Origin of the sequence: Pseudomonas sp. Z1-29 (genome assembly GCF_051131995.1) — a bacterium.
Classification (GTDB): domain Bacteria; phylum Pseudomonadota; class Gammaproteobacteria; order Pseudomonadales; family Pseudomonadaceae; genus Aquipseudomonas.
Genome location: NZ_CP071645.1, coordinates 4,424,971 through 4,538,239 on the forward strand (window position 1 = coordinate 4,424,971; position 113,269 = coordinate 4,538,239).

The window sequence follows — 113,269 nt, forward strand, 5'->3', positions numbered from 1 at the left end:
AACGCGCTGCCGACTTCGTTACCGATACCAAGAAAGTCCACTACGACATCCCGCTGATCGGCATCGACGACCTGAAAAAAATCCTGCCCCTGGGCTGCGTGCCGGTGGCCGTCGAACTGGTGGACGGCGCCCGCCCCTTGCCCGAATACACCCATCCGGACCGGGCCCTGTACATCTTCGGCCCGGAAGACGGTTCCCTGGACAAGGACATCCGCGACTGGTGCGAAGATGTGATCTATATCCCCACCAACGGCTGCATGAACCTGGCCGCTACAGTCAACGTCGTGCTCTACGACCGCATGGCCAAAGGCAACAACACCCGCTCGGGGCCGCAATTTCGCTGACCGGCGGGAAATTCCATGGAACGACGGATTCGCTCTGGCAGTCAGCTTTATACACATCCCCACACTGGAGACAGATCATGAGCGACAACAATCCGTTCGGGCCGGTTGAGACCACCCCTTTCCAAACCCGCAGCCAGCAGAACGTGCACGGCTGGGAGCGCATTGGGTCACTGGCCGGTGGGGTGCTGATGATGGGCAAGGGCTTGCGCCGCGGCGGTGTGATCGGCCTGGCCCAACTGGCAATCGGCGGCATGGCCCTGGCCCGCGGCATCACCGGGCATTGTTCGGCCAAGACCCTGCTGGAAAAAAATCGTCAGCACCTGCACGACGCCCGCGCCCGGATCGAGCAGGCCGGCGATGAACTGAGCCGCATGAAAACCAATGCCGAGGCGGCTACCGGTACCGCTACGGTGACGGGGAATGATTCGTTGGTTTCGCCGAAGGCTGGGCTCTGAGCGGACAGATGCGTAGAGGCTGATGGCCCCTTCGTCGGAACGCCGCCCGGAGCAGGCTCGCTCCCACAGGGAGTTGGTTGATTACAAAGGGTAAGTCAACCGAAGATCCAGTGTGGGAGCGAGCCTGCTCGCGAAAGCGGTGTTACTGAAGTAACCGCGTATCCAGAACGCTGGAGCCCCCGCCCAGGATGCTCTCACTGAGCTGCACAAACTCCTCGGTGTCGACGGTTTCCAAGCGCATCGCCCCTTGCAGCACATCATCCAGCGAACGCTTGTTGCGGGTTTTCAGGCGAATTTCCCGATCCAGCTCCTGCAACAGCAACACCGCCTTGGACACCATCGCCGGGCTCACCTGTTCACCACGCAACATCGTGACGCCCTTGCTGTCCCGGGCGAGTCGATCATTCAATGCCTGGTAACGCTCGTCGCTCATGCCGCCGGCACGGCGCAGCAATTCGATGGCGTAATACTCGTTGAGCCCTTCGCTGATCCAGTCGCTGCGATCATGATCGTTGATGCGCGCCAGCACCTGGATCAACTCCCGCAATAACGGGCTGCTGCCACGTTCGCTGACCAGCGCCGGACGGCTGTGCAGGTAAATCGATTCATGGCCGCCCTGGGCGCCACGCCACATCGGATCGCCCGCGCCAACGATCAACAGCTTGGCCGGATGGCGCGGCACGATTGCCTGCACCTGCGGCCAGACGAAGGTCAGCAGTGTCAGCACGTCCATCCGCCGCATGCCCTGGCCTCGCGGCGAAGCCACGGTCACTTCGGTCTCGCCCAGGCGCGTGCGGCGGCTGCCGAGCTTGCCGGCCAGCATCCAGCCCGTCGGCCGGTCGAACAGGCGCGAAGGGTTGTCGATGCGAAAACGCTGCTTGCCGATACGCGGCCAGGGCGTCTCGATGCTTTGCCAGCCACCCGGCAATTCGAATTCCAGGCGTGACACCAGCTCGGTGCCGTCCTGCTGATCCAGCCTGGCTGGCGGTACCAGATCATCACCGCGCAGGAGCGCCCATCCGGGGGTCATGCGGGTCTCAAAGGAGCCGTTTTTGCGCGACTCGCTGAGGCGGACGCGATAAGTCAGGCTCGCCTTGTCGGCGGCTGGGCGCCAGACGCCCCGAGCTTCGTGACCGGGAGTCAGTTGCCACTGGCCATCGGCTTTGAAATCACTGTAGCGACCATCGCCCCCAAGGTCGAAATCCAGGCTGCGCACCGCCGAGCCCCGCGCCAGCGTCAGGCGCACTTCGGCCTGGTCGCTCTGCGGCAACAGGTGGACGTGATAATCCAGATCGACTTTCTGCGCGGCCCACAGCGGTCCGCTCACCGCCAGCAGCCCGGCCGCCAGCATCCGTTTCAATCCTGCAGCCATGGGTTCTCCCGGGGTGCGATGGCGGATGTTTCAGCCGGCGCGGAAAATCAGGTGATCTTCCCAATCCTCTTCAGCCACGCTGCCTTCGGCGAGCATGCGCCCGGATTGGGAAATGCGTTCGTGATGCACCGCGTCGCGGTCGCCGCAGACCAGATGGTGCCAAAGCGGCAGGTCCTTGCCCTCGCTGACCAGGCGATAGCCGCAGGTTGGCGGCAACCATTTGAACTCATCGGCCTTGCCCGGCGTGAGCTGGATGCAATCAGGAACAAAGTCGCGACGATTGGGGTAATCGGTGCACTGACACGTCTTCAGGTCGAGCAACTTGCAGGCGATGCGCGTGTAGTAGACGCTGTTGTCGTCTTCGTCTTCGAGCTTTTGCAGGCAGCACAGGCCACAGCCGTCACACAGCGATTCCCACTCCTGTGAATCAAGCTGATCGAGGGTTTTGCGTATCCAGAACGGTTCGACTTTGGCGGCCATGGCTCAAGCATCAACATCACGTGGTGAAAAGGCCGACAGTCTAGTGCCGGGGCCTCTTGAGGCCAAGCATTGGCGACTGTCGGTACAAGGGGGCTTGTCAGCCCGGATGTCTGGACGTAGGTTGCTTCATCACGTTCCCGATCCCAGCCAAGGTAAGCCCATGAGTGCCAATCCCCGCATCGCCGAATACGCCATCCACCCCCAATTCATCGAACGCTGGTCGCCCCGCGCTTTCACCGCTGAAAGCATTTCCCAAGAAACCCTGCTGAGCTTCTTCGAAGCCGCGCGCTGGGCGCCTTCGGCCTATAACTCGCAGCCGTGGCGTTTCCTGTATGCCCGTCGCGACACGCCGAACTGGGAGCGTTACCTGGGCCTGCTCAACGAATTCAACCGTGGCTGGGCCCAACACGCCTCGGCGCTGGTGATCATCGCCTCGAAAACCACCTTCGCGGTGCCCGGCGCCACCGAGGAAACCCCGGCCCAGTGCCACACCTTCGACACGGGCGCGGCCTGGGGCCACCTGGCGTTGCAAGCGAGCCTCAGCGGCTGGCACACCCACGGCATGGCCGGCTTCGACCAGGACCTGACCCGCAAGGAACTGAAGATACCCGACGGCTACGCTCTGCACGCGGCCGTGGCGATTGGCAAGCTGGGAGACAAATCGACGCTGGCCGACTACCTCCAGGCCCGCGAAGTGCCGAGCCCGCGCCGGCCGTTGAGCGAGCTGGTGGCCGAGGGTGATTTCACCCTCTGATCTCGACACAATCCCTGTGGGAGCGAGCCTGCTCGCGAAAGCGCCCAGTCAGACATAGGGATGTCGACTGACACACCGCTTTCGCGAGCAGGCTCGCTCCCACAATGGACCGCATTGAATGCCGGATCAGTAGCCCCGACTGAAATCCACTTCCCCGCGCAACGCTTCGCCGGCCTCATAGGCGCGCAGGTTCTCCAGGAACAACTGCACCATCATCGGCGGCGACGTCGGTGCGGAGCTGTGGCCGGTCAGCAACAATCCCCAGGCGGTCCAGAACGGATGGCGCTGTGGCAACGGCTCCTGGCGGCACACGTCGATTACCGCACCGGCCAGGTGCCCGTCCTGCAACGCTTGCACCAGGTCCGCATCGACCACGGCCACGCCACGGCCGACATTGATGAACAGCCCGGTGGGTTTGAATTGCTTGAACAACGCCGCGTCGTAGATATCGTGAGTGTCCGGTGTATTCGGCAACAGGTTGATCACGTAGTCCACCTCGCCCACCAGACGGGGCAAGTCCTGCAACGCGCCAACTTCAATAAACGGCGCCAACTCCCGAGCTTCACTGGCGATGCCGTACAACTGCACGCCAAATGGCACCAGGAACTCAGCCACGCGGCGACCGATATCGCCGGTCCCGACGATCAATACCTTGCGGCCCGCCAGGCTCTGGCTCTGGCGATTATCCCATTTGCGCTCCACCTGGCTGACCAGGCGCGCCAGGACTTCGCGCTCATGCCCGAGCATGTAGGTGAGCACATATTCGGCCATGACCTGGCCAAAAATGCCCACCGCGCGGGTCAGACGGTAGTCACGGGTCAGGCCCTCGGCCAGCAGCGGCGTGATCCCCGCCCAGGTCGATTGCAACCAACGGGGCTTGTGGCCCTGACGCAACAAGGTCGCCAGCAAGTCCGGCTGGCCGAGCCAGACCGGGCAATCGGCGGCCAGGCGTGACAGTTCAGCGGAGTCGCCGCTGGTCAGGATTTCGATATCGGCTGCAGCCTGGCGCAGGAGCTGGGCATACATCGCGTGGTCGTGTTCGGCAATCAGAACGCGCATGAATCAAACCTTTCAAAAACAGTGCAAACGACCGCCGACAGAGTGTTGCTCCATCTTCGCGGCCATCCCGATAATCATTCCAGTGTTTCGAGAGCCCCCAGGACGGACGCCCAAGGCAATCAGACCGGGTCGTTGCGGCGCAACAACTCTTCGGGCAGATGCTCGATGTACTCGTCTTCCGCCGGTGGCATCTGCAGGTGATAACCCTGGGTATCGAGGTTCTCAAGCACCTTGTTGATGTCTTCGCGGGACAATTGCCGCTCCGGGCTCAGAACCAGGTCGAAGGCATGGATCGCCTTGCCGAAGGCCGCCATCAATGGCTCAGGCACACGCTTCAAGGCGTCGCTCTTGAGCACATACAGGTACATCTCGTTTTTTTTCGAGCTTCGGTAGATGGAGCAGATACGTTTCAAGGCTGTTCTCCGGCGGTGGCCAGGCTGTCGAGCAGCGCCTGGCCCATCAACTCGCGGCGCCAGCCACGCAGCGAATCGGGCAGTTGGTAAGGTCCCTCGGGATAGCCGCTCTTGATCAGGGCTTCAAGGGTTTTCTTGCGTAACATCAATTCAGGCGCAATGCCCAGGCGCTCGGCTTCAGCCTGGCCCAGCGCCTTGAGGCGCTTGAGCAGCGCCGCGGCCTCGATGGGCAGCGGCTCGGCCACGGCGGGCGGCCATTGTTCGGGCGGCACGCTGCCGGCACGCTTGATCAGGTCCAGCAGGAATTCGCCGTCCTGACGCACCGTGCGCGGGTGCATGTCTTCTATTTTTGCCAGCGCGCCGAGGTTATCCGGTTGCGTGCGGGCCAGGGGCCACAGCGAATGCTCGCGGAGGATGCGGTTACGTGGCAGGTCACGGGCTCGCGCCTCGCGTTCGCGCCAGGCGTACAACTCGCGCAGCACGGCCAGTTGCGCACGGGAGAGCTTCCAGGCCAGCTTGGCGTCGCGGTAGACCTCATACGGGTCGATTTCACGCCGCAGGTTGGCCACCAGTTCGGCGCCATCCTCCAGCACCCAGGCGTATTTTTCGCCGGAAAGTTTCGGGCGCAACTCGACGAAAACTTCCGCCAGGTGCACGGCATCCTCGGCGGCGTAGCTGATCTGCGTCTCGGAGAGGGGCCGCTGCAACCAGTCGGAACGGGTCTCGCCCTTGGGCAACTCGATACCCAGCACTTCCTGCACCAGCCGCGAGTAACCCATCGAAAAGCCCAGGTTCAGGTAAGCGGCGGCCAGCTGGGTGTCGAACAGCGGCGCGGGCAGGCTGCCCGTCAGGCGCAGCAAGACTTCCAGATCCTCGCTGCAGGCATGCAACACCTTGAGCACAGCCGGGTTCTCCAGCAGCGCAGCCAAGGGTTGCCAGTCATCAATGGTCAATGGGTCGATCAGGTAGGCGCTTTTACCGTCACCGATCTGCAGCAAGCCGGCAATGGGATAAAAGGTGTCGACCCGCATGAATTCGGTGTCGAGGGCGACGAATGGCAACTGTTGCCATTCGGCGCAAAACCGCCCGAGGCTATCGTTGTCGCGAATCCAGTGAATATCGATGGCCACACGGCTCTCCCTTGAAGAATGGCGCGCAGTATATATCGCCGTCGGCGATTGCGAGCATCTACGGAGCAAGAGCTTTAGAGAAATCGCCTGCGCAAACGCAAGAATAGTCCTACATCAGCGGTTAACTGGTCTTACGTAATACATAAACTCGCTTCAAGGCGAAACCGGGCAGGAAATCCTGATACCACTGCACGCTGAAACCGGCCTCGATAAACTCGGCTTCGACCCGGGCCCGGTCGACCAGGCGCCTGGGTGGCGGCTGGCCGGTTCTCAGCCGGCCCTCGATCTGGACCGACACGATCACTGTGTCGCGGCTGACCCGATGGAATTCGCGCAGCAACGCCAGGCGATGCTCGCTGGCCTGGATATGCAGAAACAGTTGCAGACAAAAAATACAGTCCACCGCGTTCGCGGATAGCCCGAGGGTGAACGCGGAACTCGGGAAGGTCCTGACCCGCTCAAGTAACGCTTCGTCGTGGTGGGCGAGCGCGTGATCAAGCATTTGCGGCGACGGGTCCGCCGCGAGGATCACCCGGTTGGCATGTTCGGCCAGCACCGGCCAGAAGCGCCCCGCCCCGCACGCCACATCCAGCACCAGGCCGGGCTCGCCGGCGGCCTTCAGAGCGTTGCGCACCAACTGCTCGTCACGCCAGAACACCAGGCGCAACCGCCGAGGCGCCGGTTGATGGCAGGTTTGCGCATGCTCCTGCTCGTGCTGTCGGGTGAATTCAAGCTCGACGGTGGATGGGGATTGCCCGGGCATACTCACAGCTCAGTAAAAATAAGTGAGCAACAGCTTAAACAGTGCCGCGTGAAAAAAAGGTGTAGGAAACTTCTACTCACGGGCCAGCACGCCGTCGATGACTGCGCCGCGACAACCGGCAAACATGTCCAGCTCCTGGTTGTAGACCTTGCTGTTGACCTCCAGCAGCCCGAGCATCGAATGAAACAGGTTGTCCTGACTGAGGGGTTTGTCCCGACTCAGTTGCAGGCAATGCGTGTCGACCGAGAAGGCTTTCTGATAACCGTCGGAGAACCAGGCCAGCATCGCCACATGTTTCTGTTGCTCCGGAGCGAGCATATAAGGCGTGCCATGGAGGAACAGGTTGTATTCGCCAAGCGACTCGCCATGGTCCGACAGGTACAGCATGGCCGTGTCGACCTTGTCCTGATTTATCCGCAGCAGGTCAATCAGGGTCGACAGCACGTGGTCGGTGTATACCAGCGTATTGTCGTAGCCGTTGACGATGCTTTCGCGGCTGCAATTATTCAACGCGTTGCTTTCACACACCGGGGTGAAATGCTCGTACTCCTTGGGATAACGCTTGAAGTATTCCGGTCCGTGGCTGCCCATCTGGTGCAACACCAGCACCGTGTCCTTGTCGAGGGTATCGATGAACTGCTGCAGGCCCTGGAGCAGGATTTCATCGCGGCATTCACTGTTGGCACACAGGGCCGGGTCCTTGAGATTACTCACGTCCTGCACCGCAACCCGATCACAGGTGCCTTTGCAGCCGGACTGGTTGTCGCGCCAGATCACTTCCAGTCCGGCGCGCTTGAGCACATCCAGCAGGCCCTCTTCGTTCTTGGCCTTGCTCGCGTCGTAGTTCTTGCGGCCCATGTTGGAAAACATGCACGGCACCGACACGGCGGTCTCGGTGCCGCAGGAATGCACGTCGGTAAAGGCAATCAGGCCGGCCTCTTTATCCAACTGCGGCGTGGTATCGCGGTGATAGCCGAGAATGCCAAAGTTCTCTGCACGCGCGCTCTCGCCCACCACCAGCACCGTCAGGGATTTGCGCCCATGGGTTTGCCAGGCCGGGTTGCGCTGCGCATCCTCGCCCAATGTAATGAACGGCTGCTTGGCCGAGGCGACCTGCTCGCGCAAGTAGCCGATCGAGGCGCCGATGTAGTTGCTCGGCACCACCATCAGATGCAACTCGTGATGATTGCGAAACAGCGAAGACAACCCTTGGTAATTGATCAAGGCAACCCCGCCCAACAGCGCAGCCGAGACGACGCCGACGAGCAACTTGCTTAACAACTCCCTGGGCCAGCGACGATAACTTATCGGGGTCTTGAACAGTAACCATGCAGGCAGTACACCTAACAGTAAAAGGTAGCCAAACAACTTTAACGACAACAGGTCACGCACTTCCGTGGCATTGGTTTCGGCAAAGTTACGCAACATGCCGGCATCAATCAAAACACCGTATTGGGCCATGAAATAAGCGACCCCGGCGCTGATCATGAACAACAGCATCAACAACGGCTTGAGCAGCGGACGGAACGCCACCAGTGTCAGCACCAGGTTGAACGCGCAGAACACCATCACGGCAAACGCCATGCACAGCAACACACCGTGTCCGTCCGCCGCCGTGATGGCGAGCAGGTGCTCCCAGAGAATGGCGTTGAAGCCCACTAACAAAAAGGCACTGGCGACCAGCGTCACCCACTCGGGGCGCACGGCTTTAATAGTCAGCATGAGGGTTGGAGACTTCCTGAAAGTTGCTCTTTAAAAAGACCTGCCGTAGGCAAATGTGAAAAATTCATTTGCTACGGCAACACAAACTTTAGGCAATCCACCATCAATTTTTCGTGAAAAAGTTGCTGTTAAATAATTTTTCAACAGCCACTTCAAAACACTTCAGGCCTGGTTCAGGTACCAACGCCAATCCTGCTCGCCGACCTCGCCCATGAACTGGCGATATTCGGCGCGCTTGACCGCCAGGTAGACGCCAAGGAATTCATCCCCCAACGCGTCCCGCGCCCATGTCGAAGATTCAAGGGCACGTAAGGTGGTCAGCCAGTCGGTGGGCAACAATTGGCTCGCCTGGGCGTATCCGTTGCCCTCGACAGGCGCTCCGGGATCGCGCTGTTCGCATATGCCAAGATGGATACCGGCCAGGATCGCCGCTGCGGCCAGGTACGGATTGGCATCGGCACCACAGATACGGTGTTCGATGTGCCGAGAAAAGGCCGGGCCACCCGGGACTCTCAGGCTGACGGTGCGGTTGTCCACGCCCCAGGTCGCAGCCAGCGGCGCGTAGCTGTGGCTTTGGAAACGGCGGTAGGAATTGGCATTAGGGCAAAACAACAGCAGCGAATCGAGCAAAGTCGCGAGCATCCCGCCCACCGCATGACGCAGCAACGGCGTGCCGTCGGCGGCTTCGCTGGCAAACAGGTTATTGCCCTCCCGGTCGGCGAGACTCACATGCATGTGCATGCCGGAACCCGCCAGATGATCGAACGGTTTGGCCATAAAACAGGCAGCCATGCCGTGCTGGTGCGCCACGCCCTTGACCAGCCGTTTGTAGCGCACTGCGTCATCCATGGCTTGCAGGGCATCGGTGCGGTGTTCAAGCGTGATCTCGACCTGCCCCGGCGCGTATTCGGAAATGGCCGTACGGGCCGGGATACCCTGCAGCTTGCAGGCCGCATAAAGATCGGCGAGGAAGGGCTCGATCTGCTCCAGCTCACGCAAACCATAGACCTGGGTGGAACGCGGCCTGCTCCCATCTGCGTCCCGCGCCGGTTGCGGCCGCCCCTCGCTGTCCCGTTGCGCATCCAGCAGGTAGAACTCCAGCTCCGCCGCCATCACCGGGTAATAACCCTGCGCCTGCAAGGCTTCGATCACCCGACTGAGCAGATAGCGCGGATCGGCGATGGCCGCCGGCATGCCCTCCCGGGGATGCATGCCGACTTGCACGGCGGCGGTAGGAATCCGCCGCCACGGCATGCGCTGCAAGCTGCCGCTGATGGGGTAGGCACGACAATCGATATCACCGACGTCCCAGACCAGGCCAGAGTTCTCAACATCGTCGCCATTGAGCGTCAGTCCGAGGATCGTGCTCGGCAGTGGCCGGCCACTCTGGTAGACCGCGAGCAGCTCGTCCCGATGCAGCCACTTGCCCCGAGGCACACCGTTGTTATCCACGATAAACAATTCGAACAGCTCGATATCCGGATTCTGTGCCAGGAACGCCTGGGCTTGCTGCACGGAGGCAAAAGAAGATTCGACAAGACTCATGGGAACGCTCGTATTTTCGTGTCGGACGGGCGATCAGGCACCGTCATCCTGTGCTCGCTATCAACGAGCACGGTTCAAGGAATCAACAGGAAATACGGCCATCCGGAGGACGTGCGTGGCGACAATGCCAGAGGGCCCAGAACGCCAGTTCGCAGGGCAGCGCAAAGGATGCTGGAGGCACGGCAGGCGGTTGGGCGCCGACCAGGACGATGGCGGCGCACGGCGGGTATTGAAATGCGACAGGCCAACCATCCATAGGAGCATCACGGAAAAACATTCGACAAGAGCCTCCCATGACGCCAGGAGCCGTTAAACCAGGATTTGATGGAGTCTGCGTTGGCGTCGGCTAAACAATCGTCTTCGCCATGCCGGCTGAACACCGTCTTGCCAGCGGGAAAAGCAGCGGTCGGCATTCTCTGCACACGCTCGTTCCGTTAGGATCAAAACCTGTTTGCGCACGCCCCGCGCAAGGAGCACAGCGAGAGACAGAACGGATGCTGAACAGCAACACCCTCAGAAAGCTCGACATGCAGGACCTCATGGTGTTCAGCGCCGTATTCGAGCAAGGCAGCGTCACCGGTGTGGCGGAAATCCTCTGCGTCAGCCAGTCAACGGTCAGCTACAGCCTGAAAAAGTTGCGGGCCTGCTTTGACGACGAACTGTTCATCAACACCCGGACCGGCATGCGCCCCACCTTCAAGGCCGAAGGCATGCACGAGCATGTGCGCAGCATCTTGCAAAGCATCAACCTCTGCCATGCCGGCACGCCGGCCTTCGATCCGACCCGGCAGGCCGTGACCTTCGAGATTTGCGCACCGGAATACTTTGAACAGCTGCTCCTGCCACAACTGCTGCAAGGCTTCGATCATGCAGACCTGCCCGTCGTGGTGAACGTGCACAAGCTCGGAGCCGATATTCCCGTTGATGACTTGCGTGACGGCAGCCTGGACCTGGTGATCTGTTTCGGCCCCCATTTCCACAGCAGCCATGCCGATCTCAAGACCCAACGCCTGCTGGAAGAAGAACTGGTCTGCGTGACAGACAAACGGTCGGCTCCGCTGGAATCGCCGTTGAGCATCGAAGCGTTCGTACAGCGTCGACACGTTTTCCCCACGCCTTGGGCGTCGCCCACCAACATGGTCGACGGCTGGCTGACGCGGCAGGCTCGGCAACGGCAGATCGCCGCACGTGCCAACAGTTACGGCGCGGCGTTGAAGATGATCACCGGTACCGATTTCCTCCTGACCCTGCCCCGTCGCATCCAGCAATTGCTGGCCAGCGCAGCGACATTCCAGCACTGCCGGGCGCCGGCGGGCTTGCCGGGATTTACCCTGGACATGCAATGGAGCCTTGCGGCCGATCAGGACAGCGCCAACGCCTGGCTGCGTGAACAGATCGTCAAGGCCTGTCCCGGGCAAGACCTCGCTTGAACCTCAAAGACCGATGGCGGCCTTGGCGTAGGGGCCGCGGTCGATATCGAGGACTTCCACGCACAGTTGCACGCTCACACCGGCGGGCCATGGGCCAAGATCCTGGATCACCGCCAGCAGGCTATCGGCCAGCTGCTTCTTGATTTCCGGCGAACGGCCGCTCAGCAAAGCCAGCTTCACATGCACGAACCCACGCTCCCCCATGCCGGTGCCGACGCGAAACGTATCGATTTTCACGGCCCGGCTCTTGATGTCGAACTCGGCGGCGAACTGACCGGATGCCACCAGTGCGTTGTTCATGCGCAACAGCGCGACGTCGGCGTTCAGCTCGGTCAGGTTGGCGGTGTACTCCATGTGCAAGTGAGGCATGTGTTCGACTCCGTTTCGAAAAGATGATGTTGGGATGACAGTCGGCGCAACCATACCTCGACTTTGCAGTTTCAGGCAGGTTTTGTTTCGTCCAGCAAGCCGGCGCGCTCGCTCATGAAAGCCTCCAGGCGGGACCGCAACCAGCGTTCGGCCGGGTCATTGTCGACATGGCTCAGCCAGACCATGGAGAGGTCCAGGGTCGGTGTCTGGAAGGGAAAGGGTTCGCAGAACACCTGGCCGGAAGCGGCCATGGCGGTGGCGGTGTAGTCCGGCAGGCTGGCGATCAGGTCAGTGCCAGCCAGCAACGCCGGCAGCGCGCTGTACTGCGGCACCGACAGCACAACCTGGCGCTTGCGACCGATCTCGGCCAGCCATTCGTCAGCAAACCCGGCGATGTTGGCGGTATGGGAAACCAGCACGTGGGGCCGCGAACAGTATTCATCCAGGGTCAGCGGGGTATCCGAGGCATCGGCGCGCAACACGCAGGGCTGGATATGTCGCAACAGCTTGCGCTTGGCATTGGCCGGCAGCCCACGGGTCTGGCTGATGCCGACAGTGATATCGCCCGAGGCCAGCAAATCGGGGATACGCCAGTAATCGACATGCTGGACTACGAACACGATCTGCGGCGCCTCTTGCCGCAAGCTGCGCAACAGCGGCGGCAAGAGGCCGAACTCGACATCGTCGGACAGCCCGATGCGAAACGTCATGGCACTGCTGGAGGGGTCGAAATCATGGGTCAGGCTCAAGGCAACCGACAGCGAATCCAGTGCCGGCGACAGGTGCTGGATGATTTCCTCGGCCCGCGCGGTGGGCTCCATGCGATGCCCGACCCGAATGAACAACGGATCATTGAACAGCGTGCGCAAGCGATTCAGGGCCGAGCTGATGGTTGGCTGGCCGAGGAACAGCTTTTCCGCCGCCCGTGTCACGTTACGCTCAAGCATCAGCGTTTCGAAAACCACCATCAGGTTGATATCGGCCTTGCGCAATTCGTTGCGGTTCATCCATTGCTCCTGGTTCCGGTCGGATAAAGCAAGCGCTGCAATGTGCGGAAATATCTCACAATCATTGGAAACGTATTCCCATTAGCGAAAAATTCCAGCTTGGCTAGGCTTGCCAGGACATGTTCAGCATGTCCTGAATCCGTTAATCGCATGGAGCGAACCGATGTACTTTGAAATCTACCGACAAACCCGAGGGACCCCGAACACAGGACAAGGCCAATGGCGCTGGCGCCTGCGAGCCGGCAATCACGAAACCATCGCCAGCGGTGAATCCTACGTGAACAAGGCAGACTGCCTTCACGTCATCGGATTGATCAAAACCGCCCAATGCGAGACGCCTGTAAAGGAAATCTGAAGCCGTCCATTCGTATCACTCGAAGCTGCTCGATGAGCAGCTTTCCCTTAACTACAAGCCGCCGCTGGGATCGGTCGCACCGGACAGGTATCGTGTGCAGACAAAAGCGAGAGCCGACCTCCCATGACTCAACCCGGTAACCGTCGCGACTGGCTGCTGCGCGCGCCTGAATCGAAGAAGCTGGAGCGCATCGAAGCCTACTTCAGTGGGCATGGCTATAGCGCCCACCGGCATGACACCTATGCCATAGGGTTCACGCTCGCCGGGGTCCAGAGCTTCAACTACCGGCAGAGCAAACGTCATAGCCAGCCCGGCGGAACCATCGTCCTGCACCCGGACGAAGTCCATGACGGCGAGGCGGGGACAAGCGATGGTTTTCATTATCGAATGTCCTACATCGAACCGTCATTGATCCAGCAGGTATTGGGGGGCCGGCCATTGCCTTTCATCGAAGGCGGGTTGTCGAACGATCCCCGGCTCAACGTTGCGACTCGCAGGCTCTTGGGCAGTCTCGGGCATCACCTCGACCCGCTGGAGGAAGACGACGCCCTCTACGACGTGGCCCAGGCACTGGCTGACGCGGCAGGTAACCAGCGCGGACGCCGACTGCTTGACTACCCCGCAGCGGAGCGCGCGCGCCTGTTCATTCATGATGCCCTTGACCAGGCCATTACCCTGGATGACCTCGTGCAGGCCAGTGGCCGGGACCGATGGAGCCTGTCCCGGGACTTTCGCGCCCTGTACGGCACCAGCCCCTATCGCTACATCACCCAGCGTCGATTGAATGAAGCCCGTCGCCTCGTGCTGCATGGCATGCCGCTGAGCGAAGCCGCACTGGCCTGCGGCTTTTTCGACCAGAGCCACATGACCCGGCTGCACACCCAGGCCTTTGGCATTTCACCGGCACGCTGGCTGAAAATGCTGCGCTAGCGGCACGCACGGCATAACGCGAAAAGCTGCACGATCCTCCAATACCCACGCAGTTTCCAGCGCTAAGGTGATGCTCATCAACCACAGAGGAGCACGCCAGGATGACTCGATATTCGCCCATCAACTTCGCGCAGAAGTACACGCTGTTCCATGATCAGTGGGCACCGAAAGTCGTGGCTGAAATGAATGACTACCAGTTCAAGATCGTCCGCCTGGAAGGCGATTTCATCTGGCACACCCACGCCGACACGGATGAAACCTTCATCGTGCTGGACGGCGAACTTCGTATCGACTTTCGCGATGGCGCGGTGCTGATCGGTCCGGGCGAGATGTATGTCGTCAAGCAAGGCGTCGAGCACAAGCCCAGTGCCGCGCAGGAAGTGAAACTGTTGCTGATCGAACCGCGGGGAGTCATCAACACCGGCGAACAAGTGAATGCGCGAACCGCGATCAATGACGTCTGGATCTGACCGAGCCAGGCTCAATCGTATTCCGCCTCCTGATGGTCACCCAACAGCCGCCGTTGGCGAGGTGTCGCGGCGGCCAGCACCGCAGGATTGAACTGCCAGTGCAGGTAAGGTGAAAACTTCTGCGCGACCATCCGCCGGCCATAGTGCACCTGGAGCATGTAGCGGGTGCGGTCGGCGGTCCGGTTGTCACTGCCGGCGTGCCACAACTCGCTGCGCAATATCAGCACATCACCCGCCTGGCACAGCACCGGTTTAGCCGCACGGCCCTGCCACTGGGTTTCGCCGGCCATGGGCGCCCGCCCCGCCTTGTGGCTGCCGGTAATGACCCGCGTCGGGCTCAAGTCGGCGTCGATGTCATCAAGGTAGAACTGTGCGGTGAAAACCTGCATCGGCAGTTCAAAAGAAGGCTCGGCCAACAGGCTGGGGGGCAGCTGCATCGGCAGGTAATCCAGGTGCAGCGCAGCGCCGACAAAACCGGGATGGCAGCGCCAGGCGGTCTGCCCGATGATGTGGCAATCCTCGCCCAACGCCGCCTCGGCCAGCTCGATCACCCCGCTCGCCTCCAGATACGGCAGCCAGAACGGGTCTCGATTGAAGACGCATTTGTAATGATCGATGACGCCGCTGTAGTCCCAGTGGTGGGGTTTCAGTTGGTCGATGGCCTGGCGCATTTCGGTGATTTGCGTGGCGGTCAACACACCGGGCATCAGGACAAAACCGTCCTGATGCAATGCGTGCAAAAGATCAGCGGTGGACACGGTCGCAACCTGCTCAGGTGCGGAAACGGCCGGTCAGCTCCGCCAGGTTCCTGGACAGGTTCGACAGCTGCTGGCTGGCGTGCATGCTTTGGGCGGAGTTCGCTGCCGCTTCGTTGGACAGGTCACGAATATCGGAAATGTTGCGGGCAATCTCCTCGGTCACGCTGCTCTGCTCTTCACAGGCATTGGCGATCTGCGCGGCCATGTCATTGATCCGCTGGATCGACCCGCCAGTACCACTGAGCACCTGGTCGACACCGGCGGCGCGCTCGACGCTGTCCCGCGCCTTGCTGCTGCCGACCTGCATGGCCTGCACGGCCTTGGCGACACCGCTCTGCAAGCGCTCGATGCGGACCTGGATATCCTTGGTCGAATCCTGGGTACGCGCCGCTAGCGCCCTGACCTCATCGGCCACCACCGCAAAACCACGACCCTGTTCGCCAGCTCGCGCTGCCTCGATGGCGGCGTTCAGCGCCAGCAGGTTGGTCTGCTCGGCGATGCCACGGATCACCTCCAGCACCGCACCGATACTGGACGTTTCCTGGGCCAATGCCTCGATCGTGCCCGAGGCACTTTCCACTTCGTGGGCCAGTTGGCGGATCGACTCGATCGTGCTGCTGACCACCTCGGCGCCGTCGCGGGATTGGCTGGTGGCCTGTTGCGCGGCGTCCGAGGCGCTCACGGCGTTATGAGCAACCTCATGCACAGCGGCGCTCATCTGCGTCGCGGCGGTGCTGACTTGGTCGAGCGCCGCGTGCTCGCTGCTGATCAGCCGGTCATTCGTCGCAGCCATAGCAGCCATGGCCCGGGCTGCCGAGTCCACTTCCCCGGTCACCCGACCGACCTCGGCAATCAGCGGCTGCAACTTGTCCAGGAACCGGTTGAACGCGCTGCCAAGCTGCCCGAGCTCATCAGCCGAACGCACTTCAAGGCGCCCCTTGAGATCGCCGCCGCCCTCTGCAATCTGCTCGACGCGGTGCAACAAACGGCGCATCGGGCTCAGCACCACGAGCGGCAAGGCAACCAGAACCAGGATGCAACCGAGCAGGCCAACCAGCAGAATAACGCCCTGCTGCACGCCGACCGCCTCGCCATTGGCGATGGCCGCATCGCCCTCGCGATGGGACGCCGCATCTTCCAGATCACCCAGCTTGTCGATTGAATCACGCATGGTTTCGAACAGGCGCTCGCTGTCACCAAAGCTCAGCGCGCTGGCGCCCTGAGGATCGCCTACCGACTGCTCGACGACCCGCCGCGAAACCTGCATCCATTTCCCGAAACTGTCATTGAACTGGCTGACCAGTGCCTGCGTCTCTGCACCGGGCTGCATCGCGGCATATTTCTGCACACGGTCATAGGCCTGCTTGGCATTCTCGCCATGACTGGCACTCAGCGCTTGGATATGCTCATCCGCATGACCATCCAGCAGACTGCGCTCGGCCACAAAGGCCTGATAAAGATCGCGGTCGGCATTGAGCAACAGGCTGATGGCCGGCAGATAGCGCTTGGTCAACTGCGTACTGGACTCGGTCACCTGACCGATGCCGCGCATGCCCGTCCACCCCATCAGCACCAGCAGCACCGCCAGGAACGCAATCGGCAGAGTGATTTTCCAACGAAAGCCAAGGTCGGCGAAATACCGCAGCATGGTGTCACTCCTTACATGGGGGATTACCTGCCTATCGGCAGCCATGCCTTGAGCTATAGACCATTAGTCTAATTGTTACAAAGATTGGCGGTCTCGAAATGCGCACCCTACTCAGCCGTGTTTCATCGAACTGGACAATTCGCGAGCTGCCATTGAGCTGGATAGCCGCATGAAAACCGTCCCGAGCATGATCCATTTCGGAAAGCAGCAGGACCAAGTGCTGAACGGGTGCGCGCCAACCAATGTTTCATCGCAGGTGATGGATTGCCGCCTATAAAACCTATAGCGATAAAGCGCCAATTTTTAGGACTTGGAGAATGAAATACGTAATGAGCTGAAGGACCTATTGGCGGTCTACACCCAATGATTTTAGCGTTCGATCCGTTCCATTCATACAAAAGCACGGGGTACAAGCGCGGCATTACCTGTAGCCGCGCTTGCGTAGCGCTCGACTAATTTAGCGACCACCTAACCTTAATTTTCCATTTATGTTTTCCAGTTTAGAAATATCCTCCAAGCTATATGTACCGCTGTTAGGATATGAGTTCGTACTTATATTTGTCCCGCAGTAAGTGCGAACTCGGCACTGCCCATCTCCCTTATCAATATATTCCGCCCTTGCCTCAGGCGACGACCCCGACCCGCAACTTCTAGAAGCTGAGCTTTTACGCCAAGCATCCTCGCACTGGTCCGCGAGCACAATTTGATGAATCCCCAAGAACATCACTGACAGGGACAGGGCAATTACTTTATTTAAGTTATTCATCCAATAAATCCTCATAACATGAAGTGGCAACTTCATAGTAGGTATTATCATTGCCAGGAACACTGTTATAAATGACAGTTTTTCAATCATTTTTTGAATCAGGATTTAGTTTTATAACTCTTTTAGCACTATCAGGCGTCCGGCTGCCGATCCAGTGCCTTGTGCACTTGCCCTTTCGCTATTGATCAGTTGAGGAATTTCCATTGCTCCGCCGAATTATGCTCTCTTGCTTGGCTCTGCCAAGGCCCGCCCAACTGGCCACGACGCAACGTCACTGCACTGAGCGGTAATGAAGCAAGGCTCTCCGTCCTGAAAACGCCTCAAAACCAAACGCCAGAAACGACTAAGCCCCTGAAATGTTCAACCATTTCAGGGGCTCAGTCGTATTCAATAATGGCGGAGAGATAGGGATTTGAACCCTAGGTACTGTCGCCAGTACAACGGATTTCGAATCCGTCCCGTTCGGCCACTCCGGCATCTCTCCAGTGGCGCGCATCATACCAGCACATTTGCCGGAAGCGAACCCCCGAGCGAAATTTTTTCCGTGCTATCAGACGCTTGCGTCGATTACAGCGGGACACCCAGGCGTTGGGCGACTTCTTCGTAGGCTTCGATCACGTCACCGAGGCCTTGGCGGAAGCGGTCCTTGTCCATCTTCTTCTTGGTGTCCTTGTCCCAGAGGCGGCAGCCGTCAGGGCTGAACTCGTCACCCAGGACGATGGAGCCGTCGCTGAACACGCCGAATTCGAGTTTGAAGTCGACCAGCAGCAGACCGGCGTCGTCGAACAGTTTGGTCAGCACTTCGTTGACCTTGAGCGACAGTTCCTTCATGCGCGCCAGTTGCTCGGCGGTGCCCCAACCGAATGCCACGACGTGGGATTCGTTGATGAACGGGTCGCCCTTGGCGTCGTCCTTCAGGAACAGCTCGAACGTGTAAGGGTTGAGCTTCATGCCCTCTTCCACGCCCAGGCGCTTGACCAGGCTGCCGGCGGCGTAGTTACGCACGACGCATTCGACCGGGATCATGTCCAGCTTCTTGACCAGGCATTCGTTGTCGCCCAGCAGCTTGTCGAACTGCGTCGGCACGCCGGCGGCTTCGAGCTTTTGCATGATGAAGGCGTTGAACTTGTTGTTCACCATGCCCTTGCGGTCCAGCTGTTCGATGCGCTTGCCGTCGAACGCCGAGGTGTCGTTGCGAAACAGCAGGATCAAGCGGTCAGCGTCATCGGTCTTGTAAACCGACTTGGCTTTGCCGCGGTAGAGTTCTTCACGTTTTTCCATGATGGGCTCCGCTTGCTAAGTAGATGGGCTAGGCGATATGTCGCCAGTCGAGCCCTGAATCTTGATCGGCCAGTTGCAGCCAGTCCGGGTCGCACCCGAGGGTGTCGACGAAACATTGCCGGGCCAGCTGCGGCAGGTTGTTCTTGCTGCTCAGATGGGCCAGGACCAGGTGTTGCAGGCCTTGCCAGCCCAACTCGGCCACCAGGAATGCCGCCTGGTGGTTGTTCAGATGTCCGTGTTCCCCGCCTACCCGTTGCTTCAGGAAGTAGGGATAGTACCCTCGCGCCAACATGTCGCGGCAGTGGTTGGATTCGATCATCAGTGCGTCGAGGTCCCGATAACTGTCCATCACCCTGTCGCAGTACGAGCCCAGGTCAGTGAGCAATCCGAAGCGCCGCTCGCCATCACTGAACACATACTGCGTCGGCTCGCGGGCGTCGTGCGCCACGCTGACCACGCTGATGTCCAGGGCACCGATACGCAACTGCTCGCCACCGGCCACGAAGCCAGCCGGCTCGAAGGGCTTGCGCAGGCCACCGAACGTCCCGCGACTGAGGTAGACCGGCAGATTGTAGCGCCGAGACAGCAAACCCACGCCATGCACGTGGTCGGCATGTTCGTGGGTCACGAGTATCGCGCTCAGTTGCGCCGGGTGCACACCCAGGCGCAACAGGCGCTTCTCGGTTTCCCGCAGGGAGAAACCGCAATCGACCAGCACGTAGGTGCCAGCACTGGCTATCAGCGTGCCGTTCCCCTGGCTACCGCTGCCGAGAACGGCAAAACGCATCGGATCAGCCCAGGTTGTCCTGAATCACACCCAATACCTTGCGAGCCACATCGGCTGGCGCCACGGTATTGATGTTTTTCTCGACGGTGACCTGGACGTTGTCGCCGACCTTGCTCAGGCGAACCTGATAACGCTCGGCGCGGGCTTCGACTTCTTCCTTGTCCGGCGCACTGCCGAACAAGCTCCTGAAGAAGCCAGGCTTCTCGTCTTTCTTCTCGGCTTTTTCAGCGAGGTTGATGTAGTAGAGGCCCAGGCTGCGGTTGATGTCTTCAACCCGCCATTCGCCCTGCTCCAGCGCGCGGCCAACGCTCGACCAGGCGCGGTCAAGGTCGGAGCCGACGTTGAGCACCGGGTTGCCGCTGCCGTCTTCGCTCAGGCTGACCCGGCTCGGCGTGTCGTAGTCACGGGTCGCGAGCATCGAGACCGAACCGCCCTGCTCGGCGTTACGGCTCATGCTGGCGAGCATGTCGTCGACCAGCGCGGCGTCGAGACTGCCATTGACCGAACGATTGGTGAAAGCCACGTCGGCAGTGCTGCCGGCGGGACGCTCGGCGCTGACCACGTAGATCTCACTGGTGTTGCGCTGCACGCCCGGCTCGATGCGCACGCGCACGCGGGTTTCGCTGTCGGCTGCGACACCGGCGGCGCTCAGGCGCTTGGCCATGGCCGCGGACAGTTCATCGGAGCGCTGCCAGGTGGTGGTGAATTCGCCGGTCTGCGGGCGCTGTTCGTCCAGGCGGAAACCGTTGTCCTGGAAGAACTGGATAGCCACGGGCCAGACTTCGGCCGGTGGATGCTGGCCCATGACCCAGCTCGAATCACCGCTCTTCTGCAGCGTGTAGTCGCTGGCATCGGCCACGGCCGACAGCGGCTGTGGCCGCGGTACAACGTACTCGCCCTTGACGCTGTCGTCGGCGACGTTGCGCGGGATCGGCAGCAGCGGATCCAGGCGCTTGGCAACGCTGACATCAGGTGGCAGTTGCATCGGTGCAGTCTGTTGCGCTTCGAGGTAATCGCTACCACGGTCGCGGAAATAACCATCCGGGCCCCAGATCCATCCACAGCCACTGGTGCTGGAGATAATCAAGGCAAGTGCGGAAAGGCCGGCCATTCGCTTCATGCGGTGTAGTTCCTCAATTAAACCAGGACGCCGGACTGGCGCATGGCCTGCCGCAGCTGTTCGTGACAGGTAGTGCTCAACCAGGTGAGCGGCAGGCGGATGCCTTCGTGCATCAGGCCCATTTCGACCAGGGCGAATTTCACCGGGATCGGGTTGGCTTCGATGAACAGGTCCTTGTGCAGCGGCATCAGTTTTTCGTTGATTGCCCGTGCGGTCTCGGCGTCGCCCTTGAGCGCGGCCTCGCACAGGTCGGCCATGGCGCGTGGCGCGACGTTGGCGGTGACGGAAATATTGCCCTTGCCGCCCATCAGGATCAGCTCGACAGCGGTCGGATCATCGCCGGACATGACGATGAAGTCCTCGCTCACGCCATCGAGGATGGCCTTGGCACGCGTCAGGTCGCCCGTGGCTTCCTTGATGCCGATGATGTTCGGCACGGTGGACAGGCGGATCACGGTCTCGGCCTGCATGTCGCAGGAGGTGCGGCCGGGAACGTTATAGAGGATCTGCGGGATGTCGACGGCTTCGGCAATGTGCTTGAAGTGCTGGTACAGGCCTTCCTGGGTCGGCCTGTTGTAGTACGGAACGACCAGCAGGCAGGCATCGGCCCCGGCTTCCTTGGCGTTACGGGTCAGCTCGACGGCTTCGCGGGTCGAATTGGCGCCGGTACCGGCGATTACCGGAATGCGGCCATTGACCTGCTTGACCACGGCGCGGATGACTTCGATGTGCTCATTGACGTCAAGGGTGGCCGACTCGCCGGTGGTACCGACGGCGACGATGGCGTGGGTGCCGTTTTCAAGGTGGAAGTCCACGAGTTTGCTGAGGCTGGCCCAGTCAAGACGCCCTTGTGCATCCATGGGTGTGACCAGTGCCACCATACTGCCCGCAATCATGAAACCGCTCCTGCCGGAAAAAGAGAGCGGTAATGGTACTGGCGCCAAGATGCTTGTACAAGCGAACTCCCATTCCCCTTGGCGATGGTTTTCGCTACCCTTCAGGCTTTGATCGGTACCGATAAGCTCACACGCCGGTTCCCAGCCTCCGTTTTCGTCGCTACAAGCCCCGATCCTGCGTTTGTCCTGAAGCATTGGCTAATCCCGCAATGCAGCAGAAACCCGGGCAGAGGGCTTGAACCGTTCGCTTTCGCAGGGCTGCTACCGTGCCGCGCGGCACAAAGGTACCGACCGCTCATCGCTTTAGGAATGCTGCATGTCCACCCCCACAGTCCGCGAACAATTCCTTGTTATCAGTGCCCTTGGCGCAAACCCCATGGAGCTGACTAACGTCCTGTGCCGCGCCAGCCATGAAAATCGCTGCGCCGTCGTGACCTCACGCCTGACCCGTCATGGCGAATGCAGCGCCCTCGTGCTGGAGATTTCCGGCAGCTGGGACGCCCTGGCGCGCCTGGAGGGCAGCCTGCCGGTGCTGGCCAAGAAGCACGCCTTCACCGTCAACGTGGTGCGCAGCGCCGCGCTGGAAAATCGTCCCCAGGCCTTGCCGTATGTAGCTTATGTGAGTTCGGCCTACCGCCCGGACATCATCAACGAACTGTGCCAGTTCTTCATGGACCATCACGTCGAGTTGGAAAACCTGACCTGCGATACCTATCAGGCCCCGCAGACTGGCGGCACCATGCTCAACGCCACGTTCACCGTGACATTGCCGGCCGGCACCCAGATCAGCTGGCTGCGCGATCAGTTCCTGGATTTCGCCGACGCGATGAACCTGGACGCACTGATCGAACCGTGGCGCCCACAAAACCCAATGTAAGGAAGCGTTCATGGCCGTTGCCATCGACCAGCCGGTTACCGATTTCCAGGCGCCCGCCACCAGCGGGCAGACCATCAGCCTCGCCGCCCTGAAAGGCAAACAGGTGGTCATTTATTTCTATCCGAAAGACAGCACCCCCGGTTGCACCACTGAAGGCCAGGGTTTTCGCGACCAATACGCGCAATTCCAGGCCGCCAACACCGAAATATTCGGTGTGTCGCGGGACAGCCTCAAGTCCCACGAGAACTTCAAGTGCAAGCAGGAGTTCCCCTTCGAGCTGATCAGCGACAAGGACGAAACGGTCTGCCAACTGTTCGACGTGATCAAGCTGAAGAAGCTGTACGGCAAGGAATACCTGGGCGTTGATCGCAGCACCTTTTTGATCGACAAGGATGGCGTGCTGCGCCAGGAGTGGCGTGGTGTGAAAGTGCCGGGGCATGTGGAGGCGGTGCTGGCGGGGGCTCAGGCCTTGAACAAGGGCTGAAATCTCGTTGCCTGCCCTGGCCCCTTCGCGAGCAGGCTCGCTCCCACAGGGGATTGATTAACGTCAAAAATCCAGTGTGGAAGCGAGCCTGCTCGCGAAGGGGCCTTAAGCCTCACCCGATTATTCAGCTACAACAACGGCGCCACCACCGGCTCCTTGCTCGGCCACGCATCCAGCACTGCCTTGAACAACGTCGCCAGGGGAATCGCAAAGAACACCCCCCAGAAGCCCCACAGCCCGCCAAACAACAACACCGCGCAGATAATCGCCACCGGATGCAGGTTCACCGCCTCGGAGAACAGCAGCGGCACCAGCACATTGCCGTCCAGCGTCTGGATGATCCCGTACACCGCCATCAGATAGATGAACTGGTCGCTCCAACCCCACTGGAACAGCGCGATCAGCGCCACCGGCACGGTCACGACCACAGTGCCGACGTAAGGCACCACCACCGAAATGCCCACCAGCAACGCGAGCAACGCGGCATAGTTGAGCCCCAGCGCCACAAAACCGATGTACGTGACGCCGCCGCAGATGAAAATCTCGATGACTTTCCCACGGATGTAGTTGGCGATCTGCCGGTTCATCTCCTGGGCCACGCGGGTGATCAATGCCCGCTCGCGCGGCAGGTAGCCTCGGACCCAGCGTCCGATCATTTCCCGATCCTTGAGAAAGAAAAACACCAGGATCGGCACCAGCACCAGATAGATCATGATGTTCACCAGCAACGGCAGGCTGGACAGCGAAAACGTCAACGCCCACTGGCCGAACTTGCCGATCTCGCCACGCACCACTTCGATGGTCTGCAGCACTTGCTCGTCCGAGACCAGGTGCGGGTAGCGTTCCGGCAGCAGCAACAACAGCGATTGCCATTTGGCGAGCATTCCCGGCAGTTCATTGAACAGGGTCACCAACTGGTGCCAGAGCAATGGCACGATGACCACGAGGAACACCACAAGCAGCCCCATGAACAGCGCGAACACCAGCCCTACCGCCACGGAGCCAGGCAAACGCAGGCGTTCCAAGGCTGTGACCAGCCCCTGCATCAGGTACGCCAGCACCATTCCCGCCAGCACCGGCGCGAGCATCCCGCCCAGCGTCAGGACCGCCGTAAACGCCAGGAACAGCAGCACTGCCAGGACCACCGCTTCCTCATCGGAGAAGTAGCGCTGAATCCAGTCGCGTAACACTTTGAACATTAAAAATCCTTAGGAGACGCTGTCGGTTTTCAGGCTTTTTTCAGCCAGTAACGGTAGACGCCGTTATCGTCTTCTTCGCGCAGCAGCGTATGACCGGCCAAGCGGGCAAAGGTGCGAAAGTCGCGCTGGGAGCCCGCATCCGTGGCCGTCACTTTGAGCACGGCGCCACTGGCCAGGCGATTGAGTTCCAGCTTGGCCTTGAGCAACGGCAGCGGACAGTTCAATCCACTGGCGTCCAGCTCGGCATCGTGGGCTACAGCATCGGTCATTGTTTCACTCCGCAACAGGTCGTCGAGCGGCCTAGAATATCTGGTCCCGGACCCGCTGTCCGGCTACAGTAAGGTCTTTGTCGACTAAGGCTTCGTGCATGACATTTCTGCGCCCCACCCTGCTGACGCTCGCTTGCCTGCTCGCCTCACCGGGCTTCGCCGACGACCTGCCGTCACTTGGCGATGCCAGTTCTGCCATCGTCTCGCCGGAACAGGAGCATCAGCTGGGCCGCGCCTGGCTGGCCTTGTTGCGCAGCCAAGTCTCGCAACTCAACGATCCGCAGCTCAAGGACTATGTCGAAACCAGCGTGTACAAGCTGGTGGAGACCAGCCAGGTCAACGACCGACGCCTGGAATTCATCCTGATCAACAGCCCCCAGCTCAACGCTTTCGCCGCGCCCGGCGGGATCGTCGGGGTCAACGGCGGCCTGTTCCTCAACGCCCAGACCGAAGGCGAATATGCTTCGGTCATGGCCCACGAGCTGGCGCACTTGTCGCAACGCCATTTTGCCCGCGGCGTCGAAGCCCAACAGCGCATGCAGGTGCCGATGATGGCGGCGCTGCTGGCCGGCATCGTGATTGCCGCCGCCGGTGGCGGTGACGCCGGGATCGCCGCCATTGCCGGGACCCAGGCCGCCGCCATCCAGGAGCAACGGCGTTTCTCGCGGCAAAACGAACAGGAAGCCGACCGCATCGGCATCCAGAATCTGGAGAAGGCCGGTTACGATCCGCGGTCGATGCCGACGATGTTCGAGCGTCTGATGCGCCAGTACCGGTTTGACGCCAAGCCCCCGGAATTCCTGCTGACTCACCCGGTCACCGAATCGCGCATCGCCGACACCCGCAACCGCGCCGAACAGGCCAAGCCGGGCGGAATCGAGGACAGCATGCGTTACCAACTGATCCGCGCGCGGGTCCAGTTGACCTATGAAGAAACCCCCGGCCTGGGGGCCAAGCGCTTCCGCGCACAGCTGGACGAGAACCCGAAGAGTGACGTGGCCCGCTACGGACTGGCGATCGCCCAGATCAAGGGTGGCCAACTGAATGAAGCCCGGGAGAACCTCAAGCCATTGCTGGCCAAAGCGCCCAACGAGATCATCTACAACCTCGCCCAGGTAGACCTGGACATCACCAGCAACAAGCTGGCGGACGCTCAATCTCGCGTGGATCGACTGCTGAGCCAATATCCGGGCAACTACCCACTCAACCAGGTGCGCGTCGATCTGTTGCTCAAGCAGAATCGCCCCGCCGATGCGGAAAAGGCCCTGGAAACCCTGCTCAAGAGCCGCCCGGACGACCCGGACATCTGGTACATGGTGGCCGAGACACGTGGCCTGTCGGGCAACATCATCGGCTTGCACCAGGCGCGCGCCGAATATTTCGCGCTGGTTGGCGACTATCGCCAGGCGATCCAGCAACTGGACTTTGCCAAGCGACGTGCCGGGAGCAATTTTCCTTTGTCATCGCGCATCGACGCCCGCCAGCGCGAACTCATGGAACAGGAGCGCATGGTCAAGGACATGATGGGCTGAGCATTGACCAGGCATAAAAAAACCGCCTCGATATCGAGGCGGTTTTTTTTTCAGCTGAATACCGGCTTATTCAGCCAGCTTGAAGGTAATGAAGCTTGCACGCCCCTGGCGCAGGACGCGCATCGACACCGAACGATTCTTCGGCAACGCCTTGGCGATGTCGGTGAACTCCTTGGCCGAGCCGATGGCCTGGTTGTTCAGGTGGGTAATGATGTCGCCAGGTTGCAGGCCGATCAACGCAGCGGGACCGTCCTGTACTTCCTTGATCACCACACCTCCCTGCAATTCCAGGGTTCGCTTCTGCTCATCGGTCAGCTCGACCACCGCGACACCCAGGCGATTGCTGCTGCGCTCGACGCCGGACTTGGGCAGCGAATCCAGTTCCTTGCCTTCTTCCGGGATCGCGCCGACAGTCAACTCGACATTCTTGCGCTTGCCTTCGCGAATCACTTCCAGGTTGGCCTTGGCCCCGGCCTTGAGGGCGCCCACCAGATGCGGCAAGTCGGCGGACATGACGATCGGCTGCCCATTGAGGCTGAGAATCACATCGCCCACTTGCAAGCCGCCCTTGGCGGCCGGACCACCTTCCTGGATCTGCGCCACCAGCGCGCCGGCAGGTTTTTCCAGGCCAAACGACTCGGCCAGGTCCTTGTTCACTTCCTGGATGACCACGCCCAGCCAGCCACGGCTGACCTTGCCCTCGCTTTTAAGCTGGTTGGATACATCCAGGGCCACGTCGATCGGAATAGCGAAGGACACCCCCATGAAACCGCCCGAACGGGTGTAGATCTGAGAGTTGATACCCACCACTTCGCCGTCGAGGTTGAACAGCGGCCCACCGGAGTTGCCCGGGTTGATCGGCACGTCGGTCTGGATGAATGGCACGTAGTTTTCGTTTGGCAGGCTACGCCCAATGGCGCTGACGATGCCCTGGGTCACGGTATGGTCGAAGCCGAACGGCGAACCGATTGCCACCACCCACTGGCCGGCTTTCAGGTTCTGCGATTTGCCGAGCTTGAGCACCGGCAGGTCCTTGCCTTCGATTTTCAGCAAGGCCACGTCCGAACGCGGGTCGGTGCCGATCAGCTTGGCCTTCAGTTCACTGCGATCTGCCAGGCGCACGAGGATCTCATCGGCGTCGGCAATCACATGGTTGTTGGTCAGGATGTAGCCGTCTGGCGAGATGATGAAGCCCGAGCCCAGGGACTGCGCTTCACGCTGACGACCACCGCCAGGCGAACGCGGCTGTGGCATCCCTCGCTCGAAGAACTCGCGCAGCATGGGCGGCAGGCCTTCCAGGTCCGGCATCTGCGGGTCCATCACCCGACGCTCCGGCAGCTTCTGCGTGGTACTGATGTTCACCACGGCAGGCGAAGCCTGTTCGACCAGTTGAGTGAAGTCCGGCAACTCGACCGCCACAGCGGGAACGGCCTGACCGAGCACCAGCACGGTGGCAAAAATGGAGAGATAGGTTTTCAAGCGTGGTATCGACATACGGCTCCCGTTACGACGAGCATGGTTAAGCGATATGGAGCAGAAATACCTGGGAACGATACGCCAGTATTTTTGTTCCGCAAACAGACAAGGCCAGAGCCGAGCGGCTCTGACCTAATAGAAAAAAACTGGTTATTTTGCAAATGAAAATGCTGACAGGAAGTTTCAGCATTTTGCTCAAGCACGCTTGCCGGCCTCTTGCGCAATCGAGCCACCCGGGCAGCGTGTTATTGGGCTGCCGCGACGTCGGAACGCATGGACAATGCGATCCGTTCCGCCGTACCGATAGGTATTTCGCCAACTACCGTCACCATCATCTCGCCTTGGGGTGTAGTCAGCCGACGCGATACCGCTGCGGTCGGGCCAAGCTGCGTGCGGGTGTCGGTGGCAGTTGCACCGTTCAGCGGCTCCAGGAACACCGAGAAACGGGCCAGGCCATCGTCATACATCAAGCTACTGACCTGGATCTTGGTGTCCGGGTCCTTGTGCGCAGCGCTACTGGTCAATTCAAAGCCGGGCGGAAGCCAGTCGGAATGCCAGGCGGTTTTCACCATGGCGGCCTTACCGGGCCCCTGCGCAACAGCCTTGCATTCGGCACTGGCCTGCAGATCAGCGTCTGAAGGCTCACCGATGTTCAAGCGAGTGAATTGGAAACGTTCGAGCAACTGGCCTTTGTCACTGAGCAACAGGGACTTGAGCGGCAAGCCGGTCTCTCTGTCGAGATGCAGCTCAAAGCCATAGCGATGCTGATCCTTGGGGGTCAGGGCGACAATGACAGCCTGACGCCCAGCCACGCGCGACTTGCCAATAACGGCAAGGTCATACCAATTCTTGAGTTTCTGCGGATCGAGCGCACGTGCGGTGCCATCTGGCGTATTGCCCAGCCCGGCGATCAAGGTGCCGCTGACGCATTGAGTCTTTCCGTCAATGCGCATGACCTCCTGTGCCGAACCATCGAGCTGGAGCAGCCGCTCGCGGACTTTGCCATCCTGGACGCGATGCCAGATGTTATGGGTAGAAAAACTACCGTTACGCTCGTAAACGAAAGTGCCTTGGAAGCTTTGCTGCTGCTCGGCTTGACTCAGACGATTGAGCCAGTCCTGAGCTTCACCGGCATAGGCTGGAACAACGCACCAGCCACCTACCAGAAGCGAGAAAAGAGGTATGGCGCGCATGGTCCTCCTTAACGGTTTTCCAGACTGGCCGCACGAGCGTATGGCAGCGCGCTTTCAGTACCTTTCAGCGCAGCCTGCTGGGCATGCTGACGCAGGTAATTAGGCAAACGCTGATCATGCCAGCCTGGCTGGCCTTGCAGGACACCGTTGGCCATCGGACCGGCAGCTTCCGAACCTTCGCTGTAGCCGGCCAGTACCGCCGGACCCTTGACCTGTGGTGCTGCCAGGCCAGGCTGATTGGACTGCTGCGCCATTTGCACGCCGGCAATCTCATCCTGGTTGTACAGACGCACACCTGCCAATACAGCTACGGTAACCGAGGCAGCAACTGCCAGGCGACCCAGGCTGCGCCATGGTCCGCGAGAGGCTTTTGCCGGCACGGCTTCGTCAGCCAGCGCAGCAGAAACGGCCGCAGCGATATCCAGGCGTGGAAGCAACAAGTCCTTGTGCATCACCGCCCGGGCAATCTGGTAGCGAGCCCAGGTCTCACGGGTTTCAACATCGTCAAAGGCATTTAATACCCGACGCAATTCCAATTCGTCCGCTTCGTTATCCATCACTGCGGACAGCGATTCCTGCAGGGCTTCACGACTCATGGCGTTCCTCTCTTGGCTGTCGCCGCTGTCTCAGTTTTCCTGCAACAATGGTTGCAGGGCTTTATCGATGGCCTCCCGAGCGCGGAAGATCCGGGAGCGCACGGTACCCACCGGACATTGCATGACGCTGGCAATGTCCTCGTAACTCAGACCGTCGAATTCACGTAAAGTTAACGCCGTACGCAAATCTTCAGGCAGTTGCTGAATGGTTCGATGGACAGTGCCTTCGATCTCATCCCGCAGCAATGCACGTTCCGGTGATTCGAGATCCTTGAGGCCGTGATCGCCGTCATAGAACTCTGCATCCTCGGAGCTAACATCGCTATCCGGCGGCCGGCGGCCGCGTGAAACCAGATAGTTTTTCGCCGTGTTGATGGCGATGCGGTAAAGCCACGTATAAAACGCGCTATCCCCGCGAAAATTACCAAGTGCCCTGTACGCCTTGATGAAAGCTTCCTGGGCAACATCCTGGGCTTCATGGGTGTCGTGCACAAAACGCACGATCAACCCGAGAATTTTGTGCTGGTATTTCAGCACTAGCAGATCGAAAGCTCGCTTGTCGCCGCGTTGAACGCGCTCGACCAGCTGCTGATCCTCTTCCTGGGTTAGCATGAACACTCCTCGATAAGCTCGAAGGAGGCTTGCATTACTAATCGTCCAAGCTTGCAACCATAGACTCGGGCTTTTCGCAAAAGTTCTCCCCCTTCCAAGCAAGTTTCCGGCGTGCTCTGATCCGGCACGCACGAAAAACGCAGCACGGGATTGCCCGGCCGCGCGAATAATCTGTCGTCGGGCCTGTCGGATGGGACTCGAATCGAAGTCCTGCACCAACCCGACGCTGTTCCCTTTTGCAGACAACCGTCTATTGAACCTAGGCGCTTGGCAAAAGTTCCCACCATTTGTAGCTCTTCGAAACGAAAATTTAGCAACCGTGACGAGATAAACAGCGTTCTGTCCTCGAAAAGGCTGCGTTGTCGCCGTTTCAGCAAAACCTTGATCCGACGAAGCGCGTCGCTTCCCTGTCGCACTGGTTCCATATTGCCATGAACGCCCGGCTATTGTGCCGATCCCCCCCTCTATATACTAGTGGGCTGCACGGTCGCCTGCCCCCATTGAACCGGATGCCTGGCACCCACCCCGACCCGGGTCGCTTTGAGCGGAAACCATTCGAATGAGCCAACAGTTTCAACATGATGTTCTGGTAATCGGCAGCGGCGCCGCCGGATTGAGCCTTGCGCTGACATTGCCCGCGAACCTGCGCATAGCAGTGCTGAGCAAAGGCGACCTGGCCAACGGCTCGACGTTCTGGGCCCAAGGCGGCGTCGCCGCCGTGCTGGATGACACGGACACTATCCAATCCCATGTCGACGACACGCTTAACGCCGGCGGCGGGTTGTGCAATCGCGAAGCCGTGCGTTTTACCGTCGAGCACAGCAGGGAAGCCATCCAATGGCTGATCGACCAGGGCGTGCCTTTCACCCGTGACGAGCAATCGGGCACCGAAGATGGCGGCTTTGAATTCCATCTGACACGCGAAGGCGGCCACAGCCACCGGCGGATCATCCATGCAGCCGATGCGACCGGCGCGGCAATTTTCAAGACCCTGCTGGCCCAGGCCCGGCAACGGCCGAACATCGAATTACTGGAACAGCGAGTCGCGATCGACCTGATCACCGAGAAACGCCTCGGCCTGGAAGGTGACCGCTGCCTGGGGGCCTATGTGCTCAATCGTGGCACCGGCGAAGTCGACACCTACGGGGCGCGCTTCGTGATCCTCGCCTCCGGCGGCGCGGCCAAGGTCTATCTCTATACCAGCAACCCCGACGGTGCCTGCGGTGACGGCATTGCCATGGCCTGGCGTTCAGGCTGCCGAGTGGCGAACCTGGAATTCAACCAGTTCCACCCCACTTGCCTGTATCACCCCTTGGCCAAGAGCTTCCTGGTGACCGAGGCACTGCGCGGCGAAGGCGCTCATCTGAAGCTCCCCAACGGCGAACGCTTCATGCAGCGCTTCGATCCTCGCGCCGAACTGGCCCCACGGGACATCGTTGCGCGGGCCATCGACCATGAAATGAAGCGCCTGGGCATCGACTGCGTGTACCTGGACATCAGCCACAAACCCGAAGCCTTCATCAAAAGTCATTTCCCCACGGTGTATGAGCGCTGCCTGGAATTTTCCATCGACATCACCAAGCAGCCGATCCCGGTGGTGCCAGCGGCGCATTACACCTGCGGCGGGGTGATGGTCGACCAGCACGGCCGCACCGATGTACCCGGCCTGTATGCGATTGGCGAAACCAGCTTCACCGGATTGCACGGAGCCAATCGCATGGCCAGCAATTCGCTGCTGGAATGTTTCGTCTATGCCCGCTCGGCGGCGGCGGACATCCTCGATCAGTTGCCGCAGGTTGCCATCCCGACCACCCTGCCTACCTGGGATGCCAGCCAGGTGACCGACTCGGACGAAGACGTGATCATCGCCCACAACTGGGACGAACTGCGGCGCTTCATGTGGGACTACGTCGGCATCGTACGCACCAACAAGCGCCTGCAACGGGCCCAGCATCGGGTGCGTTTGCTGCTCGATGAGATCGATGAGTTCTACAGCAACTATAAAGTCAGCCGCGACCTGATCGAGTTGCGCAACCTGGCGCAGGTGGCGGAACTGATGATTCGCTCAGCCATGGAGCGCAAGGAAAGCCGAGGACTGCACTACACTCTCGACTACCCGGACCTGCTGCCCGAGGCATTGGACACTATCCTGGTGCCGCCCACCTACGCCGGCTGAACCTGAGCCGGACCCGCAGGCGCCGATGGACATCCGGCGCCAGCGCGTCGCGGGGCACGCATAATGAGCGGACCCACCACTCGCCCCGCAAGCGAAAGCGCAGCACCACGATCATCGGCAACGCTAGGCTGTCCGGCCGCAACTGCACCGCCTGCCAGCCGCCGCCCTCGCTCCAGAGCTGCCAGCCGTCGGCATCGCGACGCAAACCACGAAAAGCCTGGCGATGGCTCAGCAACAGATATCGCGGTAGCACCCAGGCGCCGTGGCCCAGGCACAACATCGAAGCAACGACTGCGAGCCAGGGAGGAATCGAGCACAGAAACAACGAGCCCAAGGCAAACACCTGGGCCAGGAGATAGGCCGCCAGCAGCTGCCGGGAGGCGCGCCAGCGGCACTCGAAGCGGCTACTTGGGCTGGACACGGTCCAGGATCATCCGGACCATGCGCTGCAGTTCCGGATCCTCGGATTCACTGCGTTCCATGAACCAGCCGAACATGTCCTGATCCTCGCATTCGAGCAAACGGACGTAACACGCACGGTCGACTTCATCAAGGTGTGGGTAGACCTCCTTCACGAACGGCACCAGCAGCACGTCAAGCTCAAGCATGCCGCGGCGGCTGTGCCAGTAGAGGCGATTCAGTTCAACATCTTCGACCATGGAGCACTCCTCAAATAGAGCGCAAGTATACAGGCCCGGCCGTAGCGGAACAGACGGCTTTGGTCGGGCGCCTCCGATCCTTTGTGAACTACCCATTTCAAGGGCGTCCCCTTATGATGTCTGCCAGACTTTTTACCCTGCGATGACCCATGGCTGATTCCGCTTTTTTCTGCACCCTGTCCCACGAAGGCGTTCTCGCGGTCCGCGGCGTGGACGCAAGCAAATTCCTGCAAGGCCAATTGACCTGCAACCTCAACTACCTGAGCGACAGCCGGGCCAGCCTCGGCGCCCGTTGCACCCAGAAGGGCCGGATGCAATCGAGCTTCAGGATCCTGCTTGAAGGCGACGGCGTGCTCCTGGCAATGGCCAGCGAATTGCTCGAACCGCAACTGGCGGACCTGAAAAAATACGCAGTGTTCTCCAAATCCAAGCTCACCGACGAGAGCGCCGCATGGGTTCGTTTCGGACTGGAAGGCGCCGATGCCACGCTCACCGACCTGGGCCTGGAACTGCCGGTCGATACTGACAGCCTGGTTCGCCATGAATCCTTGATCGCCATCCGCGTCTCTCCAGGCCGCGCCGAACTCTGGGCTCGCGCTGAACAGGCCGATACGCTGCGCACTCGCCTGAGCGCGAAACTGGCCGAAGGCGATCTCAACCGCTGGCTGCTGGGCCAGGTTCGCGCGGGCATTGGCCAGGTCATGCCGGCTACTCGCGAGCTGTTCATTCCGCAGATGCTCAACCTGCAGGCCGTAGGCGGCGTGAGTTTCAAGAAAGGCTGCTACACCGGCCAGGAAATCGTCGCGCGCATGCAGTACCTCGGCAAGCTCAAGCGCCGGCTGTATCGCCTGCAGCTGGAGGCAGGCGAGCTGCCAGAGCCGGGCACTCCACTATTCTCCCCCACTCACGGCAGTTCCATCGGCGAAGTGGTCATTGCTGCCCGCGCCGAACAAAACATTGAACTGCTGGCGGTGTTGCAGGCCGAAGCAGCGGAAGATGGCAATTTGCACCTCGGAGCTTTGGAAGGACCCGCGCTACAATTGCTGGACTTGCCTTACGAACTGGACCGCGACCGCGAAATCCAGCGTTGATCGCAACATTTTGTCGCAACACCCTAGAGAACCGAAATGAGCGATTTGGCGGATAAGGTCCAGCGGGATTTGGTGGCGGCCATCGATAATGATGACCTGGTCCTGCCAACATTACCGGAAGTGGCCATGCAGATTCGCCGGGCCGCCGAAGACCCGGAAATCAGCGTCAGCAACCTGAGTAAAGTGATTGGTCGTGACACCGCCCTCTCGGCGCGCCTGATAAAAGTAGTCAACAGCCCCCTGCTGCGTGCCACCCAGGAAGTAACGGACCTGCACACGGCCATCACGCGGTTGGGGGTCAACTACAGCAGCAACCTGGCGATCGGGCTGGTCATGGAGCAGATATTCCATGCTCGCTCCGAAGTGGTTGAGCAAAAGATGCGGGAAGTCTGGCGCAAGAGCCTGGAGATCGCCGGCGTCAGCTATGCGTTATGTCGCAGCTACACGCATCTCAAGCCCGATCAGGCGGCGCTGGGTGGACTGGTCCATCAGATCGGCGTGCTGCCGATCCTGACGTACGCCGAGGACAACAATGAACTGCTGTCGGACCCGGTCAGCCTCAATCACGTCATCGAGACGATCCATCCCGTGCTGGGGGACAAGCTGCTCAGCGTCTGGGAGTTTCCGGAGCGGTTGGTGAAGTTGCCGGGGCTGTACCTGGATTTCACCCGAGACTCGAAGCAACTCGATTATGTCGACCTGGTGCAGGTTGCCGCGCTGTACTGCTACAAGGATGCCGACCACCCGCTGAGCAGGATTGACGCGTTCGGGGTTCCGGCGATCAGGAAGCTGGGCATCGACCTGGACAACAAGGACCGCTGCGCGGATATCGAAGAAGCTCGGTCGATGTTTTATTAAGCAGGCCGGGCAATGAATGTGTGTTGGTCACAATCTGTGGCATTCGGCTCGGGCTCATTCTGAGCCAGGAGCAAAACTCACTCGCACCTTCAACCCGCCCTCCTGCCCATCATGCAGGGTGATCTGCGCCAGATGCGCACGGCAGATTTCTCCGACAATTGCCAACCCCAATCCCGAGCCGGCCACTTGCTGGTTGCGCCGATAGAAGCGCTCGAATACCCGTTCCCGCTCAGTCTCGGGAATGCCCGGGCCGTCATCCTCGACTTCCAGTACCGCCGGCGCGGTGACCCGCAGGATCACGTTACCGCCCGAAGGAGTATGGGCCAGGGCATTGTCCACCAGGTTGCTCAACAGCTCGTTGAGCAAAGTCGGCTCGCCCCGTAACCAGACGGGTTCATCGGCTTCCAGGGCCAACGCAACCCCACGGGCATGGGCCAGTGGCGCCATGGCCATGCCCAGTTCTCGGGCGAGCTGGCTCAGGTCGAGCAACTGTGCACCGCCTTCGGCAATTGCCCGCGCGCCGTTCTCCACCCGCGCCAGCGACAGCAGTTGATTCGCCAGATGGGTCAAGCGATCAGTGCCCTGGGCGGCGGTTTCCAGGGTTTCGCGCCAGGTCGACGGTTCGCTGGCGCGCAAGCCCAGCTCCAGGCGAGCCTTGAGCGCCGCGAGTGGCGTGCGCAGCTCATGGGCGGCATCGGCAATGAATTGCGCCTGGCGTTCGAACTGGCCGCGCAGCCGTTCGGTGAAATGATTGAGGGCACGTACCAACGGCCACAATTCGTGCTGGACTTCCACCAGCGGCAACGGCCGCAGATCGTCCGGCTGGCGTTCCTCCACCGCCGTGCGCAAGCGTTCCAGCGGGCGCAACGCCGCGCTGACCGCGAACCACACCAGCAACAGCGCGCCCACCGCCAGCATGCCCAGCCGCAACAAGGTATCGGCCATCAAGCCGCGGGCCATGCTGACCCGAGCTTCTTCGGTTTCCGCCACGCGGATTTCCGCCATGCCGTTCATTTCGGGTTCGCTCACGGCCTTGAGCAGGCTTACCACGCGCACATTCTGCCCTTGGTAACTGGCGTTGTAGAAACGTGCCAGCGCCGGGTAATCGTCGGTGCGCGGCGTACCGGGCGGCGGCCCGGGAAGATTCTCGTAGCCGGAGATCAGCTTCTGGTGGATGTCGTTGACTTGATAATAGATACGTCCGGCACTGTCATAGGCGAAGGTGTCCAGAGCGACATAAGGTACGTCCGCGCTGAGGGTACCGTCGCGCTGCGAAAGACCGGCGGCGATGGTTCGGGCCGACGCCAGCAGCGTCCGGTCGTAGGCCGTATCGGCGGCTTCACGACCATTCCAGTAGGCGCTCAGGCCACTGGCGAGCATCAGTACCACGAGCAACGAAGCAAGGTTGCGAAGTAGCCGCCAGCGCAGGCTGTCGGGCTTATGCATCGCGGTTTTCCAACAGATAGCCCAGCCCGCGGAATGTCACGATTGCCACCGCATGGCCGTCGAGCTTCTTGCGCAGGCGATGGACATAGATTTCGATGGCGTCGGGGCTGGCCTCTTCGTCCAGGCCGAACACCTGGGCTGCCAGTTGTTCTTTGCTCATCACCCGCCCGGGCCGGGCGATCAACGCTTCCAGGACAGCCTGCTCGCGAGAGGTCAGGGTCATCAGTTCCTCGTCGAGGGTAAAGCGCCGAGTGTCCAGGTCGTAGACCAGTCCACCACAGCGCTGCTGCCGCTCGCCACCCAGTACGCTACGGCGCAGCAGTGCCTTTACCCGCGCCTCAAGCTCGGTGAGTTCGAAAGGTTTGGCCAGGTAATCGTCGGCGCCGAGGTTCAGGCCATGGACCCGATCCTTGACGTCGCTGCGAGCGGTCAGCATCAGCACCGGCAGCGTCTTGCCCCGCGCCCGCAAGCGCGCCAGCACCTCGAAGCCGTCCATGCGCGGCAGCCCGACATCAAGGACCGCCACCGCGTATTCCTCGCTGCTCAAGGCCAGATCGGCGGCCACCCCGTCGTGCAGCACATCCACCGTCAACCCTGTGCTCTTGAGGGCCTGGGCGACACTTTCGGCGAGCTGCAGATGGTCTTCGACGAGCAGGACACGCATGGGATTTTCCTCGATTCAGGGATGGTCGCGGCCATTCTTTGGCGCGGAGTTTACAGCCGCATCCGCCACTGTGAAGCTCAAAATCATCCTGGCAGCTTTTGAAAGGTTAGCGAAAGGTTGGGCCGCTAGAGTCGCTCCACGGACAGTTTCGACTGCCGGTCGCGAAACACCTTGCGAAACGAAAAACGCCTCGAAGCGTTTTCGCCGAATAAAAACAATAAGCGGAGTATTCATCATGCTGTCCGTACAGCTTCTGGCTTCAACGCCCACCCGCCATTCCTGCCCCAACCAGACTACCCTTGCCTGTGCCGCTGCGCAGACCGAACTGCCGCGTCTTTGAAACGCGTTTGCGGATCTGCACCGTACATGTTCTGCGAAGCCTGACTTGAAACACACAACAACAACTCCTGTGGAGACAAAAATGAACCTATCACTGCGCAAAGTAGCCTTGGCCGCCGGATGCCTGATGTTCGCCGGGCAATTGCTCGCCGCGGACCCATCCAAAGAGCCGAAGCGCCCGGAATGCATCGCACCCGCTGCCCCTGGCGGCGGTTTCGACCTGACCTGCAAACTGGCGCAAAGCGCGCTGGTCAACGAAAAACTGCTGACCAAGCCGATGCGCGTCACTTACATGCCCGGCGGTGTCGGCGCGGTGGCCTACAACGCGGTGGTCGCACAACGCCCGGCAGACGCCGGCACGCTGGTGGCCTGGTCCAGTGGCTCTTTGCTGAACCTGGCGCAAGGCAAGTTTGGCCGTTTTGACGAAACCAATGTGCGCTGGCTCGCTGCCGTCGGCACCAGCTATGGCGCCATCGCCGTAAAAAGCGATTCGCCCTACAAAAACCTCGACGATCTGGTACAGGCCCTGAAGAAAGATCCGGGCTCGGTGGTGATCGGTTCCGGCGGCACAGTCGGCAGCCAGGACTGGATGCAGACCGCTTTGATTGCCAAGGCCGCCGGTATCGACCCGCGCAAACTGCGCTACGTGGCCCTTGAAGGCGGCGGTGAAATCGCGACCGCGCTGCTGGGTGGCCATATCCAGGTGGGCAGTACCGACATCTCCGACTCCATGCCACACATCCAGAGCGGCGACATGCGTTTGCTGGCGGTGTTCTCTGATAAACGCCTGGACGAGCCGGAGATGAAAGACATCCCGACCGCCGTGGAACAAGGCTACGACATCCGTTGGCCGGTAGTCCGTGGCTTCTACCTGGGCCCGAAGGTCACCGATGCAGAATACGAATGGTGGAAAAACGCCTTTGACAAGCTGCTGGCCTCCGAAGAGTTCGCCAAGCTGCGCGACCAACGGGAACTGTTCCCGTTCGCCATGACCGGTCCGGAGCTGGACGCCTACGTGAAGAAGCAAGTGGCCGACTACAAGATGCTGGCCAAAGAATTCGGCCTGATCCAGTAATCGCCTCTGTTCTCGCGGCGGCACCGGCACAGTCGGCGCCGCCCAGGAGTTAGTCATGCTCGTCATCCAACGTATTATTGCCGCGGTGCTGCTGCTGGCCTGCATCGGCCTGGCACTGATGGCCTGGCCCTATCAGGCAGCCTTTTCCTATGAACCGGTTGGCCCGCGTGCCTTTCCCCTGCTGATACTCGGGCTGATGGGGCTGGCGCTGCTGTACATGCTGTTTCGTCCCACGCCCGTCGTGCACAGCGAAGACGATCCGCACCTGGACCGTGAAACCCTGCAGAAGATCGGTATCTGCGTGGCGCTGCTGCTGGTATTCGCCGGGACCTTCGAGCCCTTGGGATTCATCCTCGCCAGCATTCTGATCGGCGTGCCGATGGCACGTCTGTACGGCGGCCGCTGGGTGCCGAGCGTGGTGATCATCAGCCTCATGGCCATTGGTCTTTATCTGTTGTTCGACAAGCTGATGGACGTGCCGCTGCCCCTGGGCCTGCTCGGCGTCCTGGAGAATTGATATGGATACCCTGAATTATCTCGGCCAGGGTTTTGGCGTTGCGCTGACGCCCTACAACCTCGTCACCGCGTTGAGCGGCACGCTGATCGGTACCGTGGTCGGCCTGCTGCCGGGCCTGGGGCCGATCAACGGCGTGGCGCTGCTGATCCCGATTGCCTTCGCCCTGGGACTGCCGCCGGAGTCGGCGCTGATCCTGCTGGCGGCGGTGTACCTGGGTTGCGAATACGGCGGACGTATCAGCTCGATCCTGCTGAACATCCCCGGTGAAGCCTCCACCGTGATGACCACCCTGGACGGCTACCCGATGGCCCGCCAAGGCCTGGCCGGGGTGGCGTTGTCGCTGTCGGCGTGGAGTTCGTTCATCGGCGCGTTCATCGCCACATGCGGCATGGTGTTGTTTGCGCCACTGCTGGCCAAATGGGCGATCGCCTTCGGACCGGCGGAATATTTCGTCCTGATGGTGTTTGCCATTGTCTGCCTCGGCGGCATGGCCGGTGACCGGCCGCTCAAGACCTTCATCGCTGCGCTGATCGGGCTGTTCCTGTCTTGCGTCGGCATCGATGCGAACAGCGGCGTGTACCGTTTTACGGGTGACAACATCCATTTGACCGATGGCATCCAGTTCGTCGTGCTGGTGCTGGGCCTGTTCTCCATCAGCGAGATTCTGTTGCTGCTGGAAAAAACCCATCGCGGCCAGGAAGCGGTGAAAGCCACCGGGCGGATGATGTTCAACTTCAAGGAAGCGGCCTCGGTGTTCTGGGTGAACATCCGCTGCGGCGTGCTCGGTTTCATCATGGGCGTATTGCCTGGCGCGGGCGCAACCCTGGCCAGTGCCGTGGCCTACATGACCGAAAAACGCATGGCTGGAGCCAGTGGGACGTTCGGCCAGGGCGACAAGCGTGGCCTCGCGGCGCCGGAAACCGCCATCGGCGGCGCGGCCTGCGGCGCGCTGGTGCCGATGCTGACCCTCGGCGTCCCAGGTTCCGGCACCACGGCGGTGATGATCGGCGCGCTGTCCCTCTATAACATCACGCCCGGCCCGCTGCTGTTCCAGCAACAGCCGGACATCGTCTGGGGCCTGATCGCTTCGTTGTTCGTCGCCAACGTCATGCTGGTGATCCTCAACATCCCGATGATTCGTATCTTCACCCGCATCCTGGCCGTGCCGAACTGGGCGCTGGTACCGGTCATTGCGATCATCACCGGGATCGGCGTTTACGCCGTGCACGCGACCACATTCGACTTGTTCCTGATGATCGGCATCGGCATCTTCGGCTACATCCTGCGCAAGCTGGATTTCCCGCTGTCGCCCGTGCTGCTGGGCTTCATCCTTGGCGGTCTGATGGAGCAGAACCTGCGTCGTGCATTGTCGATCTCCAATGGCGCGTTGGAAATCCTGTGGTCCAGCCCGATCACCTTCGGCTGCTGGGTCCTGACGGCAATCATGTTGTTCCTGCCGCTGCTGCGCATCTGGCGTCGTCGCAGTGCCCAGCGTCGTGCCCTGGCCAATGTCTGAGGCGACAACTTTCAGACAATGGTGGGGAACACCGCTGGTCGGTCTGGCCGGCGGTTATCTGGCCAGCCTGATCGGCTGGCCCTTGCCCTGGATGGTCGGCTCGCTGTTGGCGATCATCCTGGTGCGCTGTCTCACTCCCTGGCAACTGATGGAAATCCCCGGCGGCCGCAAATGCGGCCAATGGGTGGTGGGCATCGGTATCGGCCTGCACTTCACGCCGTTGGTGATGGAACAGGTCCTCAGCCACTTCGGCCTGATCTTCTTCGGCGCGCTGATCACCAGCGTGTCCAGCATCGTGAGTGTCTGGCTGATGCGCCGCACCGGCGAAGACCGCGCCACGGCCTTTTTCTCCAGCATGCCGGGCGGTTCCGGCGAGATGGTCAACCTCGGCGCCCGCAATGGCGCGATGCTCAGCCATGTTGCCGCGGGCCAGAGCCTGCGCGTACTGGTGGTAGTGTTGTGCGTGCCGGCTGCCTTCAAGTATCTGCTCGGTGACGGCACGCCGGTGCAACACGCCACGGCGGTGGATTGGTTGTGGCTGGCGGTTCTGTTTCCGGCGGGTGCCCTGCTCGCCTGGATCTGGGAGCGCTTGCGCCAACCCAATCCATGGCTGTTCGGGCCCTTGTTGGTCAGCGCGGCGGTGAGCATCGGCTGGGACCTGCACATCGGCCTGCCCGACGGCGGCAGCCAGATCGGCCAATGGCTGATCGGCAGCGGCCTGGGCTGTCATTTCAACCGGCAGTTCTTCCGCCGCGCACCGTCGTTCATGGGTCGTACCTTGATTGGCACGGTGCTGACCATGCTGATCGCCACGCTTGCGGCCCTGGGCCTGAGCACCTGGACCCACCTGGACTTGCGCTCGCTGACCCTGGGCATGATGCCCGGCGGCATCGCCGAAATGAGCCTGACGGCGGAGACGCTGCAATTGTCGGTGCCGTTGGTGACGGCGCTGCAGGTGATGCGGCTGCTGTTCGTGCTGTTTCTGGCGGAGCCGTTGTTCAGGTATTGGGTTCGCAGAACGGATCCGGACTTGTAGACCGGGGTTGCCCTCTTCGCGAGCAGGCTCGCTCCCACATGGGATTTGTGTTTGTCCTCAAACCCCTGTGGGAGCGAGCCTGCTCGCGAAGGGGCCCTTATTGCTGACCACTAAACCGGCGGCAACCGCCAATCGATCGGCTGCTCGCCATGCTGCTGGAGAAACTTGTTGGTCCGGCTGAAATGCCCGCAGCCGATAAAGCCCCGATGGGCTGACAGCGGTGACGGGTGGACCGAGGTCAACACCAGATGCTTGGTCGCATCGATCAGCTTCTGCTTGCTCTGGGCATGAGCGCCCCACAGCAGGAATACCAGGTGCGGCTGGTGTTCGCTGACCACTTCGATAACCTTGTCGGTAAAGTGCTGCCAGCCTTTTTTAGCGTGGGCATTGGCATTGGCGCGCTCCACGGTCAAGGTCGTGTTGAGCAACAACACACCCTGGTCGGCCCAGCTCTGCAGATAGCCATGGTTGGGGATATCGATGTTCAGGTCGCGCTTCAATTCCTTGTAGATGTTCACCAGCGATGGCGGCGTCGGCACGCCCGGCTGCACCGAAAAGCACAAGCCATGGGCCTGGCCCGGGCCGTGGTACGGGTCCTGGCCGAGGATCACCACCTTGACCTTGTCCAGCGGCGTGGAATTGAGCGCATTAAAAATCAGCGGGGCCGGCGGATAGATTTCCTTGCCGGCGGCGTATTCACTGCGCAGGAACTCGCGCAACTCCGCCATGTACGGCTGGTCGAACTCGGCACGCAGTGCCTGCTTCCAGCTGGGTTCGAGTTTGATACGGTCGTCAGCGGTCATGGGTGCACCCGGTAGAAACAATGGGCGCACCCTAGGAAAGCCTACAGGGCTTGTCAATTGATCTGACGTCAATCCGGCACTTTCCCCCACAGCAGTCATACTGATCATTCAATTTTCCAATCGAGGTCACGATGAATCTGCACTTCGAAGAACTGACCGGCATCAACGGGGCGCGCCTGGGCGTCGCCACGCTGGATGCCGAAAAATCCTTGAACGCCCTTTCCCTGCCGATGATCAACGCCCTGCGCGATCGCCTCGACGCCTGGGCCCGGGAATCGCAGATTGTCTGTGTGCTGTTGCGCGGCAATGGTGCCAAGGCCTTCTGCGCCGGTGGCGAGGTGCGCAGCCTGGTCGAAGCGTGTCGCGCCCACCCTGGCGAAGTGCCGCCGCTGGCGGCGCAGTTTTTCGCTGCCGAATACCGGTTGGACTTCAATCTGCACACGTATCCGAAACCGTTGATCTGCTGGGGGCATGGCTATGTACTCGGCGGCGGCATGGGCCTGCTGCAAGGCGCCAGCACGCGAATCGTCACGCCGAGTAGTCGACTGGCGATGCCGGAAATCAGCATCGGCTTGTATCCGGACGTCGGCGCCAGTTGGTTCCTGTCGCGCCTGCCGGGCAAGCTTGGCCTGTTCCTCGGCCTTACCGGCGCCCACATGAACGCCAGGGATGCCATCGATCTGGGCCTGGCCGATCGCTTTCTGCTCGATGAGCAGCAGGATGACCTGATCGAAGGCTTGTTGCAGCTTAACTGGCAAGAACAGACCGAGATGCAGCTCAACAGCCTGCTCAAGGCTCTACAGCAAGAAGCACTGCCGCAACAACCCGAAGCCCAATGGTTGCCGCGTCGGCAGCAAATCGATGAGTGGCTGGATGTCAGCGACGTGCGCTGCGCCTGGAAAGCCCTCAGCCTGCTGGTGGATCATCCGGACCCATTGATCGCCCGGGCAGCCAGGACCATGACCGAAGGCTCGCCGCTGACGGCGCACCTGGTCTGGGAGCAGATCAGCCGCGCCCGCCCTTTGTCATTGGCCGGTGTGTTCCGCATGGAATACACCTTGAGCCTCAACTGCTGCCGCCATCCGGAATTCAGCGAAGGCGTGCGGGCGCGGTTGATCGACAAGGACCACAAGCCGCGCTGGCATTGGCCGGATATCAATCATGTGCCGCAAGCGGCGGTCGAGGCGCATTTCCATAAGGTATGGGAGGGGCGGCATCCGTTGGCGGATTTGTCCAATGAGTAACGGACCTGCTTTTGGTGGGCATACCTTTGGTGGAACCCGCCCCCTTGTGAGAGCGAGCCTGCTCGCGATGGCGTCGGCCCTGACAGTAATGCTGTGTCGGGGATACCGCCTTCGCGAGCAGGCTCGCTCCCACAGGGTTTAGAGGGTTAGCTTTACGCAGGCACAAAAAAAGCGGCGCTCAATGCGCCGCTTTTTGCTGCCGATCCGTCAGCGATGACCGCCCCGTCCGTCATGACCACGTCCATCATGGCCACGTCCCCGATGATCATGCCCACGGTCACGTCCGCCCCGGCCGCGACGGTCGTCATTCCAGCCGCCCCGGTCCCGGCCGTCCCAACCGCCCCGATGCGGATAGGGGCGATACGCCGCTCGCGGTGGCGAGTAATAGCGTGGGCCATGCTGGTAGTAGCGTGGAGCCGAGTAATAACGCGGCGCCGGCTGGTAGTACCGTGGTGGTGCGTAATAGCCACGCGGTGCCGAGTAGTAACTTCCACCGCCGCTGTAATAGACCGGCGCCGGTGAGGTGTAGACCTCGGAACGGTAGTAGCTGGAGCCTCCGTCGGAGTAAGGCACGCAGGCCGAAAGAGTCAAACCGAGAAACGCAATGAGCAGCAGTCGTCGATACATGGCGGCCTCCTGGACCGCGGATGGGCCACATCAGCGACGCTGACGGGCGGCAGTCATCTATTGGGGTGACTGACGATTAATCTGACAGCGAAATCGGAATCTGGTGCGACGTTGCAATAACTCGAAACATGTAGCCTTTTGCTTCATTGCGGTGCGCCACGGCACCACAACAACGCATGAATCCGTTTGAGGTACGCGCCTTCCTGGCATGCGGTCGCTCTGGGCCGGGGCTTGCGCGTACTTGGCACGGCTCTCGCTTTAACGAACTTGTGCAGGAGTCATCACAGGTTCGCGGCACCACAATTTGCAATGGCTGACTAGGGTTCCGGCTCGCCTCTGGCGAGTGGCTGGTCCGAGAGTTGGCGACCTCCAGTTGAGGTTACACGGCGGGACAAAAGCCCGGGAGACAAGCCACCGTTCGCGGTGCCGCGTTGCTCCTGTCCGCCCTTGATCAACTGGAGAACCACCATGCTCAAGCTTCGTCTGTCCTCACTGCTCCTCGCCGCGCTTGCGGCCTTCGCGAGCATCCCATCCCACGCCGCGCCCAAGGACCATTTCAACGTCTGCTGGACCATCTATGCCGGCTGGATGCCCTGGGAATACGCCGGCAGCCAGGGCATCGTTGACAAATGGGCGAAGAAATACGGCATCACCATCGATGTCGTGCAGCTCAACGATTACGTCGAGTCCATCAACCAGTACACCGCCGGTCAGTTCGATGGCTGCACCATGACCAACATGGATGCCCTGACCATTCCCGCCGCCGGCGGCGTGGACAGCACCGCACTGATCGTCAGTGACTTCTCCAACGGCAACGACGGCATCGTCCTCAAGGGCGAGGGCAAGAAAGTCGCCGACCTCAAGGGCATGGACGTCAATCTGGTGGAACTGTCGGTGTCCCACTACCTCTTGGCTCGGGCCCTGGATTCGGTCGGCCTCGCCGAGAAAGACCTGAAAGTCGTCAACACCTCCGACGCCGATATTTCTGCCGCCTTCAACACCGACCAGGTCAAGGCCGTCACGACATGGAACCCGATGCTCTCGGACATCAAGGCCCAGCCGGGTGTCAGCGAAGTATTCAACTCCAGCCAGATCCCAGGCGAAATCATGGACATGATGGTGGTCAACACTCAGACCCTCAAAGACAACCCGGCCCTGGGCAAGGCACTGACCGGCGCCTGGTTCGAAGTGGTGGCGCTGATGAACGCCAGGAACGCAGCCGCCAATGCCGCGCTGGAACACATGGCCAAGGCGTCGGGTACTGATCTCAAAGGTTTCCAGGCGCAACTGGACACTACCAAGCTGTTCGCCACCCCCAAGGAAGCCCTCGCCTTCGCCACCAGCGAACAACTGCCCGCCACCCTGCGCAAGGTCGCCGAGTTCTCGTTCCGCCACGGTCTGCTGGGTGAAGGCGCCAAGGATGCCGACGCAGTGGGCATGGCGTTCGCCAATGGCGTGACCCTGGGCGACAAAACCAACCTCAAGCTGCGCTTCGATCCCACCTACGTGCAACTGGCCGCCGACGCCAAGTTGTAGGACCGGAGGACTGGCATGCGCCTGATCAACCGCTACCCCGATCGCCCCAGCCGCTTGTTGCTGGTGATCCTGCCATTTGCGCTGGTGCTGTTTGCCTACTTCATGGGCTCGGCGGAACGGCTGACGGACAACCCCAACGACAAGCTGCTGCCCAGCGCTGTGCAGATGGCCGATGCAGTCAAACGCCTGGCGTTCACCGCCGACGCTCGCAGCGGCGATTACCTGCTCTGGCAGGACACCGCTTCGAGTCTGCGCCGGTTGGCGATCGGCCTGGGCATCAGCGCCCTGGCCGGGCTGTGCCTGGGCATCGCCGCCGGCACGCTGCCGCTGTTCGGCGCGCCGTTGTCGCCGCTACTCACCGTGGTGTCGATGGTGCCGCCATTGGCGATCCTGCCGATCCTGTTCATCGTCTTCGGCCTGGGGGAGTTGTCCAAGGTGATGCTGATCGTCATCGGCATCACCCCGTGCCTGGCCCGCGACCTGGAGCAGCGTGCCCGGGAAATTCCGCCTGAGCTATTGATCAAGGCCCAGACGCTGGGTGCCTCGACCTGGACCCTGATGTTGCGGGTGGTCCTGCCGCAATTGCTGCCGCGCCTGTTGATTTCCCTGCGGCTGATGCTGGGTTCGGCCTGGCTGTTCCTGATCGCTGCCGAAGCCATCGCTTCCACCGATGGCCTGGGCTATCGGATTTTCCTCGTGCGTCGTTACCTGGCGATGGATGTGATCCTGCCCTACGTGGTGTGGATCACCCTGCTCGCCTGGCTGATGGACTGGGGCCTCAAGCGCCTGACCCGCCGAGCATTTCCCTGGTACGAGGGGGCGAAGGCATGAGCTTCATTACCGTGAACAACGTCTGGCAGCAGTATGCCGATCAAGTGGTGCTCGAGCGCTTGAACCTGAGCGTTGCCGAGGGTGAGTTCTGCACCCTGGTGGGTGCCTCGGGTTGCGGCAAGTCGACTTTCCTGCGGCTGCTGCTGGGCCAGGAACGCGCCAGTCGCGGACAGATCCTGCTGGACGGCGAGCCGTTGGCGGGCGAGCCGGATGCCAGCCGTGGAGTAGTGTTCCAGCGTTACTCGGTATTCCCGCACCTGACGGTACTGGACAACGTCGCCCTCGGCCTGGAATTGCCGCGCTCGCCGTTGCTGGGGCGTCTGTTCGGCGGCGCCAAACGCCAGGCCCGCGAAGACGCCGCACAACTGCTGGACAAAGTCGGCCTCGGCCACGCGCTGGACAAATACCCTGCGCAGCTCTCCGGCGGCATGCAGCAACGGCTGGCCATCGCCCAGGCGCTGATCATGAAGCCGCGGGTGTTGTTGCTCGACGAACCCTTCGGCGCCCTCGACCCCGGCATTCGCAAAGACATGCATGCCCTGCTGCTGGAACTCTGGCGGGAAACCCGGCTGACCGTGTTCATGGTGACCCATGACCTGTCCGAAGGTTTCAGCCTTGGCACCCGCCTGCTGGTGTTCGACAAGGTTCGTGTCGATCCCCATGCCCCCGGCGCCTATGGCGCACGCATCACCTACGACATCCCACTGAACAGCGACCGCCGCACCGCCCGTGCCGCCGTCGACGCCCTGCCTGCCGAACTGGCCGGCACGTTGCGTATCGCTTGAAAGGAGAAATTCGATGACCGATTCGATCCAGCTGTTTCCCCCCTTCGCCGAAGAATTGCTGCCCGGTGGCGGCCATCGCTCGTTCGTCCTCAAGCGAGGCCAGTTGCTGCGCCTGACCGATGTGCGTGGCGGTGCCAACGTGAGCCTTACCTTGCTCAATGCCAACGAAAAAACCGAGCGCCTGAACCTGCCGGACAGTCTGAAATGCCAACACACCGCCAAGCTCACCGCCGGTCATTGCCTGTATTCGGACATGGGCCGGGTATTGGCGGCAATCACTGCGGATACCTGTGGCTGGAGCGATAGTTTTGGCGGCGTGCTCTGCGCCGAGGAAGTCGCTGAAAAGTATGGTCAGGGCCGTTACCAGGAACTGCGCAACGGCTTCTTCCGCAACGGCACCGACAACCTGTTGGTAGAACTGGGCAAATGGGGGTTGGGTCTGTCCGACCTGCTGATGACCCTCAACCTGTTCAGCCGGGTCGATGTCGACGAGGCCGGCCACTTCCATTTCGTGGAGGGCAACTCCAAGGCCGGTGACTACATCGAGCTGTACGCACCGATGGACACCCTGGTGGTGCTGACCGCGCTGCAACATCCGATGGACCCGAACCCGCTATACGCGCCGCAGCCGCTCAAACTCAGCTGGATGAACGCCAACCCCAGCGTCGCCGAACACTGCCGCCAATCGCGCCCGGAAAACCAGCGCGGCTTCATCAACACCGACCGCCTGTTCGCCTGAGGATCGTCGCCATGTCACTCGCCATCGCCACTGCACACAAGCAACCCGAGACCGCCGTATACCGTTCCACGATTCCCGCCGGCGAACCCTGGCTGACCGAGGTCAAGGCCGGCCAGACCCTGCGCATCCTCGACCTGGAAGGCAACCAGGCGGTCGATACGTTGTTCTACAGCCTGGCCAACCCCAAGGAACGCTACGACGTGCAACGCACACTGCGCCGGCAGAACAGCGTCTACCTGAGCACCGGCAGCGTGCTGTATTCCAACCTTGGCCGCCCGATGCTGACCATCGTCGAGGACACCTGCGGGCGCCACGACACCCTCGGCGGCGCCTGCGCGCAGGAAAGCAACACCGTGCGCTACGCCCTGGAAAAACGCTACATGCACAGCTGCCGCGACAATTACCTGCGGGCCTGCGCCCACGACGGTCGACTGGGCAAGGGTGACATCGGACCGAACATCAATTTTTTCATGAACGTGCCGGTGACCGCCGACGGCGGCCTGACTTTCGAAGACGGGATCTCGGCGCCGGGCAAATACGTCGACCTGCGGGCCGAGATCGATGTGATCGTGTTGATCTCCAACTGCCCGCAACTGAACAACCCGTGCAACGCCTACAACCCTACCCCTGCGGAGCTGCTGATATGGAACTGAAACTCATGCGCCTGCGCCACTGGCTATTCGCGCTGTGCCAGAGCCGGTCGGGGCAGTGCATCAAATAACGCCTTGGTCTCCTGTGGGAGCGAGCCTGCTCGCGAAGGCGTCGGATCAGTCAGCCTTCATGCGGTTGATGTACCGTTTTCGCGAGCAGGCTCGCTCCCACACAGAGGTTGTGTGGTGTTCGAAGGTATCCGCCCACGGGGACGACCCCGTCGGCCATCGAAAACTGCGGGACGGCCCGCATCCCGATTCAGGCTGGCATTGCGGCCTGAGGGGTAAATGCCATGTTCGAAAAAATCCTGATTGCCAACCGTGGCGCCATTGCCTGCCGCATCCTGCGGACCCTGCGCGAGCTGGACGTCAAAGCCGTCGCCGTTTACTCCCAGGCCGACGAAGCCAGCCTGCACATCCTTCAGGCCGACGAAGCCCACTGCCTGGGCGAAGGCGCGGCGGCGGGCACCTACCTGGCGGTGGACAAGCTCCTGGCGATCGCCCGGGACAGCGGCGCGACCGCGATCCATCCCGGCTACGGTTTTCTCTCGGAAAACGCCGCTTTCGCACAAGCTTGCGAGGCCGCCAACATTGCCTTCATCGGCCCGACACCGGAGCAGTTGCGAGTGTTCGGCCTCAAGCACACCGCACGCGCCCTGGCTCGCCAGCACGGCGTGCCCCTGCTCGAAGGCACGGAGCTGCTCGACAGCCTGGATGCCGCGCTACTGGCCGGCGCGCAGGTCGGCTACCCGGTCATGCTGAAAAGCACGGCGGGCGGCGGCGGAATCGGCATGCGCGTATGCCGCAGCGCCGCTGAATTGAGCGAGTCCTTCGAAGCGGTCAAGCGCCTCGGGCAGAACAATTTCAGCGACGCCGGCGTGTTCATCGAGAAGTACATCGAACGGGCGCGGCACCTTGAGGTTCAAGTGTTCGGCGACGGCCAGGGCCAGGTGATCGCTCTGGGCGTGCGCGACTGCTCGGTGCAGCGGCGCAACCAGAAAGTCATCGAAGAAACCCCGGCGCCCAACCTGCCCGAGGGCATGGCCGACGCGCTTTGCGCTGCCGCGATCAAGCTGGCCCGGGCGGTCGACTACCGCAGCGTCGGCACCGTGGAGTTTGTCTATGACAGCGAGGCAGGACGCTTCTATTTCCTGGAAGTGAACACACGCCTGCAAGTGGAGCATGGCGTCACCGAGCAGGTGTGGGGCGTGGACCTGGTGCGCTGGATGGTGCAATTGGCCGCCGGAGAACTGCCGCCACTGAGCGAACTGAGCCAAGGGCTGAAAGCCGAGGGCCACTCGATCCAGGCGCGCCTGTATGCCGAGGACCCAGGCCGGGATTTCCAGCCGAGCCCAGGGCTGCTGACTGCGGTGGAATTTGCGCAGGCCAACGGCAAGGAACTGCGCATCGACACCTGGGTCGAGGCCGGTTGCCAGATCCCGCCGTACTTCGATCCGATGATCGCCAAAGTCATTCGCTGGGCGCCGACCCGCGAGCAGGCACGCCTGGGCCTGCATCAAGCGCTGGACGAAAGCCTGCTCTATGGCGTGGAAACCAACCGTGTCTACCTGCAACAGATCCTGCTCGACGCGCCCTTCGCCGATGGCCAGCCCTGGACCCGCTGCCTGGAGACCCTGGCCTACCGCGCCAACACCGTCGAAGTGCTCAGCCCCGGCACTCAGACCAGCGTTCAGGATTACCCCGGTCGCCTCGGTTATTGGGCGGTGGGCGTGCCGCCGTCGGGACCGATGGACAGCCGTTCGTTGCGCCTGGGCAATCGCCTGCTGGGCAACGAGGAAGGTGTGGCGGCCTTGGAAATCACCATGAGCGGGCCGCTGCTGCGCTTCAACTGCGCTGCGCGAGTGGCGGTGACCGGCGCAGAAATCGCCCTGACGCTGGACGGCGAAACGGTGCCGATGGACACCCCGCTGTCGATCGGTGCAGGGTCCACCCTCGCCATCGGCACGATTACTGGCGCCGGGGCGCGGAGTTATCTGTGTGTACATGGCGGCTTGCAGGTACCGGATTACCTGGGCAGCAAAAGCACCTTCACCCTCGGCCAGTTCGGCGGCCACGGCGGGCGAGCATTGTGCACCGGCGACGTGCTGCACCTGGCTGCGTTGGATGAGCACGTCGTGATGCCGTCGATCGAAGAGCCGCCCCTGGTGTTGCAAGCCGTGCGGCAGATCCGTGTGATCTACGGTCCCCACGGCGCGCCGGAATATTTCACCGAGCGCTACATCCAGACGTTCTTCGACACCGCCTGGGAAGTGCATTTCAACTCCAGCCGAACCGGCGTGCGGCTGATCGGGCCGAAGCCGGAATGGGTACGTGCCGACGGCGGCGAAGCGGGCCTGCATCCGTCCAATATCCATGACAACCCGTACGCCATCGGCGCGGTGGACTTCACCGGTGACATGCCGGTCATCCTCGGCCCCGACGGCCCGAGCCTGGGGGGCTTCGTCTGCCCCGTGACGGTGATCGAGGCGGACCTGTGGCAACTGGGACAGCTCAAGGCGGGGGACAAGGTGCGGTTTGTGCCAGTGGACCTGAAGACTGCCCGCTCACTGGCCTTGAAATGGGATCAATGTGGGAGCGAGCCTGCTCGCGAAGGGGCCAGATCAGACACCGCATTGACTGCTTCGCGAGCAGGCTCGCTCCCACAGGGGGTTGAGTCGCCCGTGGTTTTGGACATCGGCCAGGACGATACGCGTCTGGTGGCCAGATTATCCGGCGACACCCATCTGCTGCTTGAAATCGGCGCTCCCGAACTGGACCTGGTGCTGCGTTTTCGCGCTCACGCCTTGATGCAGGCCCTGGAGCAAAAACACCTGCAAGGGGTGATCGACCTGACGCCAGGTATTCGCTCGCTGCAAGTGCATTACCAGCCCGAACAATTACCCCTGGCCGATCTGCTGGCCATCGTCGCCGGCGAGTGGGACGCCGTGTGCGCCGCGCAAGACTTGCAGGTGCCGTCGCGCATCGTCCATCTGCCGCTGTCCTGGGACGATCCGGCCTGCCAGCTGGCGATCGAAAAGTACATGACCACCGTGCGCAAGGACGCGCCCTGGTGCCCGAGCAACCTGGAGTTCATCCGGCGCATCAACGACCTGCCCAACCTCGACGAAGTACAACGCACGGTGTTCGATGCCAGCTATCTGGTGATGGGCCTCGGCGATGTCTACCTCGGCGCGCCGGTCGCCACGCCGCTGGACCCGCGGCACCGGCTGGTGACCACCAAATACAACCCGGCCCGCACCTGGACCGCGGAAAATTCGGTGGGCATCGGCGGCGCCTATCTGTGCGTGTACGGCATGGAAGGCCCCGGCGGCTATCAGTTCGTCGGCCGCACGTTGCAGATGTGGAATCGTTATCGGGACGTCGCCGCATTTGACGGCAAGCCCTGGCTGCTGCGCTTCTTCGACCAGATCCGCTTCTACCCGGTCAGCGCCGATGAACTGCTGCGCATCCGTCGGGATTTCCCATTGGGCCGCTTCGAACTGGCGATCGAACACAGCCAACTCAACCTCGCTGATTACCAGCGCTTCCTGGCCCGGGAAGCGGACAGCATCGACGCGTTCCGCGAGCAGCAACAAGGCGCCTTCCGTGCCGAGCGCGAGCGCTGGATCGCCAGTGGCCAGGCGCATTTCGACAGCGAGGAACCAGCAACCGCGCCGAGCGAAGATTCAGTGCTGGACGAGGGCCAACTGAGCGTCGACAGCCACATCGCCGGCAACCTCTGGCAGGTCCAGGTGGAGGTGGGCGCGCGGGTCATCGCGGGTGACGTGCTGGTGATTCTGGAGTCCATGAAAATGGAAATCCCGGTGCTTGCGCCCATCGCCGGCGTGGTCCGAGAAGTGCGCGTCCAGCCCGGTTCAGCGGTGCGCGCCGGGCAACGCGTGGTGGTGCTGGAACGTGACTGAACTCAATCAAAGGATTAACGCCATGACCTTCTCTCTGCGCCTGGACAACCTGCGCGACGCCTACCGCAAGGGTGAAACGACACCGCGCCAGCTGCTGTTGGCCCTGCGGGAAAAAGCCGCTGCGCTCAACCCGGACTATCACCTGTTCATCCACCTACTGTCGCCCGAAGAACTCGAACCTTACCTTTCGGCACTGGAAAACCGCGACCTGGAAAGCCTGCCGTTGTATGGCGTGCCATTCGCGATCAAGGACAACATCGACCTGGCTGGCATTCCCACCACCGCCGCCTGCCCGGCGTTTGCCTACGTGCCGCAACGTTCGGCGAGTATCGTCGAGCAATTGCTGGCGCTGGGTGCGATTCCTGTTGGCAAGACCAACCTCGACCAGTTCGCCACTGGCCTCAACGGTACCCGCACGCCCTACGGGGCTTGCCGCAACAGCGTGCTGGCCGACTACCCGGCGGGCGGCTCCAGCGCGGGCTCGCCGCTGGCGGTGGCCCTGGGCGTGGCCAGCTTTGCCCTGGGCACCGACACCGCCGGCTCCGGTCGCGTGCCTGCGGCGCTGAACAACCTGGTGGGGTTGAAAGCCACCAAGGGCCTTATCTCCACCGCTGGCGTGGTGCCGGCCTGCCGTACGCTGGACTGCGTGACCACATTCACCGCGACGGCGCGCGAAGCCAGCCAGCTGTTGGCATTGACTGCGCGTCTCGACCCGCGCGACGAATACAGCCGCCCCAACCCGCAATGGAACGACGGCGCGGCGTTCGGCGCACCACGACGCTTTCGCTTCGGCGTGCCCCGCCGGCAAGACCTGGAGTTTTTCGACTGCGACGAAGGCCCACGGCTGTTCGCCGATGCCATCGAGCGCCTCGAACACCTGGGCGGCGAAGCTGTCGAGTTGGACTTGTCACCCTTCCTCGAAGCGGCACGCCTGCTCTATGAGGGGCCGTGGGTTGCCGAGCGCTACAGCGTGGCCGGGGAACTGATGGAACGCGAACCCGACGCGGTACTGCCGGTGATCCGCGCCGTGCTGGCGCAAGCGCCGACGGTGACCGGTGTGGAAACCTTCCGTGCCCAGTACCGTTTGCAGGCGCTCAAGGCCCAATGCGACCGCGCGATGGAAGCGCTCGATTGCGTCCTCACCCCGACCATCGGGCGCCCGGTGACGCTCGCCGAACTCGCCGCCGAACCGCTCCTGCGCAATTCGCAACTGGGTTACTACACCAACTTCATGAACCTGCTGGACTACGCCGCCGTGGCCGTTCCCAGCGCATTCATGGCCAACGGCTTGCCTTGGGGCGTGACGCTGTTCGGCCGCGCCTTCACCGATCAGTACCTGCTGAGCGTGGCCGACGCCTTGCAGCGTCAGCAAGCGCCTGATCTGCCAGTGCCTGCCAACCCGGCGCGCCATGATCGGGCACGGTTGGTCGTGTGCGGCGCGCACCTGGATGGGCTGGCTTTGAACTGGCAGCTCAAGCTACGTGGCGCCCGCCTGATCGACGCCACCCGAAGCTCAGCGGATTATCGCCTCTACGCCTTGGCCGGCGGCCCGCCACTGCGCCCTGGCATGCTTCGGGTCGGCGAGGGAGGCGTGGCGATCGAAGTGGAAGTCTGGGAATTGCCAAGCAGCGAGTTGGGTTCGTTCCTCACCGGTATCCCGGCACCGCTGGGGCTGGGTAAGGTGCAACTGGCCGACGGACGCTGGGAAAGCGGCTTCATTTGCGAGCCGTATGGTCTGGACGGCGCGCAGGACATCAGTCATCTGGGCGGATGGCGGGCTTATCTGAGTACCCGTCAGTAAACAGCACCCTGTGGCGAGGGGATTTATCCCCGCTGGGCGGCGCGACGTTTCGCTAAATCCCCTCGCCACGATATTGCAAAGCTAAATCCGAATGTCTTTTCTTACAGGGCCACTAAACTGATTCCATCGGGTCACTCCAAGGGAATCGCCATGTCGCTTCGTTCGCCGTTGTATTCCCAGCGCTCGCCGGTGCTCATCCTGGCCATTTTGCTCGGCGCCGGCTTCCTGGTGACGTCGCTGCTGGGGTACTACGCCGCCAACACATCGCTGCGGGACAACGTGCTCAAGACGCTGTATTTCAATCTGCTGATCGGCCTGCTGGTGACAGTGGCCGCGCTCGTGGTGCTGCATCGGCTGATGGTCAGCTATCAGCGGCGGATCGACGCCCAAGCGATTCTTGACGGCCTGACCGAGCTGCCCAATCGGCGGGGCTTCGACCTCCTGGCGGTGCAGGCCCTGCACGAAGCCCAACGCGAGCCCAGGCCATTGGGGGCGCTGTTGCTGGAGGTGGATGACTTCAAGCGACTGGACGCCAACCATGGCCACATCGCCAGTGATCAGTTGCTCACTGGTTTCGCTCGCGACCTGACCGATACACTGCGCCATTCAGACATTGTCTGCCGCTGGAGCGCCGATGCCTTCGTCCTGCTGCTCAAGGACACCGATGGACAGAACGCTCTGAAAATCGCCGAGAAAATTCGCCAGCGCATCGAGCAACAGCGCTACTTTTGCAGCGGCAAGCAATTGCGGATCACCATCAGCATCGGCCTGACCACCTTGCAGGACAAAGACACCTTGCACAGCCTGCTGTCCCGGGCCGATCATGCGCTGCAACGCGCCCGACAGACCGGAAGCAACCGAACCTGCGTGGAAATGCCTCATTCCAGTTATGAATAAACCCGATCTCTGCCCGGCGTGCGGCGCCACCAACGACTGCACCCTGGCCAATCCGAAAACCGTTGATCGTGCCTGCTGGTGCTATGGCGTGAGCATCGACCCGGCGGTGCTGGAAAATTTGCCGGCCGAGCTGCGCAACCAATCCTGCCTGTGCCCGCGATGCGCCCGGGTCGATGACCAGTTGCGCGCCAAGCACCAACCGATCGCGTAAGATGCCCGCCCCCAGCTCCTCTGCCCGAACTGCTCATGCGCGTTGACCGTTTCCTCAGTAACCTGCCGCGTTTCAACCGCCAACAGGTCCGCCTGCTGCTGGTGGAACGGCGCGTACGGATCGACGACCAGACCGTCATCGATCCACAGGCACAGGTGCGTGAATTCAGCCGCGTCGAGGTGGATGACGAAGTGCTGCAAGCAGGCCGACCGGCGCGCTATTTCATGCTGCACAAGCCGCCCGGCTGCGTGAGTGCCACCCGCGATCCGCAGCACCGCACCGTCCTCGATCTGCTGGACGAACCGGACAAGGACGACTTGCACATCGCCGGTCGCCTGGACTTCAACACCACCGGGCTGATGCTGATCACCAACGACGGCAGCTGGTCGCGGCGCCTGACCCAGCCGCAGACCAAACTGCCGAAGGTCTACTACGTCGAGACCGAGCAAACCATTACCGCCGAGTACGCCTTCACGTTTGCCCAAGGCCTGTACTTTGCGTTCGAAGACCTCACCACCCAACCGGCGCAATTGACCCAACTGGGGCCGACATCCGCGCGCTTGAGCATCGTTGAAGGCCGTTATCATCAGGTCAAGCGCATGTTTGGTCACTTCAACAACAAGGTGCTGCGCCTGCACCGTGAAAGCATGGGCCCGCTGCTGCTGGACGCTGATCTCGCACCGGGCCAATACCGCGCCTTGAGCCCAGAAGAAGTTGGCCTGATCTGAGCCAGACGACCGCTGGGCAGAAGTGTCGGACAATTTTCAAAGAGCACTTGCGCAACGGCCTCCCCCCTGCTTGAATCAAACCGTCGGCCGAAATGTGACCGACGAGTCACCCCATACCTCTAAGAAACTTTTTGCCGGCTGGAACCCTCAGGTTCCGCCTCGTTCGCCGGCAAATTGCCCGCCATAACAACACCCGTCGACCGGCTTGCGTGGATCGACATGGGCCTTATCTTCCAGGCGTATGCCTACCTGTCACATTGCCCGTGCAATCTCATTGCGCGCATACCCGCTTGCCAGGAGTCTTATGACATGAGGCCAGAAATCGCTGTGCTGGATATACAGGGTCAGTATCGGGTTTACACGGAGTTCTATCGCGCAGACGCCGCGCAAAAGACCATCATCCTGGTCAACGGCTCGATGGCCACCACCGCGTCGTTTGCACAGACCACCAAAAACCTCTACCCGCAATTCAATGTCGTGCTGTACGACCAGCCCTACGCGGGCAAGTCCAAGGCTCACAACCGCCACGAGAAAATGCTGACGAAGGAAATCGAAGGCCAGATCCTGCTGGAGCTGATCGACCACTTCGCCGCCGATCACGTATTGTCGTTTTCCTGGGGCGGAGCCGCCACCCTGACCGCCTTGGCCCAGCGCCCGCGGCGCATCGAAAAAGCCGTGATCAGTTCTTTCTCACCGGTGCTCAACGCACCGATGCGCGACTACCTGGAACGTGGCGTGGACTATTTGAGCAGCCTGGACGGCGATCGTGTCGGACACCTGGTCAACAGCACGATTGGCAAGCACCTGCCACCGCTGTTCAAGCGCTTCAACTATCGCCACGTCAGCAACCTGGCCGAGCATGAATACGGACAGATGCACTTTCACATCAACGATGTGCTCCACAGCGACCAGCAGTGCTATGTCAACGCGGCGAAAAAGATCAACGTGCCGGTGCTGTTCCTGAATGGCGAATGGGACGAATACACCGCGGCCACCGACGCCAGGCTCTTCGCCAACCATGTCCAGCACAGCAGCTTCACCACGCTGCAAGCCACCGGGCACTTCCTCGACATGGAACACAAGGCCGCCTGCCGCGACAGCCGCGAGGCGTTGCTGGGTTTCCTCAAGCCAACCCACCACGCCAGCCGACCGCGCTACAGCTATGTACAGGACTACCATGCAGTGGCCATCTGAAAAAAGTCATCGCGGGCAAGCCTCCAGCAATGGCGCTTGCTCGCGAATGACCGCTCTGGTTTGAGTCTTGCGTAGACGGATGACCTCGCCGTCCGGAAAGAAAAACTTCAAATCCCAGGCCACATCTGGTACAAAGTCAGCCGCTCTGAGCGGGTGTCGTATAATGGCATTACTCCAGCTTCCCAAGCTGATAACGAGGGTTCTTATAGGACACCCCGTTTTGTGAGCAAAGAAATATGTGTAATGCGGGTATAGTTTAGTGGCAAAACGAAAGCTTCCCAAGCTTTAGTTGAGGGTTCGATTCCCTCTACCCGCTCCACAACACAGCACCACGCCCCAGCAAATATGGACTTCCCCTCCCCTCATCCCTGATCAGCATTCCCTCCATCCCAGCCTACTTTCCAATCTCACAGCCCCTCCCCTCCGCGCCAATAACCAACCATCCGCGATCACATTAGGTTGTGAATAAAGAAATCCTGTAAATGCACGCCAAACGGTAACTATCGGACGCAATGAATATGCGCTAGGCAGTGAGACCTGCATGAGGCAGATAACCTCCGCCGCGCATCAGACCAAGACAGCCTACAAAACTGCACTGAGAGTTCTCACCCCATACAGCATTCGCACAGCAGCGTGCCCGACGGATGCCTGGCTTTTCGAGCACAGGAAAATCGGATAAGAGACGCGAAGGATGTGGGACTTATTGCCAAAGAAACTGTGGAGGGAATAAGCGACTTCCCATGAATCCTACGGATGATGGAACGCTCGAAACACCGTTATTCCAGAAAACAGCTAAAAGAAAACTTTTAATTCCAAAAAGGAATTACACAATAGAAAATAACGACGTGTAAAATCCGGCACGATCTTATACATCACCACGTCTGGCGTGTCAATATATGCTTAATGTTTTTACACAGAATTGTCAGTCTTCTCCATTCCCGAGCGCAGATACTCGGCTGTTAGCTGGGGCCCTCCAGGTCGGAAGGAGAGCCCTGTGAAGCATGTCTATCTCGTTCAGATGGACACACCCCGCCTATTCGAGGTTGCCACCGAACGCCCGATTGACGCCTTCAACAGGTATGCGGGATACAAGACGAAGGAAGTGGGTCATGCGTTTGGTGAATCTGTGCCCTACCAATATTGCAGCTCGGTAGCTCATTTCTTCGACTACTGCTACGAAACAGGTGTGATGGGAGGCCAGCCCATGCCACCCGAAGTCGCTCAAAAGACCATTAACCTGTACTGGGAGTTTTTGACCAAAGGGGTTAACAGCACTGACTTCATCGTGCGCCGAGCTGCTAAAGCCCTGGGAAAGACTCCAGTCAAAACTGTTAGTGCTCAAAAGTATTTGGCCGGGGTTAATGACTTCCTTCGCACCAGCCAAATGAAGCTCAATGACTTGGCATCCCTCATTCGGATCCTCACCAAGAGCGACGCATTCGCCAATGTCATGTCTCTACCCCAAACGCAGGACAGACGGCGCACCAAAGCCGAAGTGGACAACATTCATAACAACACGTTGACATTCGGCAATACACCTAAGGATGCCCATGCTTACGCCCCTGGCGGCATTCCCGGCGGTAAGGTCAAAAGCTCTCACGTTAGTCGGAATTTCCCCACCGAACATGTTCTGACGCTACTCAATGGCGTTGAAGACCCTCTATGCAGGTGCGCTGCCGCAATGATTGCCGCAGGCGGCTTACGCCATTCAGAAGTTTGGGGGATTAGACGGTCGGACATCGATATTGATTCTCGTACCATCCGGATTGAAGATCCCAACTTCCACCGCAACCCTGCGGCGGAGAAAGCAGCGAGAAAGCTGCCATTCAAAGGCAGAACACTTGCGACCATTGTAATGTTCGAGCCCTTCAAGAGCCTGTTTTTTGAGTCTTTAGCTGACTATCTGGATGTACGGCCAACGACCGACAGTGACTATCTATTCGTTTCGAACGAAAGACAGACATACGGTGAGCCCCTACTTCTCTTGAGGAATATGAATTCGCTCAACAGGAATCTGAATAGGGCCTTGAGGAAGGCACAGGTGGATCTTGGCACTATCTCACCTGCTACCGGGGCGCCTTATACCTCTCACAGCCTGAGGCATTTTTACGGGGTATGGGCAAGAAACTTTGTTTACATCCCCGGTCGTAATCAGATGGGGCTTACCTTGTCCGAGATAAAGCTTTTGATGGGCCACAAGGACATAAGATCTACGGAAAAGTACGCACGACTCAGCGAAGAAACCGTAATCGCTGAAATCGAGGCGGCAGAACGTATGAAAGCTTTATGGGGAAGAAACCCTCACATTGATCAGATCAGATCCGCTATATACGCCGAGCTTGCCTATGATCTTTCGCAGCGAATTGCCGCATGATTAACACCTCCGAAAAAGTCATCCTAGCTCCAAACGTGAACATCCAGGAAGAGGTGCGCGAGGCCTTTGATACACTTTGCGAACAAATGCGCCAGGAGTATGGAAATAAAATTGATCAAGCCTTGGATAGCTCCAGCCGACAAGATCGAAGCAGGTTTTCGCTTTTCATTCTTAAAAGCTTAACAGGCTTCAAAAAAATCAACCAAACCCAGCTCGACTTGATGTATGACCTATCACTAATTAAAACAGAAGACATTTCCGGCGCAAGCTCGCTTTATGAAAAGCTTACCGGGCGCCTACCTGTCATCATTGAAGACGCTATAGGGTTACGGGTATCTTTTCGGGCAATGTTTGCGATCTTGTGGTCGAAAGGCCTAGCGACCTTACCTCATACATTTGAACTCCAAGGTATTTGGTCAAAATTCCCTCTCCTCGAACCGCTAAGTAAAAGCTTTATCTACGAGCACTCACAGGGTTTCCCAGAGACCATCAGAGCTTCAAGGGTCTTTCAATACAGAACTAACTGGCTTAAAGCTGAGGATGTAAGCCTTGAAGAACTATGGGAGGCTGCACCCAGTGTTTGCGACAACCGTGTGCCCGACCCGAAAGTTTTCCGCTACCTCCCCTGGATCAAAACCTTTGCAGCCAGACACCCGACGATCATATCGCCTGCAGATGCCTATAATCTAGAAAAATACCACCAATATCTACAGGCAAAATCCACTGCATCTATCTCCGCCCACGACTTCAAAATGAGCATTGAGGAGTTTAAGGACTATTTCGCAGTCCCGTTCGAGGACGCCGTGGAGATGACGCCAAAACAGCGTGAGCGTGCCAGACGAAATTACAAATCTGACTGGGCAAAAAAAACAACGGCAATTACAAGGCGCGTAAAGGATGCAACGATTGCCAAACAAATCTCGACACAACAAGATTTGACGGTCGAACAGCGCTACATGCTAACGCCTAAACCAGAGCGCACCACAAAAAATTTTAGCTGGCTCAAGAACACGTATTATCCAGGCCGTGAACACGTCAACATTTGCAACCTGTCCAAATTTTGGCTAGCTGCCGCAAATTATTATCTTGTTCATCTGGACAAGCATAATCACGCGACCAAAACGCGAAAAGGTAAAATCAGGGCCATCTTCTTACTCTTGGACTACCTGCTTTGCTACTTACCGATGTGGCTAGAAGAGAACCCTGACACACTGGTGTGCTTCCCTCTGCGCCCATCCGAATTCGAACGAGTTCTTTTTTGGAATAACACCATCTCTCAAGATGAACTAAACAGCAGCTTATTTGATTTTGGCCACCCAATCAGCGGAATTACTCTTCCATGCACGCTTACCCAGATATACGATATGACTTTCTCTCCCAAGACCAAGTCAGCTTTCGTGGCGACAATTAATGAGTTCTTTGAACTTATAATAAAGAACAACGCTTTCGTTAAAGCCGACGGTGAATGGGTGGTCGAGAAAGGTTTCGAGAATCCAGTCAGCCTCCTGTTTGATCGCTCAGGAAGCGGCGCACGGGGGAGCACCGACAAGGTGCCCCTGCCCCTCGACTCAACCGTAATCGCTAAAGCGTACCTCCAAGCGGTTGAACATGTCGGCCTATCCCTCCAGCAGCAGATTCTCAAGGGCGAACTTAAAGGGGATCAACTGGATGAAGTTCGACGAGCAGAGTGGATCAACCTATCTGAACTAGGTTTAAGTCACGAAATCCAGATCAGTAATCCTGACGACGAAGATGACGCGCTGGTTATTCCAGTTACGCGCATCATCAACGTTTACTCATGGTATTCCGGCCTGTATGGAGCTGCAAGTACCGAAGTTTACATGCCTTGGATAAGCGTCGTGAGGATGCTATCCATCGCCCTGCATGGTGGCTTGCGCCTTCAAAACTGCCAATGGCTCGATATCAATACATTCGACAGACTACTTAGCAAGCCTGAGCATCGAATACTTAACTCCTGCATTCTTTATGTTAATACAGATAAAGACGGGCAAGATCGTCCAGTTGTGATTCCTGATGACGTCATGGATTCCTTGATCGCCGAGCGGCATTTTCAGCGCAAGGTTTTCCAAAGCCCGTTGCTTCCGACGTACTATGAAAATGACCCTACAGATCCTAAAGAGTATGGAGAAATCTACTCCCTATTCCGCAGTCCTTGGAATCGCCATGCACTGCCCTTTTCTGACTCGAACTACTCCGAAAGGTGGACACAATTACTATATGGCGTACAGGATATTTACAACAGCCTAGTTCCTACAGAACGCCATCATCAATTCGTTACTTATAACAAACACGGACAAATGAAGTCTGTCCATACACCACACTCGCTGAGGGCTACCTGGCTCACCCACGCTCGGATCTATGGCCACCTTGACATTCGAGTTGCTCAGCAGCAAGTCGCTCATAAAAACGCTTACACCACGGATTACTACACCATCCCGGACATCTCTGAGTCGATTAAGGCGATTTCGGAATCCAACAAACTTATAATGCGTAGCGCTTGGACGCAGATGATGCCTGCTGCAAGCAGCACATATATGACGCCCAATGCGATTAGCTCCGGCTGGCGCTTAGACCGAAACAAACTGGCCCAAGATCAGAATTTTATCAGCGTAAGTTCAGCAGTTATTGAGCACGAAAAGACTGGCATGCAAATTATCGCCACAGACAAAGATCCAGACGTGGGCTTTTACTCAAACTGCATTTGCCTTAAAAACGGGCACTGCCCTAAAAACCTGATTGCGTTCACGGGCAAATCAAGAGTATGTGGACTTTGTCCAATTGCAGTTTTCGGCATCGATCATTTGCCAGCGATAAACTGCTTGATCAGAAAACTGACTGGCGAGTCGGAAAGCCTGGTGGGCAAAATTAAGAGCCTCAAGGCAAGCAAAGCAAACAGACACGAAATCGAAGCAGTCCATCACGAGGTGACCGTGGCGAAGCTCGAATTAGCTAGCTACCACCTTGTTAGGCAGGCTTTAAAAGATCGTCTCGAGAAGGACGCTATTGGGCCACGACTCATCACCAGAATGCGGGATCTGAAAGACTTCCAATCTCATGAGATTGACATGAACAATCCTGCACAACGCGTGATAGCTCAATTGCTAGACAGTCAGGATTACCCTCAATTCACATCGCACAACTATCCCTACATGATTGAAAAAATCGCCAAGAACCCTGACTTACTTAAGATGGCCATTGCACAGGATTCTGACCGGGACAAATATGCTGGGCAAGTCCTTTCAATCATGAAGACTATGAACCTGTCCGTTGCGGACATTGCCGACCGCATCGTCTCCAATTCACTCCCAATCGGCAATCACATTTAATGAAGCGAAAACCGAACTGCGCTGCCTACCAGGCAAACCAGCTTGCCAATACTCTCCGAAGCATCGAGAGCTGTTTAATACTTCTTAAAAAGGGGAAGCCGTTCCCCTCGATTAACCAGCTCACGCTAGAGGTCGGCAAGCAGTTGGACATTGATCCTTCTATCTTCCGCAAGCCTACAAGCGAACATCGAAAGCTACTAAATAAATACATTAAGGATTTAGTTTCAAGAGGCACAAAGGAAACCGACGAACCTTCAGTCGATGCGCTTAAGATTCGGAATATTGAGCTCACCCGAAAAGTCTCCATCCTTGAAAAAGAGCTGAAAAACCCGCACAACAAACTGGCATTGGTGGCGCCCAAAATCGCAAAGTCCGATCCAAGGCAATTCGACCTAGATAGCCTTTGCATGCTTATTGATGACATTTTGAAATGCCAGAGAAACCTACAATTCAAGGATGGTGGTCTATATAACCTGGAGACATTTTCGGAGGAAGATGAGCTGGTATCAGCCAATAATAATTGCAAAGTCTATCTGGAGTGGAAAAATGGACGTTAATACCCTCATCGAAACCTTATTAAAAATACCAGTCGGGAACACAAAGGCTATAAAGCTCCAGAAGGTCGTAGTTGAGATTTTACGCAGCGGCCAAAGCCTGACGCTGCATCATGGCGAAGTCAATCTTTCGTCCCTCGCCGCGCTGGTGGGTTGTACGCGCCAATGTTTTTATCCAGGTCGAGGACATGATGATATGCGAGCGTTTGTTAGTCTTCTAAACACCCATGCTTCGGTGTTGGCAAACTGTGTGTCATCCTCCACACCGCCAAAACTTGGAAAACTCAACGTTTCGCTTCACAAGGTTTTATCAGACAATGAAATACTCAAGAGGGAACTACTAAAAAGCCAGGCGCGCTGGAAGGATCTTTACAACCAACGTTTGATAGTAGACTAACTAATGGCGACGTATTTGATCGTTAAAGTGATACATCGCCTTGACGGTACTGTAGTCGTCAAAGGTGTATTACCTTGGAATCAACGGCGCGTGGTCTTCAGGCTTGAACGCGCACCAACGACGGCAATCCTGCCAGGCAAAACATACGGCGTGCGACGTTCTCAAGACAGGATAGTTTTTACGCTTACGTCGACCTCTGCTGCTCATTGGCACCTGCTGGTCAAGCACCACTTCTACTTGCCAGAACTGTACTTACCAAGGCGAGAGCAAGTTAGGCTCCTGGCTTTGAGTACCCAAGGTATCTCAGCCGCACTATTAGCGTTGGAACAGCAGGATCACAGAGCTCTGTGCATGTACATCTCTGAGCCGTATGCAAGTCAGCTGGCCTATCATTTTCATCGTCAATCTTGCCTCGTCGATGCAGCCGCCTTCATGCTTGACTCCGGCTTTTGCCACTATCTGGCGCTCAGTATATGCCACCTCCATGGGCCCGAAGACGCTCGGGCGTTGTTTGAGACGCCCGCTAAGGTCTATCCGTTCCTTGGCGTTAGACATTCGCAAGGCGATTCCTCAACTGCCGGCCAGCTCGCTAGCAGTCCTAGTTATCAACTAATCGCAAGGATGCTCACCGAGGCCAAGCGTGGGGCAACGGTTCTAAGCGCATTAGATCTCCCAGCGTCTCTCAGGTCGGCGCTACCTGATTGCCTGGACAAGCATCTGGTTGTTGGACACCATGATAATTTTCAACTCATGGGCCATCACCTGATTCAGAGCTCAATACGCTCGCAACTCCAGACGCTAACTCATGCCTTTTTTCCTACGTACTCCGACCGCGAGATCGAGTATGCCTACGTCCGGTATTCCAGCTTATACGGAGCCCTCAATGACTCTGACCACGGCCAGCTTGTTGGTGACGCGATTAATTCGCGGTTTTCCATATTCACTTACTCAGGTAACGAATCGGCTGCGTCGTTCTGTGACGAGTTTTCTTCCATTCTGCAGATCCTAGGAGGCTCTGAACCAGGTATTGTTCATCAGGGTCTAGCTGGGCGGTATGGCTCCGAAGCCCATCTGCTACATTGGGAATCTATACCTGCGGGACGAGGCGAGTACCGAACCTTTATTGTCTGGGACTTTCAATGGTACAGCGCGGTTGAAGTATCCCTGCTTCTAGGCCAATTCACCCCCCGTGACCGGGTCGTCTTTCTTTGCAACCAAAAAACTGCAGTCGACGGCAGCTTGAATAGCCGCATTGTCAATCAGCTCCAAGGCTACTTCCCCAGTCACCACATTGACCCGCCTCTTGGCGCTATCTCGAACCTACCGTCAGGTCATTCGTCTCTGGATCAGGCTGTCGCGGGACTGCAGGCTGATCCCAACCTTGTCGCCATATGCGACAGCTACCAACTCTGCGAGGTGATCAACGAGTTAGTGCGCGAACGCGGTAAGCCAGTGGCCTTGGAAACGCAGTGGGACACCTACTCAAAGGGAGATCGACTGCTCCTCAAACAGACGCTTCCCAAAAGCGTTAGCTATGCCAGGTTGGTCTCGACTGATGACCGTGGCTTGCGTGTCGAGACTCAGGGGAGACACTGGCGTATCGACACGGAAACGGTGAGGGAGTCTGTATGCACCCTTGGAGCCGCCATGACCATCGATGATGCGCTGCACGCCGGGGTAAGGCGCGCGATGGTGATCGCCGGCGAGGCTAGAGTGTCGGGGTTTGCTCAGGCTGTCGAAGAGTACGGTGTAGATTTGGTGGGAGCCTTCGCTCATGACTTATCAGAAGCAGGCTCGTCAGTAGTATGCATCTCGATGCAACGAATCACGCCAACTGTTGAGTAGGAATGCAGCCCACCTTACCTATTCACAAAAAATTATCATTTCAAGCTCAAGGTTTTCAGAATCCAACCGTTTGTCATATGCATGTAGACCATGAAGTGATAGGCCTTGAACCAGTCTAAAGATGCATACGCACAGAGTTTGAAAGACTCCATCTCGTTTCCCAAAACTCTCCCAGGCAATCGCCAACGGCTCACATGGAGGCGGCTGATTACCTACATCGAATCCTCTGCCTGTACATCCGCATTCGACAAGGCCGCAGCCTACGCTGAGGGCTATGCACAAGCGTTGGTCGATAGTGACCAGATCGGCATATCCATCGAACGAGATCTTTTGATCATTGCAACGGTGGATGCATGGCGATGCGCCCGTACTTACCCGAATATTTCGACCAACCTGAGTTAGCCAGGAAAACCATGACTTCCATTTTTAAACGCTACGCCGACGGCGGAACATCAGACCTGCACATCCATATGCCGCAGCGTCTTCTGCCCACGACCGTCAGTCATTGTCCCCTCGAGGTCTTAGTGAGCCATTGGGAAAAGTATCTGGTAGACCCCTCCTCCGTTCGTGAGCAGTTTCCGTGGGCGGCGCGATTTGTTATGGGCATGCCCGTTCCATCGTGGGCGCGCGGGCTGGAGTGGAACCTCGGTCAGAAATCTCGCTTCATCTCAGCAGTATGGTCAGGCGCGGATCTGGGGAGCTACCTCACGAATGACTGGTACGAATCAGAGAGCGGTGGCAGGGCATTGGCCGAAAACAGTGAAATTTTGATTGATGGCCAACAACGTCTGCACAGCCTGGAAGAGTATTTCCTCGACCGCCTTGCAGTCCCAGACGCGCAAGGACAGCCAAGGATTTGGTCTGAGCTCGGCAACGGCGAAAGGAAGCGCTTTCTGTCGACGATCTTCACACACGTGAGGGTGTCTTCTGGTGACGAGGTGGCATTGCGCAGGACATACGATCTTTGCGCGCTGGGCGTAGTGCCTCGGTCATTCGATCAACGAGCTGTTCGGTAACATTTGCTTTGCCAGTAGTCGGGCGGCCCCCTTTGGGGCCGGCTGTCGTGAACCGAGCCCCGCTACGACGGGTCTCGGCCCTGCGGGCTACCATCCTTCCGCTCTCCGACCATCATGGTCTGCGCGCTCCGCTTGCAGAGCGATCCGACTCACCTTCTTGGTTGGACATTGGCTACCGCTCCCACATACTGCTGAGCATCCGATCAAAGATGAGGCCGGGCAAATGGGTTGGCTTTTTTCGAAGGACAAGCGCCCTGAATGGATTCAGGCGGAAGAACGGGAATTCATTAAGGCTGCGAACCGCCTAAAGACGCTTCAGGTAACGCCTCGCGGTGGCATGCGCATTGACCCCGAGGAGCTCAGGGATCAGATCATTGAGGCTCGAGAGTTATACAAAAATTTGGTTAAAAAGTAGCACTACACACGTCCATAATCACACCTTTCGGCCTTACCGACCTGCGCGCTCTGGTTGCATCGTCAGGCTGTGCGAGTACAGACAATGGTGAGGATGCTAAATAGCGCCCATCACGAGACGTTCACCAAGCAATATCAGCTTCGGAATGTACTCTGGGTCGCCAGATGTCTTTGGAACGTGCGAGTCGCTATGGATTCGTCGGAGCTGAATCACTACTTCATGAGCAATGCGCTGAGCGTCCTTTGTCCCCCACCACTGGGCAAGCCCAGCTGCAATAAGCGAGGCATCACTCCCTTCGCGGCCTACTGTCATCAGGAGGTTCGTCGTTAGCTTCAAATGTGCATCGAAGCTGGCAAGCAAATATTGGACGTTCCCGAGATCGGCGCTCTCGTTTGAGCGAAAAATAAAATCGCTCAGATGAGTGATATCCCATGCAGCGTTTCTCACCCCAGCGATCGCCGCCATCCGATGAGCAGACCTACTGTTTTTGAACACATTCTTGCGGGCCGGCGAATGAGTACCGAGGTACACACATGCGAGCATCAGAGCCGGCCCGGCGAATACAAGACTCGTACTCATCCAATCTAAAAGACGAAGCATCTTGTCGATTTGCCTACCCGGGGCAAGGTCTAACTCCAGAATTTTGAGCGCAGTGATGTAATTTCGATTCCAGCGTTTCAATGGCAGTTCTAGATTGAGGTGCGGAGCCTCGACCGGGGTATACGTGCGGGAAACACGATTTGTCCTGCCGAGTGCTACGTTAAGCATATCCTGGGGAGGGGCGTTGTCAGCCGCCCTGAACCAGCCAAGCTCATCCGCTGCGCTAGTGTTACCACATCGGTGAGCAAGCTCATGGAAGGAAACACTTGGCTCAAAATCGATATTCAGAAGCTGAGCAAATCCTACCAGTGCGGCTGATAGCTTGAGTTGCTTGTCGTTGGTCGTTTCTTTGCCTTTAGCTAATTGCGCGATACGCGAGGCTACGTTCCGATCCGGCAGGATGACCGTCTGGACGCCCTGGTCTCGCGCGTAAAAGTACACGGCAGGCTCATATATACCTGCGTCGGGTGGGAGGTATGAAGGTGTGAGCAAGCTTGCTGTTTTTAGCACCTCACTCACCTCAAAAAGATCATCGACCGGAAAGTCCATCGGTAGCATCCATTCTGTCTTTTTAGATTTCGCTTTCAATTCGGCCTACCTATGGATAATCGGACTACAGCAGTGCATTTGAGCTACAGGCTATCAGCAGCAGAGCACCGCCTCAGATAATCGCCTATTGACGCCCCTACACAGCATGCTCATGGCTAATAGCACAATGCTGAATTGTTCTTTTGGTTACGGAAACCAAAAACTGCACTGATCGCATTCCGACATCATTTTGATATGCTGCCCTGAATTTTCTGAGAGGGAATGCAGATGCGTCGATTTATATGCATAGCGCTTATGGCAGGGATGCTAGCTGGCTGTGGCGAGCCGAAGCTGGACGGTAGCTCACAACAGGCCTTCAAAGACTCTGCGGCGAAGGTTGCTGCGAGTTTGCCTGAGGACAAGCGCAAGCAGTTCGCATCTGATGTGATGGTGCTTGCATTTCAGGAACTCGATATTTCTCAGGTCTTACAGGGTAAGAAAAATGCCGAAGGTGCGTCAGCAGACATGCTTGCTGCCCTCAACGGAAAGACTGCTCAGCAGGTTGCCGATGAAGCAAACCGAGTACGAACAGAACGTGCGGAGCGAGAACGGCAACAGGCCTTGACGGAAATTCAGGAGCTGGTCGAAAAGCAAAAAAAATCCGAAGCTGCAAAAACAGAACTAGCCCGCTTTCAGGTTTCAAAGTCTCGCTTTTATCAAAGGGCCAAAGAGTATGGCCTTGGTAACCAACCTATCATCGAAATAACGGTGAATAACGGGACTGCCAGCGCCGTGTCACGGGCGTATTTCAAAGGCACCATCGCCTCTCCTGGACGCTCAGTGCCTTGGCTTGTCGAAACGTTCAATTACTCAATCAGTGGTGGTTTGGAACCAGGCGAATCTCAATCCTGGAGTCTCGCACCTAATCAGTTTTCGGACTGGGGCAAGGTCGACCTACCAAAGGATGCCATCTTTACCGTAACCGTCGAACGGCTTGATGGTGCTGATGATAAGCCTCTATTCGATGCAGGCTCATTCACCGAGCGTGATGCAACTAGGCTAACAGCACTCCAAACCAAATACGCTCAGTGACGTGGTGCAGGCCCTATAGCAGGCTCGTGATTAATGTTGAATTTCGTCGGGCGAGCCGCCCTTGGCGGCTACCCTTGCGTGAGGAGATCATCATCCATTTTCAGTGCCTCGATTCCGACCGGCAGTCAGTCGACGATAAAGGGCCGCAATGATGCGAGCGTCTAGCCCCCTCGTTCGCATAGGAAGCCATCGTACCTCACAGCCGCGAAGGTGAATCTCCCTACCGCGACCGCCCACGCGACCTCGAAATGCGGATGTCGTTCGAGAGCTTAAATACATGGACTTTGACAAGACGGCCATCGCCGAAAAACTCGAGATCGCCGGGATGCGGTTCGCAGTAACTGGAACAATCGAGCCTTTACCACTGACAGCACGGTGCGCATAAACCGGAGGGAGGAGCCGGACAACCTTCGCCAGACTTATTGAACCGCCCTAAGCGGTTATTCTCTGAGCGTTTATCCCGGCAGTCCAACGGCTGCTGAGCATGGACTGGAACCAGTTCGACCGGACGTTCCATACCCATCCCCTGCCTAGCCCTGACACTATTTCGTCCGGGCCCGAGCGATCATGGCATCCAGCTCAGCGAGTAGCTGATCGACATCTATTTCAACAAACTCTCCTGGGTTGAGGATCTGCTCAATCACATCGGGACTGAAGTCTTCGAAAACCTCCTCCTCGCATGGGCCAACAACCCAAACACGCTCCGCCTTAGTGTAAAACTGATGCAGTGCGCCGGATAATTGGAGCTCCACCAGCGCAGCATCAAGCTCTCGACAAGATACGTGTGGTACCTGCTCGGCTATTCGGCTCCTCAACAAGGAGTTGGAAATCCCCGATCCAACCGATGCCAGGATCAGCGCCTCCAGATTAAGTTGGTCGTTCATGCCCCCATCCCCTCGCTCACCCGACTCGGTGGCCAAGGTCGTACCCGATCATGAAAAGGCCCATTTCAAGTTTACGAAGAGGATTCCCGAACCCCTCATGGAAGCGGCTCACGCGCGCCGATGGATGAGCCAAGGCTTCGCTGAGTACCCAACTCGCCCGCATGTTCCAGAGTGCGTGGTGATGACCTCGTCGCAGCCGGGGAAATTTAAAGTCACATTCCAAACTCGGATCACGGTTCTTAGGCGCAACAGTGTTCTGAGCCTCCTTTGCCGGCGCCCAAGGGAAACGAAGCCCGTCAGGGAGAGAGGTCAGTTTTCTGTCACAGCAGTATTTCATGACGAGCCAGCCCATAGCAGCAGCGACTCGGCTGTCGTAGATGATGAAATTCTCGCAGATCAGCGAATAGACCTTAGTCATGCCTGCATTGAAGCGCAGATCGCTGAAGAATTTAGGGCTATCCAGATCTCCATGTCGCAGAACCTCCGCAACCTGCTCAATCATCGCTGCCAAACCCACTCGATTCTCTCCAAGCCAGCGGTTGTTCTTAGCAGAAACACCACCCCAAGACATGGTGGCCTGGGTTCCCCGCAGCATTGAGTCGTCGCATGCAGCCGCGCTGAGGTCAGCGGCTAGAGCCTCAAGGGCTTTAGCGTTGCTATTACCACAACTGCCCGCACTGACATTGAGATGGGCCACCCCTAGGTGATTCCATTCGTACTGCTCAAAAGCGTCATGAAGACTGGAGAACTGCCAGATCTTGCTGGTCTGGCGGTTGGTGTAATGATGCTCTAAAGGCTTGTTAGACCCCAACTGATCAGCAAGCCATTCAATGAAAGCATTGACCTCAGCGCGGTCTTTGTAAGCGGGGTACTTCCGGTGCGAGACCTTAATCTTCATGCAATGCTCCATTAAGTTCGATGGGTTTTCTTGCTGGCAAAGTGATACTGACTCACAATAAGGACAGATTTTGTCTGTGAGTTCGCTATGGTTAAGAAAATTTCCAAGGAAGATAGACGCAAGGCACTCTTAGGTATGCTGCTGCGGGAGCGTCGCTTCCTGCTTACTGAGGAGCTTCACGCTCAGCTGACACATTGGATTGAACAGGTTCCCCACCTTAAAACCACATTGCGCGACCTGCAGATCCTTGCTTCGGAGGGACTGATCACCTGTGAAAAACCAGTAGGTCAAAAATCCTACCGGTGGAAACTGCGAAAAGCTCGCTTAGATCTCGTGCTGACACCCGCTGAATCGATGACGCTGGTGGCCATACTGCAGCATGCCGAGCGCTTCGGGTTCAAAGTGGTAACCGACCAGCTCGTGGAGCTTCGAGATTACGCGCTAGGGGTAATAAGCCGAAACTCAAAACACGACCTGATCGGCCAGGGCAGAATCACTACGGGCACTCGCTTCATCACCCTACTGCCTGGCGCTTACGATCCGGCGCACCTTGAGCTCATCCAAGCGGCCATGCTCGACGGTCAAACGTTAGAGGTCGTCTATAAGCCACGCGATGTTGGTGATCTCGAATGCACATATATTTTGAGGCCTCTAGCGCTCTCCTTCCAAGACTCCAATGTCTATCTGTCGGCCTACGTCGAATCTGAGCAGTGGCCTGACGGTAAGATGCCGAAGCGGGATGCCCTGCGCGGGAAGTACAGCAGCAATGGGCCCGGCAAGCAGTGCGTGCTCATGCTTCATAGGATGGTTAACATCAAGACCTATTGGCAAGATACCCCTGAGCCAGAGGGATACAGCGTCGGCGCATTCGTAGTGCAGAGAGATCTAAATACCATTCATGAGGAGGCTCCTGTAGAGCTGAGGCTGCGTCTTGAAGCGAATCTCCTTAACCGCCTCACTGAAAACCAGCTAAATGAAACTCAAAAAATCGAACACACCTCTATCGGTACCATCTTGAAATGCTCAATTCAAGATACCCAAGGGCTGAGACTGTTTTTGCTTAGCAATGCAGACGAGATCGAAGTCCTAGAACCGCCTTACCTTCGCGACCACATCAAAAATTCATTGCGCCGGGCTTTGGAAATGTACGCAAGCGACAAGGTGTGATGGTGACTGTAGATGTTCAGGTCTGGGATGAGGCCGACGCGAATCACATCGTGGCAAATGTAGATCGCTGGCACATCACGTTTTATAACGACTGCGACGCGCTCAGCTACCGCCAACATGCTCTAAGTCCGGATGGGCAGCTTGGCTGATCGGTTGGGTGCTGATCCGGTGGCGCTGCTGATCACACGGCAGGATCAGACGCATGAGTTAATGCTCAAGGCGCTTCAGCTGTTTCGGGGCGTGACCCCAATGGGGGTCGGCTGTCGTGAACCAAACCGCCAAAAGCGGACGTCTTGGTCATGCGGGCTTCCATCCTCACCCGCTAGTTTGCTGACAAGCTACCGCACCAAACTTGGCCGCTATTAATTAAAGCTCAACCTCCAGAGTAATCCTATGTGCGCTTGATGCGATGCTGAAGGTATTTCATCGCTTCAGGACGAAAATCAATCTTGTGCGCCCCTACCAGCTGATGGATCGTTCGCTCCTCGAAGCTTAACTCTGGATCGACCACCAACATGCGATCCGAGTCAAAGCCAATGACCCCGGCATCCATCAGTCTGTGAAGGGACGCAGTCAGGAGGATGCCATTGTAGGGATCAGTCAAGGCTGGATCATCCTCTTCACATACCCCCACCGGTTTGAGATGTGCAGCCTCTAGTGCTAATGAGGAACCTGTGATAGCGCAGCGCCCAGCCCATAATGCTGAGGTGCCCAAGCTGAAATTGCCTTGGAAATTTCGAACACGAGTCGCGCGCTCTGTGAAACTCTCAAGTCCACCAAGGCGTGGATTTAGTACATGCGGCTCCAGAATCATTTTTTGACGTTGGCTGAGGCCAAGAGATTCAAGTTCCGAAACAGGCACTTCAATCCACCCCTGCCGGGGGTATAACAGGTTTGGACGAGCTGCTCCATCCCGCCAACGAGCCCGCCTTTGAGTTTCTACCACTCGCAGGCCCTTCTTGATGACCTTAAACTGCGCCACCTCATCAGTTAGAAAAGCCTTCTGCAACCCGATAAGTGCGGAGAAGTAATCACTGATTTCAGGCCGAGCTTTGAAGCCCCATTTGTACGCTCCATCAAGGCCTTTCCAAGGCAGAAAACACCAGCCTGGAGACGATGCGTAGCGCCCGACAGGCACGAATACAGTGACGTCATGTGGTTGGTAAACTTTTGGTTCCTCTAGCTTTTCGCGAAGATAACCTTGTAGCGCGGCTTCCTGCATTGTGTACCCTCTCCTGAACTTTTCGAATGCTGCCACGAAGTCTCTATTCCAAGAATTGGATGTCGGCATTGCGGCTTGAAACCGGGATGTTCAAATGGATGAATTCAATGGACGGCGTTAGAAAGACCATCCATTTCTTCCGCCGTGAACTCATGCCGTCTCGGGGTTTTCGATCTCAGCTTCGGTCATTAGATCAGCATACTCATCCCAAGCAGCAATTAGCCAGTGAGGCAGCTGATCGTGCCTCTTGACCGCCACTCTAGAGCTTCCATAAGCCATGTGCGGTAAGAGTACCGTGCGGACAAGGAGGCTATCTGGATTGACCTGAAACCGTAAAGGGTTGCTGCGGAGATAGCGGTATTGCACGGTTACCAGCTTGGTTTTGTGCGTGCCCCTGCGGGGATGGCTGTCGTGAACCGAATCCTGTCTATCGACAGGGTTCGGCCCTCCGGGCTTCCGTCCTCATGCCTTCGAACGTCCTGGTCTGCGCGCTCCGCTTGCATAATGACTTAAGTCACCTCTCGGCTTAGACATTACTCGTAGCTCCTACATACTGCTTCCATCCAGTCAGTGGTGGAGTTAGCTCGATGTCATGGTCACTTTGGAAAGATAAACGTCCTGAATGGGTGCAGGCAGAGGAACGAGCGTTCATAAAGGCTGTGAACAGTTTGAGAACGCTACAGATAACTACGCGGGTCGGCATGAGAATCGACCCTGAAGAACTCAGAGACCAGATCCTTGCGTCACCAGAACGGTACAAAGGGCTGGTGAAAAGATAGCGGTATCGGAGCAATTCCTTAGGGAAGCTGTGCCTCAAGGGATTAGCACCTAGACTCTATCCAGCGTCCTATGGAAGGGGCAATTTCAGGAGATCACATGCGCATACTCATTAAATATCAAGATGGTGAAGGCTGCATTACCGAACGGGAAATCTCGGATTTGCAAAAGGAAACCGAAATTCTCATTGGCGCGTTTTGCCACGCCCGTGATGAATGGCGATCATTCAATATAAATCGAATAATTCATGCGGTAGCTAAAGACACGGGAGAGTTGATCAACCCTTATAGGCTTGTGCCGGAGATGCGTGACGAGCAGTCTCTCGACTCGCTGACCTGGAAGTACCGACAGGCTATCAAATCGGTGAAATTTTTCTGTCTCACCACTCGAGGATTCGGTAAGCGCGAGCGCCCTCGGATCGTCGATTTCGTCAAAAACCTAGTGCATACGTCACAGCACTCCGAAGAAGATATCAGCGAGTGGGTCAACAACCTCTGGTGCGCAGACCTTTATCGATACCGCGATGGTGACGTTGATGAGTACAAAGGACTGCTAGAGCAAATCCCTTATTCACTGCTCGACCAATGTCGAGAGTGCGCGCTGAAGATAGTCGTGGGCTCAGGCCGAAAATCCGAAAACCCCGACTGGTTGCAGAGAATTGATGAAGAATTCAGCTCTCACCCCGTAGTGCGAAACCCGATCAGTCCCGGGGTTTGACCTTGTCGAAGGAATGAATGATGAAGTTTTTACGGGACGCACGAACCCTTAAGATCAAAGCTGTCAGCTCCCTTCGTATCGGGATGCAGTCCCTTCAATAGCTTTGACGACGATGGCCGTATCACTACCGTGTTATTCCACCTTCAGCACGCCTGTGAAATGCTGCTGGTTTAGTGGCGAAAGCGTCCTGAGATCCATATTGTGAAGCCCAGAACAGCAAATCAGGCGCCGAAAAGCCTCTGAAGCAGCTGCTCCGTCTGCGTTCCACTGTACCTTGCCTTCAGCTCATCAAGCTTGGCACCTCTGCGCTCGCCGGTGAGTAAGCTTAGGCCGTGTAACGCGTTAATAAGCTTCTGAGATTCGGCGTCATCATCTCTCATGCTGATCCACGACGAGTTCGCCTGCTTGGCCAACGCTTCAGCCTTGCCGCTGAGCCTCTGCGATTCAATCAACCTGTTACCGCTTACCTCGGTCTTAAGCTGACTGAGGACTTGCTCTAGCTCCTGCAACTGCCCTGTGATGATCTCTGCACCATCAAGTGACACAGGGCGCCCCTCTACATAGATCACATCCTCCTGGATGCAGTAGATTGCTAATGGGCCATCCCCTCCTCCCGTGCAATCAAGCGCAAGAAAATTCCCCAATCTCAGCGGTTTCGGTATCCACGTATGTCCCGAGCACACTCTCCAGATGCCGGTAACACCATCACGATAATGCTTGATGATCCGTTCCCTGCCCCACAGAGCGATCTCTTCGATCTGAGCATTGTCTAGGCTGCCAACAAACTCCTGCCAAGAAATCCCTGCCGGCACATCGGCATGAACGACACCGACCAGGCCACGTGCGGACTGAATTTCTATGGCGGTCGGAAGACGTTCCAGCCTTTCGATCACCATTCCTTTCGACTCATCGGCGATGGTTGCCCACCAACCCGCACCGTGGGAGCTGTAGCGCGCTTGTGGATTCTCACGGTAAGCGTTGATCAACATTTGTTCGTGATTGCCCTGGACACAAAAGAACCAAGGTTCGCCGAGCAGATTTAGGCCATCTAGCATCCCAGGCCCACGGTCGATCAGATCCCTACAGCAATGACCCGATCAACCGCATTGTCAAAGCCGAGCGCACGAAGCCCCTTGTGCAGCTCCATGGTTTTGAAGTGGATATCACCGACTACAAAGTCACGACCAAGGTCGTTTTTGGGGAGGCGTAAAAGCGCCTGCTTCATTTTGGATCGGTACTCCGGAGCGTTTGCCGATGGGTTGATTGAGTAGCTTCATTGTACCCCCTTGTCAGCAGAATGAGCGCCGCCAACCTACCCTTCCACTACTTTTCGAGCTGTCGGCGGCAAGAATTGGCGGCCATGTGCTACTATTGAAATTGATAGATTTCCTCTGATCATCAGTTGTCGTAGGTAGTAAAGCTAGTACAAGCTTCAAACATTCAAAAACATCACTCTATACAACGACGGAACGTTTCGATGTCCTTTCTCGTGCCAATCTTGCTCGCCGTCCTGACCTTTCCTTTTCTGCAAAGCCGCCTTTGCAAGGGACATTACAGTTTCGCGAAAACCTATTTCGGATGGGGGCTTCTGGGGACAGTTGCACTGTCGCTCGGCATCTTCTGGCTGCTTGGCCCGATTTTCTTTCAACAGGATCACGGCAGAGGTGATAGGGCAATTTCGGTCACCTTCAGGATTTGGAGTCTCGTGACTTCGTTCTACATGATAGGCATCTGCATTGGTCTCAATCACATCCGAAAAAGAGATGATCGTCCGCTGTTGAACCTCTACATCGTCATGCTCATCGTCTGCACTGCTTTATTGTTCCTATCCAGCTTGGCGGCAGCGCCCGTTTACTGGTTTATTTACGGAGTGACGGCCTTCATCGCATACAAAATGCGGACGAACCAAAATCTTGGGGAATCGCCCAAATCCTGGAATGACTGAAGGAAGCCAATGAGCCGTCTGTGTGCACGCGGATGAGCGCAATAGGTTGTATGCGTAGCGAGAGCTTATGGACTAGCAGTTGAATAATTGGAACTATAGCGATGAGAACAGGCCTGTGGCGGCGCAGTGCCAAACCTCTGTTGCCATGCTAAATCTGCTGACCTCACTGCTAGCAAGCTCGACACCCCACGGTCTTTGGCTGCAGGTCAGGTCAACAGATCTCCCCATTTACGCTGCAACGCTTGCTCGTCTGCCACTATCTGCTGGGTAAGCGCGGTGATCCATTCGGTTGCAAAGGTGTTCGCCTCCCGCAGCAGCGACATAATATCGTCGACCTGAAACTCACCTGGTTGTTGTACCGCCTCTGCTTCGGTAAGCATTTTCCGCACCATCATGTTCAGGTCTTGTTTGGAAACGACTTTGGCCAAGCCGTAGGCCATGGGAACCGATTCGCCTTCGACGTCTACCACTGCACCTGGCAGCTCCAGATACTTTTCGCAAATCATCAAAAAACCCGTGAAGAAAGCTTCAAACACATTGTCGTGGCGTAATTGCTCCGGAATTTTGTGGTACGAGAAACCGTACATGAACGAAAGCGCAAAAAAGATGTGCGACTCCACATCGGCTTGGGGCTCGCCCGATAATTTATGCGCCTTGGTCAGTACAGCATTGAGGCATTGAATCGGCAGACTGAACAACAATACGTCGTCGGCATCGGTGAGTTCAGCTTGCAGGGCCTGCGAGATGCCGCGCATTTTGGCGATGGCGGTGGCGCCATCGGCCACTAATGATAATTGGTCATCGCCCAGCAAATTATCAAGCTGTTTGTCGAAACCAAGCATGGCCACCGATACTGGCGCTGCCAAATTTGGCTGGGGCAGGAGTTCTTCTTGCAGCAACTTGTCGAGGATCTTGTCGCGATTTTCCAGCACGAATTTGACGAACACATGCTCCTTAAGCGCCAGTCGCACAAAACCGGGCAAGAAGGCGTAAAGGATGCTAGCTAGCTTTTCGATGTTTTCATCGTTTCGCAAAGCCGCCATCGACGCTTCGCCGGTCTTCTCCTTCAAAAAAGGAATAATTCTCGATTTGTTTTGCTCAATGGCTCCGCCGACATAGCCAAGGAGTTTGTCCTTGGTGCCATTTTTGGCAGGCGCAGCTGCTTTTTCCGGCGTGATTTTTTCCGTCTGCGCAGTCACCGTGCGCACGGGTGCCTGCTGCAGAAAAACCTCAGGTTCAATGAATGTAAGCGATTCCACTTCATCGTTGGCGGTGTGGGCGGGCTCCACCGGCGCTGGTATTGCGGCGGGGGAACCGATCACTTCGCCAGCGCGCGCAGCTTTCAATTCCGCATTAATCGCGGAAAGGAATGGCCCGAGTTCCTTTTCGCCAGCCTGAGTTAGCGTGCCGATCTTGCGGCCATTGATATACAGGTCGCGCTTGATCAAATTAATAGTTTCAGCGTGGCGCCAGAAGAACAGCCGGGGCGAATCCATCAGTACCTTCAGGGCGAAGGTTTCGCGACCAAACAGCAGCCCTTCCTTTGCGCCGCCGAACAGCGTGTCATCGATCAATATCAGCACATCATCGGCGACCAGAGATCCGCCATAGGACTCGAGCGCACCTTGAAGTTTTTTCGGCGGGATGTTGGGTGTCACGAACACCCGCTCGGGCGCTAAGCGCTGCGCTGCAGCGACCATGCGCTGTATCACTTGCTGCACCTGCACATCGGAAAGCTCGGCTGGGCCGCCGACCACCACTTGGGCGCCCGCCCCGCCAGCACGAACCACTTCCCGCCATTCACTCAACAAAGAAAAAAAGTGCTGGAGGTTTTTTTTGTCCACCACGGACATGCTCGTGACGGCTTCGCCGTTAAGGTGGATTTTGGCGCCTTTTGCTTCCAGCTTTTCCACATCCTTGAACTCGAAAGGCTCCATGTCGGCAAATACTTCTTTGAAGCCAAAGAAATCCTCTGCGATCAACGCGCCTTCTTTTCCGCTACCAAACACCGTGTCGTCTATCAGAACCTTAATGCTAGCTGGGTCTTCATTTAGGCCATACGAATCCAGTGCATTATTCAGCAGCTTGAGTGGGATGTGCGGGGCGACGTAAATACGGTCGGCGCCCGAATAACGTTTGGCTGCAAGAAACTCCAGTAACAACATATGCGCACCTTCAATTCGGCCGCCAGCTCCGAGCAAGCAGGTTTAAAATGGGATCCAAAAGCATTTCTTAGCATGCTTTCGGCCGATCTACCGCAATCTTGAGGCCAAGTCTTGTCATACATACCACTTCACGTGCCCTGCTCGCGTGAGTGAGCATGTTTGAAAAAAGCCCCTCATGGTAATTTTCACGACATTTTTCTGAGCAATCCGGCCTTCGCTCCGGATCATGTCCAGAGTCGGATGGGCATTTGACTTCGTGAGTATGCTCAACATCTACGGCAGCTGACGGCCCCGCCCTAGGGGCATGTGAATGTCGCAGTACACTGTGTCGTCATCGTCCGTCATACCCATCGGATTTCTCCACTCAACCTGGTCGTTTTCCGCCGCGTCCGACTAGCGCGTTTTTTGTGCGTGCCCCTGCGGGGAATGGCTGTCGTGAACCGAGCCTTGGCAACCCGGCGTCTTGTCCCTCCAGGATTACATCCAAAACGTCGCGCGCTCCGCTTGCCATACCTATCAATCTCTACAACGATTGTGTTGAGCTCAATTACCGCGAAAAATGCAACAGTCCGGACGGCAGGCACTTACGATTTGATCTTGGAAAACCGATTCGGAACAGATCCGGTTGCGCTGCTAACCTACGGCCCTGCGCCAACTTCAAGAGCTTGGAGCGTAAACACCGGGTTTAGCTAGTTCCCATTCAGCCCAGCATCTCTAGTAAGCAGGCGCCTCTTCCATTCGCTCTCGAGCTGCATCATCTGCTTCTCGCCAGTGTTCTTATCCGCGATCTCCAAGATCGAGAAATAAAAGCCGTTGGTAAAAACACTGCCCTTTTCAGCTTCCAGTGCCTTGAGCCGCACATTCCCCCCATGCCCACCGTGAGCATAGGTTTCCCACCGTGCCCAAATGCCTCCCTCTCCCGTTGCGCTACCCACGTAGAGCATGTGGTGCTCACGATCTGAGATGAGGTAGACGCCGGCCACACTGCTCAAAGCAGACCGCCAAGAATCGATCTGTTCTTTTACAATGACCTTGAGTGTTCTGTGACTGATATCTACGGCCTTGAAGCCAGGGAAGTCGCCCACGGTCATTCGCTTGGCTCGAAGAGAATGCACCCGCATGTCATGCACAACCTTGTCGGCATAAACGTAAGCCTGACGTCCTGAACGAGCGTACTCAAGGATTAGCCGCCCCTCGAGTTCCTCAAACCCAGCGAGGTGGCGATAGGTATATTTCCACTTGGTTTTTGTGTCTGCGGGCCTCTTCGTAGGCGCCAACTGGTCATACACACCGGCGAAAAGCCAACGCTTTGTGCCTGGCATCTGGATCAGGCTAATCAGATACTCACGACTGAAGTTTTTGGCGTTTTGGTAGGACTGCCATTCATCAAAAGTGCCCGCGATGAATTCGTCGATTGGCTCCTCCACTTGGTTGAAACCAGCCAAATGGATCTTTGCTTTCCTGAGATCGAGGTCGCGCATGTAGTGTTGCAGAAGGGTTAGAAACACCTTGAGATTCCGTTCTGTTGAAGAGGACGTTTATGGCTGAATGCCTTTGATTTTTTCCAGCTTCATTTGGTATCCCTGGCCTGGCTGTGTAATCGTTTCAGTCTCGACCGTCTGAACGGTTCGACCTTCCGCATCCTTGGTAACTGAGATGCTTTTGCTATAGGCAGTTTGCACGCAACCAGAAAGAGCAGTGATTGCCAACAGCAGGAGGGCAGCATTGAGTTTCATTGTGGATTCCGTTTCCAAATTTTGGGGTGGCAAGCTTACAAGTCGAAGTGGCCTAATGCCACCCCTCCCCCCCGAACGAGCTCCTCCATGAAAATTAGGTCTTAGGAAGTGCCTACAAATGCCCTGCTCCTAGCGGCCACCTACCTCAACACATGTTGTAGTTGTCTCTCAAGTCTGCGGTATTCCATAAAGCGTAACATTTATTGTTTTGAATATAGAATCTTAGTTAGGCCTCGATGACAAAAATCATCATTGAGCACCCGCGTGATTTTTTAACCTCTCATAATTAACCACCCAGCCAAGTGGCAACACAGATATTGTTTTTTTCCGCGCATCCACGTTATCTACAACTGACTCTATCAAGTTTGCACTGGAGAGGCTCTGCAAGTGCGGCACCATGGCTTGATAGCTCTTAAATCCAAACTCAGGAAAATCACTAGGCTTCAAAGAACCGCCTTTCCTAGTAAGTGCATCAAAGACTGCCCACGCTCGTTTTCCTACAACAGAATTTTGCAGGATTTTACTAGCCATGCTAGTCAGCCACTCCTCCAGCAAAGCGACTTTCTCTTCCGTTTTAGAAAAATCGACTCCCCTCATAAGTGCCCACAAGGTGAAATCTTGGCAGTATTTCATGGCTATTCGCAAATTTTTATGGCCTATATGATACAGCATCAAAAAGCCATCAATCTCGACCGGGGCTGAAACTACATCTTCAATTTTAAAAGCATTCAACCGTGCTTCAATTAGTGCACCTATGTGCTCATCCCGAACGGGTAATATATCTACCGGATCGCCAAGGAAGCCTACAAGCCTCCCCGTACTTGCAACACTCCTGACGATGCCTCTTGCCCCACAAAGCACCCATCGCAAGCCAGGAATATTTAATACTTCATCTCTCATCTCTTCCAATAACGCTTTTGCTTCACTGGACGTCTCCAGCAGTTCGAGATTATCTATAACACATAGAAAAAAACCAGACTGTGGGTCTTTAAACTGCGTTTCTAACCACGTTTTAACTTCATCAATTGCCTCAGCCAGTTCAGAGCTGTCCGTACCTACGCTCGACTCACTCACACCACCATTTTCAGATGATACGCTGATTGCCCTGAGAGCTCGACGCCATCCTTCTAAAACTGGAATTGTTGGTATGGAAAGTTTTTGTACAGGTAAAGTATCTCTATTAGCTATTAACGCCTGAACAACTTGAAGAAAAACTTTGACTCTGAACGCAGAAACATTTTCTCGTGCGGACAGTTGAAAGTTTTTTTGCAGAGGAAGCACAAACTTGCTTTCTCCCGCTAAATACGATTGGAAAAGCCTGTAGCCGGCGACTGATACCAAGCTGGTTTTGCCGACGCCATTCCCACCTTCAAGTGTGGGGTGCGTATGCAAATTTAATAGCGATATTGATAGCGACCTTAACTCGGCCTCTCGCCCAACAAGTAACTTATCCCCTAACTCATCAGAGGTTATGGGCAGTGAATTATATGGACTATCAGTTAACCCTAAAGACTTCCAAATATCTAGCGATCCGCCGACACTCATCACTTAACCCCTTCCGCCAATACTTTTTTTAGATAGTCGCTAGAACCGAAAGCTGAGCGACTATAAAACCCTATTGTTTGAATTAATGCAGGATCTTTATTGCCTTGAACATCGAACGGCATGTGCTCCAACAAAGAATAACGCTCAACGAGTAGCTTATACTTAAAATACTGATCAGTCTCAATCTCACAAAAACAGTTAACTGCCAGCAACTGAACAACATCAGACCTTAAGAAGGATCGAATTATGTTAGAATACATTTTCTCACTATCTTGCAACGGTGCAGATCCGAGTGTCACCACATCAAATTTTGACACTAGGGCAGAGTTTGGAATACAAACGCAAAGAAACTTGAGCAACTGATATAGGGCTCGAAAATAATGCCCGCAATCTTCGTTATGCGTATCCATCGCGATTTTTGCTTCAGCCAGGCTTTCTTTATCCCAGTCAAATACGTGATCATATGCAAGATCAACTGGCGACGCGGAAACTTCCGAAATTTTAGTTGATATTGACTCTAAAGCTTTGTTGTGCTGCGCCAACAGCGAAAAGAAAGTTGACTCAAACTGCTGCCTAATCAACGTATTTGCCTGTTGCTGCAAAACTTTTTCTGACTTCTCCTGCGCATCCGCCGAGCGAGAAAATTGCGTTCTCGCTTCTTTTAGCTCCTTCCCCTGAAGATATATAGTAAGAAGTAAGCCACTAAAACTAAGCAGCCCAAATACCGGATTCAGCACCCCGCCTACATAATCGCCAAACGTACCCCAATCCGCATTAAGAGTGCTAAATCCGCCTTGAAAATTTTCAAAATACAGAGACAGCACTTTATATACAAAATATACCAATACTACAACCAACACTAAAACAACAGTTCCCGGAGCGTATTTCCTTAAGGTATCCATGCTACTCCTATCATATTCGCCGAAAAACTTTATCGCCATTTATAGGATTTCGATTATAGACGCCTACTGCGATCTGGAACCAGACACATTTTTCCGTTTTGTGCATTTACCAAGTCCAGAACTTCAACAGCGCTGGCCATTTACGCAGCGATGCACGCATCAAGCAGCTTGTAGATCGAGGAGAGACCGCCCGTGCACGCGTCGTTACCAACATTTTTTGAAGCTGGTGGGTGTCGTCAATCATCACCGCGCTTTCGCTGAGGCAATCAAGGATGGCAAGGAGTTCGCAGGCGTTGGGATCACCAGGACGGAGGCAGGCAAGTGCCCACAGAGTCCTTCGCCTAGCGCCCTCAAGCTGACGGAGTTCATCGGGGTTCATTTCAGCGCATCCTTGTTGATTTGATATCGGGCAGTAGCTATGGCGTGCCGCCTGCGGCGGAAGGCTGGCGAGAACTGAGCCACGGCTGCGCCGCGTCTCAGCCTGTTGGGCGCTCATCCTGCACGCCTGCGCGCTCCGCTTGCCTTAGAATTCAAATGCATTAGCTGCGTTGGGTGGATGTGGATAGAATCGATTATTGTCGGCAAGATTAGTCTCAGATCGCATGGTCGATAGCAAGAGACCGACTCAGTGGACAGTGCTATCGAACTACCGGAGAAATCGTGGGCAACTTAATAGCTTTGACACGAAAAAACCTACATGAGCTCGAAGCTATCGAACGCCTCGCCTCATTTCGAGGTGCCGACCGATTCGGTGCTCTGGCTCTGCAGTTAGCTTACGACTATCCGGTCAAAATCGAAGAGCCCTACCAATCTATATCCAAACTGCATCACAGCTCTATCATAGGCATGAGTGACGCTCCGTTTGAGGCGCTGCGCATCGTTTGCGAAGTCGTTATCAACCGAGTTCCTGAACTGCTGCGGATACTGTCATACCGTAATCGACATGAGAATCGAACGACTGTCCCCCATGGGCTTTGGTTAGCTCTTCTAGAACGGGCCAATGGAGATATGTCTGTCATTGAGCCTTCAAGTTCGCGCGCCGTTGATGGGCGCTTGCCTCCAGATTTTTTTGCCACATGCCACGACTTGATATCTAACAACCAGGCAGTGTTTGACCAGAATTTTTTACTCGCACGTAAGCACGAAGGTTTATCAGCCAGCAAGGCCGTGGAGAGCTTAATCGCACACAGACGAGGCGGCATTTGAACACTCAGGCTGAGCTAGATCCAAAAGCTCAATGGGTTCGATGCATTCGTATGGCTGGGGTGCTACACCCCTTCGAAAATTCAAGCTTTAAAATAAGCACGGCAGGCCTCCATCAAAGCAGTAGCGTCATGCAGAGCTCGATGGTGCCTGGTTGTTGGCAGTAGGCGATAAATGTCACTAGCCGCCTCCCGGCCCACTAACACCTCCAGTGGCTTCAGCTCGAAGGTGGGTATCAGATCTGCTGCCTCGAAAAGCACATCGAGCCAATACCCGTCTTGCGGTGAATCGCTGCAAAGCACCTGCCCTGAAAACAGCTGATTCATATTTCTCGCTACAGCTTCAGGGGTATCACCTTCCTTAAACAAATGATCCTGAGTGAGACAATGCATGTCTTGCGCATCGAACGACCAGTGCGTCCAGTAACGGGCCGGCTTGATCAGCGAGTTGAAGGAGGTCTCAGCCGACACGACGGCTACCTCGAGAGGGTAACTGTCAGGAGCTATTCCAGAGGCTTCAAAATCAATAAAAAAAGAAGGCCGTTCCACCATGCTGCTCCTGTTTTAGGATGGATTTTCAGCGGCTACACCGACTGCTTGTGTGGTTGCGCCGCCATCCCACTCGACCAACCGTTTCTCCTGCATTCGCTCATGCAGTTTCTGACTCGGTTTTGAGTGGTTGCTCTAATTTCGCAGAGGTAAGGTCTGCCCTCAACTAAAGAAGAGAGCAGGTGTTTTGATGAAAAAAGTCTTAGGCGTAGCTTTGCTGCTAATTGTGGCAGATGCGCAGGCACAGACTGTGGAAGCGGAGATGACAAAGCTGAAGCAGCTTGCCGAAAGCTGTATCGCTTCACTTTCTACTCAGAGCTGCGGCGCAACCACTTCCTGTAATGTGTTCAAGAGCTACAGCAGAGAATTGATGCCGGATGGCCCTGCTGGCTATTACGAGTTGCATGGCCCGGATAAGTCAATGAACCCTCAAAATGGAAAGCTGGTTAGCGAGGCAGTGAAAGCCGCTTCCAAGGCAAATAAGGCCGGAGAAAAGTGCAATCCGACGTAGCTGCTTTTGGATCTGCAGGGCGCATTCCTATGCGATTCAGGTGGCCGATAGCAGTCTAGCGCCAGGCAGCTATCAGCCGGTTCCGTCCGTTTACGTAAAGCCCAGACGCTCGAACGACTGCTGAAGACAATCTGAGCAAATCGCGGTTTATGGCGCGCCCTATCGGGTCGGCTGTCGTAAACCATGCCATGGCTGACGCCAAGTCATGGCCCTTTGGGCTTCCATCCTCGCGCCTCCGGCCTACTGGCCTGCGCGCTCCGCTTGCCCCAAAGCAATGGAGCTTAGTCATCCTGCTTGGTCATATTTCTGTTGGAAGGTGGGGTTGCTGGGTGGACAATACGGTTTTGCTCACCTGGTAGCTGGCCACTGAGGAAGGAACCCCGCGCATGAGTCAGAAAGTCCAGAGGCTTCCCCGGAACGAGGTCGGTCGCGACTTCGTCGTCGGTGACATCCACTTCAAGACGATTGATCTTCATAAAGGATTGTTGAAGCTAGGTTTCGACAAAGCTACCGACCGAGTCATCGGGGTGGGTGACCTCATAGATCGCGGGCCTGGAGTCCTCGACGGTCTGAAGCTTCTTGGTGAGCCGTGGTTCTTCACTGTTCAAGGTAACCATGAGCAGATGCTTATCAATGCTTACAGGGAAAACCCTAGCGCTCGTTACGTAGCTCATGGTGCAGGCTGGTGGTCGACCATAGCCGACGAATCGAAAGAGATGATAATTGGAAAGCTTGAGAGCCTTCCCACAGTCATAGAAATTGAGTCCCCTCGCGGTTTGGTTGGCGTTGCTCACGCTGATGTCCCTGCCGGGATGTCATGGATCGAGTTCGCTCGAGACATCTCGATCCCTGCTGTCGAAGAGATTGCGCTATGGGGGCGCGAGCGGATCAAAAAGCACCATCGAGAAGGTGTAAAAGGGGCATGGCGTGTATGCACAGGGCACACCTGGATTCCAGAGCCGGTTCGATTAGGAAACGTTCTGGCACTCGATTGCACGGGAGGGGGGGAAGGGCCACTCGCTATCTATTGCGTTCAGGACGACACAATTTACGTCGAAGGGCGTGCAGTGTCACTTGACCAAGCGGACGTCGTTACCGAGTTACTGGAAGAGCTTGAGCATACGGCAGGTAATCTGAAAGCAACCATCCATGCTAATAGGCTTATTGAGGCGCAAAGCTTGAGCCATGAGGCCGACGAGTTGGCTCGTCGAGTGAGCACTATCTGGCTGACCTTGGGTTCGGAAATTAATGAGTCTCAGAAGTTACTTAACGCGCTTCACGGACTCAGCCTGCTCACCGGGGAACGAAGGGCAGCTAAGCTCGAAGAGCTGAAATTCAAGCATGCAGGCACCCAGATAGAGGGGTTGCTATCGAGACTTCTTGATTGAAGGTTGAGTACCAGTAATCTTGGGGATCTCAGAGAAATGACGGCCTAACCTGTGCGAGTAGATGGTTAATGAAGCATGTCAGGCTAATCCGCCACGGAGAGAGCGCTGCGAACGCAGGCCAAGCCACTTTAGATCACGCGACCATTCCTCTCACTCCGAAAGGAGTTGAGCAAGCGCACTTGGTGGCACTGTCGTTTAACCATGCACCGGCTCTTATCGTTGCCTCGCCTTTTACTCGAGCCCATTCGACCGCTATGGCGACCGCAGCGGCTTTCCCGCATATCCCATTTGAAACTTGGCCCATCCACGAATTTACCTATCTTGAGCCCGCACGGTGTATCGATACGACCGTTGCCCAGAGACGAGGTTGGGTGGACGCATATTGGGCCAAAGCAGATCCTGGTTTCACGGATGGTGACGGCGCTGAGTCATTTCTAGATTTCATAGCTAGAGCTCAGTCTTTCCTGAAGCGTCTTGCTGAACATCCCGCCCAAGACATCGTAGCGTTTACTCATGGTCAGGTTATCAACGCTGTAGCTTGGCTGATTGAGCGCAAACCTCTGGGCATTGATGGCGAAGCTATGGTGGACTGGCGTGAGTATGAGATCGCGAACCAAGTGCCCAATTGTGGTGGGTGCCTGCTTTCGAAAGATCCCGACCAAGCCGGGTGGAGAGTAAGCCGGTCAGCCGCCGAGGAGTCACGAATGGATGCCACCTGGCGCGTGCCGGGCAGAGCCTATCAAGTCGCCCGTGATCCTGAGCGCCTGCTTATTGAAGAGCGCGCCGAAGCTCTCTCAGCCGCAGGCTATCCGCTGCCAGGTGATGATCCGGCTATGTACGCTGAGCGAAGGCTGAAAGAGGCCAGAGCGGCAGCGGGTTCATCCCAGGTAGGTAGCGTTAGCGAAAACACTGCGGCTGAGCTCTCCGCAAGAGAGGTGTCCCAGGTACTGAGGGAGGCGATTTTCGGTCGTAGCGTCATGAGTAAGGTTGGTCATGAATCGTGGGACGAGATTTACGCCGGCCACTTCCTGATCAATGTAGACGGTTGGGATGTATCGATTTACAACGATTGCGATGAGCTTGACTACTGCGAAGAATGCGTAAGTCCAGATGGGCGGCGGTGGTCGTTTGACTCTGGAGACCGCTTTGGCACAGATCCCATAGCACTGCTCAGCACATGGGAGCATCAGACACTAGAGCGGATGCTGAAGGAGTTGTGAGTCTGATTTAACGTATCGTTGCGTGCCCCTACTAGGGAACGGCTGTCTTGAACCAAGCCTTGGCGTAACGCAAGCGTCTCGGCCTCCGGGCTTCCATCCTCACGCCTGCGCGCTGCGCTTGCATGATTACCGCCGAGTTTGTGGTGATCAGCTAGCTATCGCGGCAAACTCGGCGAGATACGCTGAGGGTCTTGGTTCGGTTAGCTGCCGTTAGCGTCATCATGCCCGAATAAAGTCGGATCAAGCACTAGACTACGCAATGACTCAAGGCGCCGTTCTGCAGCATCAGCTTGCTTGTAGAGCTCAGAAGCCTCATTGGGCGTACCTGCTGCTTTCGCCAGCTCGGCCATCTGGCGTAATAACATAATCCGCTCCTCCACTGCTCGCAAAGTGTCCCAAAGTCCGGTATCGATAGCGGCGTTGACCTCACAAATCAGCGACTTGATGGAAAACGCGTGACCGGTGTGGCAGCGAAACCTCACGATTGATCCTTCATGAATCTGTACCAAGACTCCGTGACAATCCGGGCAGGTGAACTTAGAAATTTTACCGAGATCCATGACGCCGGCTTCTAAACCGTTGCCGTTTATGGCAATGGTATTTTCGACTAGATGGCTTGTTGTTACTTCGCTCTGAGAGCGTTGACCAGCCAGGGTGCCGACCACTTTGGCTAACTCACGTGCGATGGATTCAACCGAGCCAACTAAATCGATCTCAACGTGTTGTATGGCACTTTCAGGCATAGAGCTGAGCATCGCTTCTGAGGGACTCTGAACGTAGCTCAAGCCACCTCGATCTTTCACCGCCCAAAGCCCAGCGGTGCCATCATCAAGTGCGCCTGACAAGACTATGCCTATTACTCTGGCGCCATAGCTCACCGCCGCTGAACGAAATAACACGTCCACAGCAGGCCGAGCTCGGCATTCCTTTGGCCCGCGCGTCAAGCGTATACCTTCCACCGTCACCACCAGATGACGATCCGCGACGGCCACATAAACGGTGCCCGGCTCCAGACGCTCACCGTCTTGAGCCGCCTTGACTCGCATCCTAGTCACCCTTGAGAGGATGCTGTGAAGCACGCTTGGCTCGTGAGCGGGAATATGCAGCACCACGAGAAATGCAGCTGGCAAATCTGAAGGGAGATGTTCAAAGAACGACATAAGGGCTTGAACACCACCCGCAGAAGTACCTATAACCACAACGTTTCGTGCACTAGCATCCAATTTACCATTCACGATTATTTTCCTATGTTTAATCTAATAGCACGCAGGGAAGGCGTTTTCGTCATGTCCTTCGTGCCCATAAGCTACCGTGTGCAACAATTCATCAGTGCGATGTCTGGCTCAATCCTGATAGCTGTCCTCACACCCTTAGCGGTTACAGGTGGCAATGGCGCCCGTCTCGCCTTGTTGATGACGGGCATCATAACGCTGGTTTCGAAAAAACCTTTGCCAGCGATTGCTGCGGGCATTGCCGTAGCGGCCCTATGGCGAAACCTTTGAGTTGGTTGTCGGCCCAGTTGCTGCGGCCTGGGCAGCCGCTTTTCCGTCGAGTTTGACTTACCTGAACCGTATCAGCGGCCTGCCGTGGTTTGAGGGGTAACGCAATTCTTTAAGCTATCCGGTTGCTATGCTGTTCTTTTAGCCTGAGGGAAACGTGCATCGTGACTGAATATTCACTACCCGATATTTTGGAGAGAATGTACCAAAATCAGCTCGCCCTCGAAGCAGCCCTGATGGAATTGACCCTCCACGTAGAAGCCCAGGGACAGGCCGAACTCGGCGACAATGTTCGTGGCGCGCTCTACACAATTGGTGAGAACGCTGGTCATATCAAACAGGGGCTGGCCCGGCTCAAAAAGCTCACATGACCCAGCCGCTTTTTGACCTTGATCTCAAACGCGTTTCCTACACCCACTACATCACTGGCAAGGCTGCGATCAACTTTCCGCACGCTGAAAGCACCACAGGTGGGTGGCATTTCCTGTCCTACTTCGACCGGGATTCGGGCGCAGCGAAAATGTCTTGGCAGGTATTCATTATCCAGATACGACCGATTTCTTTGGAGACGCTGGAGTCATCGACGTAACCGACGAGCTTGCGATGCGAGGCTGGTCAGAAGACGGCAAAAGGCTGTTCATAGCGGATCATTACAGAGCCGCAGCTGACATGATTATCAGATGGGCCCTTAGCGACTCCGAGCGCTGCAATGTCGTGATTGATGAGTGGGTTCCATTCCCATCAGACAAACAACGCCTACTTGAGTTACTCGACGTAGCAAAGCCGGAGCTCTTCAAGGTTGGCAGGCTGCAAAAAGTGGAGGCTTGGCTAAGCTTGCATTAACGTAGATACCGGCACGCAACCAGCAACTTGGTGCAAACTGGACGAGGGCAATGGATATGCGTAAAAAATCTCAGTCGTGGTTTGTCCCGCTTCTAATTGTCTTCGCAGTCTTTTAGGCCATAACCAAGAAAGACAACCATCCCGCTCACGTTCCGCTCAGCCAACAGGCCACGCCGAATACCTTAGTTTCTGCTTCGTTACCAACGACCCAGCCAGTACAGAGCGTACCAGTTGATCAGTTCGTGAATGCAGATAGATTGAACCTGCGGAGCCAGCCAGGAGGAAAGGTCATCTCGACGTTGAAACGTGGCGACAGGGTTCAAGTTTTCGAAAAGAAAAATGGTTGGGTTCGCATCAGCGTGGATAGTCAGCCAGCTAAATGGCTATCATCTAAAAGCCTGTGTGACGGCGCGAATTGCTACGCAGTCTCCAAGCCGCAACCAGTCCGTCAGGCGAGACCTGCTCCTCAGCCTACTCCTCGACAAACGCCGAGTTATGGATCTTCCTGTCCTTGTTCTTCCGGAAACGTTTGTATCGGGCCAAGAGGCGGTCGGTACTGCATTACCTCAGGTGGAAACAAGCGCTATGGGGTTTGATGGATATGAAAACGATCTAGCTTTCTATCCGATTCCTTCCCTTTGACTTCGCGGCGTAAAGTAAACGGTCAGCTTTGAGGAGGAAATTCTTGTAATTCTCATCCCCTGCTTTGCAAGTAGAGATTACACCTGAGCTTATTGTGACTATGCCAAATGGGCTCGCTGAATGTTGAATTTTTGCGCTCAACAAGGAAAGTCTTATGTTTTCTGCAACCATAACCGCACCTGCGAGTTCGGTGTCCGGAAGCAGAACTACAAATTCTTCCCCACCGTAGCGAGCAGCGATATCACCTGGCCTGTTGACGTTGGCTGCAATAAGGTTCGCTACGTGCACAAGGCAATCATCGCCGCTCAAATGACCGTAATGGTCATTATATTGTTTGAATAAATCTATATCCAAAAGAATTAAGGCTAAGCTTGTCTGATTTCTCGTGGCACGCTTCCATTCTTTGTCCATAGCCAAGTCAAAACTTCTCCTATTGGCAAGAGAAGTGAGACCATCTGTATGGGCAATCACCTCTAGCTCTCTGCGGATTACTTTGAGCTCGCGCTCTGCAACAAGCAGTTGTTGGATCTGCCGATATAGCAAGCTGCCTAGAAATGCCAATGCCAATATGATGGAACCTACCAGTGCAGTCGATTGGTAAACATATGACCACCAAGGAGCAAATACATGCTCGTACGACACTCCGGCTGCTGCGACGATAGGCAGCCCAGCCAAGCGACGATAGGCATAGATCCGCTCAACACCATCGACAACGGATTTGAGAATTGCAGTACCGCTATCGCTCTGGGGTAGATACCGGCTAAAGATCTCACCTTTGGAAAGATTGGTCGTCATCAAAGCTGCGACTGTCGGGCGTCGGGCGAGTAGCTCGCCGTTATCGAGTGCTAGGAAAATTACTCCTTCGTCGTCAACGTCCACACGCTTGAAAAAGCTTTGAAAATAAGAAACCGGAACAGTGGCTAAAGCAACCCCCGCGAAGGCTCCATTAGCTGTTTCAATACGCCGGCTGATTGGAATCACCATGTCGCCAGTCGTACGACTTTCAACTATGGAGCCTACGTGGATGGACTGGTCATCATGCTCACGATGATAAATGAAGTACGCTCTGTCGCTGTTGTTTTTAGTTTGCAAACCTTCAGAGAATGAATTGGCCATCCAATTGCCTTGTGCATCGAAGATGAAAAGCCCCTGAATGCCTTCAATATCGCTCACCTGTCGGGCCATCAGCTTCGCTAAGCGCTCTTGTTGATCGGGGCCAATCCCATCGTGCGCTACACGCTCAGCGAGATCTCGCAAGGTATTGTCGGCTTGCAGCATCGTGTCACGTGCCTGCTGTTCTGCGGCAAGGACAATGTTCGAAACAGTTATTTTGGCCGCGTCTACTCGCTCGCCGGACGACTTCACCATCTGCCAAGCGGTTGCGAGGGTCAACGAAAAACAAACTAGAAGAATGAAACCTATCAGCGAAAGAGACAATGCTTTAGGTGTCAGCCTTGCTGATATCGGTAAGAAGAGCGTCATTTTTTCGTCGTCAAAATTTGCGGTGGGCTTAACAGAGCAATCTTCATACCGTAGATCTAAAGAAAGATCAAAGCATTCGCCCGCAGCTTCTGAGCGCCCCCGGAACGCGTCGAACATTGACAGAGCGCCCAAAATCCAATACCTGCGCCACCTTGTAAAACGCCTTAAACACCCCTTCGACTGATGGTGCGAAAACTCACCCCCATTGGCTGCTAAAGATATTTGCAGCCAGTTGCGCAGCGCTACCGATGCTCAATTGTGGCAGCGACGTTCGTGTGGGGGTATATCAATCACTGCCACCCAAGCCTTGCCAGGATCTCGCGCCGGTAAGGTGTATCGATCTGGGAAGGCACTTTTCCGATGTAGTCGCGCGCATGCTCACGTGTTTCTCCGCTTAAGCCGGCAAGATAGGCAATAGCGTCTTCGGCTGCGGGAACTAGCCCTTCAATGCCTCTAAGCCTTGGTGGCAGTCCAGTCCAAATTACCGCGTCCAATTGGCGGTGGATTGCCCATTCAGCAATGACTCCCTCTGCCGTCGCACCGACCACGAAACTGCCGATGCCATCCTCCCGATCTTGAGGAACCCCCTCTCGAATTCTTAGGGCCTCGCGCGCGTCATCAAGGTTGTCCAGATCTAGTACCGCCCAAAGCACTTTGCACCCTGGGGCGTTCGCACATATGGCTGTCGTAAGGTCTCCGTTATCACTGACTCGGGCGAACTCGATGGGCAACACCGGGCCGTCCATAAACCATTCGCTCGCAAGCGGTAGGGTGTCCGGTTTCCAAATCAACGATCCCCATCCTAGGCATGCAATTACCATGATCAGCACCTGTGTTTAAAACGAGCTCACTTGAAATGACCGGATACATCTAGGTTGGCTGCTTGCACAGCAGTCCGGTGCAATGCGCACCGCCTCCAGGGCAGAGAATTGGTTCAGCCTTTTGTTTTCCTTGGATCCGCTGATCGAGGAAATGTACGTTCCTCTTGGATCGTGCCGTCCTCTTTGTGAATTTTGAGAGAGGCTGTTTTTCCTTGGAGAAACTCGCTCGCTATCTCGGTAATTTCTGCTTTGGTAGATGCGGTCTTGGAGGCGCGTTGCGCGCCCTCTTTGACGAGCTCCCAAAGTTTTTCCGTTTTTTTGATGTGATAGTTATCCATTGGCTCACCTCTGACGTGGAGATCAATACCTGTCAGGTTGACCATAGGAGAACCGAAGAGTTTGAACGGATTGGCGGCATTCTGGATGCTTACGGAGACCCCCTTGAGTTTTCTAGGGACGTGGGGGAAATGCCCGAAGCAGGAGCTGTAGCCGCTACACAGCAGGAAGAGCTTTAGCATGGCAAGGGTTAAACAGTCTTGGCTCGCTGCAAGCGTTGCTTACCGGCGCGGTTAGCAATCTCCGGCGCTGAGCCTTCACCGTTCTGTTCCCGGTAAAGAAAGTCGCGTATCAAAACAGCAGTTCGCCTGGCACTGGTCACTACGAAAAAATGCCCCTCGCCCTTGAGCACGCGCAGTTCGGCTTGTGGAATTGAGCGTCGCAGGATATGCGCGTTATAAGGCTGTACCAGGGTGTCACGGTCGCCGATCAGAATAAGCGTGCGCGAGCGCAGGCGGAATAACCGCAGCAGACTTGTCCAGCCTACCAAAGCGGCTAGCTGGTGATGATAGGTTCGCGGGCGTACGGTGAGCATTCGCTTTACAACACCGAAACGCAGCAGGGCCTGTGTCGAATTGGCTGAACCATCTCGTGCGGGCTGTTTGTCGCCTGCGTTCCCTCTAAAAAATTCCAGGATGTCGGCGGGCTTTACCAGTAGCACCGGGCCCGCAGAGGTCGCCGCTAGGATCAGCCTTCGTACCATGGTGGGATGACGAAGAGCCAACTCTTGCGCCAATGCCCCGCCCCAGCTCACGCCGAATACGTCAACATGGTCGATGCTCAGTTGCTTGAGCATTTCGGCGATCAGATCGGCATGACTTGGCAAACGCATCGGCCAGCGGGGCATCTGCGATTTGCCGACACCAGGCACGTCCAACGTGATCGTTGTGTAGTCGCCTAGTTCGTTGCGCAAAGCATCGAAGGTTTTGATCAAACCTCCCAGACCATTGAGTAGAATTAACGGAGGGCCTTGCCCGGCGATTGAAACATTCACCTGCAAGTCTTTAACGGTCATCATTCGGCTAGGCATGGGCTACCTCCCTCACTCGTGAAGCCGTGTAGATGAGCTGTTATAGGCGCTCTAGCACAGGCAGTCCTCATAACAACTCGGTTTTTTCCGGCCATAGACAGCCTGATAGAGCCTCAAATTATCTTGTGGACATCCTTACCGGAGCCGCACGCGTTACTGGACGGCGCAACCCGATTCGGCGCGTGTTCAACCGGCACGTAACGATGAAACCAATGCTTGGAGAGTCGCCTTGTGGCTTTCGAGTCCCTCACTTGCAAGCTCATATTCTGGTAACGCACCGATGCGCCCGCCATCTTTGCTGCTCTGCATGAGGCGACCAAGGAGCAATTGTTTTTCATGCAAGGCTCTAATGGCCACCCAGAGTGCTTCCTCAATCGTTTCATCCTGCCCATGAAATAATGCGGCGGCGGTATAGGCATGGCCTGTATGGCAGCGAAACCGTAGAGAGGAAGCGTTCACCTCCCACAGAGCGCCTCCGCATTCAGGACAAGACAGGCCTGCGACTTGGCCGATCTCATTCAGCGCATAAAGGCCACCCTTGCTGGAATTCTCAGTCAGGTCATTTTCCGTAGCGAATGGCTCGATACGTTTTGACTCAGAAGGCGCCGTGGCCTCCGCTGTGCGTTGATTGATGACCTGTACGAGCCTCTCACTCAACTCAGCGACCGGCAGGCATCCGTCCACAACCACATGACGCAGAGCGTTCGTCGGCATTGAGGGCGCTTCGGCAGTCTTAGGATCTTGTACGAAAGCCAGTCCGCCATAGGCCTTTATCGCCTGAAGCCCAACTACACCGTCATCAAGCTCGCCGGTCATCAACACCCCTATGGCACTACTTCCGTAGCTGATGGCAGCCGATCTAAACATCGGATCAATTGCAGGTCGCGAGTGGTTTTCCTTGGCGCTCCGAACGACCTGAATAGCTCCTTTTTTGACAAGCAGATGTTTGTCCGGAGGCGCTATGTATACACGACCCGTCTGTACCTGTTCTTCATTCACAGCGAAGGCGACGGGCAATGGGCTCGTTTGGGCAAGAAGGTTAGGGAGAGCACTAGGTTGGTCTCCGATGTGCATCGTGACAAAGACAGCCGCATTTAAATCAGACGGAAGCTCGGCAAAAAACTCACGCAATGCAGCGAGACCGCCGCTGGAAGTACCGATGACGATGACTTGGTGGTTGTGGCTTTCTTGCTGCATGAATCAATCCTAGGTTGCTAGCTGTTGCATGCTCCAATTTGACTCAACTGCCCCAGCTACTTTGCGAAGGAGTGCTTGTCTGTGTCTCGATGATGCGTTGACCGGCTTCATAGTTTCGATAGATACCTCGGGGGGAAGGTTCGAAAAAATGCGCACTGCTTGATCTAGATCATGGGATTGCTGAGCAGCATCCTTAGCCCTAGGCGCACAATTGGATCTGAATTCGGTGCCCACTCAGGCGACTAGAAAATCGAGGCGCCAAGCTCTCGTTCAATACGCTGCGAGGACGTCTGTAGGGGCACGACCTGAGTCGAGTGTCCCGTGTGCTCCAAGCGCTTCCACCGCACACCCGCTATTTATGCTTACACTCATGCAACCGTTCCGTTTGTTTGGTCGGCTTTGAGAGGAGGATTGTTTGAACGTAAATTGGGAAGGATTGCTGCCGATTCGCGGCGAGGTCATCGTGATTGAGGACGACCCAACTCTGCAGTCGCTCATGACCGATATCATGGATGAGATTGGCGCTAGGACTGTCTCGTTCGCTACGGCGGATGATGCCTTGACCTACCTGCTCGGAGCACATGGTCAATGCGCCATAGTGATTGCCGATTATGGCGTCCCCGGACAAGTCCAAGGCATCGAGTTCATAGAGATGGTCAAAGGCAGGTGGCCTCACATCGCTGCGATACTTACCTCGGGTTATCTGATCGAGAGCACCGAAGTGCCAGCTCAAACTATTTACCTGCACAAACCTTGGTCACTTGATGAATTGGTGACGGCAGTGGCGGAGCTTTTGCAGCCCGATAAACCGATTAGCAAACGCTGAACCAGGCTCGAAATCGTAAGGCTAGGCAGGACATGGTTGGTGCTCAGCCCGCTAGGTCTGCAACACTACTGCTCATGAAGCCAATTCGGAGCTGAAGTCCCTGAATTTTTTGAATTTTTCCGCGCCCGATGACTCCGTTAACAATGCGCAGACGGAGTAAGTCATGGAAAACAATCTATTCGTCATCAACTACAAGCTTCATGGTGTGCCGAAGTCCTTCATCATCCGTAGCAAAGCGATGCAAAACGCTGATGCCTGGCACTGGGCTAGTTGCGATGCGGGCGCAGCCCCCATTCCCAGGCCTGGACGCCCGCCACTGAAGATGGTGTCCAAACCTCAAGCCGAAAAATACGGCATTACCGATTTCACCTGGCGAGCCAGCTCAACGTAGCAGTGCGTGATATGGCGCCAGCCTTTGATAAAGCCGCTACGCGTCGCAGCCCCACCGCAAAGTTCGATTCCCCGCTGAATACTCTGGTACCAGCTTTTGGAATCAAATGTTGAATCGATCCGTCGACTATTCTCACAATAAAATCGAGGTCACGATGTCGCCTTTTGATATCCAGCGGATGCTCATAGACGAATTTCCCTTAACGTTTTTGCTGGAGGTGGGTTTCCGGGCCACCTTCGCTTTTCTCGCAGTGTTTCTTTTTTTGAAATCCAGCGGTCGACGAGGGATCAGACAGCTTTCACTTTTTGAGCTGGTCGTGATTTTGACATTGGGCTCCGCCGCAGGAGATGTGTCCTTCTACCATGACGTTCCGCTGCTGCCGGTCGCCGTAGTATTTCTCACGCTCCTGCTTCTCTACCGGCTTACTGTCTTAGTGATGACCAAGAGCAAAAGATTCGAAGCCTGGATGGATGGGCTTCCGGTAACCGTCATCCGTGACGGTCTCTATGAGCTCAAGTCTTTAGAAACGCTGAACATCTCATCCAACGAATTGTTGATGGAGTTACGACAGCAAGGGGTGGAACATCTCGGACAAGTAAGGCTCGGTCTCGTTGAGACCGACGGCGACATCAGCCTTTATTTTTTCGAACAAAAAGATTTGCGCCCTGGGCTGTCCGTCCTACCATTAGAGCATCGTGCCGAGTTTGAAACTGCGCCTGCGTCGGCTCTGTATTGCTGCGTAAATTGCGGTTTCTCTCAGCAAATTGCGGAGGCCCAGCGGGCTGATTGTTCTCGGTGTAGTCATGACATCTGGTCAATTGCGCTCACAACACCGCGCTGTCGGTGACGACGCCCTCGGTTGGGCTACCGGGCACAGTGATGCTGTACGCCCGGTACGCCAGTGACCCAGCGGACGGGCTCATTACATTACTGTCTAAGGGGCAACTTTCGCGAGCCTGGAGGGGGTCTTGTCTTGAAATTGACCTGGGCAAGCGAAATCTCCTTCCGCTCCATAGCCCATCCTGATGTAAGCCTTCCTAAACTTGAGCTAATTGCTGCTCCATCGAGACGTTTTATGAAAGCTGATTTCACTGAAGAAGAAATGCGCCGAGCTTTGTTCGGTACGGCTAAGCCCGAAGAGGTTCTTGCACCTCCAGCACCGGAACCTGTGGCAGAAGTCGTCATCACCAAGCCGATAGCTGTATCTGCAGCCAAGAAGAAGCCGGCGAAACCGTTCACGCCTAGGCTCAGGGTCACGCTTCGGGTTGGAAACGAATTCGAGGGGACGATGCACGAGCTGATCCATGAGGCCGACACGCTGAGTTCGTTGCTTGCTGAGCAAGATGCTGTGAGGGCTGCCAGGCAGAAGTACAGGTACGTGGAAGTGGTATCGGTTAAATCGATGTAACAAACGCGGCTGGGCTAATGAGGTAGCTGTCGATGTGCCTATACAGAACGTGAGGCCTCTGCAGGGCTACGGTGTCGCGTCTGCTCAATCATCGACATCAGAGGCCAAGGAAAGCGGCTGAATCAGATGCGAGCCCTGATTCCGAACATTTCCGACATCCTTACCAACCTTGTACCAATGAAAATCTGTAGCGGGCCTGCATTGCTCCATCGCTAGTTCACGAGCTCGCTCAGGTGAGGTATCCGGGTCGATCCATTCACGCGCATGCTCCGGCGATAAGACTAAGGGCTTGCGGTCGTGGATATCGACCATGCCTTCATCACTCGCGGCGGTAATGATGACAAAGCCGTCGCGATCATCCGGCTCCATACCTTCGCGCACCTCGGCCAGCCCTGCGAAGAACATCGGAATTTGCTCTTTCAGAGTAATGAAATACGGCTGCTTTTTCTTCGGATCTTCTTCGTCCTTTACCCATTCGAACCAGCCATTCGCCGGAGCAAGCACGCGTCCGTTTGGCCAGAGCTGATTGAAAAACTTACCGGTGATGACGGTCTCGACTCTGGCGTTTATCGGGTCGGGACGCTTACCCTTCGCCCAGAAGGGCGACCATCCCCATTTGACCTTGTCGACACTCAACCCCTCTCCCCCTGGCCGAATGATCTCTACCCGCGTCGCCGGCGCGACGTTGTATCGCTCAATGGGCCAAAGGTCATAGCCATTGATCACTAGCTGCTTTGGCGCAAGCTCCTTGAGGTAGTGATCCATCGATTCGTAGATCGAGTAGCGTCCGCACATGCTGTCACCCGTCGAATTGTCGTGCTTATGAGATTGACCGCAAGCGAACCAAATCGTTAACTGTATACATATACAGTTTCCACTCTAAGGTTTGCATCATGAGCATCACCATTCTGGGCCCGCTGGCTACCGGCGGCGAGAAGCTGCCTCTGTACTCATTCAAGGTGCCTGCAGGCTTCCCTTCGCCCGCTGCTGATCACATCGAAAAGCACATTTCTCTAGATGAGCTCTTCGATATACGAGCTCCCCACGTCTACCTCGTGAGGATTGATGGCGACAGCATGCAGGGCGCGGGGATCTATTCGGGGGATATGGTGGTGGTTGATCGAAGCATAGATCCGATCAGTGGGGACATCGTCATAGCTGCCCTTAACTCTGAGCCATTGCTCAAGCGTCTGCATTTGCGCGACAACGCAGTAATACTTCTGTCGGAAAATCCCAAGTATCCGGCAAGGCACGTGATGGAAGGCGACGAACTCATGATTTGGGGTGTAGTGAAATACAGCGTCCGCGATCATGACAACACCTGAACCTGTCTTCGCCCTGATTGACTGCAACTCGTTTTACGCAAGCTGCGAGCGAGTCTTTAGACCCGACCTCGCTAAGACACCTATCGTGGTGCTGTCCAACAACGACGGCTGTGTGATTGCGCGTAGCTACGATGCAAAGCCTTTCGTGAAAATGGGTCAGCCGTACTTCCAGATCAAAGACCATCTCCGCCGGCATGGTGTTGTAGCGTTCAGCAGTAACTACGCGCTATACGGCGACATGAGCGAGCGCGTCATGACTATCATCGAATCGATGGTGCCAGCGCTTGAGGTCTACAGCATTGACGAAGCGTTTGCCGATCTGACTGGCGTGCCGGGTGACTTATCTGCTTTTGGCCGAAAAATGCGATCCGCGCTTTTTAAGCGAACGGGCATTCCAGTCGGGGTGGGGATCGCTCACACCAAGACCTTGGCCAAGCTGGCGAACCATACAGCCAAGCGGCTACTGGATATTACCGGTGGTGTGGTGGATCTGTGCGATCCGTTCAAACGGGACTGGACGTTGCGCAACACCGATGTCGGCGAGGTCTGGGGTATCGGGAGGCGCATGAAGGCTCACCTGGAAACGATGGGCATCAAGACCGCAATGGACTTGGCAAAAGCCGACCCCTGGGTGCTTCGCCAGAAATTCAGCGTGGTGATCGAGAAGACGGCTCGCGAACTCGCCGGCACTTCATGTCTCGAACTGGGCGAAGCTGACCCGCCGAAGCAGGAGATTTGCTGTAGCAGGATGTTCGGCACGCGGCTCACCGAGATTGAGTCCATCAAGGAAGCTGTCGCTACCTACACGCAACGCGCGGCGGAAAAGCTTCGAGCACAAAACTCGCTATGCAAGAAGATCCGCGTGAGCATTAGGACAGGAATGTTTAATCCCGAGGAAGCGAAGTATGCGAACGGCGCCTTGGTGGAATTGCCGTATCCCACCAACGACGTGCGGCTGATGACCAAAGCTGCTACGGAAGCGGTCAATCGCCTCTTCCGTCCGGGCTACAAGTACAGCAAGGCGGAGATTCTCCTGATGGATTTGCGACAGCCAGGCGAATTTACTGATGATCTCTTTGCGCATTCGCAGCCTGTGATCGCGGACAAAGTGATGGGGGTGCTGGATGAGATCAACAGCCGGTGGGGAAAGGGAGTGCTTCGATTAGCCAGCGTGCCGGCGACACCTGGTTGGGCAATGCGTCGGGAGCTGATGAGTCAGAGCTACACGACGAAACTAGATCAGTTGTGGACGGTGAGAGCCAAGTAGCAACGACGCGATGGACATCTTCCGCCCTAAAAACGAGGCGCTTGAACCGCTGCTTACGGCCAGGAGCGGACATTCGTTTTTCTGACTGCCGTGAGGGCTGCATTACAGATTCACCCAGAACGGCCAGGCCCAAATTAACAGGTAGGCCTGCTTTCGCGCGTGACTCAAAAAACTCTCCGATTCCGCTGACCAGATGGTGTTTTAACGTCTTCGCAAGGGTACTGTGAGCGGGATTTTCACTCGCTGAAGGAAGGGATATGAAAGTAGGGATTGCTGCGGCATTGATGAGTGCCACGATCGCTGTCTACGCAGACGATTTGGAGTCGTTCAAGTTCGACTCCGCACCAACGGCTGTTCAGGCAGGTGCTCCGCCGAGCTGCGGCTTTGAAAGCTTCAAGGCCCCAGCAGGGCTAACAGTCTATGCGGCGGGCGCCTATTCCGGGCGTGAGGTGCCCTTTCAGATTGACCAGAGCGGCCATCAGGCCACCCAATTCGACATTGCTGTCAACAGCCCTGACAAACCTGTGGCGTTAATACTCGGCGCCTATGAGCCGACGGTGTGGAATATCGGCTGGACTCAGGGCACTAACATCGTCGCTGTCTACGTGTCTGGCTATCACCGCCAAGCAGTGGCCGGACTCGATTCCAAGATACCCATTCTCAACAGCAGCTACCACAACAAAGGAGCATGCGGTTCTTCCTACGTGACCGCAGAAGCTAACGAATACCTGAATCCCTTATCCCGAAAATTGTTCGGTCAGCCCGTGACGATGGTTTATCCCGGCGACCAATCTGGCAAAATTTCGGTTGGTTTGCCCTTCGGCGCGGACGCGAGGCTCGTCACGTCTTCAACGGTGAGCCCCGAGTCCCTGCGCGATAAACAGGCGCCGCTGGCCGGCCAGGCGGGCATCGACGTAGCAGTGAAAAACGGCTCGCTACGGGCTGCCACAAGTGCTGATGCTCAGGCTTGGATTGATGCCAAGGTAGCGAGTAGCCCCAGGCGCGATGTTCCTCCCGTAGCCGGAGCAGTTGCAACGCGCCCGTCGCCGAGCGTTTACAAGGCCTACGTGATATTGAAAGCCTTCACCTTCCCGGCCGGATTGTACGGCGGCAACGCGGTCACGTTTTACGTACCCAAGGGCGTCCCCCTACCGAGCGGCCAACCGGGACATTCCGCAGTTTATGATTTTAATTCCCTGCGTTGCGAGGGCGCAATGTGTCGGTAGAATTGAGTCTTGCAGACGTTTACCTGGCTAATGGATCTTAACCGAATGCTTGGCGGTGAACCGCAAACGGCTGGCGCCTCAAACCTGTAGGCGTGCGGCAACATGTCCTGCACGTATCGGGCAGTAGTAACTGCCCGATCTCATTCGATTACTGAGTTAACATACGCAATCGCCTTACCCAGATAGTCAGTGAGATGTAAGCATCCAGCAAGTCACTTGTTCGATCCAAGTTATAGAGATAATGGTGTCAGATCAGGGCGCGATATCGTGTCTCAAGCAACGGCGCTAGGATGGTGTGTCGCTCGAATGGGTGCAAGGGTGTAGGCGACCAAGCCGATGAGCAGCCCTCTAAATGCTGGCTGTACGAAAGGATACAATCGACCCAAAGCGGACATTGCCTGTAGCTGAAGTTGACCGACCATGAATCCGTATTGCAGCATGGAACTGACGTGTGGCAGCGCTGTGCGGCCACTCTGTAAGCGCTATCTTCGCACCTAACCGGAAGAAGCTCATGATCATGGTGTTACCGAAGAACGAACTCAAGGAACTGTCGGTGAAAGCGGAAGCAGACGGTTTAACGCTGAGTGATCTTGTCCCCATTTGCGAAATGGTTCGCCGTTGCACCGCATGATGTGCTGAACGAGCTGTCCGTCGCGGTTGCGGAAGGCTATCTACAAGGATCTCTGCTCTATGATTTTTGCAACGGCGTTATGAACGGCATCATAACTGCTGTGGTTGAAGTAGGCATGACTAACGACATGCCTCAGCCCGCTTTCTCGCTTTACCAAGCATTCGATCAAGGTGAATGGTTCCGCAGTAACGACCCACCGGAAACTGACCCCAGTGAGAAATACACGAAGCCGGTGGTAGAGGAAATAATGCGTACCCTTAGAGACTAGCTTTCACTGATCGAGAGGTTTTCGCTCTTCGGCTGGAGGGTAGTGATCGAACGCCGCTTTTGGCCGAAAGCTGCCGATTACCGGTGGCAACAGCTCGGATGGTGTAGTTCCCAAAGTAAATATCGGATCGCCTCGGAAGGGGAATATACAGAAAAATCCTCAAGGGACTGACACTCGGCGCCGATACCATCCTCATATTAATAACGCTCGATGGCCCAAGCCGTAAGCCCAAGGAAGCTCCATGCGCAAAACCCACCTCATTGCCGCTCTCATTTCCGTAATCCTTGCCGGATGTGCCTCAGCACCCTCTACGTCAACGGCCAAGATCGACTACAACCGCCAAAGCTACGATGGTACAAGATTCGAGAAACCGGGAGTGGATGTCTCCTCCCAGCAAGCCACCTTTAAAGCCGACATCGATAGCTGCGAAGCCGATGCCAGCCGAAACTATCAGGAGTCCATCGCTCGCAGTGCCCAACTGTCGCAACTGTACGGCCAAGCGCTGAGTCCTCAAGTATTTGCAAAAATGAAACGCCTTCAGGTAAGCGTGTGCATGGCGGGTGATAAAGCATCGTCGAGTAAGGGTAAGGGATGGACAGCTGTCCAGCCGGGTTAAAAGCGAGCACTGCCTCCGAGTCGGCATCATCGCGAGTGGTATTTAATTGTTGGCGCGAGTGGCAGCCATCGGCCAAAAGCTGTCGCTCCCCAGCACCTAAAATCGATGGTGCTGCAGCCACTGCCCCCCAGCACTTAAATGTAAGTTCGGAGGTTTACTGCTTGATCGACATTATGAATTAAACTTACTTTGCATTATGGAAAAGATTAATATAAATTGGATTTTTACTTCTACCGGAATCTGTCCAATCAACATTGAGCAGTGATAAAGCAATTTGCACCAGCACGAAGACAAATACCATTATCGAGTAGCGCCGCATCCAAATTAAACTTTTTACTTGCAGTTTTCCATTATTCAAGTCCCTACGCCTTTCTACGTCCTTTCGAAATGAAGAGACATGGGAGCGAATACCAGCTATTCGATTGCGCGTAAATTTTCGATATTTTTCTTCACACCAATGTAACCCCTCTTCAACAGCAGTCAATCTTTCCTCAATTACGTTCAGCTCTAGTCCTGCGTCCAGTAATTTTTTTAGATCGCGCTCTTCTTTTCTATTGCCACCTAGGAAAACAGGACTTACCTTGCTTGTGCACTTTTTGAATCGTGAATATATTTCTGTCAGGATTGCTATATAGCTATAATTGTCACTCACTCCAATGAGCTTAAAATTATAACGATGGAAGCTTTCAGTTTCCAAGGTTACTTGGCTCTTCAAAAAAATTGCATCTAGTCCAAATTGACTCGGGACGTAGTTTTCTATGTACTCTTCTGATGATTCTTCACTCAGCGGACTTGTCAGAAACAGGCCTCTATCGCGTTCAATTACTACAATAGAGGTGCTGGCCTTCTCGTTTTCCAATGATGGAGAATCCTCAAAATAAGAACCTACATCCTCTCTGAAAAAATCGGCAACCTTCGAAAACTCATCAGCCTTTCTTTTTATGCCCCAAACTTCCAGCAGCGCTTGAATCGCTTGCTTAGCCTCAACTACTACTTCATTTGCCTTGCTATACAAAAAATCTTCAATTACAGATCGTCTGTCGTGATGCTCAGTTATTGCAAATTTTGGGGAGAACGGGTTGAAAGATTGAAATACTTCATATCGCTTAACATGGCGAACGTCAACATCAGAAACTAGCGAGTTAACAGACTCATCGAAGCTCACGTAAAGAGAAATATAGCAAGCCCCATTTCTTAACCTCAGAAGAGTTATATAACAGCTTTTAGGTAGTTGAGCCGCGATACTTACGCATCCAACCGAAAACATTGTTGCGCGATCAAAAGACACTAAACCTAGATTAATGTAACTGGCACCAATTAAATCTTTACTTTTTATCACCTTTTCGTGCATTGAACTGTAATTTCCTCCTGCGCGCGGCTGTCCACTCATCCACCTGTGAACTTTATCTAAATCCTCACGCCCAATTTCTGCAACAAAGCTTATACCTTTCCAAGAAACTTCACCTTCAAACATACTGGCAGTTAGAATGCGATTTTCTTTGCTATGAATCTCTCGCATTACCTCGCTGTCCTGCTCGCCATAATCCTTTCCAATAAACCGCAAAAGGCTAGGCGCGAGCCACGGGAACCTCAAAGAAAATATCAAAATCCAGCGCGTCAGCTTTATTTTCATCGCAAGCACGACCAGTTTGTCCTTCAATACAGTTCTCCTTAATTATCACACGCATCATTCTCTCCTTCCGGCCGACCGAATCCCCGCAGTCAGAACAATCTGTTTACTAATCGATTACTTTCACGTGTAGATAGTAGACAATTCAGCTTGGATGGTGAGCACTTTACGAAGACATGAGCAGCAGGTCTACTGTTTGCTTTTTGGCCGTTAGCTGTCGCTTGGGAACGCCCGCTATTGGCCGAAAGCTCCCGGGTCAGGGGTTGACCAGCTCCATGATGTGGGTGGCATGGGCGTCTTCTGTTCGCATGAAGCCGCAGCGCAGGTAAAACGCATCGCCTGCAGAAGTATCGATAGAAAGACGCACCTTCTGAAAGTGAAGAGCGGCGTGTGCAACCAACGCCTTTACCAGCGCGTGACCGACATGTTGATTTCTTGCCGCAGGCGCCACGTACACTCGCCGTAGCCTTGCGGTATTGGTCTGATTAAAGGGATCAACTGATAGCCCTCCGATTCCTATCAATTGCTGGTTCGAATACGCTGCCATGAGACATTCACCGGGCGCGTTGAAGCGATTCTTTCCTGAATGCCATTCCGAAATCAGGCGCGTCAGAAATCTGAACCCTTCTGCAATTGCCTCTTTCTCCAAAGTAAGAACTTCCGCCGGCAGGTGAGTGATGTGTTGAATTTCTATTGGTTTCATTCATCGTCCCTGATTAGGTGTGAATCCTTTTTGGCTGATCGAGGGCGCGTTGGGCGCGTACTGTGAGCGATGCGAGTGGCAGATGCAGACCCAAGGCGGGCATCCACTCGTGACTATTGGGATCATGCGCCCACGTCATTTATCAGTTTTCGCCAGGCATCGCTTGCCTTCTGCTCCGAGGTAAAGACTTGTACTTTTGGATGCCAGAACTGCCCCTCAATTATGATGCATTCTAGGGTAGAGTCCTGAAACGTGAAGACATAATGGATGGCATCTTTTAGAAACCGCTGTCTATCGTGTAGCGGATGAATGGCGTTTCTCTGCTCAAGCTCTGCTAGCCAAGGCGAATTATCTATTCGATGAATTTGGTAATGCTTGAGGCCAAGTCCAATAAGCGGATGACCGCCCAAAGCTTCGTCGTTTGGTGAGCCGAACTGAATTTTTTTAACTAGGGGAAAATGGATTACAGCTATTTCTTCCCCAGCGGTGCAATACCGTAAACATAGCTGCATGTCCGTGGCAAACACGATGGGTTCGGGCGACGTACTTGGCTGTGGCCAGGAGTCAAGCAGCACTACGGTTGCGAATGACATAGGGAAGTCTAGTGAAGAATAGGGGGCAAAACAGAGTGCGAGAGCGACGCGTTGTCGTCAAACGTTTCTGATCGCGATGGGCTACTTCTGGCCAAAAGCTGCCTTTTCTCAAGGGCAGTTTTCGACCCATTGCGGTCACTCGATCTGAGGCGATGAGCTGATGGCTTATACCAGTGAACTCTGAAGGCGACTGGATTGGACGAGATGATTTCTATCATTTAGTGGGGGGTGTTTCTGGAGCGGGCATGTCGAGTATTGATCGAATAAATGTGTCATCAGACCCGCCTTGAAGGGCATATATGTACCAACTGCCTAAAACTTTTCTATAGCCAACATGCAGGCCTATGACTTCGCCATCATCTCGTTCAACTAGATAGTTTCTATTCTCGAATACTCCGGCTCGTTTAACACTTGGGATGATGTGAACTTTGTACACGGAGTGCCCATCCAGCCAAGCCAGGTAGGCCTCTTGGCTTTTGGTTATTATTGTGGTTTCGTTTTTTTGCCACTTGTCGAAGTGACCGATAAACGCCTTGTCCCAGCAGTTGTTCTCAAAACGTGTCTCTATGCATTTTACATAGCTACTTTCCAAGGAATCTATGTTTGCTATCCGTGAGTTGGCGTAGGCCGTGGAGGTGGTTCCCAGCGCCATCGCAATGACCAAAATAAGGTTTTGCTTCATGTGTTGTTGCTCCTTACCCCAAAGCTCAATTTGAAAAACCATAATCCAATGATAACCCCGCTCCGAGTCAAAGATATCTGGGCCACCCGGCTCAGGCACCAGTTCGCAGAGCAATGAGAAGTCTGCCAGGGTGGAGGTCATGAGCCTGCCTTTGAGAGAAATTGGATGGCTAGTAATTTCGCACGCTCGGGAGATAGATGAATAGCGAGATTGAAGGGCCGCTTTTGGCCGTTTTCTGCCTATCGTGACCAGCTGAGATTGACTCAAAGCAGTCAGCCGACCTGGAAGCATAATTGGGATGGCGTGTACCAGTGGACTGCGGAGTCGACATGAACGTGTTTTTGCTTTTCAGGCATGAAGGGCGTGTCGAGCGTGCCCAGTGCTATCGAAATCCAGTCGGCAAACTCGCCTTGAGATCGTGACCAGAACAATGTCGAGCCACAATGCGTGCAGAATTCGCGCAACACTGTCTCTGAGGATGTATAGATTTTGATGCTGGTGGCGCCGAAAAGTATCCGTAGTGCGTTACGGGGAACGCTGCCGTACGAAGCGAATGCTGCCCCGTGACCTTTGCGGCATTGGCGACAATGACAATGGCTCACTGCTTTCGGTGTGGCGGATAGCTCGTAGCTGACGGCTGCGCATAAGCAGCGTCCTTGGTACACCTCTGTCATACGCTTTTCCAGTCATGCGAAAAACGTCAGCGTAACCGTCCCACTCTAACCAGTCGACTGACAGTTTCTGGCCGACTCCCGCCCATCGTGACGGCAGAGGTCGGCCAATAGCAGATGCTCCTTCATCGGCATACATCAACTATCTGCTAAGCGATATAGCGCTTGAAAGTGAGATGTCGCAAGCCCCGTGCGCTGCAAGTTACGGCGACTTTGCGAACTGGGAAGCGCAGTTGCGGCGATCACCAAACTGCCGTAATTCTTTGCTTGCTCTATGCGATGAGATATCAGGGCTCCATGATAGCCTAAGCCTCGTGCATCTTTTCGGGTGGCAGCCGTCCCGAGGTATGCAACTCCATTACAGGCGAGGTACATCAACGCTCCTGCAACTACATGTCCATCAGCTTTAAGGACGTAAATTTTCAGACGATCATTAGACAGTAGCCCTGCAAAACAGGCCTGGCTCAACTGACGATGCTCTGGCTTGGTATGAAATCCACCCGCATGAACAGCTGCGAACGCAGGAAGAGTGTGTGAGGTGGCTTCTTCGATCTCAAACGAGTGGTGGCTCAAGACTACGTCCTTGATGGCGCACGCGAGCTGCAGGTGCGTCCAACCTCTCAAGCGTTCTAGTCGCCTCCCGTCCACAGAAGCGAACTGCTCCAAGGACGAAGGCTTTCCAATGAGAGGCGTCACGGTTGAATATTCTGCTGAGTTCTTGAGCAAGCTCAAAAGTGGCTGGGGGCTACTGGTGATGTCGCCGTAGATGCGATTGAACATCGGGCTAGGCGACGCATTCACTTGAAAGCATGGAAAAGCTTCGTTGAAAAACACGCGAGCACCGAAAGGGTTTCCACTCACCCGCGACAAGCCCTCAACGCGGGAGCACAAATACTCGGCTTCTGCAGCCTCGATTGCGTGGGCCATTCCAACATCCATGTGCGTAATCCCTATCGAGTGGTTCCAAGGAAGGTAGCGATAAATCAGATAATACGCACCTGCAAAGCACCTGCGCGTAGGTAGTACGTTTGCTTGATCGCATTAGATCTCAATGATCGGAGCTTTTTCTCCGGTCATCTGGGACACGAGCATTATATCGATGCGTAGTGCCCTGTCGGGCGAGTAGGAGCGCGGAAGATCGAGATGACGATGGCTTTTAGCCTGGCTGCCAGCTAGATTTGGAGCTTTCTAGAATCAAGGAAGGATATGAAAAAGCTCATCGCAGTTATCGGGATGTGCGTCGCACTGGGCGGTTGCGCTACGTCTCACTACACCGCAGGCCGAGACTTCCCTTCGGCCAGTGTCGCGAGCATCACCAAAGGCAAAACCACCACCTCTGAGCTGAAGTCGCTGTTTGGTGAGCCCTACGCCAAGAGCGCAGTCAGCGAGACTGACGAGAAGTGGATCTATACCTACACCAATGGCTCAGCCCATGCCCAAAGCTACGTGGTCACCATGAAGGTGACGACTACGGGCACTCAGAAAACACTCGACGTCTTGATCCGAAATGACGTGGTCATCAACTACACGTTCAGCGAAGGCCCCGCTCCAGGCAGCACCACTGCGACGAACTAAGTTCGCCACCTTGCCATTGGGCGACCCACCGCGCTCAGTACGTTGTTGATGGAGCAAGCTCATGGACAGAACATATGCTTTCGGATGAGTCCGGGAATCCCGACCTTGATACGTCAAAGGGAGGAAGCTCGGGCTTCTTCATCGTGTGCTCCATTCTGGTGGCAGAGAAAGATCTGGAAGCTGCTTATGCTCAAGCTGAAGCACTCCGCACGCGTCATTTTCAAACAGGCGAGATCAAATCTAGCAATCTGAAGCCCAAAGATTCAGATCGCCGTGCCCGAATCCTCAACGAGCTAGCTGAGCTGCCATTCAAGCTCTATTTCACCGTCGTTGATAAGTCCCGAATTCACAAAGACGGCGGCCTCCGTATCAAGACCTCGTTCATAAAATACGTGAACGGGTTGCTCTATGAACGTTTGTTTCGCGCATACCCTGACCTCCAGATGATCGTAGACGAGCATGGTGGCCAGGAATTTCAGGAGAGCCTCAAAAGCTACGTTGCAGAACGATTCGTGGACGACCTATTTGGCGATAAGGATGCCTTCCAGACGATGGCCAGTAAGGACAACGTTTTGGTTCAGGTTGCAGATTTGTTTGCTGGATCAGTCGCTCAGATCTACGAGGAGAAAGCTTCGGAAGAAGCAGTTCTTGCCTACAAAAAGATCCTACGCAACCTGACTATTGGAATGCTTGAGTGGCCATCCAAGTACCAGTCTCTTCTGCCACCGCCGGCGGATGAATCTGGTTATGCAGACTACCAGGTACACCGAGAAGCTCTCCGCCAGGCTGATCGTTAGCGAGCGGGCTGGTGAACACCCTGATGAGGATGAGCGTCTGCAATTGAGTATCCTGCGATTCTTAAGATTTCAAAGCGAATTCGTCACCAAGGATTACGTGCTGACTACGGAGATCATGGCCCATCTAAAAGACAGCGGATTGGGAGAGGTCAACGGCCAGAGAATCCGATCCAGTGGCATTGCCATGCTGCGGGATGCGGACGTCATCATCACAAGCGCAGCCAAAGGCTACAAGATTCCTCAAACACGGGCAGACATTAACGAATTTCTTGAGAGAGCGTCAGGCATTGTTGTTTCTCTACTGGAACGGGTCAAAAAGGCTCGAGAGGTATATCGGCTGAGTAGTCGAGGAGAATATGACATCGTCTCTGCCACCCTTACTGAGCTAGCTAGGCTGCTTGCCGCGCTTGAGGCATTTGCGGATGACTGAGATCCAGAAAAAGAACTGAACATTACGAACCTGCAATACTCGGTAGTATAGGCAAGCGGAGCGCGCAGCCCTTCAGCCGAAGACGTGAAGATGGAAGCCCGCTAGGGCCAAGCCACGCAGAGGCTTGGTATACGACAGCCGCCCCCGAAGGGGCACGCAAGGAACCCTCGGCAAGCGACTCAACGCCCATTTGTAGCGATCGAGGCTTATCAAAAACGCCCAATCAAAAGTCCTTCTACTCTTCCGTCAGTTCGACTCCACCTAATGACCCCAAGTGAATTCGTCGACAAGGTAGCTCTACAAGGAAACCTTGCTCAACAAGCATCCGAGGAACCTCCCAAAGCACTCCGGTTACTTCCCAAGTTTCTGCAGCAGCAGATACGGCCTTGGCAACGCATGCACCAAGGTCGAAATCTTGAGTCGCTACAAACGGCCCTTCCCGGCTGTAAGACTCAAAGATACCGGACGCCACTGTGACGACCTCGCCTTTCTTCAGGAGCATGAAGCCACCTTGATCTCAAACTCACAACAGTAGGCCGAGAGATCCCCTCGCTCCCGTTGAAATATCACTGCAAGATCCGAGGGGTCGGATGGTACTGCCCCTTAGTAGTACGCAAAAAATCACGCAAGCTGGCGCGGCCATTTTGGCGCTGAAAAGTCGCTAAGACATAACGGCTATTCTCGGTCGTCATTACCCAGAACCGACCCTCGCGCTCGACTTTCAGCACATCTGAAGTACGGATCAGGTGGCCATCGCCAAACCGCCCATACTGGTCTTTCCGCTTGTGGCCAAACACCACACCGATGCCTGCGCGCGCCCTTATGGATACACCACATAGGTACGCGGTAACCGGTAAGTCGAAGCCCTGCTCTTGCGCTTTTATGATTCGCAAGAGGTCGAAATCTGTATGGCGCTTTCCGTGGAAATTTACATCTATCGTGTCGAGCATCACTGCCCTCCGGCTGCGTTCTGTATGGAGATATCAGGAATTGCACACGCAACCAGGCGCGTTGGTATCGTGGAGGATTACTGGTAAATTTCAGGCTGATCGAATCATGCTTGAGAGAAAGACAGGCCTTACGTTCGCCAGCGCTTCGATCTGGAAATCTGGTTGGTGCGAGGTGTGATAAACCTCGCCCTCACCCATCTCTAGGACGCAAACCTCAGCGCCAATTCTGTCCTCGCCTACGCTCAACCTGGTCAATCGCCCCATTTGCCAGCCAGTGGTCTTATTCATCCAGGACGGCGTCACAGCCATGACTTCGGTGATACTTAAGTCGGGGCCTTGGCTCACCAGAATTTCTTGAAGCTGACGCGTGTCGTCAATCATCACAGCACACTCGCTGAGCCGACCTTCGTTTTCGACGCTGAGGGTCAAGTGGTACCAAGGAGTTCGGAGCAGCCTTGCCACTCCACGCCAGTTGGATACACCCTCGCCAAACATTCCTGGGATGCCTATCAGGTCGTTGTCTAAGGTTCTGAACATGTGTCGCCTCAAGCTGCTGGAGCACGTCAGTTGCCCAGCAGAACCGGTTGGTAATCAGAAAAGGGAAAATATCGCTTCGATAGAAGCAGACTTACGATGGCCTGGGCCGAGCAAGACGTATACGGAGTTGCGTGTTTCGAATAGGTAGCCTTCTTTGAAAGCGGTGCCCATGCTTGAGCGCACCCAATGACCTGGTTCGAAACGCCTCTGCTCGTCATCCACCACTTTGTGGGCAAACATAAACATTGGCTGGCAACCGGCAGCGATTACTTTGGCTCGCTCCGCGTCAGTGACTATGGCGTCTAGGATTGTCCATTCCTCTACGGCGCAGAGAGGCATCCATTTGTAGCGCTTTCTGGCAGCGGCCATCGCGTCTTCGAGGCTATATTCTGAGCCAACTATAGAGATTCCAGGATCTCCCAAAAGCCCCACATCCATCACTCCAACCAAGTGCTACCT

The 113,269-nt window shown here is 56.5% G+C and carries 113 protein-coding genes, 2 tRNA genes, 4 pseudogenes and 1 riboswitch (1 of these 120 cut by a window edge); of the genes and pseudogenes, 61 read left to right on the top strand and 58 right to left on the bottom strand.

The window, feature by feature from the left end; genetic code table 11:
- On the top strand, positions 1-344 hold the 3' portion of the coding sequence (locus tag J3P84_RS20070; protein WP_264432809.1) for an RNA methyltransferase. It extends 127 nt beyond the left edge of the window; 344 of the gene's 471 nt are visible here — the last part of the coding sequence; its start codon lies beyond the left edge, outside the window; the stop codon is at positions 342-344.
- 77 nt (positions 345-421) lie between these two features.
- Positions 422-799, top strand: a complete 378-nt coding sequence (locus J3P84_RS20075; protein ID WP_434625402.1) for a YgaP family membrane protein — start codon at positions 422-424, stop codon at positions 797-799.
- 142 nt (positions 800-941) lie between these two features.
- On the opposite strand, the gene J3P84_RS20080 is transcribed toward J3P84_RS20075, so the two are convergent.
- Positions 942-2,171, bottom strand: a complete 1,230-nt coding sequence (locus J3P84_RS20080) for a hypothetical protein (RefSeq protein WP_434625404.1) — start codon at positions 2,169-2,171, stop codon at positions 942-944.
- A 30-nt stretch (positions 2,172-2,201) separates the two neighbouring features.
- Positions 2,202-2,651 carry a YcgN family cysteine cluster protein gene (locus J3P84_RS20085; protein ID WP_003184256.1) on the bottom strand — a complete coding sequence of 150 codons (450 nt, stop codon included), beginning with the start codon at positions 2,649-2,651 and terminating at the stop codon, positions 2,202-2,204.
- 160 nt (positions 2,652-2,811) lie between these two features.
- Here J3P84_RS20085 and J3P84_RS20090 point away from each other — a divergent pair, with 160 nt between their 5' ends.
- Positions 2,812-3,405 carry a nitroreductase family protein gene (locus tag J3P84_RS20090; RefSeq protein ID WP_434625406.1) on the top strand — a complete coding sequence of 198 codons (594 nt, stop codon included), beginning with the start codon at positions 2,812-2,814 and terminating at the stop codon, positions 3,403-3,405.
- 126 nt (positions 3,406-3,531) lie between these two features.
- Here J3P84_RS20090 and J3P84_RS20095 read toward each other — a convergent pair whose 3' ends face one another.
- The 6 genes from J3P84_RS20095 to J3P84_RS20120 form a co-directional block, all read right to left on the bottom strand.
- Positions 3,532-4,464, bottom strand: coding sequence for a D-2-hydroxyacid dehydrogenase (locus J3P84_RS20095; RefSeq protein WP_434625407.1), 933 nt, complete (start codon positions 4,462-4,464; stop codon positions 3,532-3,534).
- A 119-nt stretch (positions 4,465-4,583) separates the two neighbouring features.
- On the bottom strand, positions 4,584-4,877 hold the full coding sequence (locus J3P84_RS20100) for a YcgL domain-containing protein (protein WP_434625409.1): 294 nt from the start codon (positions 4,875-4,877) through the stop codon (positions 4,584-4,586).
- On the bottom strand, positions 4,874-6,007 hold the full coding sequence (gene rnd / locus J3P84_RS20105; RefSeq protein WP_434625411.1) for a ribonuclease D: 1,134 nt from the start codon (positions 6,005-6,007) through the stop codon (positions 4,874-4,876). Before rnd ends, J3P84_RS20100 begins: the two co-directional genes overlap by 4 nt.
- 121 nt (positions 6,008-6,128) lie before the next feature.
- Positions 6,129-6,770 carry a class I SAM-dependent methyltransferase gene (locus tag J3P84_RS20110; protein WP_434625413.1) on the bottom strand — a complete coding sequence of 214 codons (642 nt, stop codon included), beginning with the start codon at positions 6,768-6,770 and terminating at the stop codon, positions 6,129-6,131.
- A 72-nt stretch (positions 6,771-6,842) separates the two neighbouring features.
- Positions 6,843-8,492, bottom strand: a complete 1,650-nt coding sequence (locus J3P84_RS20115) for a phosphoethanolamine transferase (RefSeq protein WP_434625415.1) — start codon at positions 8,490-8,492, stop codon at positions 6,843-6,845.
- Positions 8,493-8,654: 162 nt separating this feature from the next.
- Positions 8,655-10,037 (bottom strand): glutamine synthetase family protein, encoded by a 1,383-nt coding sequence (locus tag J3P84_RS20120; protein ID WP_434625417.1) that lies wholly within the window; start codon positions 10,035-10,037, stop codon positions 8,655-8,657.
- Positions 10,038-10,531: 494 nt separating this feature from the next.
- On the opposite strand from J3P84_RS20120, the gene J3P84_RS20125 reads away from it, so the two are divergent.
- Positions 10,532-11,467 carry a LysR substrate-binding domain-containing protein gene (locus J3P84_RS20125; RefSeq protein WP_434625419.1) on the top strand — a complete coding sequence of 312 codons (936 nt, stop codon included), beginning with the start codon at positions 10,532-10,534 and terminating at the stop codon, positions 11,465-11,467.
- A 3-nt stretch (positions 11,468-11,470) separates the two neighbouring features.
- On the opposite strand, the gene J3P84_RS20130 is transcribed toward J3P84_RS20125, so the two are convergent.
- Both J3P84_RS20130 and J3P84_RS20135 read right to left on the bottom strand, forming a co-directional pair.
- Positions 11,471-11,836, bottom strand: a complete 366-nt coding sequence (locus tag J3P84_RS20130) for a 5-carboxymethyl-2-hydroxymuconate Delta-isomerase (RefSeq protein WP_434625421.1) — start codon at positions 11,834-11,836, stop codon at positions 11,471-11,473.
- Between the two features lie 71 nt (positions 11,837-11,907).
- On the bottom strand, positions 11,908-12,843 hold the full coding sequence (locus J3P84_RS20135; RefSeq protein ID WP_434569479.1) for a LysR substrate-binding domain-containing protein: 936 nt from the start codon (positions 12,841-12,843) through the stop codon (positions 11,908-11,910).
- A 163-nt stretch (positions 12,844-13,006) separates the two neighbouring features.
- Between J3P84_RS20135 and J3P84_RS20140 the strand changes: the two genes are divergently transcribed.
- The 3 genes from J3P84_RS20140 (at position 13,007) to J3P84_RS20150 (ending at position 14,598) form a co-directional block, all read left to right on the top strand.
- Positions 13,007-13,198 carry a YegP family protein gene (locus J3P84_RS20140; protein WP_434625423.1) on the top strand — a complete coding sequence of 64 codons (192 nt, stop codon included), beginning with the start codon at positions 13,007-13,009 and terminating at the stop codon, positions 13,196-13,198.
- Positions 13,199-13,321: 123 nt separating this feature from the next.
- The gene (locus J3P84_RS20145; protein WP_434625425.1) at positions 13,322-14,128 is read left to right on the top strand and encodes an AraC family transcriptional regulator; all 807 of its coding nucleotides are present in this window, start codon (positions 13,322-13,324) and stop codon (positions 14,126-14,128) included.
- Between the two features lie 101 nt (positions 14,129-14,229).
- Positions 14,230-14,598 carry a cupin domain-containing protein gene (locus tag J3P84_RS20150; RefSeq protein ID WP_305496201.1) on the top strand — a complete coding sequence of 123 codons (369 nt, stop codon included), beginning with the start codon at positions 14,230-14,232 and terminating at the stop codon, positions 14,596-14,598.
- An 11-nt stretch (positions 14,599-14,609) separates the two neighbouring features.
- On the opposite strand, the gene J3P84_RS20155 is transcribed toward J3P84_RS20150, so the two are convergent.
- The 8 genes and pseudogenes from J3P84_RS20155 to dapA form a co-directional block, all read right to left on the bottom strand.
- Positions 14,610-15,356 (bottom strand): phytanoyl-CoA dioxygenase family protein, encoded by a 747-nt coding sequence (locus J3P84_RS20155; RefSeq protein ID WP_434625428.1) that lies wholly within the window; start codon positions 15,354-15,356, stop codon positions 14,610-14,612.
- Between the two features lie 13 nt (positions 15,357-15,369).
- Positions 15,370-16,158, bottom strand: coding sequence for a methyl-accepting chemotaxis protein (locus J3P84_RS20160; RefSeq protein ID WP_370871136.1), 789 nt, complete (start codon positions 16,156-16,158; stop codon positions 15,370-15,372).
- Positions 16,159-16,227: 69 nt separating this feature from the next.
- Positions 16,228-17,049 (bottom strand): annotated as a pseudogene (locus J3P84_RS20165) (MCP four helix bundle domain-containing protein); the annotation flags it as partial.
- Between the two features lie 1,115 nt (positions 17,050-18,164).
- Positions 18,165-18,254: transfer RNA gene (locus J3P84_RS20170), tRNA-Ser, on the bottom strand.
- Between the two features lie 83 nt (positions 18,255-18,337).
- A complete protein-coding gene (gene purC, locus J3P84_RS20175; RefSeq protein WP_025212375.1) occupies positions 18,338-19,051 on the bottom strand; it encodes a phosphoribosylaminoimidazolesuccinocarboxamide synthase in 714 nt (237 codons plus the stop codon).
- Positions 19,052-19,079: 28 nt separating this feature from the next.
- Positions 19,080-19,838, bottom strand: coding sequence for an MBL fold metallo-hydrolase (locus tag J3P84_RS20180; RefSeq protein WP_434625430.1), 759 nt, complete (start codon positions 19,836-19,838; stop codon positions 19,080-19,082).
- Positions 19,839-19,842: 4 nt separating this feature from the next.
- Entirely contained in the window at positions 19,843-20,958 is a 1,116-nt protein-coding gene (gene bamC / locus J3P84_RS20185) for an outer membrane protein assembly factor BamC (protein WP_434625432.1), read from the bottom strand.
- A 17-nt stretch (positions 20,959-20,975) separates the two neighbouring features.
- Positions 20,976-21,854 carry a 4-hydroxy-tetrahydrodipicolinate synthase gene (gene dapA / locus J3P84_RS20190; protein ID WP_434603051.1) on the bottom strand — a complete coding sequence of 293 codons (879 nt, stop codon included), beginning with the start codon at positions 21,852-21,854 and terminating at the stop codon, positions 20,976-20,978.
- Positions 21,855-22,170: 316 nt separating this feature from the next.
- Here dapA and J3P84_RS20195 point away from each other — a divergent pair, with 316 nt between their 5' ends.
- Positions 22,171-22,731 carry a glycine cleavage system protein R gene (locus tag J3P84_RS20195; RefSeq protein WP_003184325.1) on the top strand — a complete coding sequence of 187 codons (561 nt, stop codon included), beginning with the start codon at positions 22,171-22,173 and terminating at the stop codon, positions 22,729-22,731.
- Between the two features lie 10 nt (positions 22,732-22,741).
- A complete protein-coding gene (locus J3P84_RS20200; protein WP_434625434.1) occupies positions 22,742-23,215 on the top strand; it encodes a peroxiredoxin in 474 nt (157 codons plus the stop codon).
- 128 nt (positions 23,216-23,343) lie between these two features.
- Here J3P84_RS20200 and J3P84_RS20205 read toward each other — a convergent pair whose 3' ends face one another.
- A complete protein-coding gene (locus tag J3P84_RS20205) occupies positions 23,344-24,414 on the bottom strand; it encodes an AI-2E family transporter (RefSeq protein WP_305496211.1) in 1,071 nt (356 codons plus the stop codon).
- Between the two features lie 29 nt (positions 24,415-24,443).
- Complete coding sequence (locus J3P84_RS20210; protein WP_025212368.1) at positions 24,444-24,683, bottom strand: sulfurtransferase TusA family protein; 240 nt, start codon at positions 24,681-24,683, stop codon at positions 24,444-24,446.
- Between the two features lie 98 nt (positions 24,684-24,781).
- Between J3P84_RS20210 and J3P84_RS20215 the strand changes: the two genes are divergently transcribed.
- On the top strand, positions 24,782-26,215 hold the full coding sequence (locus J3P84_RS20215) for a M48 family metalloprotease (protein ID WP_434569488.1): 1,434 nt from the start codon (positions 24,782-24,784) through the stop codon (positions 26,213-26,215).
- A gap of 66 nt (positions 26,216-26,281) precedes the next feature.
- Here the strand turns inward: J3P84_RS20215 and J3P84_RS20220 are convergent, their stop codons facing one another.
- From J3P84_RS20220 to rpoE, 4 genes are all read right to left on the bottom strand, one after another.
- Positions 26,282-27,709, bottom strand: coding sequence for a DegQ family serine endoprotease (locus J3P84_RS20220; RefSeq protein WP_305496214.1), 1,428 nt, complete (start codon positions 27,707-27,709; stop codon positions 26,282-26,284).
- 227 nt (positions 27,710-27,936) lie between these two features.
- Entirely contained in the window at positions 27,937-28,884 is a 948-nt protein-coding gene (locus J3P84_RS20225; RefSeq protein WP_434625437.1) for a MucB/RseB C-terminal domain-containing protein, read from the bottom strand.
- 8 nt (positions 28,885-28,892) lie between these two features.
- The gene (locus tag J3P84_RS20230; protein WP_305496216.1) at positions 28,893-29,480 is read right to left on the bottom strand and encodes a sigma-E factor negative regulatory protein; all 588 of its coding nucleotides are present in this window, start codon (positions 29,478-29,480) and stop codon (positions 28,893-28,895) included.
- 30 nt (positions 29,481-29,510) lie between these two features.
- Positions 29,511-30,092 (bottom strand): RNA polymerase sigma factor RpoE, encoded by a 582-nt coding sequence (gene rpoE / locus J3P84_RS20235; protein ID WP_003172477.1) that lies wholly within the window; start codon positions 30,090-30,092, stop codon positions 29,511-29,513.
- A 559-nt stretch (positions 30,093-30,651) separates the two neighbouring features.
- On the opposite strand from rpoE, the gene nadB reads away from it, so the two are divergent.
- Positions 30,652-32,268 (top strand): L-aspartate oxidase, encoded by a 1,617-nt coding sequence (gene nadB / locus J3P84_RS20240; protein WP_434625440.1) that lies wholly within the window; start codon positions 30,652-30,654, stop codon positions 32,266-32,268.
- Here nadB and J3P84_RS20245 read toward each other — a convergent pair.
- Positions 32,237-32,689 carry a protein YgfX gene (locus J3P84_RS20245; protein WP_434569492.1) on the bottom strand — a complete coding sequence of 151 codons (453 nt, stop codon included), beginning with the start codon at positions 32,687-32,689 and terminating at the stop codon, positions 32,237-32,239. The two genes, nadB and J3P84_RS20245, sit on opposite strands and share 32 nt — an antisense overlap.
- On the bottom strand, positions 32,673-32,927 hold the full coding sequence (locus J3P84_RS20250; RefSeq protein WP_039593311.1) for a succinate dehydrogenase assembly factor 2: 255 nt from the start codon (positions 32,925-32,927) through the stop codon (positions 32,673-32,675). The genes J3P84_RS20245 and J3P84_RS20250 overlap by 17 nt, the downstream gene beginning before the upstream one ends.
- 149 nt (positions 32,928-33,076) lie before the next feature.
- On the opposite strand from J3P84_RS20250, the gene J3P84_RS20255 reads away from it, so the two are divergent.
- A complete protein-coding gene (locus J3P84_RS20255; protein ID WP_434625442.1) occupies positions 33,077-34,018 on the top strand; it encodes a YgfZ/GcvT domain-containing protein in 942 nt (313 codons plus the stop codon).
- Positions 34,019-34,054: 36 nt separating this feature from the next.
- On the top strand, positions 34,055-34,876 hold the full coding sequence (locus tag J3P84_RS20260; protein ID WP_434569494.1) for an HDOD domain-containing protein: 822 nt from the start codon (positions 34,055-34,057) through the stop codon (positions 34,874-34,876).
- Positions 34,877-34,930: 54 nt separating this feature from the next.
- Here the strand turns inward: J3P84_RS20260 and J3P84_RS20265 are convergent, their stop codons facing one another.
- Both J3P84_RS20265 and J3P84_RS20270 read right to left on the bottom strand, forming a co-directional pair.
- Positions 34,931-36,322: a sensor histidine kinase gene (locus J3P84_RS20265; protein ID WP_434625444.1), complete on the bottom strand. Its 1,392-nt coding sequence runs from the start codon at positions 36,320-36,322 to the stop codon at positions 34,931-34,933.
- Positions 36,315-36,986 (bottom strand): response regulator, encoded by a 672-nt coding sequence (locus J3P84_RS20270; RefSeq protein WP_305496222.1) that lies wholly within the window; start codon positions 36,984-36,986, stop codon positions 36,315-36,317. Before J3P84_RS20270 ends, J3P84_RS20265 begins: the two co-directional genes overlap by 8 nt.
- A 421-nt stretch (positions 36,987-37,407) precedes the next feature.
- On the opposite strand from J3P84_RS20270, the gene J3P84_RS20275 reads away from it, so the two are divergent.
- Genes J3P84_RS20275 through J3P84_RS20290 form a run of 4 tightly spaced genes read left to right on the top strand, consistent with a single transcriptional unit; the run spans position 37,408 to position 41,469 of the window.
- Complete coding sequence (locus tag J3P84_RS20275; protein WP_434569497.1) at positions 37,408-38,400, top strand: Bug family tripartite tricarboxylate transporter substrate binding protein; 993 nt, start codon at positions 37,408-37,410, stop codon at positions 38,398-38,400.
- 55 nt (positions 38,401-38,455) lie between these two features.
- Positions 38,456-38,917: a tripartite tricarboxylate transporter TctB family protein gene (locus tag J3P84_RS20280; RefSeq protein ID WP_305496223.1), complete on the top strand. Its 462-nt coding sequence runs from the start codon at positions 38,456-38,458 to the stop codon at positions 38,915-38,917.
- A gap of 1 nt (position 38,918) precedes the next feature.
- A complete protein-coding gene (locus J3P84_RS20285) occupies positions 38,919-40,433 on the top strand; it encodes a tripartite tricarboxylate transporter permease (RefSeq protein ID WP_434603045.1) in 1,515 nt (504 codons plus the stop codon).
- A complete protein-coding gene (locus J3P84_RS20290; protein ID WP_434625447.1) occupies positions 40,426-41,469 on the top strand; it encodes an AbrB family transcriptional regulator in 1,044 nt (347 codons plus the stop codon). The genes J3P84_RS20285 and J3P84_RS20290 overlap by 8 nt, the downstream gene beginning before the upstream one ends.
- Positions 41,470-41,579: 110 nt before the next feature.
- Here the strand turns inward: J3P84_RS20290 and ung are convergent, their stop codons facing one another.
- Positions 41,580-42,272: a uracil-DNA glycosylase gene (ung, locus tag J3P84_RS20295; protein WP_305496226.1), complete on the bottom strand. Its 693-nt coding sequence runs from the start codon at positions 42,270-42,272 to the stop codon at positions 41,580-41,582.
- A gap of 131 nt (positions 42,273-42,403) precedes the next feature.
- Here ung and J3P84_RS20300 point away from each other — a divergent pair, with 131 nt between their 5' ends.
- Entirely contained in the window at positions 42,404-43,516 is a 1,113-nt protein-coding gene (locus tag J3P84_RS20300) for an enoyl-CoA hydratase/isomerase family protein (RefSeq protein ID WP_434569501.1), read from the top strand.
- A gap of 207 nt (positions 43,517-43,723) precedes the next feature.
- Here J3P84_RS20300 and J3P84_RS20305 read toward each other — a convergent pair whose 3' ends face one another.
- Positions 43,724-44,143 (bottom strand): hypothetical protein, encoded by a 420-nt coding sequence (locus tag J3P84_RS20305; RefSeq protein WP_305496228.1) that lies wholly within the window; start codon positions 44,141-44,143, stop codon positions 43,724-43,726.
- 306 nt (positions 44,144-44,449) lie between these two features.
- A riboswitch (guanidine-I (ykkC/yxkD leader) is annotated at positions 44,450-44,551 on the top strand.
- 60 nt (positions 44,552-44,611) lie between these two features.
- Between J3P84_RS20305 and J3P84_RS20310 the strand changes: the two genes are divergently transcribed.
- From J3P84_RS20310 to J3P84_RS20395, 18 genes and pseudogenes are all read left to right on the top strand, one after another.
- Complete coding sequence (locus J3P84_RS20310; protein ID WP_434625450.1) at positions 44,612-45,679, top strand: putative urea ABC transporter substrate-binding protein; 1,068 nt, start codon at positions 44,612-44,614, stop codon at positions 45,677-45,679.
- 15 nt (positions 45,680-45,694) lie between these two features.
- Positions 45,695-46,510 carry an ABC transporter permease gene (locus J3P84_RS20315; RefSeq protein WP_024616101.1) on the top strand — a complete coding sequence of 272 codons (816 nt, stop codon included), beginning with the start codon at positions 45,695-45,697 and terminating at the stop codon, positions 46,508-46,510.
- On the top strand, positions 46,507-47,295 hold the full coding sequence (locus J3P84_RS20320) for an ABC transporter ATP-binding protein (protein ID WP_434625452.1): 789 nt from the start codon (positions 46,507-46,509) through the stop codon (positions 47,293-47,295). The genes J3P84_RS20315 and J3P84_RS20320 overlap by 4 nt, the downstream gene beginning before the upstream one ends.
- A gap of 13 nt (positions 47,296-47,308) precedes the next feature.
- On the top strand, positions 47,309-48,034 hold the full coding sequence (locus J3P84_RS20325) for an urea amidolyase associated protein UAAP1 (RefSeq protein ID WP_434625454.1): 726 nt from the start codon (positions 47,309-47,311) through the stop codon (positions 48,032-48,034).
- 11 nt (positions 48,035-48,045) lie between these two features.
- Positions 48,046-48,687 (top strand): urea amidolyase associated protein UAAP2, encoded by a 642-nt coding sequence (locus tag J3P84_RS20330; RefSeq protein WP_434625456.1) that lies wholly within the window; start codon positions 48,046-48,048, stop codon positions 48,685-48,687.
- A 290-nt stretch (positions 48,688-48,977) separates the two neighbouring features.
- Positions 48,978-52,607: an urea carboxylase gene (gene uca / locus J3P84_RS20335; protein ID WP_434625458.1), complete on the top strand. Its 3,630-nt coding sequence runs from the start codon at positions 48,978-48,980 to the stop codon at positions 52,605-52,607.
- Positions 52,608-52,629: 22 nt separating this feature from the next.
- Positions 52,630-54,408, top strand: a complete 1,779-nt coding sequence (gene atzF, locus J3P84_RS20340; protein WP_434625460.1) for an allophanate hydrolase — start codon at positions 52,630-52,632, stop codon at positions 54,406-54,408.
- Positions 54,409-54,687: 279 nt separating this feature from the next.
- A pseudogene (locus J3P84_RS20345) lies at positions 54,688-55,305 on the top strand (GGDEF domain-containing protein); the annotation flags it as partial.
- Positions 55,298-55,516 (top strand): cysteine-rich CWC family protein, encoded by a 219-nt coding sequence (locus J3P84_RS20350; RefSeq protein ID WP_434625462.1) that lies wholly within the window; start codon positions 55,298-55,300, stop codon positions 55,514-55,516. The pseudogene J3P84_RS20345 and the gene J3P84_RS20350, both read left to right, overlap by 8 nt.
- Before the next feature lie 35 nt (positions 55,517-55,551).
- A complete protein-coding gene (locus tag J3P84_RS20355) occupies positions 55,552-56,244 on the top strand; it encodes a pseudouridine synthase (protein ID WP_434625464.1) in 693 nt (230 codons plus the stop codon).
- Positions 56,245-56,553: 309 nt separating this feature from the next.
- A complete protein-coding gene (locus J3P84_RS20360; protein ID WP_305496238.1) occupies positions 56,554-57,438 on the top strand; it encodes an alpha/beta fold hydrolase in 885 nt (294 codons plus the stop codon).
- Between the two features lie 245 nt (positions 57,439-57,683).
- A tRNA-Gly gene (locus J3P84_RS20365) sits at positions 57,684-57,757 on the top strand.
- A gap of 675 nt (positions 57,758-58,432) precedes the next feature.
- Positions 58,433-59,812: a tyrosine-type recombinase/integrase gene (locus J3P84_RS20370; RefSeq protein WP_434625466.1), complete on the top strand. Its 1,380-nt coding sequence runs from the start codon at positions 58,433-58,435 to the stop codon at positions 59,810-59,812.
- Positions 59,809-63,159 carry a hypothetical protein gene (locus J3P84_RS20375; protein ID WP_434625468.1) on the top strand — a complete coding sequence of 1,117 codons (3,351 nt, stop codon included), beginning with the start codon at positions 59,809-59,811 and terminating at the stop codon, positions 63,157-63,159. Before J3P84_RS20370 ends, J3P84_RS20375 begins: the two co-directional genes overlap by 4 nt.
- Positions 63,159-63,716, top strand: a complete 558-nt coding sequence (locus J3P84_RS20380; protein ID WP_434625470.1) for a hypothetical protein — start codon at positions 63,159-63,161, stop codon at positions 63,714-63,716. Before J3P84_RS20375 ends, J3P84_RS20380 begins: the two co-directional genes overlap by 1 nt.
- Positions 63,706-64,110 (top strand): hypothetical protein, encoded by a 405-nt coding sequence (locus J3P84_RS20385; RefSeq protein WP_434625472.1) that lies wholly within the window; start codon positions 63,706-63,708, stop codon positions 64,108-64,110. Before J3P84_RS20380 ends, J3P84_RS20385 begins: the two co-directional genes overlap by 11 nt.
- Positions 64,111-64,461: 351 nt before the next feature.
- The gene (locus J3P84_RS20390; RefSeq protein ID WP_434625473.1) at positions 64,462-65,955 is read left to right on the top strand and encodes a hypothetical protein; all 1,494 of its coding nucleotides are present in this window, start codon (positions 64,462-64,464) and stop codon (positions 65,953-65,955) included.
- Between the two features lie 353 nt (positions 65,956-66,308).
- On the top strand, positions 66,309-66,971 hold the full coding sequence (locus J3P84_RS20395; protein ID WP_434625475.1) for a DUF262 domain-containing protein: 663 nt from the start codon (positions 66,309-66,311) through the stop codon (positions 66,969-66,971).
- A 511-nt stretch (positions 66,972-67,482) separates the two neighbouring features.
- Here J3P84_RS20395 and J3P84_RS20400 read toward each other — a convergent pair.
- Positions 67,483-68,574 carry a hypothetical protein gene (locus J3P84_RS20400; RefSeq protein ID WP_434625477.1) on the bottom strand — a complete coding sequence of 364 codons (1,092 nt, stop codon included), beginning with the start codon at positions 68,572-68,574 and terminating at the stop codon, positions 67,483-67,485.
- A 228-nt stretch (positions 68,575-68,802) separates the two neighbouring features.
- On the opposite strand from J3P84_RS20400, the gene J3P84_RS20405 reads away from it, so the two are divergent.
- Entirely contained in the window at positions 68,803-69,606 is an 804-nt protein-coding gene (locus J3P84_RS20405) for a DUF6694 family lipoprotein (protein WP_434625479.1), read from the top strand.
- A gap of 542 nt (positions 69,607-70,148) precedes the next feature.
- Here the strand turns inward: J3P84_RS20405 and J3P84_RS20410 are convergent.
- Both J3P84_RS20410 and J3P84_RS20415 read right to left on the bottom strand, forming a co-directional pair.
- Positions 70,149-70,490: a hypothetical protein gene (locus tag J3P84_RS20410; RefSeq protein ID WP_434625481.1), complete on the bottom strand. Its 342-nt coding sequence runs from the start codon at positions 70,488-70,490 to the stop codon at positions 70,149-70,151.
- Positions 70,491-70,506: 16 nt separating this feature from the next.
- Positions 70,507-71,388, bottom strand: coding sequence for a hypothetical protein (locus J3P84_RS20415; protein ID WP_434625483.1), 882 nt, complete (start codon positions 71,386-71,388; stop codon positions 70,507-70,509).
- An 87-nt stretch (positions 71,389-71,475) separates the two neighbouring features.
- Here J3P84_RS20415 and J3P84_RS20420 point away from each other — a divergent pair, with 87 nt between their 5' ends.
- Positions 71,476-72,555 carry a helix-turn-helix transcriptional regulator gene (locus tag J3P84_RS20420; RefSeq protein ID WP_434625485.1) on the top strand — a complete coding sequence of 360 codons (1,080 nt, stop codon included), beginning with the start codon at positions 71,476-71,478 and terminating at the stop codon, positions 72,553-72,555.
- Between the two features lie 391 nt (positions 72,556-72,946).
- Here the strand turns inward: J3P84_RS20420 and J3P84_RS20425 are convergent, their stop codons facing one another.
- Positions 72,947-73,777: an HNH endonuclease gene (locus J3P84_RS20425; RefSeq protein ID WP_434625487.1), complete on the bottom strand. Its 831-nt coding sequence runs from the start codon at positions 73,775-73,777 to the stop codon at positions 72,947-72,949.
- An 876-nt stretch (positions 73,778-74,653) separates the two neighbouring features.
- Here J3P84_RS20425 and J3P84_RS20430 point away from each other — a divergent pair.
- A complete protein-coding gene (locus J3P84_RS20430; RefSeq protein WP_434625489.1) occupies positions 74,654-75,271 on the top strand; it encodes a hypothetical protein in 618 nt (205 codons plus the stop codon).
- 221 nt (positions 75,272-75,492) lie between these two features.
- Here J3P84_RS20430 and J3P84_RS20435 read toward each other — a convergent pair whose 3' ends face one another.
- Both J3P84_RS20435 and J3P84_RS20440 read right to left on the bottom strand, forming a co-directional pair.
- Complete coding sequence (locus J3P84_RS20435) at positions 75,493-76,326, bottom strand: serine/threonine protein phosphatase (RefSeq protein WP_434625491.1); 834 nt, start codon at positions 76,324-76,326, stop codon at positions 75,493-75,495.
- A 17-nt stretch (positions 76,327-76,343) separates the two neighbouring features.
- The gene (locus tag J3P84_RS20440; RefSeq protein ID WP_434625493.1) at positions 76,344-76,496 is read right to left on the bottom strand and encodes a hypothetical protein; all 153 of its coding nucleotides are present in this window, start codon (positions 76,494-76,496) and stop codon (positions 76,344-76,346) included.
- Positions 76,497-76,748: 252 nt separating this feature from the next.
- Here J3P84_RS20440 and J3P84_RS20445 point away from each other — a divergent pair, with 252 nt between their 5' ends.
- A complete protein-coding gene (locus J3P84_RS20445) occupies positions 76,749-77,216 on the top strand; it encodes a hypothetical protein (RefSeq protein WP_434625495.1) in 468 nt (155 codons plus the stop codon).
- 206 nt (positions 77,217-77,422) lie between these two features.
- Here the strand turns inward: J3P84_RS20445 and J3P84_RS20450 are convergent, their stop codons facing one another.
- The 5 genes from J3P84_RS20450 to J3P84_RS20470 form a co-directional block, all read right to left on the bottom strand.
- Complete coding sequence (locus J3P84_RS20450; protein ID WP_434625497.1) at positions 77,423-79,381, bottom strand: hypothetical protein; 1,959 nt, start codon at positions 79,379-79,381, stop codon at positions 77,423-77,425.
- A gap of 689 nt (positions 79,382-80,070) precedes the next feature.
- Positions 80,071-80,862 carry a GIY-YIG nuclease family protein gene (locus J3P84_RS20455; protein WP_434625499.1) on the bottom strand — a complete coding sequence of 264 codons (792 nt, stop codon included), beginning with the start codon at positions 80,860-80,862 and terminating at the stop codon, positions 80,071-80,073.
- A 57-nt stretch (positions 80,863-80,919) separates the two neighbouring features.
- The gene (locus J3P84_RS20460; RefSeq protein ID WP_434625501.1) at positions 80,920-81,117 is read right to left on the bottom strand and encodes a hypothetical protein; all 198 of its coding nucleotides are present in this window, start codon (positions 81,115-81,117) and stop codon (positions 80,920-80,922) included.
- Positions 81,118-81,366: 249 nt separating this feature from the next.
- Positions 81,367-82,662: a hypothetical protein gene (locus J3P84_RS20465; RefSeq protein WP_434625503.1), complete on the bottom strand. Its 1,296-nt coding sequence runs from the start codon at positions 82,660-82,662 to the stop codon at positions 81,367-81,369.
- Positions 82,662-83,564, bottom strand: coding sequence for a putative phage abortive infection protein (locus tag J3P84_RS20470; protein WP_434625505.1), 903 nt, complete (start codon positions 83,562-83,564; stop codon positions 82,662-82,664). The genes J3P84_RS20465 and J3P84_RS20470 overlap by 1 nt, the downstream gene beginning before the upstream one ends.
- Before the next feature lie 660 nt (positions 83,565-84,224).
- On the opposite strand from J3P84_RS20470, the gene J3P84_RS20475 reads away from it, so the two are divergent.
- Positions 84,225-84,770: a hypothetical protein gene (locus tag J3P84_RS20475; RefSeq protein ID WP_434625507.1), complete on the top strand. Its 546-nt coding sequence runs from the start codon at positions 84,225-84,227 to the stop codon at positions 84,768-84,770.
- 80 nt (positions 84,771-84,850) lie between these two features.
- Here the strand turns inward: J3P84_RS20475 and J3P84_RS20480 are convergent, their stop codons facing one another.
- On the bottom strand, positions 84,851-85,318 hold the full coding sequence (locus tag J3P84_RS20480; RefSeq protein ID WP_434625509.1) for a hypothetical protein: 468 nt from the start codon (positions 85,316-85,318) through the stop codon (positions 84,851-84,853).
- A gap of 187 nt (positions 85,319-85,505) precedes the next feature.
- Between J3P84_RS20480 and J3P84_RS20485 the strand changes: the two genes are divergently transcribed.
- From J3P84_RS20485 to J3P84_RS20500, 4 genes and pseudogenes are all read left to right on the top strand, one after another.
- Entirely contained in the window at positions 85,506-85,826 is a 321-nt protein-coding gene (locus J3P84_RS20485) for a hypothetical protein (protein WP_032900654.1), read from the top strand.
- A gap of 386 nt (positions 85,827-86,212) precedes the next feature.
- Complete coding sequence (locus J3P84_RS20490; protein ID WP_434577987.1) at positions 86,213-87,214, top strand: metallophosphoesterase; 1,002 nt, start codon at positions 86,213-86,215, stop codon at positions 87,212-87,214.
- Between the two features lie 68 nt (positions 87,215-87,282).
- A pseudogene (locus J3P84_RS20495) lies at positions 87,283-87,891 on the top strand (histidine phosphatase family protein); the annotation flags it as partial.
- Between the two features lie 300 nt (positions 87,892-88,191).
- Positions 88,192-88,434, top strand: a complete 243-nt coding sequence (locus tag J3P84_RS20500) for a DUF7693 family protein (RefSeq protein ID WP_434581263.1) — start codon at positions 88,192-88,194, stop codon at positions 88,432-88,434.
- Positions 88,435-88,634: 200 nt separating this feature from the next.
- Here the strand turns inward: J3P84_RS20500 and J3P84_RS20505 are convergent, their stop codons facing one another.
- Positions 88,635-89,669, bottom strand: coding sequence for a chemotaxis protein CheB (locus tag J3P84_RS20505; RefSeq protein WP_434577988.1), 1,035 nt, complete (start codon positions 89,667-89,669; stop codon positions 88,635-88,637).
- A 12-nt stretch (positions 89,670-89,681) separates the two neighbouring features.
- Here J3P84_RS20505 and J3P84_RS20510 point away from each other — a divergent pair, with 12 nt between their 5' ends.
- The 4 genes and pseudogenes from J3P84_RS20510 (at position 89,682) to J3P84_RS20525 (ending at position 91,372) form a co-directional block, all read left to right on the top strand.
- Positions 89,682-89,936: an AzlD domain-containing protein gene (locus tag J3P84_RS20510; RefSeq protein WP_434625511.1), complete on the top strand. Its 255-nt coding sequence runs from the start codon at positions 89,682-89,684 to the stop codon at positions 89,934-89,936.
- Positions 89,937-90,094: 158 nt separating this feature from the next.
- The gene (locus J3P84_RS20515) at positions 90,095-90,304 is read left to right on the top strand and encodes a hypothetical protein (RefSeq protein ID WP_434631448.1); all 210 of its coding nucleotides are present in this window, start codon (positions 90,095-90,097) and stop codon (positions 90,302-90,304) included.
- Positions 90,301-90,776: pseudogene (locus J3P84_RS20520) on the top strand (hypothetical protein). Before J3P84_RS20515 ends, J3P84_RS20520 begins: the two are co-directional and overlap by 4 nt.
- A gap of 242 nt (positions 90,777-91,018) precedes the next feature.
- Positions 91,019-91,372: an SH3 domain-containing protein gene (locus tag J3P84_RS20525; RefSeq protein WP_434625513.1), complete on the top strand. Its 354-nt coding sequence runs from the start codon at positions 91,019-91,021 to the stop codon at positions 91,370-91,372.
- A 16-nt stretch (positions 91,373-91,388) separates the two neighbouring features.
- Here the strand turns inward: J3P84_RS20525 and J3P84_RS20530 are convergent, their stop codons facing one another.
- The 4 genes from J3P84_RS20530 to J3P84_RS20545 form a co-directional block, all read right to left on the bottom strand.
- Positions 91,389-92,900: a sensor domain-containing diguanylate cyclase gene (locus J3P84_RS20530; RefSeq protein ID WP_434581268.1), complete on the bottom strand. Its 1,512-nt coding sequence runs from the start codon at positions 92,898-92,900 to the stop codon at positions 91,389-91,391.
- Between the two features lie 934 nt (positions 92,901-93,834).
- Positions 93,835-94,059 carry a DUF2188 domain-containing protein gene (locus J3P84_RS20535; RefSeq protein ID WP_041478933.1) on the bottom strand — a complete coding sequence of 75 codons (225 nt, stop codon included), beginning with the start codon at positions 94,057-94,059 and terminating at the stop codon, positions 93,835-93,837.
- A 188-nt stretch (positions 94,060-94,247) separates the two neighbouring features.
- On the bottom strand, positions 94,248-95,087 hold the full coding sequence (locus J3P84_RS20540; protein WP_434577993.1) for an alpha/beta fold hydrolase: 840 nt from the start codon (positions 95,085-95,087) through the stop codon (positions 94,248-94,250).
- A 186-nt stretch (positions 95,088-95,273) separates the two neighbouring features.
- Positions 95,274-96,284, bottom strand: coding sequence for a chemotaxis protein CheB (locus J3P84_RS20545; RefSeq protein ID WP_434625515.1), 1,011 nt, complete (start codon positions 96,282-96,284; stop codon positions 95,274-95,276).
- A gap of 415 nt (positions 96,285-96,699) precedes the next feature.
- Here J3P84_RS20545 and J3P84_RS20550 point away from each other — a divergent pair, with 415 nt between their 5' ends.
- From J3P84_RS20550 to J3P84_RS20565, 4 genes are all read left to right on the top strand, one after another.
- Entirely contained in the window at positions 96,700-97,110 is a 411-nt protein-coding gene (locus J3P84_RS20550) for a response regulator (protein ID WP_434577996.1), read from the top strand.
- A 163-nt stretch (positions 97,111-97,273) separates the two neighbouring features.
- Positions 97,274-97,501, top strand: coding sequence for a DUF6555 family protein (locus J3P84_RS20555; protein WP_434625517.1), 228 nt, complete (start codon positions 97,274-97,276; stop codon positions 97,499-97,501).
- Positions 97,502-97,655: 154 nt separating this feature from the next.
- Positions 97,656-98,348, top strand: coding sequence for a DUF421 domain-containing protein (locus J3P84_RS20560; RefSeq protein ID WP_434577998.1), 693 nt, complete (start codon positions 97,656-97,658; stop codon positions 98,346-98,348).
- A 228-nt stretch (positions 98,349-98,576) separates the two neighbouring features.
- Entirely contained in the window at positions 98,577-98,909 is a 333-nt protein-coding gene (locus J3P84_RS20565) for a hypothetical protein (RefSeq protein ID WP_434581271.1), read from the top strand.
- 84 nt (positions 98,910-98,993) lie between these two features.
- On the opposite strand, the gene J3P84_RS20570 is transcribed toward J3P84_RS20565, so the two are convergent.
- The gene (locus J3P84_RS20570; RefSeq protein WP_434577999.1) at positions 98,994-99,704 is read right to left on the bottom strand and encodes an SOS response-associated peptidase family protein; all 711 of its coding nucleotides are present in this window, start codon (positions 99,702-99,704) and stop codon (positions 98,994-98,996) included.
- Positions 99,705-99,802: 98 nt separating this feature from the next.
- Here J3P84_RS20570 and J3P84_RS20575 point away from each other — a divergent pair, with 98 nt between their 5' ends.
- From J3P84_RS20575 to J3P84_RS20595, 5 genes are all read left to right on the top strand, one after another.
- On the top strand, positions 99,803-100,234 hold the full coding sequence (locus J3P84_RS20575; RefSeq protein WP_434578001.1) for a LexA family protein: 432 nt from the start codon (positions 99,803-99,805) through the stop codon (positions 100,232-100,234).
- Positions 100,221-101,501 (top strand): translesion error-prone DNA polymerase V subunit UmuC, encoded by a 1,281-nt coding sequence (umuC, locus tag J3P84_RS20580; protein ID WP_434625519.1) that lies wholly within the window; start codon positions 100,221-100,223, stop codon positions 101,499-101,501. The genes J3P84_RS20575 and umuC overlap by 14 nt, the downstream gene beginning before the upstream one ends.
- Before the next feature lie 257 nt (positions 101,502-101,758).
- On the top strand, positions 101,759-102,727 hold the full coding sequence (locus J3P84_RS20585; protein ID WP_434625521.1) for a hypothetical protein: 969 nt from the start codon (positions 101,759-101,761) through the stop codon (positions 102,725-102,727).
- 590 nt (positions 102,728-103,317) lie between these two features.
- On the top strand, positions 103,318-103,626 hold the full coding sequence (locus J3P84_RS20590) for a hypothetical protein (RefSeq protein WP_434625523.1): 309 nt from the start codon (positions 103,318-103,320) through the stop codon (positions 103,624-103,626).
- A 241-nt stretch (positions 103,627-103,867) separates the two neighbouring features.
- Positions 103,868-104,242 carry a hypothetical protein gene (locus tag J3P84_RS20595; protein WP_434603095.1) on the top strand — a complete coding sequence of 125 codons (375 nt, stop codon included), beginning with the start codon at positions 103,868-103,870 and terminating at the stop codon, positions 104,240-104,242.
- 184 nt (positions 104,243-104,426) lie between these two features.
- Here J3P84_RS20595 and J3P84_RS20600 read toward each other — a convergent pair whose 3' ends face one another.
- The 6 genes from J3P84_RS20600 to J3P84_RS20625 all read right to left on the bottom strand — a co-directional run bounded on the left by J3P84_RS20600 (position 104,427) and on the right by J3P84_RS20625 (position 109,460).
- Positions 104,427-105,902: a hypothetical protein gene (locus J3P84_RS20600; protein ID WP_434625525.1), complete on the bottom strand. Its 1,476-nt coding sequence runs from the start codon at positions 105,900-105,902 to the stop codon at positions 104,427-104,429.
- Between the two features lie 226 nt (positions 105,903-106,128).
- A complete protein-coding gene (locus tag J3P84_RS20605; protein WP_434625527.1) occupies positions 106,129-106,575 on the bottom strand; it encodes a GNAT family N-acetyltransferase in 447 nt (148 codons plus the stop codon).
- 122 nt (positions 106,576-106,697) lie between these two features.
- On the bottom strand, positions 106,698-107,168 hold the full coding sequence (locus J3P84_RS20610; protein WP_434625529.1) for a hypothetical protein: 471 nt from the start codon (positions 107,166-107,168) through the stop codon (positions 106,698-106,700).
- A 214-nt stretch (positions 107,169-107,382) separates the two neighbouring features.
- The gene (locus J3P84_RS20615; protein WP_434625531.1) at positions 107,383-107,991 is read right to left on the bottom strand and encodes a hypothetical protein; all 609 of its coding nucleotides are present in this window, start codon (positions 107,989-107,991) and stop codon (positions 107,383-107,385) included.
- A 131-nt stretch (positions 107,992-108,122) separates the two neighbouring features.
- A complete protein-coding gene (locus tag J3P84_RS20620) occupies positions 108,123-108,524 on the bottom strand; it encodes a GFA family protein (protein ID WP_434603090.1) in 402 nt (133 codons plus the stop codon).
- Between the two features lie 135 nt (positions 108,525-108,659).
- A complete protein-coding gene (locus J3P84_RS20625) occupies positions 108,660-109,460 on the bottom strand; it encodes a GNAT family N-acetyltransferase (protein ID WP_434625533.1) in 801 nt (266 codons plus the stop codon).
- A gap of 267 nt (positions 109,461-109,727) precedes the next feature.
- On the opposite strand from J3P84_RS20625, the gene J3P84_RS20630 reads away from it, so the two are divergent.
- From J3P84_RS20630 to J3P84_RS20640, 3 genes are all read left to right on the top strand, one after another.
- On the top strand, positions 109,728-110,096 hold the full coding sequence (locus J3P84_RS20630; protein ID WP_434625535.1) for a hypothetical protein: 369 nt from the start codon (positions 109,728-109,730) through the stop codon (positions 110,094-110,096).
- 74 nt (positions 110,097-110,170) lie between these two features.
- Entirely contained in the window at positions 110,171-110,893 is a 723-nt protein-coding gene (locus J3P84_RS20635) for a DUF3800 domain-containing protein (protein ID WP_434625537.1), read from the top strand.
- The gene (locus J3P84_RS20640) at positions 110,844-111,323 is read left to right on the top strand and encodes a hypothetical protein (protein ID WP_434625539.1); all 480 of its coding nucleotides are present in this window, start codon (positions 110,844-110,846) and stop codon (positions 111,321-111,323) included. The genes J3P84_RS20635 and J3P84_RS20640 overlap by 50 nt, the downstream gene beginning before the upstream one ends.
- A 235-nt stretch (positions 111,324-111,558) precedes the next feature.
- Here J3P84_RS20640 and J3P84_RS20645 read toward each other — a convergent pair whose 3' ends face one another.
- The 4 genes from J3P84_RS20645 to J3P84_RS20660 all read right to left on the bottom strand — a co-directional run bounded on the left by J3P84_RS20645 (position 111,559) and on the right by J3P84_RS20660 (position 113,248).
- Entirely contained in the window at positions 111,559-111,825 is a 267-nt protein-coding gene (locus J3P84_RS20645; RefSeq protein ID WP_434625541.1) for a hypothetical protein, read from the bottom strand.
- A 64-nt stretch (positions 111,826-111,889) separates the two neighbouring features.
- Entirely contained in the window at positions 111,890-112,273 is a 384-nt protein-coding gene (locus J3P84_RS20650) for a hypothetical protein (RefSeq protein WP_400632578.1), read from the bottom strand.
- A 90-nt stretch (positions 112,274-112,363) separates the two neighbouring features.
- A complete protein-coding gene (locus J3P84_RS20655) occupies positions 112,364-112,810 on the bottom strand; it encodes a hypothetical protein (protein WP_434625543.1) in 447 nt (148 codons plus the stop codon).
- A 54-nt stretch (positions 112,811-112,864) separates the two neighbouring features.
- A complete protein-coding gene (locus tag J3P84_RS20660) occupies positions 112,865-113,248 on the bottom strand; it encodes a DUF6957 family protein (protein ID WP_434631451.1) in 384 nt (127 codons plus the stop codon).
- Between the last annotated feature and the right edge of the window lie 21 nt (positions 113,249-113,269).

Coding starts and splice junctions, on each gene's coding strand:
- J3P84_RS20565 (WP_434581271.1), top strand. CDS start 98,577: ATGAAAGCTGATTTCACTGAAGAAGAAATGCGCCGAGCTTTGTTCGGT.
- J3P84_RS20325 (WP_434625454.1), top strand. CDS start 47,309: ATGACCGATTCGATCCAGCTGTTTCCCCCCTTCGCCGAAGAATTGCTG.
- J3P84_RS20540 (WP_434577993.1), bottom strand. CDS start 95,087: ATGCCTAGCCGAATGATGACCGTTAAAGACTTGCAGGTGAATGTTTCA.
- J3P84_RS20575 (WP_434578001.1), top strand. CDS start 99,803: ATGAGCATCACCATTCTGGGCCCGCTGGCTACCGGCGGCGAGAAGCTG.
- J3P84_RS20300 (WP_434569501.1), top strand. CDS start 42,404: ATGAATCTGCACTTCGAAGAACTGACCGGCATCAACGGGGCGCGCCTG.
- bamC (WP_434625432.1), bottom strand. CDS start 20,958: ATGAAGCGAATGGCCGGCCTTTCCGCACTTGCCTTGATTATCTCCAGC.
- J3P84_RS20290 (WP_434625447.1), top strand. CDS start 40,426: ATGTCTGAGGCGACAACTTTCAGACAATGGTGGGGAACACCGCTGGTC.
- J3P84_RS20610 (WP_434625529.1), bottom strand. CDS start 107,168: ATGTCATTCGCAACCGTAGTGCTGCTTGACTCCTGGCCACAGCCAAGT.
- J3P84_RS20455 (WP_434625499.1), bottom strand. CDS start 80,862: ATGCGCGACCTCGATCTCAGGAAAGCAAAGATCCATTTGGCTGGTTTC.
- J3P84_RS20310 (WP_434625450.1), top strand. CDS start 44,612: ATGCTCAAGCTTCGTCTGTCCTCACTGCTCCTCGCCGCGCTTGCGGCC.
- J3P84_RS20360 (WP_305496238.1), top strand. CDS start 56,554: ATGAGGCCAGAAATCGCTGTGCTGGATATACAGGGTCAGTATCGGGTT.
- J3P84_RS20180 (WP_434625430.1), bottom strand. CDS start 19,838: ATGCGTTTTGCCGTTCTCGGCAGCGGTAGCCAGGGGAACGGCACGCTG.
- J3P84_RS20270 (WP_305496222.1), bottom strand. CDS start 36,986: ATGCGTGTCCTGCTCGTCGAAGACCATCTGCAGCTCGCCGAAAGTGTC.
- J3P84_RS20595 (WP_434603095.1), top strand. CDS start 103,868: ATGCGCAAAACCCACCTCATTGCCGCTCTCATTTCCGTAATCCTTGCC.
- J3P84_RS20380 (WP_434625470.1), top strand. CDS start 63,159: ATGAAGCGAAAACCGAACTGCGCTGCCTACCAGGCAAACCAGCTTGCC.
- J3P84_RS20090 (WP_434625406.1), top strand. CDS start 2,812: ATGAGTGCCAATCCCCGCATCGCCGAATACGCCATCCACCCCCAATTC.
- J3P84_RS20660 (WP_434631451.1), bottom strand. CDS start 113,248: ATGGATGTGGGGCTTTTGGGAGATCCTGGAATCTCTATAGTTGGCTCA.
- J3P84_RS20430 (WP_434625489.1), top strand. CDS start 74,654: ATGCGCATACTCATTAAATATCAAGATGGTGAAGGCTGCATTACCGAA.
- J3P84_RS20460 (WP_434625501.1), bottom strand. CDS start 81,117: ATGAAACTCAATGCTGCCCTCCTGCTGTTGGCAATCACTGCTCTTTCT.
- J3P84_RS20560 (WP_434577998.1), top strand. CDS start 97,656: ATGTCGCCTTTTGATATCCAGCGGATGCTCATAGACGAATTTCCCTTA.
- J3P84_RS20415 (WP_434625483.1), bottom strand. CDS start 71,388: ATGAAGATTAAGGTCTCGCACCGGAAGTACCCCGCTTACAAAGACCGC.
- J3P84_RS20130 (WP_434625421.1), bottom strand. CDS start 11,836: ATGCCTCACTTGCACATGGAGTACACCGCCAACCTGACCGAGCTGAAC.
- J3P84_RS20630 (WP_434625535.1), top strand. CDS start 109,728: ATGAAAAAGCTCATCGCAGTTATCGGGATGTGCGTCGCACTGGGCGGT.
- J3P84_RS20320 (WP_434625452.1), top strand. CDS start 46,507: ATGAGCTTCATTACCGTGAACAACGTCTGGCAGCAGTATGCCGATCAA.
- J3P84_RS20095 (WP_434625407.1), bottom strand. CDS start 4,464: ATGCGCGTTCTGATTGCCGAACACGACCACGCGATGTATGCCCAGCTC.
- J3P84_RS20435 (WP_434625491.1), bottom strand. CDS start 76,326: ATGCTAGATGGCCTAAATCTGCTCGGCGAACCTTGGTTCTTTTGTGTC.
- J3P84_RS20490 (WP_434577987.1), top strand. CDS start 86,213: ATGAGTCAGAAAGTCCAGAGGCTTCCCCGGAACGAGGTCGGTCGCGAC.
- J3P84_RS20510 (WP_434625511.1), top strand. CDS start 89,682: ATGTTTAATCTAATAGCACGCAGGGAAGGCGTTTTCGTCATGTCCTTC.
- J3P84_RS20500 (WP_434581263.1), top strand. CDS start 88,192: ATGAGTAAGGTTGGTCATGAATCGTGGGACGAGATTTACGCCGGCCAC.
- J3P84_RS20585 (WP_434625521.1), top strand. CDS start 101,759: ATGAAAGTAGGGATTGCTGCGGCATTGATGAGTGCCACGATCGCTGTC.
- J3P84_RS20120 (WP_434625417.1), bottom strand. CDS start 10,037: ATGAGTCTTGTCGAATCTTCTTTTGCCTCCGTGCAGCAAGCCCAGGCG.
- rpoE (WP_003172477.1), bottom strand. CDS start 30,092: ATGCTAACCCAGGAAGAGGATCAGCAGCTGGTCGAGCGCGTTCAACGC.
- J3P84_RS20535 (WP_041478933.1), bottom strand. CDS start 94,059: ATGGATAACTATCACATCAAAAAAACGGAAAAACTTTGGGAGCTCGTC.
- J3P84_RS20375 (WP_434625468.1), top strand. CDS start 59,809: ATGATTAACACCTCCGAAAAAGTCATCCTAGCTCCAAACGTGAACATC.
- J3P84_RS20110 (WP_434625413.1), bottom strand. CDS start 6,770: ATGCCCGGGCAATCCCCATCCACCGTCGAGCTTGAATTCACCCGACAG.
- J3P84_RS20210 (WP_025212368.1), bottom strand. CDS start 24,683: ATGACCGATGCTGTAGCCCACGATGCCGAGCTGGACGCCAGTGGATTG.
- J3P84_RS20395 (WP_434625475.1), top strand. CDS start 66,309: ATGGCGATGCGCCCGTACTTACCCGAATATTTCGACCAACCTGAGTTA.
- J3P84_RS20420 (WP_434625485.1), top strand. CDS start 71,476: ATGGTTAAGAAAATTTCCAAGGAAGATAGACGCAAGGCACTCTTAGGT.
- J3P84_RS20330 (WP_434625456.1), top strand. CDS start 48,046: ATGTCACTCGCCATCGCCACTGCACACAAGCAACCCGAGACCGCCGTA.
- J3P84_RS20195 (WP_003184325.1), top strand. CDS start 22,171: ATGTCCACCCCCACAGTCCGCGAACAATTCCTTGTTATCAGTGCCCTT.
- J3P84_RS20215 (WP_434569488.1), top strand. CDS start 24,782: ATGACATTTCTGCGCCCCACCCTGCTGACGCTCGCTTGCCTGCTCGCC.
- J3P84_RS20410 (WP_434625481.1), bottom strand. CDS start 70,490: ATGAACGACCAACTTAATCTGGAGGCGCTGATCCTGGCATCGGTTGGA.
- J3P84_RS20385 (WP_434625472.1), top strand. CDS start 63,706: ATGGACGTTAATACCCTCATCGAAACCTTATTAAAAATACCAGTCGGG.
- J3P84_RS20545 (WP_434625515.1), bottom strand. CDS start 96,284: ATGCAGCAAGAAAGCCACAACCACCAAGTCATCGTCATCGGTACTTCC.
- dapA (WP_434603051.1), bottom strand. CDS start 21,854: ATGATTGCGGGCAGTATGGTGGCACTGGTCACACCCATGGATGCACAA.
- J3P84_RS20250 (WP_039593311.1), bottom strand. CDS start 32,927: ATGGTCGAAGATGTTGAACTGAATCGCCTCTACTGGCACAGCCGCCGC.
- J3P84_RS20615 (WP_434625531.1), bottom strand. CDS start 107,991: ATGACCTCCACCCTGGCAGACTTCTCATTGCTCTGCGAACTGGTGCCT.
- J3P84_RS20570 (WP_434577999.1), bottom strand. CDS start 99,704: ATGTGCGGACGCTACTCGATCTACGAATCGATGGATCACTACCTCAAG.
- J3P84_RS20650 (WP_400632578.1), bottom strand. CDS start 112,273: ATGCTCGACACGATAGATGTAAATTTCCACGGAAAGCGCCATACAGAT.
- J3P84_RS20470 (WP_434625505.1), bottom strand. CDS start 83,564: ATGGATACCTTAAGGAAATACGCTCCGGGAACTGTTGTTTTAGTGTTG.
- purC (WP_025212375.1), bottom strand. CDS start 19,051: ATGGAAAAACGTGAAGAACTCTACCGCGGCAAAGCCAAGTCGGTTTAC.
- J3P84_RS20265 (WP_434625444.1), bottom strand. CDS start 36,322: ATGCATAAGCCCGACAGCCTGCGCTGGCGGCTACTTCGCAACCTTGCT.
- J3P84_RS20285 (WP_434603045.1), top strand. CDS start 38,919: ATGGATACCCTGAATTATCTCGGCCAGGGTTTTGGCGTTGCGCTGACG.
- J3P84_RS20625 (WP_434625533.1), bottom strand. CDS start 109,460: ATGGATGTTGGAATGGCCCACGCAATCGAGGCTGCAGAAGCCGAGTAT.
- J3P84_RS20220 (WP_305496214.1), bottom strand. CDS start 27,709: ATGTCGATACCACGCTTGAAAACCTATCTCTCCATTTTTGCCACCGTG.
- J3P84_RS20350 (WP_434625462.1), top strand. CDS start 55,298: ATGAATAAACCCGATCTCTGCCCGGCGTGCGGCGCCACCAACGACTGC.
- J3P84_RS20655 (WP_434625543.1), bottom strand. CDS start 112,810: ATGTTCAGAACCTTAGACAACGACCTGATAGGCATCCCAGGAATGTTT.
- J3P84_RS20405 (WP_434625479.1), top strand. CDS start 68,803: ATGCGTCGATTTATATGCATAGCGCTTATGGCAGGGATGCTAGCTGGC.
- J3P84_RS20635 (WP_434625537.1), top strand. CDS start 110,171: ATGCTTTCGGATGAGTCCGGGAATCCCGACCTTGATACGTCAAAGGGA.
- J3P84_RS20135 (WP_434569479.1), bottom strand. CDS start 12,843: ATGAACCGCAACGAATTGCGCAAGGCCGATATCAACCTGATGGTGGTT.
- uca (WP_434625458.1), top strand. CDS start 48,978: ATGTTCGAAAAAATCCTGATTGCCAACCGTGGCGCCATTGCCTGCCGC.
- J3P84_RS20445 (WP_434625495.1), top strand. CDS start 76,749: ATGTCCTTTCTCGTGCCAATCTTGCTCGCCGTCCTGACCTTTCCTTTT.
- J3P84_RS20225 (WP_434625437.1), bottom strand. CDS start 28,884: ATGCGCGCCATACCTCTTTTCTCGCTTCTGGTAGGTGGCTGGTGCGTT.
- J3P84_RS20480 (WP_434625509.1), bottom strand. CDS start 85,318: ATGGTGGAACGGCCTTCTTTTTTTATTGATTTTGAAGCCTCTGGAATA.
- nadB (WP_434625440.1), top strand. CDS start 30,652: ATGAGCCAACAGTTTCAACATGATGTTCTGGTAATCGGCAGCGGCGCC.
- J3P84_RS20640 (WP_434625539.1), top strand. CDS start 110,844: ATGCAGACTACCAGGTACACCGAGAAGCTCTCCGCCAGGCTGATCGTT.
- J3P84_RS20125 (WP_434625419.1), top strand. CDS start 10,532: ATGCTGAACAGCAACACCCTCAGAAAGCTCGACATGCAGGACCTCATG.
- J3P84_RS20555 (WP_434625517.1), top strand. CDS start 97,274: ATGGAAAACAATCTATTCGTCATCAACTACAAGCTTCATGGTGTGCCG.
- J3P84_RS20355 (WP_434625464.1), top strand. CDS start 55,552: ATGCGCGTTGACCGTTTCCTCAGTAACCTGCCGCGTTTCAACCGCCAA.
- J3P84_RS20075 (WP_434625402.1), top strand. CDS start 422: ATGAGCGACAACAATCCGTTCGGGCCGGTTGAGACCACCCCTTTCCAA.
- J3P84_RS20145 (WP_434625425.1), top strand. CDS start 13,322: ATGACTCAACCCGGTAACCGTCGCGACTGGCTGCTGCGCGCGCCTGAA.
- atzF (WP_434625460.1), top strand. CDS start 52,630: ATGACCTTCTCTCTGCGCCTGGACAACCTGCGCGACGCCTACCGCAAG.
- J3P84_RS20620 (WP_434603090.1), bottom strand. CDS start 108,524: ATGACAGAGGTGTACCAAGGACGCTGCTTATGCGCAGCCGTCAGCTAC.
- J3P84_RS20255 (WP_434625442.1), top strand. CDS start 33,077: ATGGCTGATTCCGCTTTTTTCTGCACCCTGTCCCACGAAGGCGTTCTC.
- J3P84_RS20440 (WP_434625493.1), bottom strand. CDS start 76,496: ATGAAGCAGGCGCTTTTACGCCTCCCCAAAAACGACCTTGGTCGTGAC.
- ung (WP_305496226.1), bottom strand. CDS start 42,272: ATGACCGCTGACGACCGTATCAAACTCGAACCCAGCTGGAAGCAGGCA.
- J3P84_RS20275 (WP_434569497.1), top strand. CDS start 37,408: ATGAACCTATCACTGCGCAAAGTAGCCTTGGCCGCCGGATGCCTGATG.
- J3P84_RS20085 (WP_003184256.1), bottom strand. CDS start 2,651: ATGGCCGCCAAAGTCGAACCGTTCTGGATACGCAAAACCCTCGATCAG.
- umuC (WP_434625519.1), top strand. CDS start 100,221: ATGACAACACCTGAACCTGTCTTCGCCCTGATTGACTGCAACTCGTTT.
- J3P84_RS20260 (WP_434569494.1), top strand. CDS start 34,055: ATGAGCGATTTGGCGGATAAGGTCCAGCGGGATTTGGTGGCGGCCATC.
- J3P84_RS20115 (WP_434625415.1), bottom strand. CDS start 8,492: ATGCTGACTATTAAAGCCGTGCGCCCCGAGTGGGTGACGCTGGTCGCC.
- J3P84_RS20425 (WP_434625487.1), bottom strand. CDS start 73,777: ATGCAGGAAGCCGCGCTACAAGGTTATCTTCGCGAAAAGCTAGAGGAA.
- J3P84_RS20465 (WP_434625503.1), bottom strand. CDS start 82,662: ATGAGTGTCGGCGGATCGCTAGATATTTGGAAGTCTTTAGGGTTAACT.
- J3P84_RS20150 (WP_305496201.1), top strand. CDS start 14,230: ATGACTCGATATTCGCCCATCAACTTCGCGCAGAAGTACACGCTGTTC.
- J3P84_RS20485 (WP_032900654.1), top strand. CDS start 85,506: ATGAAAAAAGTCTTAGGCGTAGCTTTGCTGCTAATTGTGGCAGATGCG.
- J3P84_RS20280 (WP_305496223.1), top strand. CDS start 38,456: ATGCTCGTCATCCAACGTATTATTGCCGCGGTGCTGCTGCTGGCCTGC.
- J3P84_RS20080 (WP_434625404.1), bottom strand. CDS start 2,171: ATGGCTGCAGGATTGAAACGGATGCTGGCGGCCGGGCTGCTGGCGGTG.
- J3P84_RS20390 (WP_434625473.1), top strand. CDS start 64,462: ATGTACATCTCTGAGCCGTATGCAAGTCAGCTGGCCTATCATTTTCAT.
- J3P84_RS20605 (WP_434625527.1), bottom strand. CDS start 106,575: ATGAAACCAATAGAAATTCAACACATCACTCACCTGCCGGCGGAAGTT.
- J3P84_RS20450 (WP_434625497.1), bottom strand. CDS start 79,381: ATGTTGTTACTGGAGTTTCTTGCAGCCAAACGTTATTCGGGCGCCGAC.
- J3P84_RS20230 (WP_305496216.1), bottom strand. CDS start 29,480: ATGAGTCGTGAAGCCCTGCAGGAATCGCTGTCCGCAGTGATGGATAAC.
- J3P84_RS20530 (WP_434581268.1), bottom strand. CDS start 92,900: ATGACGCTCTTCTTACCGATATCAGCAAGGCTGACACCTAAAGCATTG.
- J3P84_RS20140 (WP_434625423.1), top strand. CDS start 13,007: ATGTACTTTGAAATCTACCGACAAACCCGAGGGACCCCGAACACAGGA.
- J3P84_RS20315 (WP_024616101.1), top strand. CDS start 45,695: ATGCGCCTGATCAACCGCTACCCCGATCGCCCCAGCCGCTTGTTGCTG.
- J3P84_RS20200 (WP_434625434.1), top strand. CDS start 22,742: ATGGCCGTTGCCATCGACCAGCCGGTTACCGATTTCCAGGCGCCCGCC.
- J3P84_RS20160 (WP_370871136.1), bottom strand. CDS start 16,158: ATGGCTGCTATGGCTGCGACGAATGACCGGCTGATCAGCAGCGAGCAC.
- J3P84_RS20645 (WP_434625541.1), bottom strand. CDS start 111,825: ATGCTCCTGAAGAAAGGCGAGGTCGTCACAGTGGCGTCCGGTATCTTT.
- J3P84_RS20205 (WP_305496211.1), bottom strand. CDS start 24,414: ATGTTCAAAGTGTTACGCGACTGGATTCAGCGCTACTTCTCCGATGAG.
- J3P84_RS20305 (WP_305496228.1), bottom strand. CDS start 44,143: ATGTATCGACGACTGCTGCTCATTGCGTTTCTCGGTTTGACTCTTTCG.